The sequence below is a fragment of the Streptomyces sp. NBC_00090 genome (assembly GCF_045160815.1).
Taxonomy (GTDB): domain Bacteria; phylum Actinomycetota; class Actinomycetes; order Streptomycetales; family Streptomycetaceae; genus Streptomyces.
In genome coordinates, this window is sequence record NZ_CP108224.1 from 1,778,163 (window position 1) to 1,888,408 (window position 110,246).

The 110,246-nt window shown below is 72.9% G+C and carries 101 protein-coding genes, 8 tRNA genes and 3 pseudogenes (2 of these 112 cut by a window edge); 39 read left to right on the plus strand and 73 right to left on the minus strand.

What is annotated here, in order from left to right; genetic code table 11:
* Window positions 1-510 carry the 5' portion of an HIT family protein gene (locus OG361_RS07710; RefSeq protein WP_384566383.1) on the minus strand. The gene continues 54 nt to the left of window position 1, outside the view, so only the first 510 of its 564 coding nucleotides appear in the window; it begins with the start codon at window positions 508-510; its stop codon lies off the left edge, out of view.
* A 65-nt stretch (window positions 511-575) separates the two neighbouring features.
* On the opposite strand from OG361_RS07710, the gene OG361_RS07715 reads away from it, so the two are divergent.
* Entirely contained in the window at window positions 576-1,235 is a 660-nt protein-coding gene (locus tag OG361_RS07715; RefSeq protein WP_405852596.1) for a potassium channel family protein, read from the plus strand.
* A 102-nt stretch (window positions 1,236-1,337) separates the two neighbouring features.
* Here the strand turns inward: OG361_RS07715 and thrS are convergent, their stop codons facing one another.
* From thrS to OG361_RS07730, 3 genes are all read right to left on the minus strand, one after another.
* Window positions 1,338-3,314: a threonine--tRNA ligase gene (gene thrS / locus OG361_RS07720; protein WP_405852598.1), complete on the minus strand. Its 1,977-nt coding sequence runs from the start codon at window positions 3,312-3,314 to the stop codon at window positions 1,338-1,340.
* Between the two features lie 156 nt (window positions 3,315-3,470).
* Window positions 3,471-4,865 carry a hypothetical protein gene (locus OG361_RS07725; RefSeq protein WP_405852600.1) on the minus strand — a complete coding sequence of 465 codons (1,395 nt, stop codon included), beginning with the start codon at window positions 4,863-4,865 and terminating at the stop codon, window positions 3,471-3,473.
* Window positions 4,865-5,440 (minus strand): DUF4365 domain-containing protein, encoded by a 576-nt coding sequence (locus OG361_RS07730; protein ID WP_384566394.1) that lies wholly within the window; start codon window positions 5,438-5,440, stop codon window positions 4,865-4,867. The genes OG361_RS07725 and OG361_RS07730 overlap by 1 nt, the downstream gene beginning before the upstream one ends.
* Before the next feature lie 120 nt (window positions 5,441-5,560).
* On the opposite strand from OG361_RS07730, the gene OG361_RS07735 reads away from it, so the two are divergent.
* Window positions 5,561-6,289: a 3'-5' exonuclease gene (locus OG361_RS07735; protein WP_405852601.1), complete on the plus strand. Its 729-nt coding sequence runs from the start codon at window positions 5,561-5,563 to the stop codon at window positions 6,287-6,289.
* Window positions 6,290-6,362: 73 nt separating this feature from the next.
* Here OG361_RS07735 and OG361_RS07740 read toward each other — a convergent pair.
* A tRNA-Val gene (locus OG361_RS07740) sits at window positions 6,363-6,434 on the minus strand.
* Between the two features lie 216 nt (window positions 6,435-6,650).
* Between OG361_RS07740 and OG361_RS07745 the strand changes: the two genes are divergently transcribed.
* The gene (locus OG361_RS07745) at window positions 6,651-9,194 is read left to right on the plus strand and encodes an SCO7613 C-terminal domain-containing membrane protein (RefSeq protein WP_405852602.1); all 2,544 of its coding nucleotides are present in this window, start codon (window positions 6,651-6,653) and stop codon (window positions 9,192-9,194) included.
* Window positions 9,195-9,243: 49 nt separating this feature from the next.
* On the opposite strand, the gene OG361_RS07750 is transcribed toward OG361_RS07745, so the two are convergent.
* Window positions 9,244-9,318: transfer RNA gene (locus OG361_RS07750), tRNA-Val, on the minus strand.
* Between the two features lie 54 nt (window positions 9,319-9,372).
* Window positions 9,373-9,795: a TIGR02611 family protein gene (locus OG361_RS07755; RefSeq protein WP_384566399.1), complete on the minus strand. Its 423-nt coding sequence runs from the start codon at window positions 9,793-9,795 to the stop codon at window positions 9,373-9,375.
* A 190-nt stretch (window positions 9,796-9,985) separates the two neighbouring features.
* On the opposite strand from OG361_RS07755, the gene OG361_RS07760 reads away from it, so the two are divergent.
* Both OG361_RS07760 and OG361_RS07765 read left to right on the plus strand, forming a co-directional pair.
* Window positions 9,986-10,399 (plus strand): SsgA family sporulation/cell division regulator, encoded by a 414-nt coding sequence (locus tag OG361_RS07760; RefSeq protein WP_015032345.1) that lies wholly within the window; start codon window positions 9,986-9,988, stop codon window positions 10,397-10,399.
* Between the two features lie 189 nt (window positions 10,400-10,588).
* The gene (locus tag OG361_RS07765) at window positions 10,589-11,146 is read left to right on the plus strand and encodes a CGNR zinc finger domain-containing protein (protein WP_405852603.1); all 558 of its coding nucleotides are present in this window, start codon (window positions 10,589-10,591) and stop codon (window positions 11,144-11,146) included.
* Between the two features lie 22 nt (window positions 11,147-11,168).
* Here OG361_RS07765 and OG361_RS07770 read toward each other — a convergent pair whose 3' ends face one another.
* Entirely contained in the window at window positions 11,169-11,345 is a 177-nt protein-coding gene (locus OG361_RS07770; protein ID WP_384566405.1) for a hypothetical protein, read from the minus strand.
* 111 nt (window positions 11,346-11,456) lie between these two features.
* Window positions 11,457-11,882: a hypothetical protein gene (locus OG361_RS07775; protein WP_405852604.1), complete on the minus strand. Its 426-nt coding sequence runs from the start codon at window positions 11,880-11,882 to the stop codon at window positions 11,457-11,459.
* A gap of 148 nt (window positions 11,883-12,030) precedes the next feature.
* Between OG361_RS07775 and OG361_RS07780 the strand changes: the two genes are divergently transcribed.
* Entirely contained in the window at window positions 12,031-12,546 is a 516-nt protein-coding gene (locus OG361_RS07780; protein WP_405852606.1) for a DsbA family protein, read from the plus strand.
* A gap of 19 nt (window positions 12,547-12,565) precedes the next feature.
* Here the strand turns inward: OG361_RS07780 and OG361_RS07785 are convergent, their stop codons facing one another.
* The 3 genes from OG361_RS07785 to OG361_RS07795 all read right to left on the minus strand — a co-directional run bounded on the left by OG361_RS07785 (window position 12,566) and on the right by OG361_RS07795 (window position 15,399).
* Window positions 12,566-13,405 carry a GNAT family N-acetyltransferase gene (locus OG361_RS07785; protein ID WP_405852607.1) on the minus strand — a complete coding sequence of 280 codons (840 nt, stop codon included), beginning with the start codon at window positions 13,403-13,405 and terminating at the stop codon, window positions 12,566-12,568.
* A 99-nt stretch (window positions 13,406-13,504) separates the two neighbouring features.
* On the minus strand, window positions 13,505-14,335 hold the full coding sequence (locus OG361_RS07790; RefSeq protein WP_405852609.1) for an aminotransferase class IV: 831 nt from the start codon (window positions 14,333-14,335) through the stop codon (window positions 13,505-13,507).
* Window positions 14,332-15,399 (minus strand): chorismate-binding protein, encoded by a 1,068-nt coding sequence (locus OG361_RS07795; RefSeq protein ID WP_405852611.1) that lies wholly within the window; start codon window positions 15,397-15,399, stop codon window positions 14,332-14,334. The genes OG361_RS07790 and OG361_RS07795 overlap by 4 nt, the downstream gene beginning before the upstream one ends.
* Window positions 15,400-15,642: 243 nt before the next feature.
* Between OG361_RS07795 and OG361_RS07800 the strand changes: the two genes are divergently transcribed.
* The 6 genes from OG361_RS07800 (at window position 15,643) to OG361_RS07825 (ending at window position 16,237) form a co-directional block, all read left to right on the plus strand.
* Window positions 15,643-15,715 (plus strand) — tRNA-Gly (locus OG361_RS07800).
* A gap of 39 nt (window positions 15,716-15,754) precedes the next feature.
* Window positions 15,755-15,828 (plus strand) — tRNA-Cys (locus OG361_RS07805).
* 1 nt (window position 15,829) lies between these two features.
* Window positions 15,830-15,901: transfer RNA gene (locus OG361_RS07810), tRNA-Val, on the plus strand.
* Window positions 15,902-15,934: 33 nt separating this feature from the next.
* Window positions 15,935-16,006, plus strand: a tRNA-Val gene (locus tag OG361_RS07815).
* 42 nt (window positions 16,007-16,048) lie between these two features.
* Window positions 16,049-16,120 (plus strand) — tRNA-Val (locus OG361_RS07820).
* A gap of 42 nt (window positions 16,121-16,162) precedes the next feature.
* Window positions 16,163-16,237: transfer RNA gene (locus tag OG361_RS07825), tRNA-Val, on the plus strand.
* A 48-nt stretch (window positions 16,238-16,285) separates the two neighbouring features.
* Here the strand turns inward: OG361_RS07825 and OG361_RS07830 are convergent.
* The 3 genes from OG361_RS07830 to OG361_RS07840 all read right to left on the minus strand — a co-directional run bounded on the left by OG361_RS07830 (window position 16,286) and on the right by OG361_RS07840 (window position 18,064).
* Window positions 16,286-16,567: a zf-TFIIB domain-containing protein gene (locus tag OG361_RS07830; protein WP_267042602.1), complete on the minus strand. Its 282-nt coding sequence runs from the start codon at window positions 16,565-16,567 to the stop codon at window positions 16,286-16,288.
* Between the two features lie 46 nt (window positions 16,568-16,613).
* Window positions 16,614-17,588 carry a phosphotransferase gene (locus OG361_RS07835; protein WP_405862138.1) on the minus strand — a complete coding sequence of 325 codons (975 nt, stop codon included), beginning with the start codon at window positions 17,586-17,588 and terminating at the stop codon, window positions 16,614-16,616.
* Window positions 17,589-17,896: 308 nt separating this feature from the next.
* Window positions 17,897-18,064 (minus strand): hypothetical protein, encoded by a 168-nt coding sequence (locus OG361_RS07840; protein WP_384566420.1) that lies wholly within the window; start codon window positions 18,062-18,064, stop codon window positions 17,897-17,899.
* 551 nt (window positions 18,065-18,615) lie between these two features.
* On the opposite strand from OG361_RS07840, the gene OG361_RS07845 reads away from it, so the two are divergent.
* Window positions 18,616-19,800 carry a protein kinase domain-containing protein gene (locus tag OG361_RS07845; protein WP_384566423.1) on the plus strand — a complete coding sequence of 395 codons (1,185 nt, stop codon included), beginning with the start codon at window positions 18,616-18,618 and terminating at the stop codon, window positions 19,798-19,800.
* Between the two features lie 98 nt (window positions 19,801-19,898).
* Here the strand turns inward: OG361_RS07845 and OG361_RS07850 are convergent, their stop codons facing one another.
* From OG361_RS07850 to OG361_RS07885, 8 genes are all read right to left on the minus strand, one after another.
* Window positions 19,899-20,717: a TrmH family RNA methyltransferase gene (locus OG361_RS07850; RefSeq protein WP_405852612.1), complete on the minus strand. Its 819-nt coding sequence runs from the start codon at window positions 20,715-20,717 to the stop codon at window positions 19,899-19,901.
* A gap of 74 nt (window positions 20,718-20,791) precedes the next feature.
* Window positions 20,792-22,033 (minus strand): uroporphyrinogen-III C-methyltransferase, encoded by a 1,242-nt coding sequence (gene cobA / locus OG361_RS07855; RefSeq protein ID WP_384566429.1) that lies wholly within the window; start codon window positions 22,031-22,033, stop codon window positions 20,792-20,794.
* 316 nt (window positions 22,034-22,349) lie between these two features.
* Complete coding sequence (gene cobT, locus OG361_RS07860; RefSeq protein ID WP_405852613.1) at window positions 22,350-26,183, minus strand: nicotinate-nucleotide--dimethylbenzimidazole phosphoribosyltransferase; 3,834 nt, start codon at window positions 26,181-26,183, stop codon at window positions 22,350-22,352.
* A gap of 307 nt (window positions 26,184-26,490) precedes the next feature.
* Window positions 26,491-27,807: a precorrin-6y C5,15-methyltransferase (decarboxylating) subunit CbiE gene (gene cbiE, locus OG361_RS07865; protein ID WP_405852614.1), complete on the minus strand. Its 1,317-nt coding sequence runs from the start codon at window positions 27,805-27,807 to the stop codon at window positions 26,491-26,493.
* 110 nt (window positions 27,808-27,917) lie between these two features.
* Window positions 27,918-28,553 (minus strand): GNAT family N-acetyltransferase, encoded by a 636-nt coding sequence (locus tag OG361_RS07870; protein ID WP_405852615.1) that lies wholly within the window; start codon window positions 28,551-28,553, stop codon window positions 27,918-27,920.
* Window positions 28,554-28,760: 207 nt separating this feature from the next.
* Window positions 28,761-29,624: a MetQ/NlpA family ABC transporter substrate-binding protein gene (locus tag OG361_RS07875; RefSeq protein WP_405852617.1), complete on the minus strand. Its 864-nt coding sequence runs from the start codon at window positions 29,622-29,624 to the stop codon at window positions 28,761-28,763.
* Between the two features lie 119 nt (window positions 29,625-29,743).
* Window positions 29,744-30,412 (minus strand): methionine ABC transporter permease, encoded by a 669-nt coding sequence (locus OG361_RS07880; protein ID WP_405852618.1) that lies wholly within the window; start codon window positions 30,410-30,412, stop codon window positions 29,744-29,746.
* Complete coding sequence (locus OG361_RS07885; protein ID WP_405852619.1) at window positions 30,409-31,467, minus strand: methionine ABC transporter ATP-binding protein; 1,059 nt, start codon at window positions 31,465-31,467, stop codon at window positions 30,409-30,411. The genes OG361_RS07880 and OG361_RS07885 overlap by 4 nt, the downstream gene beginning before the upstream one ends.
* Before the next feature lie 679 nt (window positions 31,468-32,146).
* Here OG361_RS07885 and OG361_RS07890 point away from each other — a divergent pair.
* Both OG361_RS07890 and OG361_RS07895 read left to right on the plus strand, forming a co-directional pair.
* Window positions 32,147-32,509 (plus strand): hypothetical protein, encoded by a 363-nt coding sequence (locus OG361_RS07890; RefSeq protein ID WP_405852620.1) that lies wholly within the window; start codon window positions 32,147-32,149, stop codon window positions 32,507-32,509.
* A 2-nt stretch (window positions 32,510-32,511) separates the two neighbouring features.
* Entirely contained in the window at window positions 32,512-32,946 is a 435-nt protein-coding gene (locus tag OG361_RS07895) for a hypothetical protein (RefSeq protein WP_405852622.1), read from the plus strand.
* Between the two features lies 1 nt (window position 32,947).
* On the opposite strand, the gene OG361_RS07900 is transcribed toward OG361_RS07895, so the two are convergent.
* The 3 genes from OG361_RS07900 to OG361_RS07910 form a co-directional block, all read right to left on the minus strand.
* Window positions 32,948-33,439 carry a GNAT family N-acetyltransferase gene (locus tag OG361_RS07900; RefSeq protein ID WP_405852624.1) on the minus strand — a complete coding sequence of 164 codons (492 nt, stop codon included), beginning with the start codon at window positions 33,437-33,439 and terminating at the stop codon, window positions 32,948-32,950.
* Between the two features lie 37 nt (window positions 33,440-33,476).
* Complete coding sequence (locus OG361_RS07905) at window positions 33,477-33,974, minus strand: sigma-70 family RNA polymerase sigma factor (protein WP_405862140.1); 498 nt, start codon at window positions 33,972-33,974, stop codon at window positions 33,477-33,479.
* Between the two features lie 333 nt (window positions 33,975-34,307).
* Window positions 34,308-35,477: a glycerophosphodiester phosphodiesterase gene (locus OG361_RS07910; RefSeq protein WP_405852626.1), complete on the minus strand. Its 1,170-nt coding sequence runs from the start codon at window positions 35,475-35,477 to the stop codon at window positions 34,308-34,310.
* A gap of 221 nt (window positions 35,478-35,698) precedes the next feature.
* On the opposite strand from OG361_RS07910, the gene OG361_RS07915 reads away from it, so the two are divergent.
* The gene (locus OG361_RS07915) at window positions 35,699-36,370 is read left to right on the plus strand and encodes a lysophospholipid acyltransferase family protein (RefSeq protein ID WP_329624462.1); all 672 of its coding nucleotides are present in this window, start codon (window positions 35,699-35,701) and stop codon (window positions 36,368-36,370) included.
* Window positions 36,371-36,447: 77 nt separating this feature from the next.
* Here OG361_RS07915 and OG361_RS07920 read toward each other — a convergent pair whose 3' ends face one another.
* On the minus strand, window positions 36,448-37,992 hold the full coding sequence (locus OG361_RS07920) for an MFS transporter (RefSeq protein WP_405852628.1): 1,545 nt from the start codon (window positions 37,990-37,992) through the stop codon (window positions 36,448-36,450).
* On the minus strand, window positions 37,989-38,540 hold the full coding sequence (locus tag OG361_RS07925; RefSeq protein WP_405852630.1) for a TetR/AcrR family transcriptional regulator: 552 nt from the start codon (window positions 38,538-38,540) through the stop codon (window positions 37,989-37,991). Before OG361_RS07925 ends, OG361_RS07920 begins: the two co-directional genes overlap by 4 nt.
* A gap of 85 nt (window positions 38,541-38,625) precedes the next feature.
* Between OG361_RS07925 and OG361_RS07930 the strand changes: the two genes are divergently transcribed.
* Window positions 38,626-39,135: an HAD domain-containing protein gene (locus OG361_RS07930; protein WP_405852632.1), complete on the plus strand. Its 510-nt coding sequence runs from the start codon at window positions 38,626-38,628 to the stop codon at window positions 39,133-39,135.
* 11 nt (window positions 39,136-39,146) lie between these two features.
* Here the strand turns inward: OG361_RS07930 and argH are convergent, their stop codons facing one another.
* Window positions 39,147-40,574: an argininosuccinate lyase gene (gene argH / locus OG361_RS07935; RefSeq protein ID WP_384566470.1), complete on the minus strand. Its 1,428-nt coding sequence runs from the start codon at window positions 40,572-40,574 to the stop codon at window positions 39,147-39,149.
* 144 nt (window positions 40,575-40,718) lie between these two features.
* Between argH and OG361_RS07940 the strand changes: the two genes are divergently transcribed.
* Window positions 40,719-42,725: a HEAT repeat domain-containing protein gene (locus tag OG361_RS07940; protein ID WP_405852634.1), complete on the plus strand. Its 2,007-nt coding sequence runs from the start codon at window positions 40,719-40,721 to the stop codon at window positions 42,723-42,725.
* Window positions 42,709-43,308 carry a pyridoxamine 5'-phosphate oxidase family protein gene (locus OG361_RS07945; RefSeq protein ID WP_405852636.1) on the plus strand — a complete coding sequence of 200 codons (600 nt, stop codon included), beginning with the start codon at window positions 42,709-42,711 and terminating at the stop codon, window positions 43,306-43,308. The genes OG361_RS07940 and OG361_RS07945 overlap by 17 nt, the downstream gene beginning before the upstream one ends.
* Before the next feature lie 150 nt (window positions 43,309-43,458).
* On the opposite strand, the gene OG361_RS07950 is transcribed toward OG361_RS07945, so the two are convergent.
* From OG361_RS07950 to OG361_RS07975, 6 genes and pseudogenes are all read right to left on the minus strand, one after another.
* Window positions 43,459-43,989 (minus strand): arginine repressor, encoded by a 531-nt coding sequence (locus OG361_RS07950; protein WP_266889818.1) that lies wholly within the window; start codon window positions 43,987-43,989, stop codon window positions 43,459-43,461.
* 7 nt (window positions 43,990-43,996) lie between these two features.
* Window positions 43,997-45,202 (minus strand): acetylornithine transaminase, encoded by a 1,206-nt coding sequence (locus OG361_RS07955; RefSeq protein ID WP_405852638.1) that lies wholly within the window; start codon window positions 45,200-45,202, stop codon window positions 43,997-43,999.
* Window positions 45,202-46,119, minus strand: a complete 918-nt coding sequence (gene argB, locus OG361_RS07960) for an acetylglutamate kinase (RefSeq protein WP_405852639.1) — start codon at window positions 46,117-46,119, stop codon at window positions 45,202-45,204. Before argB ends, OG361_RS07955 begins: the two co-directional genes overlap by 1 nt.
* Window positions 46,116-47,282, minus strand: a complete 1,167-nt coding sequence (argJ, locus tag OG361_RS07965; protein ID WP_405852640.1) for a bifunctional glutamate N-acetyltransferase/amino-acid acetyltransferase ArgJ — start codon at window positions 47,280-47,282, stop codon at window positions 46,116-46,118. Before argJ ends, argB begins: the two co-directional genes overlap by 4 nt.
* Window positions 47,279-48,307: an N-acetyl-gamma-glutamyl-phosphate reductase gene (gene argC / locus OG361_RS07970; RefSeq protein ID WP_405852641.1), complete on the minus strand. Its 1,029-nt coding sequence runs from the start codon at window positions 48,305-48,307 to the stop codon at window positions 47,279-47,281. Before argC ends, argJ begins: the two co-directional genes overlap by 4 nt.
* A 380-nt stretch (window positions 48,308-48,687) precedes the next feature.
* A pseudogene (locus OG361_RS07975) lies at window positions 48,688-49,682 on the minus strand (hypothetical protein).
* On the opposite strand from OG361_RS07975, the pseudogene OG361_RS07980 reads away from it, so the two are divergent.
* From OG361_RS07980 to OG361_RS07995, 4 genes and pseudogenes are all read left to right on the plus strand, one after another.
* A pseudogene (locus OG361_RS07980) lies at window positions 49,623-49,856 on the plus strand (MarR family transcriptional regulator); the annotation flags it as partial. The pseudogenes OG361_RS07975 and OG361_RS07980 sit on opposite strands and share 60 nt — an antisense overlap.
* Window positions 49,857-50,083: 227 nt before the next feature.
* Window positions 50,084-51,004 (plus strand): DUF4440 domain-containing protein, encoded by a 921-nt coding sequence (locus OG361_RS07985; protein ID WP_405852643.1) that lies wholly within the window; start codon window positions 50,084-50,086, stop codon window positions 51,002-51,004.
* Between the two features lie 164 nt (window positions 51,005-51,168).
* A complete protein-coding gene (locus tag OG361_RS07990; protein WP_405852644.1) occupies window positions 51,169-52,767 on the plus strand; it encodes an ABC-F family ATP-binding cassette domain-containing protein in 1,599 nt (532 codons plus the stop codon).
* A gap of 118 nt (window positions 52,768-52,885) precedes the next feature.
* A complete protein-coding gene (locus OG361_RS07995; RefSeq protein ID WP_405852645.1) occupies window positions 52,886-53,290 on the plus strand; it encodes a VOC family protein in 405 nt (134 codons plus the stop codon).
* Between the two features lies 1 nt (window position 53,291).
* On the opposite strand, the gene OG361_RS08000 is transcribed toward OG361_RS07995, so the two are convergent.
* From OG361_RS08000 to OG361_RS08020, 5 genes are all read right to left on the minus strand, one after another.
* Window positions 53,292-54,461, minus strand: a complete 1,170-nt coding sequence (locus OG361_RS08000) for a methyltransferase (RefSeq protein WP_405852646.1) — start codon at window positions 54,459-54,461, stop codon at window positions 53,292-53,294.
* A 12-nt stretch (window positions 54,462-54,473) separates the two neighbouring features.
* Entirely contained in the window at window positions 54,474-54,626 is a 153-nt protein-coding gene (locus tag OG361_RS08005; RefSeq protein WP_405852647.1) for a hypothetical protein, read from the minus strand.
* 93 nt (window positions 54,627-54,719) lie between these two features.
* Window positions 54,720-55,295, minus strand: coding sequence for a histidine phosphatase family protein (locus OG361_RS08010; protein ID WP_405852649.1), 576 nt, complete (start codon window positions 55,293-55,295; stop codon window positions 54,720-54,722).
* A 69-nt stretch (window positions 55,296-55,364) separates the two neighbouring features.
* Complete coding sequence (locus OG361_RS08015) at window positions 55,365-55,826, minus strand: GNAT family N-acetyltransferase (RefSeq protein WP_405852650.1); 462 nt, start codon at window positions 55,824-55,826, stop codon at window positions 55,365-55,367.
* A 115-nt stretch (window positions 55,827-55,941) separates the two neighbouring features.
* Window positions 55,942-57,378: a PLP-dependent aminotransferase family protein gene (locus OG361_RS08020; protein ID WP_405852652.1), complete on the minus strand. Its 1,437-nt coding sequence runs from the start codon at window positions 57,376-57,378 to the stop codon at window positions 55,942-55,944.
* On the opposite strand from OG361_RS08020, the gene OG361_RS08025 reads away from it, so the two are divergent.
* Together OG361_RS08025 and OG361_RS08030 are read left to right on the plus strand one after the other, a co-directional pair.
* Window positions 57,377-58,414 carry a DMT family transporter gene (locus OG361_RS08025; RefSeq protein WP_405852653.1) on the plus strand — a complete coding sequence of 346 codons (1,038 nt, stop codon included), beginning with the start codon at window positions 57,377-57,379 and terminating at the stop codon, window positions 58,412-58,414. The two genes, OG361_RS08020 and OG361_RS08025, sit on opposite strands and share 2 nt — an antisense overlap.
* Before the next feature lie 107 nt (window positions 58,415-58,521).
* Window positions 58,522-58,725 carry a DUF1918 domain-containing protein gene (locus OG361_RS08030; RefSeq protein ID WP_384566572.1) on the plus strand — a complete coding sequence of 68 codons (204 nt, stop codon included), beginning with the start codon at window positions 58,522-58,524 and terminating at the stop codon, window positions 58,723-58,725.
* Here OG361_RS08030 and OG361_RS08035 read toward each other — a convergent pair.
* Window positions 58,701-59,951, minus strand: a complete 1,251-nt coding sequence (locus tag OG361_RS08035; protein ID WP_405852654.1) for a glycoside hydrolase family 10 protein — start codon at window positions 59,949-59,951, stop codon at window positions 58,701-58,703. The two genes, OG361_RS08030 and OG361_RS08035, sit on opposite strands and share 25 nt — an antisense overlap.
* Before the next feature lie 196 nt (window positions 59,952-60,147).
* On the opposite strand from OG361_RS08035, the gene OG361_RS08040 reads away from it, so the two are divergent.
* Complete coding sequence (locus tag OG361_RS08040) at window positions 60,148-61,008, plus strand: 3-hydroxybutyryl-CoA dehydrogenase (RefSeq protein ID WP_384566513.1); 861 nt, start codon at window positions 60,148-60,150, stop codon at window positions 61,006-61,008.
* 75 nt (window positions 61,009-61,083) lie between these two features.
* Here the strand turns inward: OG361_RS08040 and OG361_RS08045 are convergent, their stop codons facing one another.
* The 10 genes from OG361_RS08045 to infC form a co-directional block, all read right to left on the minus strand.
* A complete protein-coding gene (locus OG361_RS08045; protein WP_405852656.1) occupies window positions 61,084-61,614 on the minus strand; it encodes an NUDIX hydrolase in 531 nt (176 codons plus the stop codon).
* Between the two features lie 62 nt (window positions 61,615-61,676).
* Window positions 61,677-63,017: a transcriptional regulator gene (locus tag OG361_RS08050; RefSeq protein ID WP_405852657.1), complete on the minus strand. Its 1,341-nt coding sequence runs from the start codon at window positions 63,015-63,017 to the stop codon at window positions 61,677-61,679.
* 291 nt (window positions 63,018-63,308) lie between these two features.
* On the minus strand, window positions 63,309-64,376 hold the full coding sequence (locus OG361_RS08055; protein ID WP_405852659.1) for a PP2C family protein-serine/threonine phosphatase: 1,068 nt from the start codon (window positions 64,374-64,376) through the stop codon (window positions 63,309-63,311).
* A gap of 285 nt (window positions 64,377-64,661) precedes the next feature.
* Window positions 64,662-67,190: a phenylalanine--tRNA ligase subunit beta gene (pheT, locus tag OG361_RS08060; RefSeq protein ID WP_405852660.1), complete on the minus strand. Its 2,529-nt coding sequence runs from the start codon at window positions 67,188-67,190 to the stop codon at window positions 64,662-64,664.
* Window positions 67,190-68,317, minus strand: a complete 1,128-nt coding sequence (pheS, locus tag OG361_RS08065; RefSeq protein WP_405852662.1) for a phenylalanine--tRNA ligase subunit alpha — start codon at window positions 68,315-68,317, stop codon at window positions 67,190-67,192. The genes pheT and pheS overlap by 1 nt, the downstream gene beginning before the upstream one ends.
* A 147-nt stretch (window positions 68,318-68,464) precedes the next feature.
* Window positions 68,465-69,601 carry an ATP-binding protein gene (locus tag OG361_RS08070; RefSeq protein ID WP_405852664.1) on the minus strand — a complete coding sequence of 379 codons (1,137 nt, stop codon included), beginning with the start codon at window positions 69,599-69,601 and terminating at the stop codon, window positions 68,465-68,467.
* Window positions 69,602-69,682: 81 nt separating this feature from the next.
* Complete coding sequence (locus OG361_RS08075; RefSeq protein WP_405852665.1) at window positions 69,683-70,522, minus strand: TrmH family RNA methyltransferase; 840 nt, start codon at window positions 70,520-70,522, stop codon at window positions 69,683-69,685.
* Window positions 70,523-70,634: 112 nt separating this feature from the next.
* Window positions 70,635-71,021 (minus strand): 50S ribosomal protein L20, encoded by a 387-nt coding sequence (gene rplT / locus OG361_RS08080; RefSeq protein WP_017241732.1) that lies wholly within the window; start codon window positions 71,019-71,021, stop codon window positions 70,635-70,637.
* 107 nt (window positions 71,022-71,128) lie between these two features.
* The gene (rpmI, locus tag OG361_RS08085; RefSeq protein WP_015032399.1) at window positions 71,129-71,323 is read right to left on the minus strand and encodes a 50S ribosomal protein L35; all 195 of its coding nucleotides are present in this window, start codon (window positions 71,321-71,323) and stop codon (window positions 71,129-71,131) included.
* Window positions 71,324-71,446: 123 nt separating this feature from the next.
* Window positions 71,447-72,145, minus strand: a complete 699-nt coding sequence (gene infC / locus OG361_RS08090; RefSeq protein WP_405862143.1) for a translation initiation factor IF-3 — start codon at window positions 72,143-72,145, stop codon at window positions 71,447-71,449.
* A gap of 380 nt (window positions 72,146-72,525) precedes the next feature.
* On the opposite strand from infC, the gene OG361_RS08095 reads away from it, so the two are divergent.
* On the plus strand, window positions 72,526-72,903 hold the full coding sequence (locus OG361_RS08095) for a DUF1844 domain-containing protein (protein WP_024760687.1): 378 nt from the start codon (window positions 72,526-72,528) through the stop codon (window positions 72,901-72,903).
* Between the two features lie 158 nt (window positions 72,904-73,061).
* Here OG361_RS08095 and OG361_RS08100 read toward each other — a convergent pair whose 3' ends face one another.
* The 3 genes from OG361_RS08100 to OG361_RS08110 all read right to left on the minus strand — a co-directional run bounded on the left by OG361_RS08100 (window position 73,062) and on the right by OG361_RS08110 (window position 76,035).
* Window positions 73,062-73,793: an SseB family protein gene (locus OG361_RS08100; RefSeq protein WP_405852666.1), complete on the minus strand. Its 732-nt coding sequence runs from the start codon at window positions 73,791-73,793 to the stop codon at window positions 73,062-73,064.
* Window positions 73,794-73,855: 62 nt separating this feature from the next.
* Complete coding sequence (mycP, locus tag OG361_RS08105) at window positions 73,856-75,040, minus strand: type VII secretion-associated serine protease mycosin (protein WP_405852668.1); 1,185 nt, start codon at window positions 75,038-75,040, stop codon at window positions 73,856-73,858.
* A complete protein-coding gene (locus OG361_RS08110) occupies window positions 75,037-76,035 on the minus strand; it encodes a hypothetical protein (protein WP_405852670.1) in 999 nt (332 codons plus the stop codon). Before OG361_RS08110 ends, mycP begins: the two co-directional genes overlap by 4 nt.
* Between OG361_RS08110 and OG361_RS08115 the strand changes: the two genes are divergently transcribed.
* Both OG361_RS08115 and OG361_RS08120 read left to right on the plus strand, forming a co-directional pair.
* On the plus strand, window positions 76,034-76,177 hold the full coding sequence (locus tag OG361_RS08115; RefSeq protein WP_405852671.1) for a hypothetical protein: 144 nt from the start codon (window positions 76,034-76,036) through the stop codon (window positions 76,175-76,177). The genes OG361_RS08110 and OG361_RS08115 overlap by 2 nt on opposite strands.
* Window positions 76,178-76,897: 720 nt before the next feature.
* Entirely contained in the window at window positions 76,898-78,100 is a 1,203-nt protein-coding gene (locus OG361_RS08120) for an amino acid deaminase/aldolase (protein ID WP_405852673.1), read from the plus strand.
* 22 nt (window positions 78,101-78,122) lie between these two features.
* Here OG361_RS08120 and OG361_RS08125 read toward each other — a convergent pair whose 3' ends face one another.
* The 4 genes from OG361_RS08125 to OG361_RS08140 all read right to left on the minus strand — a co-directional run bounded on the left by OG361_RS08125 (window position 78,123) and on the right by OG361_RS08140 (window position 83,091).
* Window positions 78,123-79,439 carry an HAD family hydrolase gene (locus OG361_RS08125; RefSeq protein WP_405852674.1) on the minus strand — a complete coding sequence of 439 codons (1,317 nt, stop codon included), beginning with the start codon at window positions 79,437-79,439 and terminating at the stop codon, window positions 78,123-78,125.
* A gap of 87 nt (window positions 79,440-79,526) precedes the next feature.
* Window positions 79,527-80,348, minus strand: a complete 822-nt coding sequence (locus OG361_RS08130) for a 3-oxoacyl-ACP reductase (RefSeq protein ID WP_405852675.1) — start codon at window positions 80,346-80,348, stop codon at window positions 79,527-79,529.
* Between the two features lie 5 nt (window positions 80,349-80,353).
* Window positions 80,354-81,709: an aldehyde dehydrogenase family protein gene (locus tag OG361_RS08135; protein WP_405852676.1), complete on the minus strand. Its 1,356-nt coding sequence runs from the start codon at window positions 81,707-81,709 to the stop codon at window positions 80,354-80,356.
* 17 nt (window positions 81,710-81,726) lie between these two features.
* On the minus strand, window positions 81,727-83,091 hold the full coding sequence (locus tag OG361_RS08140; protein WP_405852677.1) for a glutamine synthetase family protein: 1,365 nt from the start codon (window positions 83,089-83,091) through the stop codon (window positions 81,727-81,729).
* A gap of 90 nt (window positions 83,092-83,181) precedes the next feature.
* Here OG361_RS08140 and OG361_RS08145 point away from each other — a divergent pair, with 90 nt between their 5' ends.
* The 3 genes from OG361_RS08145 to OG361_RS08155 all read left to right on the plus strand — a co-directional run bounded on the left by OG361_RS08145 (window position 83,182) and on the right by OG361_RS08155 (window position 86,264).
* Window positions 83,182-83,910, plus strand: a complete 729-nt coding sequence (locus OG361_RS08145) for a FadR/GntR family transcriptional regulator (protein WP_405852678.1) — start codon at window positions 83,182-83,184, stop codon at window positions 83,908-83,910.
* Between the two features lie 119 nt (window positions 83,911-84,029).
* Entirely contained in the window at window positions 84,030-85,463 is a 1,434-nt protein-coding gene (gene eat, locus OG361_RS08150) for an ethanolamine permease (RefSeq protein WP_405852679.1), read from the plus strand.
* An 81-nt stretch (window positions 85,464-85,544) separates the two neighbouring features.
* Window positions 85,545-86,264: a gamma-glutamyl-gamma-aminobutyrate hydrolase family protein gene (locus OG361_RS08155; protein WP_405852680.1), complete on the plus strand. Its 720-nt coding sequence runs from the start codon at window positions 85,545-85,547 to the stop codon at window positions 86,262-86,264.
* A gap of 115 nt (window positions 86,265-86,379) precedes the next feature.
* On the opposite strand, the gene OG361_RS08160 is transcribed toward OG361_RS08155, so the two are convergent.
* The 3 genes and pseudogenes from OG361_RS08160 to OG361_RS08170 form a co-directional block, all read right to left on the minus strand.
* Window positions 86,380-87,474, minus strand: a complete 1,095-nt coding sequence (locus tag OG361_RS08160; RefSeq protein ID WP_405852681.1) for a C45 family autoproteolytic acyltransferase/hydolase — start codon at window positions 87,472-87,474, stop codon at window positions 86,380-86,382.
* Window positions 87,471-87,965: pseudogene (locus OG361_RS08165) on the minus strand (cytosine permease); the annotation flags it as partial. The pseudogene OG361_RS08165 and the gene OG361_RS08160, both read right to left, overlap by 4 nt.
* 37 nt (window positions 87,966-88,002) lie before the next feature.
* The gene (locus OG361_RS08170; RefSeq protein ID WP_405862145.1) at window positions 88,003-89,217 is read right to left on the minus strand and encodes an RNA-guided endonuclease InsQ/TnpB family protein; all 1,215 of its coding nucleotides are present in this window, start codon (window positions 89,215-89,217) and stop codon (window positions 88,003-88,005) included.
* 76 nt (window positions 89,218-89,293) lie between these two features.
* Here OG361_RS08170 and OG361_RS08175 point away from each other — a divergent pair, with 76 nt between their 5' ends.
* Window positions 89,294-89,686 carry a TetR family transcriptional regulator C-terminal domain-containing protein gene (locus tag OG361_RS08175; RefSeq protein ID WP_405852682.1) on the plus strand — a complete coding sequence of 131 codons (393 nt, stop codon included), beginning with the start codon at window positions 89,294-89,296 and terminating at the stop codon, window positions 89,684-89,686.
* Window positions 89,687-89,898: 212 nt separating this feature from the next.
* Window positions 89,899-91,530 (plus strand): amidohydrolase, encoded by a 1,632-nt coding sequence (locus OG361_RS08180; RefSeq protein ID WP_405852683.1) that lies wholly within the window; start codon window positions 89,899-89,901, stop codon window positions 91,528-91,530.
* A gap of 91 nt (window positions 91,531-91,621) precedes the next feature.
* On the opposite strand, the gene OG361_RS08185 is transcribed toward OG361_RS08180, so the two are convergent.
* The gene (locus OG361_RS08185; RefSeq protein ID WP_405852684.1) at window positions 91,622-92,728 is read right to left on the minus strand and encodes a LysR family transcriptional regulator; all 1,107 of its coding nucleotides are present in this window, start codon (window positions 92,726-92,728) and stop codon (window positions 91,622-91,624) included.
* 70 nt (window positions 92,729-92,798) lie between these two features.
* On the opposite strand from OG361_RS08185, the gene OG361_RS08190 reads away from it, so the two are divergent.
* Window positions 92,799-93,980 carry a TDT family transporter gene (locus OG361_RS08190; protein ID WP_405852685.1) on the plus strand — a complete coding sequence of 394 codons (1,182 nt, stop codon included), beginning with the start codon at window positions 92,799-92,801 and terminating at the stop codon, window positions 93,978-93,980.
* Here the strand turns inward: OG361_RS08190 and OG361_RS08195 are convergent.
* The 4 genes from OG361_RS08195 to OG361_RS08210 all read right to left on the minus strand — a co-directional run bounded on the left by OG361_RS08195 (window position 93,907) and on the right by OG361_RS08210 (window position 98,253).
* The gene (locus OG361_RS08195; RefSeq protein WP_405852686.1) at window positions 93,907-94,641 is read right to left on the minus strand and encodes a helical backbone metal receptor; all 735 of its coding nucleotides are present in this window, start codon (window positions 94,639-94,641) and stop codon (window positions 93,907-93,909) included. The two genes, OG361_RS08190 and OG361_RS08195, sit on opposite strands and share 74 nt — an antisense overlap.
* Window positions 94,642-94,658: 17 nt before the next feature.
* Window positions 94,659-95,210, minus strand: coding sequence for a helix-turn-helix domain-containing protein (locus OG361_RS08200; protein WP_405852687.1), 552 nt, complete (start codon window positions 95,208-95,210; stop codon window positions 94,659-94,661).
* 171 nt (window positions 95,211-95,381) lie between these two features.
* Entirely contained in the window at window positions 95,382-97,193 is a 1,812-nt protein-coding gene (locus tag OG361_RS08205) for an ABC transporter permease/substrate binding protein (protein ID WP_405852688.1), read from the minus strand.
* Entirely contained in the window at window positions 97,186-98,253 is a 1,068-nt protein-coding gene (locus tag OG361_RS08210) for a glycine betaine/L-proline ABC transporter ATP-binding protein (RefSeq protein WP_405852689.1), read from the minus strand. The genes OG361_RS08205 and OG361_RS08210 overlap by 8 nt, the downstream gene beginning before the upstream one ends.
* 390 nt (window positions 98,254-98,643) lie before the next feature.
* Between OG361_RS08210 and OG361_RS08215 the strand changes: the two genes are divergently transcribed.
* Together OG361_RS08215 and OG361_RS08220 are read left to right on the plus strand one after the other, a co-directional pair.
* The gene (locus OG361_RS08215) at window positions 98,644-99,549 is read left to right on the plus strand and encodes a 5'-3' exonuclease H3TH domain-containing protein (RefSeq protein ID WP_405862147.1); all 906 of its coding nucleotides are present in this window, start codon (window positions 98,644-98,646) and stop codon (window positions 99,547-99,549) included.
* Between the two features lie 144 nt (window positions 99,550-99,693).
* On the plus strand, window positions 99,694-100,530 hold the full coding sequence (locus OG361_RS08220) for a siderophore-interacting protein (protein ID WP_405852690.1): 837 nt from the start codon (window positions 99,694-99,696) through the stop codon (window positions 100,528-100,530).
* Window positions 100,531-100,680: 150 nt separating this feature from the next.
* Here the strand turns inward: OG361_RS08220 and OG361_RS08225 are convergent, their stop codons facing one another.
* Window positions 100,681-101,316, minus strand: a complete 636-nt coding sequence (locus OG361_RS08225) for a MerR family transcriptional regulator (RefSeq protein ID WP_405852691.1) — start codon at window positions 101,314-101,316, stop codon at window positions 100,681-100,683.
* 119 nt (window positions 101,317-101,435) lie between these two features.
* Here OG361_RS08225 and OG361_RS08230 point away from each other — a divergent pair, with 119 nt between their 5' ends.
* Together OG361_RS08230 and OG361_RS08235 are read left to right on the plus strand one after the other, a co-directional pair.
* On the plus strand, window positions 101,436-102,416 hold the full coding sequence (locus OG361_RS08230; protein ID WP_405852692.1) for a hypothetical protein: 981 nt from the start codon (window positions 101,436-101,438) through the stop codon (window positions 102,414-102,416).
* Window positions 102,413-102,844, plus strand: coding sequence for an ABA4-like family protein (locus tag OG361_RS08235; RefSeq protein ID WP_405852693.1), 432 nt, complete (start codon window positions 102,413-102,415; stop codon window positions 102,842-102,844). The genes OG361_RS08230 and OG361_RS08235 overlap by 4 nt, the downstream gene beginning before the upstream one ends.
* 201 nt (window positions 102,845-103,045) lie before the next feature.
* Here the strand turns inward: OG361_RS08235 and OG361_RS08240 are convergent, their stop codons facing one another.
* The 6 genes from OG361_RS08240 to tatA form a co-directional block, all read right to left on the minus strand.
* Complete coding sequence (locus tag OG361_RS08240) at window positions 103,046-103,504, minus strand: hypothetical protein (RefSeq protein ID WP_405852694.1); 459 nt, start codon at window positions 103,502-103,504, stop codon at window positions 103,046-103,048.
* Window positions 103,505-103,547: 43 nt separating this feature from the next.
* Complete coding sequence (locus OG361_RS08245) at window positions 103,548-104,972, minus strand: cytochrome P450 (protein WP_405852695.1); 1,425 nt, start codon at window positions 104,970-104,972, stop codon at window positions 103,548-103,550.
* Window positions 104,973-105,148: 176 nt separating this feature from the next.
* Entirely contained in the window at window positions 105,149-107,974 is a 2,826-nt protein-coding gene (locus OG361_RS08250) for a DEAD/DEAH box helicase (RefSeq protein ID WP_405852696.1), read from the minus strand.
* A 44-nt stretch (window positions 107,975-108,018) separates the two neighbouring features.
* Window positions 108,019-109,023 (minus strand): diacylglycerol kinase, encoded by a 1,005-nt coding sequence (locus tag OG361_RS08255; RefSeq protein ID WP_405852697.1) that lies wholly within the window; start codon window positions 109,021-109,023, stop codon window positions 108,019-108,021.
* Window positions 109,024-109,065: 42 nt separating this feature from the next.
* Entirely contained in the window at window positions 109,066-109,974 is a 909-nt protein-coding gene (gene tatC / locus OG361_RS08260) for a twin-arginine translocase subunit TatC (RefSeq protein WP_384574477.1), read from the minus strand.
* A gap of 104 nt (window positions 109,975-110,078) precedes the next feature.
* Window positions 110,079-110,246, minus strand: the 3' portion of a protein-coding gene (tatA, locus tag OG361_RS08265; protein WP_384574475.1) for a Sec-independent protein translocase subunit TatA. Its footprint extends 126 nt past the window's final position; 168 of the gene's 294 nt are visible here — the last part of the coding sequence; the start codon falls outside the window, past its right edge — the gene reads right to left on this strand; its stop codon occupies window positions 110,079-110,081.

Below are 110,246 nucleotides of genomic sequence, written 5' to 3' on the forward strand. Positions count from 1 at the left end.
CTGCGGCAGCACCTTGGTGTGCCCGACGACCGGCATGAAGTTGGTGTCGCCGCCCCAGCGCGGCACCACGTGCTGGTGCAGGTGGGCGGCGATCCCGGCGCCCGCGACGGCGCCCTGGTTCATGCCGATGTTGAAGCCGTGCGCGCCGGAGGCCGTCCGCAGCGCAACCATCGCGCGCTTGGTGAAGTCGGCGAGCTCCGCCGTCTCCGCCGCGTCCAGATCCGTGTAGTCGGCGACGTGGCGGTAGGGCACGACCATCAGGTGTCCGCCGTTGTACGGGTACAGGTTGAGGACCGTGTACACGCTCTCACCGCGGGCGATCACCAGACCGTCCTCGTCCGACTTCGACGGAATCGAGCAGAACGGACAGCCGTCCTCGGCCCCCGGCCCGGTCGGCTTGTTCTCGCCCTGGATGTACGCCATCCGATGAGGCGTCCACAGGCGCTGGAACGCGTCCCGCGTCCCGACTCCGATCTGCTGCTCCGGCTCAGTCGTCATGCTGTGCAGCATATTGCTTCGCCCGTTCGGAACGTGTCGCCGGGGCGGAAGATCCGTGCAGCGGCCATGCTGATCCGATGAGCGACAGGCCGCCGCCGAAACCGCCCCGGCAGGAACGCTGGGACCGCCGTATGGAGATCCCGCTCGCCGTGGCCTCCCTCGCCTTTCTGACGGGCTACGCGGTCGGGATCCTCGGGCACGACCGTCTCCCCCAGGCCTGGCTCGACCTCTGCCTCGCCGTCACCTTCGCCGCCTGGGCCGTCTTCATCGCGGACTACGCGGTACGGCTCCGCCTCAGCGGCCTCGGCCCGCTCCGCTTCGTCCGCACGCATCTCCTCGACACGGTGGTCCTGGTGCTGCCGCTGCTGCGGCCGGTGCGGATGGTGAACATCTACGACCGCGTACAGCGCCGCCATGACAAACCCCGGCTCAGCCTCTACGCGCGCGTGATGGTCTACGCCGGCCTCACCGCGAGCCTGCTGGGCTTCGCGGGAGCGCTCACCGTCTACCAGTTCGAGGCGGACGCCCCGGGTGCCACGATCGTCACCTTCGGCGACGCGGTGTGGTGGGCCTGCGCCACGCTCGCGACGGTGGGGTACGGGGATGTCACCCCGGTGACCCCGATGGGCCGGGTGACGGCGGTGGGTGTGATGGCCTGCGGGCTCGCCCTGCTGGGCGCGGTGACGGGTTCGTTCTCGTCCTGGCTGATCCAGTCGTTCACGCGGGAGGACGAGTAGAGGCCCCCGGGGGATTCCCCGGGGGCCTCTACCTGAACACGCTCCGCGGTCGTCGGACCTCCGGCGCCGTCGGACCTCCGGCGCCGTCAGCCTTCGGCATCGTCAGACCTGGACGCGGTCCTCGACGATCTTGGCGATCTTGGCGATGGCCTCGTCGACGGGGATGCCGTTCTCCTGCGAACCGTCGCGGTAGCGGAAGGAGACGGCCCCGGCGGCCATGTCCTCGTCACCCGCGATGATCATGAACGGAACCTTCTGCTTCTGCGCGTTCCGGATCTTCTTCTGCATCCGGTCCGAAGAGGAGTCGACCTCGACCCGCAGACCCTGCTTCTTCGCCTTGACGGCGAACTCCTGGAGGTAGTCGATGTGGGCGTCACCGATCGGGATACCGGTCGCCTGCACCGGCGCCAGCCACGGCGGCATCGCACCCGCGTAGTGCTCAAGGAGCACCGCGAAGAAGCGCTCGATCGAGCCGAAGAGCGCGCGGTGGATCATGACCGGGCGCTGCTTGGTGCCGTCCGGGGAGGTGTACTCCAGGTCGAAGCGCTCCGGCAGGTTGAAGTCGAGCTGCACGGTCGACATCTGCCAGGTACGGCCGATGGCGTCCCGCGCCTGCACCGAGATCTTCGGGCCGTAGAACGCGGCGCCGCCCGGGTCGGGGGTCAGCGGGAGGCCCTGCTTCTCGGCGACCTGCTGGAGGACCGCGGTGGCCTCCTCCCACACCTCGTCGGAGCCGACGAACTTCTCCGGGTCCTTGGTCGACAGCTCCAGGTAGAAGTCGTTCAGACCGTAGTCGCGGAGCAGGTTGAGGACGAAGGTGAGGGTCTTGTCCAGCTCCTCCGCCATCTGCTCGCGGGTGCAGTAGATGTGCGCGTCGTCCTGGGTGAAGCCGCGCGCCCGGGTCAGGCCGTGGACGACGCCGGACTTCTCGTACCGGTACACGGTGCCGAACTCGAACAGGCGCAGCGGCAGCTCACGGTAGGAGCGCCCGCGCGCGTCGAAGATCAGGTTGTGCATCGGGCAGTTCATGGGCTTGAGGTAGTAGTCCACGCCCTCGTCGAGCTGCATGGGGGGGTACATGCCCTCGGCGTACCAGTCCAGGTGGCCCGACTTCTCGAAGAGCTTGCCCTTGGTGGCGTGCGGCGAGTAGACGAACTCGTAGCCCTCCTCCTCGTGGCGCTTGCGCGAGTAGTCCTCCATGACCCGGCGGATGATGCCGCCCTTGGGGTGGAAGACCGCGAGGCCGGAGCCGATCTCGTCCGGGACGGAGAAGAGGTCGAGCTCGTTGCCGAGCTTGCGGTGGTCGCGCTTCTCGGCCTCGGCCAGGAAGTCGAGGTGCGCCTTCAGCTCGTCCTTCGACGGCCAGGCGGTGCCGTAGATGCGCTGGAGCATCGGGTTCTTCTCGCTGCCGCGCCAGTAGGCGGCCGCGTTGCGCATCAGCTTGAACGCCGGGATGTTCCGGGTGGTGGGCAGGTGCGGACCGCGACAGAGGTCCTTCCAGCACAGCTCGCCGGTCTTGGCGTCGAGGTTGTCGTAGATGCTCAGCTCGCCGCCGCCCACCTCGACGTTGGCCCCGTCGTCGGTGGAGGCGGAGCCCTTGATGCCGATGAGCTCGAGCTTGTACGGCTCGTCCGCGAGCTCCTCGCGGGCGGCCTCGTCGGTCACCACGCGGCGGGAGAAGCGCTGGCCGCGCTTCTGGATCTCCTGCATCTTCTTCTCGATGACCTTGAGGTCCTCGGGAGTGAAGGGCTTCTCGACGTCGAAGTCGTAGTAGAAGCCGTCCCGGACCGGCGGGCCGATGCCCAGCTTGGCCTCGGGGAAGAGCTCCTGCACGGCCTGGGCCATGACGTGGGCGGTGGAGTGGCGCAGGATGTCGAGACCGTCCGGGGAGGAGATCTCGACGCCCTCGACGACATCGCCCTCGGCGAGCTCGTACGAGAGGTCCTTCAGCTCGCCGCCGACGCGGGCGGCGATGACGGTGCGGTCGTCGGCGAAGAGGGCACCGGCGGTGGTGCCCGCGCTCACCGCCCTCTCCTCTGCTTCCGAGGCGGACTGGACGGTCACACGGACTTCAGACACTGGTGTTCTTCTTCCATTGGGGCGCTGGCAGGCACGAGGTGCCGGCGCCGACGGTGCGCGGCAGAGACGAGGTGCCGCGTCACGCCGATCTTAACGGGCCCGGTTCGTCTCCGGCTCGCGCATTCCGTGCTCACGGCCCCGGCCGACGGGAGGCCGTCAGTCGTCCGGGCCGCACGCCTCCTCGAAGAAGTCGAGGTTCTCGTGGAGCGACTTCATCAGCCGGTCCCGTTCCGCCTCGTCCACCTGGACGGGGACGACCCCGGAGGCGTCGGTGAGGCGCCGGAAGCCGCCGCGGCTCTCCAGCCGGCCGACGACCCGGATCGGGAGCCCGACCAGATGGGCGTGGACGGCGGTGCGGTACGCCTCCTCGTCGAGGACGGCGCGGACGTGCGGGACCTCCGCCCCGCCGAGCACCCGCAGCCGGACGGTGCCCTCGCCGCGCGGCCCCGAGCGGCGCATGCGGACGACGGCCCCGGTGATCCGTACCGGGACGGAGGGCTCGTCCGTCAGGTAGCGGGCGCTCGCCTCGCGCAGGGCGGGCAGGTCGCCGGGCGAGAACTCGACGGGTTCGGGGCGGGCCGCGCACCCCTCGGGCGCTCCGGCGGCCGGGGCCCATTCGAGGGCGATCCTGGCTCCCTCGGTCCCCCGGACGAGGGCGACGAGCGCCTCGATGAGCTCACGGCTGACGCCCGCCTCGACGGCGGCGTCGAAGGCCTCCATGCCACCGGTGGCCCGCTGGTAGTCCGTGGCCTCCCGCGCCGCGTAGAGCGCGTGGTAGAGCCGGACGGCGACGGGGCGGCCCGGTTCGACCGGCAGGAAGGCGGTCAGGCCGCGCCCGCCGGGGGCGGCGCCGACGACGACGGACTCCAGGGAGGCCTGGGCGGGCCGGCGGTGGCGGGCGCCGTGGTAGCCGGCCCGGCCGCGCACGGCCAGGGCGCCCGCGAGGAGGAGCTGGCGGGCCGCCGACCTGAGCTGCTCCTGCACGGTCCAGGGGACGGTGCCGGCCGGGCCCGGCGGCACGTCGCGCCACCAGCGGATCTCGTCGCTGGGGACGGTGAGGCCGGTGAGGACCTCGCGCGCGGAGGGCGTGCCGCTGTGGGCGAGGGCGGCGAGCGCCTCGCCGAGCAGGTCCTCGCAGTCCGGGAAGGCACGGCTCTCCGGGACGAGCAGGCTCGTGCCGCCGTGGCCGGTGCCGCCCGGGCCGCCGGGCGGGGTCCAGCGGCTGTAGCGGCCGGCCGCCCCGCCGCGCCGCCGCCAGCCGTGACGGGCGAGGAGGGCGCCGAGGACCCTCGGGTCGACCCGCCCGGGGTCGGGCGGGCCCTGGGTGTCGGCCCAGGGCCCGGTGGGCGGCGCGGGGATCCCGGTCCAGGGCCCGGGGGTGTCGCCGGGCGCCGGGTGGGGCCGGTAGGGCGGCGGTACGGCTCCGGAACCGGGCCCGGCTCCGTACCTGCCGTCCGCTCCGAAGCTGCCGTCCGCTCCGTACGTGCCGTCGGCTCCGTGTCCCCGGTCGGCGCCGTACTCGCCCTCGGGGTCGTCGATCGGTCGGTGCATCAAGGTGTCCCTCCCACGCCGACCCGGGTCATGATCTCGCAGAGCGCCCGGTCGTCGAAGATCCGCGCCGTCGGGACGCGCACGGTGGTCCGGCGCCGTCCCGTGACCGGGTGTCCGGCCAGGTTGATCCAGTAGCAGCAGTGCCTCAGGTCGAGCCGGTCGTGGCTCGCCCTCAGCCAGTCCTCCTGCGCCCTCGGGACGAGCATCACGACCAGGATCTTGTGCACGGACACGGGGGTCCGGGCGAGCTTCACGAGGTGGTCGTTGTCGAGAGTGAACGAGAACGCGGCGGAGGCGTTCCCCGGCAGTCGCGGCGGTATCTGGTAGGTGCACTTCAACTGCACCTTGATGGTGACCTCGTCGTCGACGGTGTGTCCGGGAGAGCCGTGGCTGACGTGCCAGTCGATGCCGTTGTCCGGAAAGGGCTGGGACAGTGAGCAGCCGGCCGCCGCGGCGACCGCGTGGAGGTAACCCACCTGGAGGGTCTCCATGCAGGCGGTGGTGGCGAGTGAGCCGCGCGTCGATGCTGCCCGCTGGGGCGGCAGCCCTCCCGACTCGGGCTGGGCGAGCGCCATGTCGATTTCCTTCCCCGTCCCTGATGTTGTGACCGGTCCGCGTACGGCGCAAACAGTCCGGGTATCACCGTTTCGGGCAGGGGGTTGGCCATCTGCCTCTGGGGTGCGAGGAGTTCGGGGATGACGACGCACTGGTACGAAGGGCCCCTGGCCGCTTTCGACACGGAGACCACGGGAGTTGACGTCGAGGAGGACCGGATCGTCTCGGCCGCCCTCGTCGTGCAGGACACGGCCGGGGCGCGTCCGCGGGTGACGCGCTGGCTGGTCAATCCGGGCATATCCGTGCCCAAGGAGGCCACCGCCGTACACGGCCTGACGGACGATCACCTCCAGCGGAACGGCCGCTGGCCGGCTCCGGTGATGGAGGAACTGGCACGGGCGCTCGCCGACGAGACGGCGGCGGGGCGGCCGCTCGTGGTGATGAACGCACCGTTCGACCTGACGATCCTGGACCGGGAGCTGCGCCGGCACCGGGCCTCGTCGCTGGGCACCTATCTCGCGAGCTCGCCGCTGTGCGTGCTCGACCCGCGGGTCCTGGACAAGCATCTGGACCGGTACCGCAAGGGCCGTCGGACGCTGACGGACCTGTGCGCGCACTACGAGGTGGAGTTGGCCGGGGCGCACGACGCGGCGGCGGACGCGACGGCGGCGATGGACGTCGTACGGGCGGTCGCGCGGCGCTTCTCGTCCCGGCTGGAGCGGCTGACCCCGGCGGAGCTGCACACGCTCCAGGCGGTGTGGCACGCGGCGCAGGCGCGTGGGCTCCAGGCGTGGTTCACGCGGCAGGGGACGCCGGAGACGGTGGACCCCGCGTGGCCGCTGCGTCCGGAACTGCGCACGGCGGCCTGACAGATGGATCCGTCGCATCGCTCCGCGACATGACAGAGGCCGGTCCGTCTTTCGACGGACCGGCCTCTCCCGGTGGGCGATACTGGGATCGAACCAGTGACCCCTTCGGTGTGAACGAAGTGCTCTCCCGCTGAGCTAATCGCCCGGGAACGGGTTGAACCATACAGGCCCGTGCGGGTTTCCTTCAAACCGGCCCGTCGGCGCGGGGCGCGGGCGGTGACGACCAGGTCGTACGGGAGCAGGGAGCGGAAGCGGTACCGGCACCGGCACCGGTCCATCCGCCCGGTGTGGGGGTACTCAGGCCCGGATCTGAGTACGGTGACGCATTCCCGTCGCGTGTGGCCGGGGCCACACTCCGGTTATGGACACTTCCCTGCCGCCCGCGGACGAGCTGGTGCTCGTCGACCGCGAGCTGGCGCAACTCGACGCGCGGCGGACCCAGTTGCTGGCCCGCCGGGCCTGGCTGATCCGCGCGCTGTACGCGCCGGTCCCGACCGCGGCGGCGCCGCGGCCCCGTCCGGGGTTCACGGACTCGACACCGCGGAGCGCGCAGAACGTCCTGCTGACGCTCGGCGGGACGCTGCTGACGATCGCGGCGGTCGCCTTCACCCTGGTGAGCTGGGGCTCGATGGGGATCGGCGGCCGCGCCGCGGTGCTGCTCGTGGTGACCTCGGCGGCCCTGGCCGCGCCGGTGGCGCTGCTGCGCAGGGGGCTGGTCTCGACGGGCGAGTCGGTGGCGGCGCTGGGCCTCGTCCTGATGGTGCTGGACGCGTACGCGCTGCACCGGGTGGCGCTGGCGGAGACCGACGGCCTCGCGTACGCGGCGGTGGCGTCGGCGGTCCTCGCGGGGGCGTGGACGGCGTACGGGTCGGTACTGCCCCGGCTGCGGATCCCGCTTCCGGCGGCCGTGGTCGCCGCCCAGCTCCCGCTGCCGCTGGGCGTGCTCTCGGCCGGGGGCGGGCCGACGGCCTTCGCCTGGGCGGCGCTGGTCACGGCCGCGGCGGACGCGGCGGCGGTGCTGTGGGCCCGGCCGGCGGCGGTCCGGATCACGGCGGCCACCGGGGCGTCGGCGCTGGGCGGCTGGTCGCTCCTGACGGGCTTCTGGCTCTCCCTGACCTCGCCGTGGAGCGGCGCGCCGCTCCTCCTGACGGGTGCGGCGCTGACGCTGTACGTGGCCCGGCGCAGGCCTCCGCTCGCGGCGGCGGCCTCGGCGCTGGCGGGCCTCGCGACGGTGGCCGCGCTCGGCGGCCTCCTCCGCGCGGCCCTGCCGACGGAGTGGGAGGTCCCGGGGTACGTGCTGTGCGGACTGGCCCTGGCGTCGGTGTGGCGCCCTGACACCTCGGGCCCGAGCGCTGCCGGCGCGAGCACGGCCGGCGCGAGCACTGCCGGCGCGGGCACTGTGGTCGGGGCCGCGTGGCTGCCGCGTGGCATGCGGCTCGGGCTGGCCGCCGCCGGGGCCGGTGTCGCGGCGCTCGGCGCCCTGTGGGCGCTGCCGCCCGCGGGCGCGGGCCTGCTCGGGCCGGTGGCCCGGACGACGGCTGTCTGGTCCGGCGAGCACGCCGAGCGCGCCCTCACCTCGTACCCGGCGACCGCCGCCCTGGTCCTCCTGGTGGTCGCCGCCGCGCTCGCGGCCGTCCCCCGGCTCTGGGCCCGCTGCGGCGCGCTCGCACTGGTCTGGGCCCTGCTCACCGCCCTGCCGGTCTCCCTGGACCTGCCGTACGCGGCGACGCTCGCCCTCCAGCTCCTCACCGCGGCGGCGGCCCTCTGGCTCGCCGTCCACCCCGGCCCGGCGGCGCGCGGTCTGCGCCTGGCCGAGGCGCCCGGCGCACCGGCCACGAGCCCCACCGACCGACCCGTACCGCCCGCCTCCGCGCCCGGGACCCCCTGGGGCACCTGGGCGCCCCGGCGACCCCAGGCGCAGGCGACCGTCGTGGAGCCCCGTACGGCGCTCGGCTGGAGCGCCTACGTCGGCGGGCTCGCGTCCGCCGTGAGCGCGCTCGCGCTCGCCCTGGACGTGCGCGGGGCCACCTTCGCCTCGCTGGGGCTGCTGCTCGGACTCCTCACGGCTGTCGCGGTCCTCGGCGAGGGCGGCCGCCGGACGGTCTCCGCCTGCGGCGCGGTACTCGCGGCCACGGGGCTGGTCCTCGCGGCGGCCGCGGCCATCGGGTTCGAGGACCACTGGACGGCGCTGGCCCTGCTCTTGGTCCCGGCGGCCACCGCCGCGGTGGGCGCGCGGACCCGTCCGGGCGCGGTCGCCCTGACGGTCGAGATCACCGGCGCCTCCGTGGGGCTGCTCGCCCTGGGGATCGCCGCTTCCCGTCCGGCGTTCCTCGCGCTCGCCCTGGCCCTCGGCGGGGTGATCGCGGCGGCGACGGCGGTCCGGCCGGAGCGGCGGCGGTTCGCCTCGTGGACGGCGGCGGCGCTGTTCCTGCTGGCCACCTGGGTGCGGCTGGCGGTCTCGGAGGTGACGACCCCGGAGGCCTACACGCTCCCGGTGACGCTGCCCGCGCTGGCGGTCGGGTTCCTGCGGCGGCGCCGGGACCCGGAGACCTCGTCCTGGGCGGCGTACGGCCCCGGCCTCGCGGCGACGCTGCTGCCGAGCCTCGTCGCGGCCTGGACGGACCCGGACTGGGTGCGCCCGCTGCTCCTGGGGGTCGCGGCACTCGTCGTGACGCTGCTGGGGGCGCGGTTCCGGCTCCAGGCCCTGCTCGTGCTGGGCGGCGCGACGCTGGCCCTGGACGGGCTGCACGAGCTGGCCCCGTACGTCGTGCAGGTCGTGGGCGCGCTGCCCCGCTGGCTGCCGCCGGCCCTCGCGGGGCTCCTGCTGCTCGCGGTGGGTGCCACGTACGAGCAGCGACTGCGGGATGCCCGGCGGATGCGGGAGCGGCTGTCGCGGATGCGGTGAACGCCGAAGGCCCGGAGACGGTGTTCCGTCTCCGGGCCTTCGATCCGGGTGGTGGGCGATACTGGGTTCGAACCAGTGACCCCTTCGGTGTGAACGAAGTGCTCTCCCACTGAGCTAATCGCCCGGGCGCATCGCAAACATTACCCCATGTCAGCGGGGCTCCCGAACCATCGGAAGGTCACTCGGTGATCTTCCACGGCATGACGATGCCGAACTTCCAGAGGTAGATGCCGAGCAGGGCGCCGATGATCACCAGGCCGACGGTGGTGAGGATGATGTTCCTGCGGCGGACCTTGGGATCGAGGGCACGCTGGGCGGCCTCGGTGACCTTCCGCTTGGTCCAGCGGAGCACGAGCTGTGCCCAGACGAACTCGGTCGCCCAGATCGCCATGCCGCCGAAGATGACGAGCCAGCCGGGCCCGGGCAGCGGCAGCATCACGACGCCCGCGCCGACCACGGCGAGACCCACGATGAAGACGCCCACCTGCCAGCTCAGATGCAGGCCTCGCCGGGACTTGATGAACTCCGGTGCGCGGGATCCCAGTTCGGCTTCCTGGCCGGCTGCGGAATCCCCTGTGCGCTCGTCACTCTCCGCATTCATACCCTCCAACTTACCGGACGCGGAGGTCTCACCGGTATGGCGGTATTACCCAAAGTTACACGCGGCCATCCGAGCTACCTGAACGATCACAAAACCGACAGAGGGGTTTACAACGGCACTGGAGGTGGCATGTCGATTTCGCCGACGTGCGAATCCCCGAGCGCACACTGAGCGAAAGGCCCTGGCGCTTATGAACACCACGGTCAGCTGCGAGCTGCACCTGCGCCTCGTTGTGTCGAGCGAGTCCTCACTGCCTGTACCCGCGGGCCTGCGGTATGACACGGCCGATCCGTATGCCGTGCACGCCACCTTCCACACCGGAGCCGAAGAGACGGTCGAGTGGGTCTTCGCCCGCGACCTTCTCGCCGAGGGGCTGCACCGGCCCACCGGCACGGGCGACGTCCGCGTCTGGCCATCCCGTAGTCACGGCCAGGGAGTCGTCTGCATCGCGTTGAGCTCACCCGAGGGAGAAGCCCTGCTCGAGGCCCCGGCGAGGGCCCTGGAGTCGTTCCTGAAGCGGACCGACGCCGCCGTGCCACCGGGCACCGAGCACCGGCACTTCGATCTCGACACGGAGCTCTCCCACATCCTGGCGGACAGCTGAGCCAGGCCGAGAGCCGCACGGCGCCGTCCGACTCGGGGCGACGGCGCCGCGTGTGCAGTCACATAGGCATGACAACGGCGCTCCCCACCGCGCAGCCGGCGCGGTGGAGGGCGCCGCTGGCCTTTCCGGGGCGCGCTAAAGTCAGCGCAATTCCGCGGGCGCCGTCCGCGGCCGGCCAGGGAGCGAATCGTGCTGATCCCCCACGACACCCGGATCGCCCTCGACACCGTCGTCGGTCTGATGAACACCGCCCCCCAGGGCGACCGTCCCGACGAGCTCGCGGACCTCGAAGGGCTGCGGACCTTCGTGCACGGGCACAAGATCAGTGACGTGGGCGAGCTCGACCTGGACGACCTGAAGGCCGTGCGCGATGTGCGCGAGAAGTTCGCCGCGGTCTTCTCGGCGCCGGAGCCCCGGATCGCGGCCCCCCTGATCAACCAGCTGGTGGCCGCCGCGGGAACGACTCCGCGGCTCACCGACCACGACGGCTACGACCTGCACGTGCACTACTTCGCGCCGGGCGCCTCGGTGGCGGACCACCTCGGCGCCGACTGCGGCATGGCCCTCGCCTTCATCGTCGTGGCGGGCGAGCAGGAGCGGCTGCGGCGGTGCGAGGCACCGGACTGCGGCCGGGCCTTCGTCGACCTCTCCCGCAACCGCTCGCGCCGCTACTGCGACAGCCGCACCTGCGGCAACCGGCTGCACGTGGCCGCGTACCGGGCGCGCCGCAAGGAAGCGGCGGGCTGACGGCGGGACCCGCCGCGCGAGCTCACAGGACGAAGAGATCGTGCACGGCGGCCATCAGCAGCAGACAGCCGATCACCGCGAGAAAGATCATCAGCGGCGGCTGGGAGAGCGCGAACAGACAGCCGCGCGGCTCTTCGGCCGGGACGTCGGTGGGGGCATCGGGGGCGGCGGGGACGGGTTCCCGCGAGGTATCCAGCATCTCGGGGGGATGATGACGCACGCCACGCCCGGAGAATCCCGCAACACGCCCCAGCGCAAAGGCTGTTCACCCCTTCCCGTGGATCACGGGAACGGGAAGCGCCAGAAGTGATCAGATTCCGTGCTTCTTCAGAATCGCCTCGATGTCGCTGAAGTCCTCCGCGCCGGCCTGGCCGCCCGCCTGGCCGGCCTGCGGCTTGCGCCCCGCGGTGCGCGACGGCGTCGAAGCGGCCGGGGCCACGGCCCTCGGCTCCGCTCCCCCGGTGGTCTCCTTGCGGCCGCTCCGGCGCCGCTCGACGGCCCGCGTGGACGACAGGAGCAGCCAGGCGGCTCCGAGCACGCCGAACCCGGCCCAGGCCACGGGGCTGAAGGCCGTGTCGGCGATCCAGTCCACGGCGCCGGTCATCACGAGACCCAGCGGTACCAGCGAGTAGGCGGCGATCCGGGCGGCGGACAGGAAACGCTTCCGGTACGCCGTGATCGCGGCGATGCCCAGGCCCGCGACGGCCGCCGCGGAGCAAATGGTCTCGGCGAGCATGCGATCCTCCAGGTCCCGGGTGATACGTCCCTTCCATCCTGCACCGCCGAGGGCGCCCGGGGCCATGTCCCGGGGCGGTTCTCAGGGAGATCTCCGGGTCGCCCCGGCCGGATCTCCTCCCCAGGTCCCGGTGAGGGAGACTGCTGGCATGAGTGACTCCACCACCGCACCCGCCTCCCCCGTCGTCCTGGAGGCCTGGTTCGACCTCCAGTGCCCCGACTGTTTCGCGGCCCTCGACGACGTCCGCGCCCTCCGTGAGACGTACGGCGACCGGCTCGACGTACAGCTGCGCCACTTCCCGCTGGCGAAGCACAAGCACGCGTACGCCGCCGCCCAGGCCGCCGAGGAGGCCGTGGAGCAGGGGAAGGGCTGGCCGTACGTGGAGGCGCTGCTCGCCCGCACGGACGAGCTCGGCGAGCGGGGCGAGGCGGTCCTCCTGGAGGTGGCGACCGAGCTTGGGCTGGACGCCGAGGAGTTCGACACCGCGCTGATCGACGGCCGGCACCTGCTGACCGTCGACGCGGACGAGGCCGAGGGCAAGGCGATCAAGGTCACCGGCACCCCGACCTATGTGATCGGCGGCGAGCGTCTGGACGGCGGCCAGAGCCAGGAGGGCCTGCGCGGGCGGATCTCGGAGATCGCCGACGGCCTCCTGAAGGGCTGACCGCCCCTCCCGGCCGTCGCTACAGGAGCGCCTTGGCGCTGTTGACGTAGGTCGTGCGGTAGCCGAGCGATTCGTAGAGCCGGATCGCCGGGGTGTTGCCCGCGAAGACGTGCAGGCCGAGCCGGGTCTCACCGGACGCCAGGGCGACGCGCTCGGCGAGCAGCATCAGCGCCCGGCCGTAGCCCCGGCCCCGCTGGCCCTCGGCGACCTCCACCTCGTACACGAACGCCGTCCACTCCCCCGGCTCCAGTTCTATCCGGCCGGTCCACAGGACGCCGACGGACCGGCCGTCGCGGACGGCGACGTGGATGGCGACGCCGGGGGTGTCGAGGCCCTGCGGGAGATGCCTGCGGTGGCTGTCCTCGGCCTTCGCCCGGGCCTGCTCCTCGGGGACGCCCCGCTCGATCCAGCTCTGTGCGAAGCCCTCCTTGGCCTGCTCGGACCACGCGTCGAACTCCGCACCGGTCATCGGCCGGACCTCGACGCCCTCCGGCAGCGCCGGCGGCCCGTCGGGCAGCTCCCTGACCATGTTCCGGCTGCGCTCGGTGTAGCCGAGCGCCCGGGCCATCCGCAGCGCCGCCGCGGCGTCGGCGGGCACCGAGATCTGCACCTCGGCGCAGCCCCAGCCGCGCAGCACCTCCTCGGAGGCGAGCGCCGCGACCGTGCCCCGGCCGCGCCGCCGGTCCGGCTCGTCGACCCGGAGCTCCTGGATCACGCCCGAGGCGGTGCCGAAGGCGGGATCGGTCGAGAGGCGTACGGAGCCGACGCGGCGGCTGTTCACGCACACGTCGTAGGTACGGGAACGGCCGCCGTCGGGCGTCTGCTGAAGCGGCTCGGCCGGCCGCAGGGTGGTGGTCATCACCGGTGTTCTACCCACCCCCGGGCCGTCCGTCATCCGGATTAACGCGCGGTGATTCCCGCACGGTGGTTCACGCGCCCCCGGCTCACGCCCGGTGGTTCACGCGAGGCGCGGGTCCCGGTCCCGGGCCGCGCGCTCGTCGAAGATCCGCATGGCCTTGGCGGCGACCGGTCCCGGGGCGCCGGTGAGCAGGCGCCCGTCGACCCGGTGGACGGCCTGCACGTCGCGGAGGGTCGAGGTCAGGAAGATCTCCTCGGCGCTCTCCAGGACGTCCAGCGGCAGCACGGTCTCCTCGGCGCCGGTCCATTCGACGGTGAGGGCCCGGGTGATGCCGGCGAGGCAGCCGGAGGAGACGGGCGGGGTGTGGATCCCGCCGTCGAGCACGACGAAGACGTTGGAGCCGGTGCCCTCGCAGAGCTGTCCCACGGTGTTGCCGAAGAGCGCCTCGGAGGCCCCCTGCTCGCGCGCCCTGGCGAGGGCGACGACGTTCTCCGCGTACGAGGTGGTCTTCAGGCCGGTGAGGGCGGAGCGCTCGTTGCGGGTCCAGGGCACGGTGATCACGGCGGTGGAGTCGGCGCGACGGCCGGTCTCGCCCAGGCCGACCACGAGGCTGGTGCCGGCGTCGCCGCGCTCGGAGCCGAGCGGCGAGAGACCCCCGGTGTACGTGATCCGCAGCCGGCCGAGCTCCATCGGGTTGGCGGCGAGGACGGCGGCGCAGGCGCGGCGGACCTCGTCGAGGTCCGGGTCGGGCAGGCCGAGGCCGCGGGCGGAGCGGGTGAGGCGCTCCAGGTGGAGAGTGAGAGCAAACGTTTCTCCGCGCTCGGCCTTGACCGTCTCGAAGACGCCGTCGCCGACGGTCAGCCCGTGGTCCAGTACCGAGACCAGGGCGGTCTCCGCGTCGTGCAGCCCGCCGTTGACCCAGAGTTTCATCGAGAAGTGGCCTTTCCGCTCGCCTCGTAGGCGCCTGACTCGTAGGCACCCGACGCTATCGCGACCAGCCGGGACGCCTTCAGCTCGGTCTCCTCCCACTCGCGCTCCGGGTCCGAGCCCCAGGTGATCCCGGCGCCGGTGCCGAAGCGGAGGACGCCCTCGGGCCGGTCGATCCAGAAGGTCCGTATGCCGACGGCCAGCTCGGCGGTGTCCGCGTCGGCGTCGACCCAGCCGATGCCTCCGCAGTAGGGGCCGCGGGGGGCGGTCTCCAGGGCCTCGATGATCCGCAGGGCGCTGGACTTGGGCGCTCCGGTGACGGAGCCGGGCGGGAAGGTGGCGTCGAGGAGCTCGGGCCAGCCGGCGTCCTCGCGCAGGAGGCCGGTGACGGTGGAGACGAGGTGGACGAGGCCGGGGTGCTCCTCGATCGCGCAGAGGGCGGGGACGGCGACGGTGCCGGTCTCGCTGACGCGCCCCAGGTCGTTGCGGACCAGGTCGACGATCATCACGTTCTCCGCGTGGTCCTTGGGAAGGAGGTCGGCGGCGGTGCGGCCGGTGCCCTTGATGGGGCCCGAGGAGATCAGGGCCCCCTCGCGGCGCAGGTAGAGCTCGGGGGAGGCGGTGGCGACCTCCACGCCGTGGGCGGGCAGGCGGATCGTTCCGGCGTAGGGAGCGGGGTTGCCCCGGGCGAGCAGCGCGGTGAGGGCGTCGACGTCGGCGGCTGCCGGGTCCGGCAGCGGCGCGGTCAGCACCCGGCAGAGGTTCGCCTGGTAGACCTCGCCGCGCGCGATGTGTTCGCGCACGCGCCGGACGCCCGCGATGTACGCGGCGCGGTCGAGCGAGGACGTCCAGTCACCGGCTCCGGGTCCGTGCCAGGCGCCCGGGACGGGCGTGGGCACCGGGTCGGGCCGCACGTCGCCGAAGCGGGCGCAGGTGAGGCGGCCCTCGAAGTCCGCGCAGACGGCCCAGAAGCCGGCGGAGTCCAGGGCCTCGGGGTCATGGGTGACGTCCCGGAGATCGGTCGCGACGAGGCCGCCGAAGCGGGCCAGAGGAGCAAGGTCGTGCACGCATCGAGTCTAGGACGGGTCGCGCCGAAGCACGGGGGCCGCGTACGGGGGGCGTACGCGGGGGCTCCCCGCCACCCGGGGAACACGGCGAGTGAACGCCGCACGAACCCTCCGGGGTGCCCGGCCGGGCACCCCGGTCCGCGCGCAGGTCAGCACGCTGCGGAAACGCGTTTTTGTACTGGCCCAGGAATCCGCTAGAGTTCAACACGTCGCCGGGACGCGCAAGCGGAACGGAAACGACAAGCGGACGTGGCTCAGTTGGTAGAGCATCACCTTGCCAAGGTGAGGGTCGCGAGTTCGAATCTCGTCGTCCGCTCGATGTGGGGGATCTTCCCGAACCCCTGTTATCACTCCTGGTGGAGTGGCCGAGAGGCGAGGCAACGGCCTGCAAAGCCGTCTACACGGGTTCAAATCCCGTCTCCACCTCCAAGGACGATTAGCTCAGCGGGAGAGCGCTTCCCTGACACGGAAGAGGTCACTGGTTCAATCCCAGTATCGTCCACTGGACCTTCGGGTCCTGGATCCTCGGATCCCCGCGCGATTAGCTCAGCGGGAGAGCGCTTCCCTGACACGGAAGAGGTCACTGGTTCAATCCCAGTATCGCGCACACAGCACCCGGCACCGTCGAGTTCGACGCGTGCACCATCCCGCGCGATTAGCTCAGCGGGAGAGCGCTTCCCTGACACGGAAGAGGTCACTGGTTCAATCCCAGTATCGCGCACGCAGTACGCGGTACCTTCGGGTGCGACGTGTGCATCAACCCGCGCGATTAGCTCAGCGGGAGAGCGCTTCCCTGACACGGAAGAGGTCACTGGTTCAATCCCAGTATCGCGCACCATCGAAAGAAGCCCCCGGCCGTATTCCACGGCCGGGGGCTTCTTCGTGCTCAGGAGGAGAACAGCATCCGCCCGAAGCCGCGCTGACGGTAGTGGCCGCCGTGGTGGCCGCCCTGGTGCGGGGCACCCCAGGCGGGGGCGGCGGGGGCGGGCTGCGCCGGGTAGGCCGGCGGGGCGGGCGGGGCCTGCTGGGACCACTGGGACTCCAGGCGGGTCAGGGCCTCCAGCTCGCCGAAGTCCAGGAATATCCCTCGGCAGCCGCTGCACTGCTCGATCTGGACGCCGTTGCGGTTGTACGTGTGCATGGCCGCATGGCACTTGGGACACTGCATGCTCGGCTCAACTCCCTGACATTGCCGTTCGAATGGTGGCTTCACCTTACGTGGACGCCGAAGGGGCCGAATCGGTTCGGTACCCGGCGATACGGGCACAGGTGTCGATCATCACGTCCTCGACCTCGTCGAGCGGCCGACCCTCCGCCGTCGACTTGGCGAGGGCCAGGGCGGCCGTCTGGACCGTCAGGGCCCGGGCCGGAACGTCGAGTTGGACCCACGGATCGGCACCCACGGCGGGGCCGCCCGCCCGCTGGTACGCGCCGAGGAAGCGGGACCACACCTCGGGAGGCAGGATGCCCGCCGCGAACCAGGCGGCGGGGCGGGCCAGATCCCAGGCGGGGTCGCCGATGCCGAGGTCGTCGATGTCGATGAGCCGCCAGGGGCGGTCGCCGATCACCCGGGGGTCGCGGACCAGTTGGCCGAGGTGGAAGTCGCCGTGACAGAGGAGCCCTGGGCCGGAGCCGGAGCCGTCGGGGATCGTGCTCCAGGCGCGCAGCACGGTGGCCGTGGCCGGGTGGTGCGGAGCCGTCCGGCGCATCCGGTCCACGGCGAGCGAGACCTTGAGCGGGGCCCGCATGGCCGGGAGGCGCGGGGCGGGCGCCGGCGGGGGCGCGGTGCGGTGGAGCAGGGCGAGGAGTCGCGCCGCGTCCTCCCAGGGAGCGGCGTCCGGGTCCTCCGGGTCGACGGGCGGGCCGTAGGGCCACACCGTGACGGGCCGACCGGCGAACCCGTCGGGGCCGGGCTGCGGGAGCGGCACCTGTAGCGGCGGCAGGAGCACGCCGTCGACGTCCGGGTGGGCGGCGAGCGCCAGCCGGGCGCGGTGCGCCTCCGGGTCGGTATCGGGGGCGTGCGCCTTGGCGACGAGCGCCCCGTGGCGTACGACGGTCCCGTCGTCCCGGTCGGCGAGTACGCCGACGAGGCCGCTCGCGCAGTGGCAGGGCGTGCCGGGGCGGTGAGCGGCGGCCCGCGCGACGGCGGCGAGCCGGTCGAGCCGGGCGGGCGGGGTCGGGGCGGGCAGGCCCGGAGCCGGTGAGGTCGGGGCAGGCGGGGTCGACGCGGCGGAGTCCACGCGGGGAGCGTACGCGGCGAGCGAGCGGGCCGGACCGGGAGGACGGGGTTCGGGGCGGGGCGGGGGGCGGGTGCCGGATGTGGCCGGGGCCCGCTCACGGACGAGCGCACGGATACGGGGACGGGGTCGGGAAGCGCGAAGGCCGGTCAGCTCCCCAGCTGACCGGCCTCACGCTGCCGTCCGCCACACCCCCGTCCCCACGGGGTTGATGGCCGGATGTCCCCGACCCGGGCCGCTCTCCCGGGTCCGGGGCGCTGTCAGCGCCCCAACATCACGCCCACGGACGACGCCTGTGTGACCACCGCGTCCCAGCCGCCGAAGACGACTACGAGCAGGGCCGCGAGAGGGAGGACCATGGCCGTGGCCACCAAGGGGTGACGTCGGCCCGAGGGGCTGGTGGTCGACCGCGGTGCCGTGTACGCCATGGTTCCTCTCCTGTCGTGTCTGACGCGGCGGGTGCGTGACCTCGGGGGACGAGTGCTGCACCCGCCGCTTGACATCAACATTAGGGAGCCGGAGGGCCCGGGACGTCATGCCCGCGTATCGACTTGCGGGCCTCCGGGAGGATGACGACCGGCCGCACGGCGTACTCCCCTGGGTGGAGACGGGGGCCCCGAAGTGAGGGTCTTCCCGGAGGGGTCGGGGCCCTCCGGGGCCGGGGCGGAGGGCCCGTCGGGCGCGCTCCGGTGGGTGCGGGGCAGGTCACCGGGCGTGACATCGCTCACGTCGCGGGGCCCTGCCCGTATCCGCCGGCCCCGGAGCCCCTGGAGGCGTCGCCCGGGGCGCGGCGGGCGTCTCGCGACCCTCCGTCAAGTGAGGGACCGCAAAAGGATGTTGAGCCGCGCCCCGGCTCCGTACGACTGTTCAGCGTCCCCCTCAGCACTGACAATCGATCCCGGTGCGAGGGCGCGGCCTATGAGCGCGTCCGGGCGCCACTACGTAAGCTGTGCCACGTCGAACGGACGAGGGGACGGACATGGCGATGATGCGGCTCCGGCGCGAGGATCCGCGGATCGTCGGGTCGTTCCGGCTCCACCGCAGGCTGGGGGCCGGCGGGATGGGGGTCGTGTACCTCGGGTCCGACCGGCGCGGTCAGCGCGTGGCGCTCAAGGTGATCCGGCCCGATCTGGCCGAGGACCAGGAGTTCCGGTCGCGCTTCGCCCGTGAGGTGTCGGCGGCCCGGCGGATCCGCGGCGGCTGTACGGCCCGGCTCGTCGCCGCCGACCTGGAGGCCGACCGCCCCTGGTTCGCCACTCAGTACGTGCCCGGCCCCTCGCTGCACGACCGGGTCGCCGAGGAGGGCGGACTGCGCGCCACCGACGTGGCCACGATCGGGGCCGCGCTCTCCGAAGGCCTGGTCGCCGTCCACGAGGCCGGGGTGGTGCACCGCGACCTCAAGCCCTCGAACATCCTGCTCTCCCCCAAGGGCCCCCGCATCATCGACTTCGGGATCGCCTGGGCCACCGGGGCCAGCACGCTCACCCACGTGGGTACGGCCGTGGGCTCGCCCGGCTTCCTCGCGCCGGAGCAGGTGCGAGGGGCGGCGGTCACCCCGGCCACCGACGTGTTCTCGCTCGGTGCCACCCTCGCGTACGCGGCGATGGCCGACTCCCCCTTCGGGCACGGCAGTTCGGAGGTCATGCTCTACCGGGTGGTGCACGAGGAGCCTCAGCTGCACGGGGTCCCCGACGCGCTGGCCCCGCTGATCCGGGCCTGTCTGGCGAAGGATCCGGAGGAACGGCCCAGCACGCTCCAGCTGTCGATGCGGCTGAAGGAGATCGCCGCGCGCGAGGCCCAGGGGCTGCCGGTCTCACGTCCGCCCGTGCAGCGGGAGCGGTCCGAGGAGCGGAACACCGTCCGCCCGACCGAGCGGTACACGGAGCGCGACACCCGCGGTCACGGCACCGAGCGGGAGGCGGAGCGCGAGCAGCGGGGTCAGGGGCGCGGCCAGGGGCCGTCCTCGCGGCCCTCGCCGGGCCCGCGGACCGGCGGCTCGCGTGGCCCGCACTCCCGCCCGGGCACCCGGCCCGGCGCCCGGTCGACGTCGACGGGCCGCCGCCCCGCCAACCCCCGTCTGCTGCGGCAGCGGCTCTTCGTCTTCGTGGTCGTGACGCTGGTCGTGGCCCTGGGCATCGCCGCCGCGCAGGCCCTGCAGGGCTAGAGGCAGGACAACCCCTAGGGCGCGACACCCCTAGGGGTGTCGCTCAGGGCCTCGCTCCGCGGCCGTGCGGGCCTCGCTCCGGCGTGTGACGGCCCGGGTCAGGACTCCGGTCGGCCCGTCGCCACCGCGTAGAAGGCGACCGCCGCCGCCGCGCCCACATTGAGCGAGTCGACGCCGTGGGCCATCGGGATCCGGACCCATTCGTCCGCCGCCCGCAGCGCCTGGGTGGAGAGGCCGTCGCCCTCCGCGCCGAGCATCAGCGCGACCCGCTCCAGCCGGTGCGGGGCGGCATCGTCGATCGAGGTCGCCTTCTCCGCGGGAGTGAGCGCGAGGATCTTGAAGCCCGCTTCCCGTACGGTCTCCAGACCGCGGGGCCAGCTGTCCAGGCGGGCGTACGGGACGGAGAAGACCGCGCCCATCGAGACCTTCACGGAGCGGCGGTAGAGCGGGTCCGCGCAGTCCGGCGAGAGCAGGACGGCGTCCATGCCCAGGGCCGCGGCGCTGCGGAAGATGGCGCCGATGTTGGTGTGGTCGTTGACCGACTCCATGATCACCACCCGGCGGGCGCCGGCGAGGAGCTCGACGGCGTCCGGGAGCGGCTTGCGCTGCATGGAGGCGAGGGCGCCGCGGTGCACGTGGTAGCCGGTGACGCGTTCGGCGAGGTCCGGCTGGACCGCGTACACCGGCGCCGGGACCTCGTCGATGACGTCGCGCATCACGTCGACCCACTTGGCGGAGAGCAGCATCGACCGCATCTCGTACCCGGCCTGCCTGGCCCGGCGGATGACCTTCTCGCCCTCCGCGATGAACAGGCCCTCGGCGGGCTCGCGTCTGCGCCGGAGCTCGACGTCGGTCAGGCCGGTGTAGTCGCGCAGGCGCGGGTCGTCGGGGTCGTCGATCGTGATGAGTTCGGCCACGGGGTGATACTGCCTTGTCCGGGGTGTGGTGCCAATGTGTGCGACGGTGTGCGACAGGGTTCAGTTACCCCTGGTTACTTCACCAGCTTGCCGGGACCCTCGGTCACGACCTCACCGATGACGATGACGGCCGGCGGACGGACCTCCTCGGCCTTGACCGTCTCGGCGACCGTCGCGAGCGTGGCGTCCACCCGGCGCTGCGTCGCCGTGGTGCCCTCCTGGACGAGCGCCAGCGGCGTCGCGGGGTCCTTGCCGTGGGCGATGAGCGCCTCGGCGATCTTCCCGATCTTGTCGACGCCCATGAGGATGACCAGGGTGCCCGTCAGCTTGGCGAGCGAGGCCCAGTCGACGAGGGAGCGCGGGTCGTCGGGGGCGACGTGACCGCTGACCACGGTGAACTCGTGGGCCACGCCCCGGTGGGTGACCGGGATGCCGGCCGCGCCCGGGACCGAGATCGAGCTGGAGATGCCGGGGACGACCGTGCAGGCTATGCCCTCCACGGCGAGCGCCTGGGCCTCCTCCATGCCGCGGCCGAAGACGAAGGGGTCGCCGCCCTTGAGCCGGACGACGGACTTCCCCGCCTTCGCGTGCTCGATCAGCGCGTTGTTGATGGCCTCCTGGGCCATGAAGCGGCCGTACGGGATCTTGGCCGCGTCGATCACCTCGACGTGCGGGGGCAGCTCGTCGAGGAGGTCGCGGGGACCGAGCCGGTCGGCGATGACCACGTCGGCCTCGGCGAGCAGCCGCCGGCCGCGCACGGTGATCAGGTCCGGGTCGCCGGGTCCGCCGCCGACCAGGGCCACGAAGGGGGTACGGGAGCGATGCTGCGGGGCCGCGATCGAACCGTCCCGCAGACCCTCCAGGATCGCGTCCCGCACGGCGGCCGAGCGCCGCGGGTCGTGGCCGGTGAGCACCGCCACGGTCACGCCCTCGCCGCGGCCGGTGGCCGGGGTCCAGGCGGTGGCCGCCTCGGCGTCGTCGGAGCGCACGCACCAGGTGCGGGTCCGCTCGGCCTCGGCGGAGGCGGCGGCGTTGGCGGTCGCGTCGGTGGTGGCCACCAGCGCGTACCAGACGTCGGCGAGGTCACCGTCCTCGTACCGTCGCTTGACCCAGGTGATCTCGCCGGCCTCGGCCATCGCCTCCACGGAGGGGGTCGCGGACGGGGAGATCAGCGTGATGTCGGCGCCGGCGGCGATCAGCGCGGGAAGCCGGCGCTGGGCGACCTGGCCGCCGCCAAGGACGACGACGCGGCGGCCGGCGAGACGCAGGCCTACGGGGTAGGCGGGGTGCGCCGCGTTCTCGGTGTGCTCGGCCATGGGTGGGCGGCTCCTCGGAGAGGCTGTGCGTGTGCGGGCCGCTGCTGCGGTGAAGCGGCTGGTGGGGTGGGCGGAAGGGCCCTGTGCCCACGATATCGGTGACCGAGGTCCGTCACGCTGTGACAGATCTCCCGGTAGCGGTCCGTGACGTGGGTGCCGCGCAGGGGCCGTGTTCGGGACTGCATGTTTTACGGCGCCTGCGGGGCCCTCTGAAGGTGGGCCTCCCGTACGCGCCACAAAACACGCTCTACGTCCCGAACACGGCCCCTGCGCGTCCCCCACTCCCCTGCGTGGGTGGGAGGACGCGCCGGCGGTACTACTTCTCGGTGACGCCCGCCGAGTCGAACGTGGCGACCTCGTGCATCGCCCGGGCCGCGCTCTGGACGAGCGGGAGCGCGAGGAGCGCGCCCGTGCCCTCGCCGAGGCGGAGGTCCAGGTCGACCAGGGGGCGCAGCCCCAGCTTGTTCAGGGCGGCCACGTGGCCCGGCTCGGCGCTGCGGTGGCCCGCGATGCAGGCCGCGAGCGACTCGGGCGCGACGGCCCGGGCCACCAGCGCCGCGGCACCGGTGGAGACGCCGTCCAGGATCACCGGGGTGCGGAGCGAGGCCGCGCCCAGGATCAGGCCGACGAGGGCCGCGTGCTCCAGGCCGCCGATCGCCGAGAGGACGCCGATCGGGTCCGCCGGGTCCGGCTTGTGCAGGTCGAGCGCGCGCCGGACCACGTCCACCTTGCGGGCGTGCGTCTCGTCGTTGATGCCGGTGCCGCGGCCGGTGACCTCGGCGGCGTCGACCCCGGTGTAGACCGAGATGAGCGCGGCGGACGCGGTGGTGTTCGCGATGCCCATCTCGCCGGTGAGGATCGTCTTGTTGCCCGCGGCCACGAGGTCGCGGGCCGTCTCGATGCCCACCTCGATCGCGGCCAGGACTTCCTCGCGGGTCATCGCGAGACCGGTGGTGAAGTCTCCGGTGCCCGGGCGGACCTTGCGGGGCAGCAGGCCCGGCGTGGCCGGGAGCTCGGAGGCGACGCCCACGTCGATGACGCAGACCTCGGCGCCGACCTGGTTGGCGAAGGCGTTGCAGACCGCTCCCCCGCCGAGGAAGTTGGCCACCATCTGGCCGGTGACCTCCTGCGGCCAGGGCGTGACGCCCTGGGCGTGGACCCCGTGGTCGCCGGCGAAGATCGCGACGGCGGCGGGCTCCGGGATCGGCGGCGGGCACATCCGGGAGAGGCCGGAGAGCTGCGCGGAGATGATCTCCAGCATGCCCAGGGCCCCTGCGGGCTTGGTCATGCGCTTCTGGCGCTCCCAGGCCTCGCCGAGCGCCTTGGCGTCCAGCGGGCGGATGTTGGCGACGGTCTCCTGGAGCAGGTCGTGCGGCTCCTCGCCCGGAAGGGCGCGACGGCCGTACGTCTCCTCGTGGACGACCCAGGCCAGCGGGCGGCGCTTGGACCAGCCCGCCTGCATCAGCTCGGGCTCCTCGGGGAACTCGTCGACGTATCCCACGCAGAGGTACGCGACGACTTCGAGGTGCTCGGGAAGGCCGAGGGTACGGACCATCTCGCGCTCGTCGAAGAAGCTGACCCAGCCGACGCCGAGACCCTCGGCGCGGGCGGCGAGCCAGAGGTTCTCGACGGCGAGCGCGGAGGAGTACGGGGCCATCTGCGGCTGCGTGTAGCGGCCCAGGGTGTGCCGGCCGCCCCGGGTGGGGTCGGCGGTCACGACGATGTTGACCGGGGTGTCGAGGATGGCCTCGATCTTCAGTTCCTTGAACTGCTTGGCCCGGGCCTTCGGCAGCGACTTGGCGTAGGCCTCGCGCTGACGCTGGGCCAGCTCGTGCATCGTCTGCCGGGTCTCGGCGGAGCGGATGACGACGAAGTCCCAGGGCTGCGAGTGGCCGACGCTGGGGGCCGTGTGGGCGGCCTCCAGGACGCGGAGCAGCACCTCGTGCGGGATCGGGTCGGAGCGGAAGCCGTTGCGGATGTCGCGGCGCTCGCGCATCACGCGCAGGACGGCCTCGCGCTCGGCGTCGGCGTAGCCGGGGGCGGGGGCGGGGGCGGGGGCGCCGGGGGCGGGCTCCTCCTCGGCGTCGCCGAGCTGGTCGGTCCCGTCGAGCTGGTCGGCGTCGGGTTCCTCGGATCCGCCGAGCTGGTCGGTCGCGTCGAGTTCCTCGGGTCCGCCGAGCTGTTCGGTCGCGTCGAGTTCCTCGGGTCCGCCGGGCTGTTCGGTTTCGCCGAGCTCTGCCGCCTCCACGAGCTCCGTGGCGTCGACGAAGCCCTCGGGGGCGGTCTCGGCCTCGGGCGTCACGGCTTCCGGCGTCACGGCTTCCGGCGCCGCTGCCTCGGAGTCCGCCACGAGGGCGGTCTCCGGGGCGGGCTCGGCCTCGACGACCTCGGTGGCGACGGCCTCGGCCACGGCCTCGGTCGGCTCCTCGGCCTCCACGGGCTCGGGGAGGGCCTCGGGCTGCTCGTCGAGTGCCGCCACCGTGTCCGTCGGTGCGGCGGGGGTGGGGGTGGGCTGCTGCTCGGAGGCCTGGGCGTCGGCCGCGATCTCGGCCTGGGGCTCGGCCTCGGGGGCCTGCGTGGGGAGGGCCTCGGGGGCTGCCTCCGCCTCTACGGGGATCTCCGCGGGCCCCGCCTCGGCGGGGGTCTCCTCCGGAGCCTGCTCCACCGGGGCCTCGGGCGCGGCGGCGGCCTCGACGGCCGGCTCGACCGGTGCCTGCGCGACGGGCTCAGCCACCTGCGCCGGCTCGTCCACGGGCTCGGGCCGCATCTCGGGCTCCGCGACCTGCTCGGCCGCGGGAGCCGGGATCGGGTCCACGGCGGCCTCGGCCGGCGCGGGCACGGGGACCTCGGCGGCGGGCTCGCCGTCGCGCGGCGCGGGCACCGTGGCCTGGGCGCCGGCGAGCTCCGTGACGGGAAGCTCGGCGGCCGGCTCCGGGACCTCGGGGGCGACGGGCGCCTCGACGAGGACCTCGCCCGCCTGGGCCTCGGGGGCCTCCGCCGGCTCCTCCGCCTCGGCGACGGGAGTCGGCGCCAGGTGCGGGGCCGTCGGGACGGAACCCTCGACCTGCACGAACTGTCCGTTCGGCGGGACGACCGTTTCTGCGGGGAGGACCGGCTGGGGGGCCGCGGCCTCCTGCGGCTGCGCGGCCCACGGCTCGGCGCCCTGCGGCGCGAGCTGCTGGTCCTGCGGGATGTCGAAGTACTCGGGGCCGGTCGTCGGCGGTCCCGGGTTCCGCACGGGCGTCGGCGCGGGGCCGGTGGCCACGACGGGTGCCGGGGCGGGCGCGGGCTGCGGGGCCGGGGCGGGCACGGCGGCCGGACCGCGGTCGGCCAGCGAGAGCACGACGCCACCGGAGACCTCGGGCACGGGCGGGCCCATGTGCAGCGGGCGCCGGGCGGGCGGCGGGGTCGGGGAGCCGACGGGCGGCGGGACGCGGACGCCGCCGAGGTCGACGGAGCCGGAGTCGCGGCCGGCGGCCTCGTGGGCACCGGTGTCGAGGATGCCGGGCTCGTAGCCGTGGTCGGCCAGGACGGGCTCCTGCGCGGCGACGGGGACACCGTGCGCCGGGGTGCCGTGGGCGGGAATGCCGTGCGCCGGAGTGCCGTGCGCGGGGACACCGTGCGCCGGAGTGCCGTGCACGGGAATGCCGTGCACGGGAATGCCGTGCGCCGGAGTGGCGACCGTCTGGGCGATCTGCACGCCCTGCGGCGGCGTCTGGCCCTGAGGGGCGGTCAGCACGTCGGCGAGGACGAAGGAGTCCGGGAGCGGGCCCGTGAGCGGGTCCGGCAACGGGTCCGTGAGCGGGTCCGGCAGCGGGTCGGTGAGCGGGTCGCCCATCGGAGCCGCCGTCTCCGGGGCCGCCGGATGCGGTACGGCCGCCTGCGGCACGCCCTGGTGCGGCACCTGGTTCGGGACCACGGGCGCCACCTGCGGGGCGGCTACGGCGACCGGCGGCGCGGGCGCGACGCCCGGCGGGTGCTCGCTCCAGGCGCCCTGGGCGCCCGGCATCAGAAGAAGGTCGTCGTCCTCGGCTGCGTGCTCGGAGGGGTCCAGGAAGGTGTACGCGTCCGGTGCGGGGATGCCCGGCTGCTCGACCATGCCTGCGTTCTCCGGCAGTCCCTCGCCCGAGACCTGGCCGGTGTCCGTCATGCGTACCCCTCGCCCATCGCTTGTGCTCCTTCAGACCTGCGCCCGTCGAGAACAACGAGCAATTGCGCCGCGCGGCACGAAGGACACGCGGACACCCACTCATTGTCGCGGCCCTCGGCCATCGTGGCAGGCAGATCCACCACGGTGCGCTGTGGACTGCGCCACGTCGCGCGGTCCCCCCTTTTGCGCCGTATCACACCGGTGAGCCGAATGGGCAACCAATTCCGGACATTGCTTAACGACATGCGGAACGTCCCGGTGCGGTACAACAATCGGCCAGCCTACCGCCCCCCGCGGGGCGGGGCGGTCACTGGGCGCGGTCGATCCTGCGTCCGGACAGCAGGAAGACGACCGAACGTTCGCGCTCCGACCAGTCGTCCGGGTCGAGTCCCACGGTCTGGAGGAGGAGGCTCTCGACGGCGTAGCCGCCGTCGGCGAGGGCGGTGCCGATGGCCTCGGCCTCGTCGCGCGTGGAGGCGTGGGCGACGATGCGCTCCGGTCGCCGGTCGGTGCAGGCGGTGACGACGGGGACGCCGCCGGCCGCGATCCGTACGACGTCGGGTTCGGGCAGGCTCTCCAGCACGTGCGGGGCGCGGCCGGGGACCGTCTGGAGGGGTACGCCGTAACGACGGGCGGTCGCCTCGGTGCGGGCGCAGGCGGCCGGGTCGGTGTCCACGGCGAGGACGGCGGCGCCGAAGCGGGCGGCCTCCACGGCGAAGGCACCACCGCCGCAGCCGATGTCCCAGACGAGGTCGCCGACGCGGGGGCCGAGGCGGGCCAGCTGGGCGGCGCGCAGGGCCGGGTCCGCACCGGCGCCGGACCGGACCGCCGGGGCGGCTCCGGTGGTTCCGGTGGTTCCGGTGGTTCCGGTGGCCCCGGTAACCCCACGACCGTACCCCCGCGTGTCGTACTCCTCGGGGGCGTACTCCTCGGTGGGAAGGCCCCAGCCCCGTACGGATCGCACGGCCGGGTCCTGGCCCATCAGCCAGGGTGCGGCCGGGGTGCCGGCGCCACCGCCGCCCACGCCTCCGATGACGAGGACGACGTTGGGGTCGCGCCAGGAGTGGTCGGCGGCCCTGTCGGAGGTGAGGACGGAGACCTGTTCGCGGTCGGTGCCGAGCTCCTCGCAGACGACGAAGGTGCGGTGAACCCCGTCGAGGAGGAGGGCGAGTTCGGCCGGTCCCGCGCCCGGCGAGGTGAGGACGGCGACCTTGGGGTGGGCGCGGCAGACGTTGACGGCGCGGCGCAGGGTGCGCTGGTGGGCGACGACGATCCGGGCGTCCTCCCAGGGCATACCGGCCCGGGCGAAGGCCGCGGCGACGGCGGAGACGGCGGGGACGACCTCGACCTCCAGGCCGTGCTCGGGGGCGCGCAGGGTGCGGACGACGCCGAAGAAGCCGGGGTCGCCGTCGGCGAGGACGACGGCGGTGCCCCGGTGGCCCGCGATGCGGCGGGCGGCGAGGTCGACGCTGCCGAGGCGGATGCGTTCGGCGGCGGGGGGCACCTCGGGCAGCGCCAGGTGGTGGGCGGCGCCGGCCACGAGCGTGGCGGCGGAGAGCGCGGACCGGGCCGCCGAGGTGAGGGGCGAGCCGTCCCAGCCGATCACCGTGACCCGGTCGGCCATCGTCGTCTGTCTCCTGTGGTGTTGTCGCAGGTCGGGGGCGTGCCGAGCGTACCCCGCCGTCGCCTCCCGGGCCCGGCTCCCGGGCCGGGCGTCCGGCTGGGCGTCCGGGCTCAGCTCCAGTCGGTGTAGGAGGAGTAGCCGGCCTCGGCCATCTGGTCGGCGACGCCGTCGAGGTCCTCGGGGAGCAGGCCCCAGACGATGAAGTCGGTGCGCAGGTCGGTCCAGCCGCCGTCCTCGGTGCGGGTGCGGGCTATGCAGGCGTTGCGCAGGACGCCCTCGCTGATGCAGCCGATCTTCTGGGCGACCTGCTGGGAGGCGGTGTTGTCCGCCGCGGTGCGCAGTTCGAGGCGCTCGAACTTCTGGTCGCCGAAGAGCCACTGGGCGGTGGCGAGCGCGGCTTCGGAGGCGTAGCCCTCGCCGCGGGCCCAGGGGGCGATGATGTAGGAGATCTCGGTGGATCTGACCCGCCAGTTGGTGTTGCCCAGCTGGATCACGCCGACCAGACGCTGCGTCAGGAACTCGGTGACGGCGAGGTCGATGCCCCGGCCCGCGGCGCGTTCGGCGGGCGCGTACTCGGTGATCCAGGTACGGGCGGCCGCCTCGGTGTAGGGCTGGGGCACCGCGGTCCAGGCGCCGATGAGGTCGTCGTTCATCATCTCGGCGAGGGCGGGGGCGTCCGCCTCTTCGAGCGCGCGCAGCACCAGCCGGTCCGTGTTGATGGAGATGTCCGGAAAGGTGGTAGTCATGCTCAGCTCCATGCCGTGGACCGTCCGAATCGACCGTGAACGCACAGCATGCAGCATGCGGCCGTCGGTGCGCATGGCCGGGTCGGGTGTGCGGGCGGACATGACGAAGGCCCCGCGCACCGGACGGGATGCGGGGGCCTTCGTCACAAGGACTGTACGGGGAAACCGGTCTGACGGTCCCTCGGGCGGTGCCTCGGGTGCCGGGCCTTACTTGGCGACGGCGCCGAAGGCCGGGATGACCGAGCCCTTGTAGGTGTCCTCGATGTACTTCTTCACCTCGGGCGAGTTGAGGAGCTTGGCGAGCTTCTGCACGCGGGCGTCCTTCTCGTTGCCCTCCTTGACGGCGAGGAAGTTGGCGTACGGGTTGTCGTCCGCCTTCTCCAGGACAAGGGCGTCCTTCGCCGGCTGGAGCTTGGCCTCGATGGCGTAGTTGCCGTTGATGACGGCGGCGTCCACGTCGTTCAGGGCGCGGGGCACGGTGGCGGCCTCCAGCTCCTTGAACTCCAGGCCCTTCTTGTCGGTGATGTCGGAGAGCTTGGCGTTGGTGCCGACGCCCGGCTTGATGGCGATCAGGCCGTTCTCGGCGAGCAGCTGGAGCGCGCGGCCGCCGTTGGTGGTGTCGTTGGGGACCGCGATGGTCTGGCCGGGCTTGATGTCCTTCACCGACTTGAGGCTCTTGGAGTAGAGGCCCAGCGGCTCCAGGTGAACGTTGACCACGGGGACGATGGTGGTCTTGTTCTTCTGGTTGAAGTCGTCGAGGTACGGCTTGTGCTGGAAGAAGTTGGCGTCGACCTGGCCGGACTGGGTGGCGGTGTTCGGGAGGACGTAGTCCGTGAACTCCTTCACCTCCAGCTTCAGGCCCTCCTTCTCGGCGAGGTTGTCCTTGACGTAGTTGAGGATGTCGGCGTGCGGCGTCGGGGACGCGGCGACGACGAGCGGCTTGGAGGTGTCGCCGGAGCCGGCCGCGTCCTTGGAGGAGGACGGGTCCGAGGAGGTGCCGCAGGCGGAGAGGCCCAGGGCGAGGGCGGCGGTGGCGGCGATACCGGCGGTGAGCTTGATGTTCTTGCGCACGAAGAGTGCCTCTTTCCGGTGGTGCGGTGGACGCCTGGACAACAAGTCCGGGCTGTTCTTCGAGAAACGAAGCCTGTGGGGTGGGCTCGTGGCCCGCGGTACGACGCGGGCCGTACGGCTCAGGCCGTGCGGCCCCGGCGGGCGAGGAGCCGGACGACTCCGTCGCCGATGAGCTGGACGACGGTCACGATCAGGACCAGGACGACGACGGTGACGAGCATGAACGTGGTGTCGAAGCGCTGGTATCCGTAGGTGACGGCCTTGGAGCCGAGGCCTTCGCCGCCGACCGCGCCGGCCATCGCCGAGTAGCCGATGAGCACGATCACCGTGGTGGTGACGCCGGAGACGAGCGAGGGCAGGGACTGCGGGAGCAGCACCTTGCGGACGATGGTGGGAATGCCGCCGCCCATGGCCTGGACGGCCTCGACGAGCCCGTGGTCGACCTCGCGGATCGCCGTCTCGACGAGTCGCGCGAAGAAGGGGATCGCGCCGATGGCGAGCGGCACGATCATCGCGGTGGGACCGATGAAGGTGCCGACGACGAAGGTGGTGAAGGGGATCAGCGCGATCAGCAGGATGATGAAGGGCAGCGAGCGCCCGATGTTCACGATCGCACCGACGATCTTGTTCACCGGCCGGTTCTGCAGCAGTCCGCCCTTGTCCGTGAGGACGAGGAGGATGCCGAGCGGCAGGCCGCCGAGCACGGTGACGACGGTGGCCCAGAGGACCATGTAGAGCGTGTCGACGGTGCCCTGCTCCAGCAGGGGCTGCATCTCGGACCAGGTCACTTGGCACCTTCCTTGACCAGTACGGGCGCGGTGTCGGCCGGCGCCGCGGCGTCCTCTTCCACGAGCTCGACCTGGAGGCCCTGCTCGCGCAGGAAGCCGACCGGGACGACGTTGTCCTCGTACCGTCCGGGGAGCTCGATCCGCATCCGGCCGATCTGCTTCCCGCCCACGGTGTCCATCGCCGCCCCGAGGATCGAGATGTCGATGTTGTACGTGCGGGAGAGCTGGGAGATGACCGGCTGGGTCGCGGACTCGCCGTGGAAGGTGACGTCGACGACCGTGTGGTCGGGGCCCGTGGGGGCGCCGCTGACCGGGAAGAGCTCGGCGGCCAGCTGGGAGCCGGGGGTGGCGAGCAGTTCGCCGACGGTGCCGGACTCGACGACGCGGCCGTGCTGCATCAGCGCCGCGGAGTCGCAGATCGTCTTGACGACGTCCATCTCGTGCGTGATGAGGAGGACGGTGAGGCCGAGCTGCTGGTTGAGGTCGCGCAGCAGCTGGAGGATGGAGCGGGTGGTCTCCGGGTCGAGGGCGCTGGTGGCCTCGTCGGAGAGGAGGACCTTGGGCTCGCCGGCGAGGGCGCGGGCTATGCCCACGCGCTGCTTCTGGCCGCCGGAGAGCTGGCCCGGGTAGGACTTGGCCTTGTCGGCGAGGCCGACGAGGTCGAGGAGTTCGAGGGCACGGCGGGAGCGCTCGGCGCCGGAGACGCCGAGGATCTCCAGGGGGAGCTCGATGTTGTCCTTGACCGTGCGGGAGGACAGCAGGTTGAAGTGCTGGAAGACCATGCCGATGCTGCTGCGCGCCCGACGCAGGTCCTTGCCGGCGCGGCGGCCCTTTCCGGCGAGGGCGGTGAGGTCGACTCCGTCGACGGTCACGGTCCCGGAGGTGGGGCGCTCCAGGAGGTTGACGCAGCGGATGAGCGAGGATTTGCCGGCGCCGCTCTGGCCGATCACGCCGAAGACCTCGCCCTCACGGACGTGCAGGTCGACGCCGTCCAGAGCGGTGACCTGGCGGCCGCGCGACTCGTAGACCTTGGTCAGGCCCGAAGTGGTGATCACAGGGTTTCCGTCACTGTCGAGTGCGCGGCGCGGGGTCCGCCGGGCACGGGGCATTCGTCATTCGGACAGTCAGGCGCACGGAGGCCGTCCGGCGGGTGACCGGGGGGCAGCGAGTGCGCTGGGGCAGGCACGGTCCGCCGCCGGACGGCGGGAGGAACGGCTCGGCCGTCGGGTCTCGCTTCGGGGCGCGAAACTCAGGCGGGGGCCCTCAGAAGGCGCACATTCGACACATACAACGAGCACCGGGCGTCGTGATCGCCTCGGTCGCAAGGGTGCGGCTGCTCGTCGTGGTCATGTCTGCAAGTAAAGCATGCGCACTCGCGAACGAAAGGGCGGTGTCCGAATAGCGGACGTCGTTGAGACGCCATGCGGACACTTCTCGGGGCGCGTGTCCGCCGCTCCCCCGCGTGTGGCCTGCGGGGACGGCCCTCGGGCGCCGGTACCGGCGCCCGCGTTCGGGAGCCGGGCCGGGGCCGGGTGTGGCCAAGGCCACGTGGTCCGTGCGCCCACCACCGACCGGCCTCACGACGACCCTCTACAGGCCCACCGCCCGGCCCACGACCAGTGCTGGACCGGCCCACCGACCGGCACCGGACCGGCGCCCGACCGGCACCGCGCCGGGCGGCAGGGGGAGGGGGCGAGCGCATCGGGCCCTTCGCACCGTAATACCCTCGGGCGCATGCTCGACGCCCTCACGGTCACGGTCTCCGTGGCCGCGCTCACCCTCGCCGCCTGGTGCGGCTTCGCCGCCTTCCGGGACCAGCCGACCAAGGACTGGCACTTCATCGGCATGGCCGTGGTGACCTTCCTGGTCCTGGTCCAGCTGATCGTCGGGATCGTGCAGCTGGTGCGCGGCGAGAAGGCCGAGGAGGGCACGACGATCTTCGTCGCCTATCTGCTGGGCGCGCTGTGCGCGGTGCCCATCGCCGGCTTCATGTCGCTCGCGGAGCGCAGCCGGTGGGGCTCGGCGACGGTGGCCGCGGGCGCGGTCGTCCTCGCCGTACTCGAAGTGCGTCTCTACGACATCTGGACGGTGGGCTGACCATGACCGCGACGCAGGAGAAGGCGGCACAGGGCGCGAGGACCCGTCTCGTCACGGGCCCGGGCATCCTGCTCGTCTGGCTGTACGGCGTGATGTCGGTCGGCGCGGTCTCCCGATCGATCTACCAGATCGCGACCGAGTTCGACCGGGCACCGCTCGCGTACGCCCTCTCGGCGGTGGCGGCCGCGGTCTACGCCTTCATCACCTACACCCTGGTACGGGGCGGGGAAACGGCCCGCAGGGCGGCGCTGGTCTGCTGCGCCGCCGAGCTCGCGGGCGTACTGATCGTGGGCACCTGGACGCTGGTCGAGCCGTCCGCCTTCCCGGACGCGACGGTCTGGTCGGACTACGGCTACGGCTACCTCTTCATTCCCGTGCTGCTGCCTCTGACCGGCATCTGGTGGCTGCGGAGGTCCCGCGCGGTGACGGCGGCCTGAGTCAGGCGGCCTTCTCCAGGGTCACCAGGGTGAGCCTGGGGCCCAGTTCCCGGGTGCCCACCTGGGCGTACCCCTTGCTGCGGTAGAGCCGCAGATTGCCCTCGCTGCGGTGGCCGGTGAAGAGCTGGAAGCGCTTGGCGGAGGGCGTCGTCGGCGCGGTGGCGGCGGCGAAGTGGCGCTCGATGCCGTCGAGGAGCCGCCCGCCGAGGCCGTGCCGCCGCATGCGCGGGTGGACGATCAGCTTGGCGATCCGCACCGTGCCGTCCTCGTCGAGGCGGGCCCGTACGGAGGCGACGACCTCGTCGCCGAGCCGGGCCACGAGCCCGTACCCCTCGTCCAGTTCGGTGCGCAGGGCGTCGAGCGACTGGGTGAGCGGTTCGATGGACCAGTCTCCGTACAGCTCCGCCTCGCTCTGGTAGCAGAGGTACTGCAGCTTCAGGATGTGCTCCGCGTCCTGCGCGTCCGCTGCTGAGATGGTCACACTCAGGCCCATGTGTGCACGCCTCCCGCTCATGTGATTCGCCGTCGGTTTATCGCACCCTTCCCCGTCGGCCGGGGGCGGGAACCTCTGCAGCCAGCATTCTGCGCAGGCATCCCAGGCAACGGGAACGCATCGGCCCCAGACTGCCCTGTGAGATACCCAACTCTCCTGCGATTTCTCGGTAGGTGGGGTCTTCCGGATCGAGCATCGCGGTGAGCAGCCGGGGGCACCGGCCGGGCGTTCGAGTGACGGCGGCGCGCAGGGTGCGGTGCCGCTCGGCGACGAGGAGGGAGCTCTCCGGGGAGCCGTGCGGCCCGTCGGTGCCCGCCCGCGGGGCCGGCTCGCCCTGATAGGGGCGCTCCCTGTCGGTGGTCCGGCGGGCGCGGCGGGCCTCGGCGCGGACGGCGCGGCGCAGCCAGTCGGCGGGGCGCTCGGGGGCGCCCGTCTCCTGCAGGCGCTCCAGGAGACGGAGCCAGACGGCCTGTTCGAGGTCGCCGGGGTCGACGCCGGCGGCCGGGGCCTCCGCGTCCGACTCGGCGGCGAGCAGCGGGGCGAGGGCGGCGAGGAGCCCGCGGGCCGAGAGGGAGTCGGAAGCGGGGGCGGGGACGGGAGCTGCGGAAGGGGCGGGAGCGGCGGCAGGGGCGGCAGGGGCGGGTACGAGAGCAGGAGCGGGGTCCGCGTGCGCCTCGGGGGTCTGCGCGACGGCGGTCGGCGCGATGGCGGTCTGCGCGGTCGGGGCCGGCGCCGTGGGGGTCTCGGGGGTGGTCATGACCGGCACGATGCCCGGGTGCGCGGACTCGGTTGCGGTGCGGGGCGTAAACCACCCGGGAGGAGGTCGTTCGGCCCGGCGGCCGGGCCGAACGGCCTCCTCCGGAAGCCGTCAGTCGCGGGCGGCGGAGAAGTCCGCGGCGGCGAGCAGCGCGGTGTCGGGGTTGTCGGAGAAGATGCCGTCGATCCCCGTCTCCAGGTACCGCTTCAGCGCGCCGAAGGAGTCGCCGTAGGCCGTCGGGTCCGTGCCCCGGCGGAAGTCGGCGGGCAGGAAGGTGTTCTCGTTGCGGTGCGTGTACGGGTGGAGGATCAGCCCCTCGGCGTGCGCGTCGCGGACGAGGGTGGTCGGGGTGCCGAGGCGGCCGCTCGTGTCCTTCGGGATGACCAGGTCGAGCGTGGGGCCGATGCCCTGTGCGTACGAGGCGATCCAGCGCAGGCCCTCGGGCTTGACCAGGTCGGCGACGGTCCGCGGGTCGCCGGCCTGGACGAAGTCCCAGGGGCGGCTGCTCGCGCCGGAGAGCAGGACCACTCCCGGGGAGTCGACCAGCTTCGCCAGGCGCTGGATGCTGCTGGGCTCGAAGGACTGGAGGAAGACCGGGGAGTTCGCGCGGTGGCGTCCGTACCGGCGCAGGAGCCTGGCGAGCCGCTCCTCCAGGCCGAGGCCGAGGGAGCGGAAGTAGGTGGGGTGCTTGGTCTCGACGTGGAGCCAGACCTCGCGGCCCCGGCGGCGGCCCTCCTCCTCGGCCCAGCGGAGGACCTCCTCGAAGGTGGGGATCGTCCAGCGGCCGTCGTAGAGGGTGTTCTCCTGGCGGGTGCCGGGGATGCGCTCCTTCGCCCGCAGCGTCTTGAGCTCGGCGAGCGTGAAGTCCTCGGTGAACCAGCCGGTGAGCGAGGTGCCGTCGATGCTCTTGGTGGTCTTCCGGGAGGCGAACTCGGGGTGGTCGGCGACGTCGGTGGTGCCGGTGATGTCGTTCTCGTGACGGCATACGAGGTGCCCGTCCCGGGTGGGGACGAGGTCCTGCTCGATGACGTGGGCGCCGAGGTCCAGGGCGTGTCGGTAGGAGCCGAGGGTGTGCTCGGGTCGGTAGCCGCTGGCGCCGCGGTGGGCGATGACGGTGGGGACGGGGAGGGAGCGGTGGCCGTGGCCCCGGCCGTCGGCCCGGGCCTCGTCGGCATGGGCGGTGCCCGCGGGGAGGGCGGTCGAGGCCCCCAGTACCGCCGCCGCTCCGGCCGCTCCGAGAACGGTCCGCCGTGCCGGGGTTCGGCGCGCACCCTGTGTCATGAAGGCTCCCTCTGTGTGATGTCCCGCACCTGTCAACGGGGAGCTCCGACGCTAGGCAAGGAGGCCCTACGGACGGCAGATCTCCGCGGAACATGGCGGAAACACACGTCAACACTGCGTATCCACTCGGTGAACCCGATGTGCGTACGACGGTGACCCGCGAGTATCGTCGCCAGCTGCACAGTCAGCTGGCCGACCCCCGCGTCATCCCGGAGGAACCGTTGTCCCGTCTCGCGATCATCAAGGCAGTGCTCGGGCCGGTCATGCGCCTGATGTTCCGCCCCCGCGTGGAGGGCGCCGAGAACATCCCGGGGACCGGTCCCGTCATCCTCGCGGGCAACCACCTGACCTTCATCGACTCGATGATCATGCCGATCTGCCTGGACCGCCAGGTCTTCTTCATCGGCAAGGACGAGTACGTGACGGGCAAGGGCGTCAAGGGCCGGGCGATGGCCTGGTTCTTCACCAGCGTCGGCATGATCCCGGTGGACCGGGACGGCGGCCGCGGTGGTGTGGCGGCGCTGATGACCGGGCGCCGGGTCCTGGAGGAGGGCAAGATCTTCTCGATCTACCCGGAGGGCACCCGCTCCCCCGACGGCCGGCTGTACCGGGGCCGGACGGGCATCGCGCGGCTCACCCTGATGACCGGTGCGCCGGTGGTGCCGTTCGCGATGATCGGCACCGACAAGATCCAGCCGGGCGGGGCGGGTGTGCCGCGGCCGGGCAAGGTCACGGTCCGCTTCGGCGAGCCGATGGAGTTCTCCCGGTACGACGGGATGGACCGCGACCGCTACGTCCTGCGGGCGGTGACGGACTCGGTGATGGCCGAGGTGATGCGGCTCTCCGGGCAGGAGTACGTGGACATGTACGCCACCAAGGCGAAGGCCGCGTGACTCCCTGACGAACGTGCCGGTGCCCCCGTACAGTCCTGCTGTACGGGGGCACCGTCGTATGCACGCCGTGCGGCGCGTCAGTGCTCGACGCCGTCCTCCAACTTCTGGCCCCTGAGCAGGAACCAGGCCGCGACCGAGGCCGCGAGGAGGACCGCCGCGCCGACGCCCGCCGCGATCCGCAGACCGTCGACGAAGGCGAGCTGGGCGGCCGACACCAGGGCCGTCGCCGTGTCCGGGGCGAGGGCGCCGGACGCCTCCACCGCGCCGCCGAGCGACTCGTGGGCGGCCGAGGCGATGTCGGAGGGGACCCCGGCCGGGGTGGCGAAGTCCCGGTAGACGCCGGTCACGATCGAGCCGAGTACGGCGATGCCGAGCGCGGCGCCGAGTTCGTACGCGGTCTCGGAGACGGCGGAGGCGGAACCGGCCTGCTCCTTGGGGACGCTGGAGAGGATCACGTCGGCGGTGACGGTGAAGGCGAAGCCGGCGCCCACACCGACGACGAGCAGGCTCGCGCCGAGCAGCGGGTAGCCGGTGGTCCCGTCGATCGTCGTCAGGACGGCGAGGGAGAGACCGACGGCCGCGAGACCGCCCGCCACCACGGACCGGACGGAGAACCGCCGGGCCACGAGACCCGCGACGAGACCGGCCGTGACCGCGCCGATCGCGGCGGGCAGCTCCGCGAGACCGGCCTCCAGGGGCTGGCGGCCCTGGACCAGCTGGAAGAACTGGGACAGGAAGAACACCAGGCCGGAGAGGCCCAGGATGGTCAGCAGGTCCGCGAGGACGGCGCCGGAGAACCCGCGGTTGCGGAAGAGGCGCATGTCCAGGAGCGGGGCGGGCAGGGTGAGCTGCCTGCGGACGAACCAGGTGAGGGCCGCGGCACCGGCGAGGGCGGCGAGCCCCGCGTCGAAGGTGAGGCCGTGGGAGGCCAGCTCCTTGATCGCGTAGACGACGGCGATCACGCCGACGAGGGAGAGGCCGACGCTGGGGAGGTCCCAGGGGCCCGGGTTCGGGTTCTTCGACTCGGGGATCAGCTTGACGCCGACGAGGACGAGGACGGCCATGACGGGCAGGTTGATGAGGAAGACCGAGCCCCACCAGAAGTGCTCCAGGAGGAATCCGCCGACGACCGGTCCGACGGCGGCGCCGGCCGAGGCCATGGCACCCCAGATGCCGATGGCGAGACTGCGCTCGCGCGGGTCGTGGAACAGGTTCCGGATGAGCGCCAGGGTGGACGGCATCAGGGTGGCGCCGGCGACGCCGAGCAGCGCGCGGGCCACGATCATCATCTCGGGGCTGGTCGCGTAGGCGTTCAGCACGGAGACGGCACCGAAGGCCGTGGCGCCGATCAGCAGCAGCTTCTTGCGGCCGATGCGGTCACCGAGGCTGCCCATGGAGACCAGGAGTCCGGCGATGACGAACGAGTAGACGTCGCCGATCCAGAGCAGCTGGGTGCCGGAGGGCTTGAGGTCCTCGGAGAGGAAGGGGGTGGCGAGGCCGAGCACCGTGGCGTCCACCGCCACGAGGAGGACGGCCAGGACGAGAACGGAAAGGGCGAGCCACCGGCCGGGGCGGTGCACGCCCTCGGTATGGCCCGTGTGCTTGAGGGTGCTGGTGCTCACTTCTCCACGCTCCTGCGCGCTCCGCCGAGCAACAGCTCGACGATCATGTACTGGAAGTCATTGGCCGCGACCCGGCCGTCCTGCACGGCCCAGGCGCCGGAACCGATGAGCCCGTAGAGGGCCTCGGTGAGCCAGGCGGGGGTCAGGTCGATCCGGAAGGTGCCCTGCTCCTGGCCGCGCCGGAAGAGGGCGGAGACGCGGGCGTCGAGGCGGGCCCAGCCTTCGTTCTGCTGGTCGCCCTCGAAGAGCTGGTTCTCGGTCACGAGGAACGACAGCAGCGGCGCCATCGGCTCCATCCCGGCGACGAGCCGGCGTACGGCCTCGTCGGCGGGCCCCTCGTCGAGCCGGGCCTGGTCGAGGGCCGCCTCCAGCTCCTGGATCCCGAGCTCCTCGAGCGCCCTGACCAGGGCGTCGCGCCCGGCGAAGTGCCGGTGCAGCGTGGCCCGGCCGATCCCGGCGGCCCGCGCGACCTCGTCCATGGTGGCGGTCGCCTTGCGGGAGAGCAGGGCGGCGGCGCTGTGGAGCACCTGGGTGCGGTCGACTGACATGAGACGACCATACACCGAATGAGACATCAATGTCTCATTCGATAAATCAACGCCTCACCGGGGGCGGGAACGGAATGCTGTGATCATGACGAAGCCACTGCTGCTGATCGATGTGGACGGGCCGCTGAATCCGTACGCGGCACAGCGCGAGCGGCGCCCGGAGGGGTACGCGACGCACCGGATGCGGCCCGGCGGCTGGTTCGAGACGAAGCCGCTGCGGGTGTGGCTCAACCCGGCGCACGGGGGCGAGCTGCTCGCGCTCGCCGAGGCGTACGAGCTGGTGTGGGCGACGACCTGGAAGGGCGAGGCCAACGACTGGATCGGGCCCCACCTCGGGCTGCCGGAGCTGCCGTTCATCGACTGGCCCCAGATGCACGGAAAGGCCCCTCGCGGGACCTTCTGGAAGACGCAGTACATCCTGGAGTACGCGGAGGGGCGGCCGTTCGCCTGGGTCGACGACGACATCACCTCGTACGACCACGAGTACGTGGAGCAGAACCACCTCGCCGCCGCCCTGTTGCTGCACGTCGATCCCCGGATCGGACTGATCCGGCCGGACTTCGACGCGCTCGCGGAGTGGGCGGCGGCGCTGTGACGTGCTGAGCTCTACTGCTTGGCGGTGGCCCAGGCGTGCTGGATCACCAGGTCCGCCTTGACCTCGACGAGCTGGACGGCGACCGCCGAGGGGGCCGTGCCGCCGCGACCGTCGCGGGAGGCGAGGGCGCCGGGGACGTTGAGGACCGTACGGACCTCGGGGGTGAGGTGCTCGGAGATCTTGGCGAACTGCTCGTCCGTGAGGCCGTCCAGCTCGACGCCGTCCGCCTCGGCGACCTTCACGCACTCGCCGGCCACCTCGTGCGCCACCCGGAACGGCACGCCCTGCTTGACCAGCCACTCCGCGATGTCCGTCGCGAGCGAGAAGCCCGCCGGGGCCAGCTCCTCCATGCGCTCGCGGTTGACCGTGAGCGTGGCCATCATGCCGGTGAAGGCGGGCAGCAGGATCTCCAGCTGGTCGCAGGAGTCGAAGACCGGCTCCTTGTCCTCCTGGAGGTCCCGGTTGTAGGCGAGCGGGAGGGCCTTGAGCGTGGCGAGGAGACCGCTGAGGTTGCCGATGAGGCGGCCGGACTTGCCACGGGCCAGCTCGGCGATGTCCGGGTTCTTCTTCTGCGGCATGATCGACGAGCCGGTGGAGAAGGCGTCGTGCAGGGTCACGAAGGAGAACTCCTTCGTGTTCCAGATGATGATCTCCTCCGCGATCCGCGAGAGGTTGATGCCGATCATCGCGGTGATGAAGGCGAACTCGGCGACGAAGTCACGGGAGGCCGTGCCGTCGATCGAGTTGCCGACCGAGCCGCGCTCGAAGCCCAGGTCCTTGGCGACCGCCTCCGGGTCGAGCCCGAGCGAGGAGCCCGCCAGGGCGCCGGAGCCGTACGGGGAGACCGCCGTCCGGGTGTCCCACTGCCGCAGCCGCTCGGCGTCCCGGGAGAGGGACTGGGCGTGGGCCAGGACGTGGTGGGCGAAGAGCACCGGCTGGGCGTGCTGGAGGTGCGTACGGCCGGGCATGGCGACGTCCGCGTGCGCCTCGGCGAGGCCGACGAGGGCGTCCTGGAGGTCGGCGACGAGGCCGCCGATGATCCGGGCGTGGTCCCGCAGGTACATGCGGAAGAGGGTGGCGACCTGGTCGTTCCGGGACCGGCCGGCGCGCAGCTTGCCGCCGAGGTCCGGGCCGAGGCGCTCCAGGAGGCCCCGCTCCAGGGCGGTGTGGACGTCCTCGTCGGCGATGGTGCCGACGAAGGAGCCGTCGGCGACGTCGGCCTCCAGCAGGTCGAGGCCGGCGAGCATCCGGGTCAGCTCGTCCTCGGTGAGCAGCCCGGCCTTGTGCAGCACGCGGGCGTGGGCACGGGAGCCGGCGATGTCGTACGGCGCGAGACGCCAGTCGAAGTGGACCGACGCGGACAGCTTCGCGAGGGCCTCGGCGGGACCGTCGGCGAACCGCCCGCCCCAGAGCCGGACATCTCCGTTGTTGCTGCTCACTGCTGCTCCTCAGTCTTCGCGACCATCGTTATGCATGAGTATGCAGAACTCTGCATGGTTCGTCAATCCGCTGCGGTGCCCGCTCCGGCGAGAAGCGGAATATTCGCAGGTGAAAGGCGTGGGACACCGCTACTGTCCGGGCGCATGACACCGCCCGAACTCCTGCCGCCCCTGCTGCCCACCAAGCGCCGCTCCCCCGGAGAACGACTGCTGCACGGGAAGGGCATCGCCCCGGCCGCGGGAACGGGCCGCGCCGAGGACTGGGTGAGGCTCGACCGGAGCGTCTCGGTCTCCACCTGGCGGCCGGGCCCTCGCCGGTCGAGCGGCCGTGTCCGGGTCGGTTTCCACTGGTTCGACGACCGCGAACTGGACGACTGGACCACGGCCCCGCACTGGCACGAGGCGGGACCCGGCGGACCGGGCGGGGTCGCCTGCTGGTCCCGGCCGCCCACCGAGTCCGAGATCGCGCTGGCCCTCTGCCACGACGACCCCCGGCTCCGCGCGGCCGCGCTCCGGCTCGCCGGGGACGGGGCACTGCCCGCCGCCGCCCTGCCACTCGTCCTCATCCGGTGCGCCGACACGGACGGGACGGTCCGCGAGCTCGCCCGCGCGGTCCTCGGCGGGGCGCTCGCCGGGGCCGAGGACGAAGCCGTACGGGCGCTGGCGCCGCTCGCCCTGCTCCTGGACCTGCGCCGGTACGGGGGCTGGGCGCGGGAGGCTGTCCTCTCCCTGATCGACGGGCCGCCGGCGGAGGCGGTGGCCGAGCTGCTGGCGAGCCGCCGGTGGGAGTGCCGTGTCGCCGGGGTACGGGCCGGGGCCTCGACGGGACTGCTGGACGCGGCCGAGGCGTACGCGATCGCCGAGCGGGACGCCGACGTGAGCGTCGCCGGGCACGCGGTGCGCGCGGCGGTACGGATCACCCGGCTGGCCCTGGAAACGGGGGACGGCACGACGCGCGAGGACGGCCTCGCCCGGTTCCATGCCTTCATGGGCGTCCGCCGGGACCCCACGCTCGGGCGCACGGCCCTGGCCACCGCCCATGAGGCGGGCCTCCTCCGGCCCGAGGACCTGGCGCGGCTGGCCGTCTCCCACCCCGAGCGGGTGGCCCGCCGGCGCGCCCTCGCCGCGCTGCTGACCGAGCACGACCCGAGCCCCTACCTCGACGCACTGTCGACCGCACGCGACGCCGTCGTGCGGGCGGCGGCCGTCGAACGTCTGCGGTCCACCGGGCGGGGCGACGACCTCGCACGGCATCTGACGGACTCGCACGCCCGGGTGCGCGCCGTGGCGTGCCGGGAGCTGCGGGCGGTGGGAGGCGATCCGTACACGGCGTACCGCGCCCGGTGCGCCGACCCTGCCGCCGTCACCCCGGCGGCGGTCACGGGGCTCGCCGGGCGGCGGGACCCCGAGGACGTCCCCCTCTTCCGCCGGCTGACCCGGCACGCCCGGGGTCCGGTACGTGCCCGGGCGCTCGCCGCGCTGCGGATGCTGGGCGCCCTGCCCGGCGACGGGCCGGTCGCCTTCGCCGACGACCCGGCCCCCGCCGTGCGGAACACCGTCCTCAGGGCCGTACGCCACCGCCCCGAGGCCTTGCGCGTGCTCCTGACGGCGTCGCACGAGGACGTACGGGCGGCGGCGCTGGACCTGCTGTCGTCCCGGCACGGACTCGACTGGCAGGAGGCCGTGCCCTTCCTCGAGGACCCCGCGCCGAGGGTGACGCGCGTGGCGAGGGGCGTGGTGGGGTGGAACGCGCGCCACCTGCCGCTCCCCCTCCTGCTCGATCTGGCGGCACCCGGCCGTCCACACGCCCAGCGCGCCGCCGGTCTCGCCCTGATCGGCCATCACGACGAGACCGGGGCACTCCTCGCCGGCCTGCGGCTGGCCGACGACCCCGACTTCGCCCTGCGGTGGAAGGCGCGCGGCGAGGCCCTCCGGGGGCTGCGCCGGCTGGGGGATGAGGCCGGCGGCCCGTACGCGGACGAGATCCGGCGGCTCGTCGAGCGCCACGCCGCCGAACTTCCCCGCTGGTACGAGGAGATACGGCGGCGGAACCGGTCGCGAGGGGGCGCTGACGCCCGAACCGCCGGGCGAGACATTTTTCCACCGGGGCCACCGGTTCGAGAGAATCCGGGACATGGGAAAAACGTATGACCACATCGACGGACGGCTCCGTGCCTTCATAGAGGCCCAGCCGGTGTACTTCACCGCGACCGCTCCCCTCTCCGGGGACGGTCACGTCAACCTCTCCCCCAAGGGCCGCAGGGGCACCCTCGTGGTGCTCGACGAACTGACGCTCGCCTACGTCGACTTCGGCGGCAGCAGCGCCGAGACGATCGCGCACCTGCGGGAGCCCGGCAACGGGCGGATCACCCTCATGTGGACGGCGTTCTCCGGGCCGCCGACCGTCGTGCGGGTGCACGGGACCGGGGAGGCCGTGTTCCGGGACGACCCGCGCTGGGCGGAGCTGTTCTCCCGGTTCCCCGCCGAGGCCGTCGAGGGGCAGGGCAGCGCGCGGGCGATCGTCGTCGTGCACGCGCGACGGGTCAGCGACGCGTGCGGGTTCGCCGTACCGCTGATGGAGTACCAGGAGGACCGGACGCTGCACGCCGAGTACTTCAACCGGAAGACGGACGACGAGTTCAACGCGTACTGCGAGCGCAAGGACCACATCGCCACCAGCCTCGACGGGCTGCCCGCGCTGCCGCTTCCCCTGCCGCCGCTGCACGCCGACTAGCCCCGTACCGCGCGGGGCGCTGAGCGGCGGCCTGGCGTCGCGCCCATCCGCACGCGGTACTCGCCCGGGCGGATCCCGCGCGCCGGCCGCACATCGCCGTCGGAACGCGGGGCGGCCCGACGGCGATCACGCGCTACTGAACTCCGGCGCTCACTTCTGCGCCAGCTTCAACAGGTGGTCGGCGAGTGCCTGGCCGCCCGCCGGGTCCCGGCTGATCAGCAGGAGCGTGTCGTCGCCCGCGATCGTGCCGAGGATCGCGCGGAGTTCGGCCTGGTCGATGGCCGACGCGAGGAACTGCGCCGCGCCCGGCGGGGTCCGCAGCACCACGAGGTTGGCGGAGGCCTCGGCGGAGATCAGCAGTTCGCCGGAGAGGCGCCGCATCCGCTCCTCCTTGGCGGACTCGCCGAGCGGGGCCTGCGGGGTGCGGAAGCCGCCCTCGCTGGGCACCGCGTAGATCAGCTCTCCACCGGTGTTGCGGATCTTCACCGCGCCGAGCTCGTCGAGGTCGCGGCTGAGCGTCGCCTGGGTGACGCTCAGCCCGTCGTCCGCGAGGAGCTTGGCGAGCTGGCTCTGCGAGCGCACCGGCTGGCGGTTGAGGATGTCGACGATCCTGCGGTGGCGTGCGGTGCGGGTCTGCGGAACGGACGGCCCGCCGTGCTCGTTCTCCTGCGCGTCGGTCATCGTCGTCTCATTCTCCGGTTCGTCCTTGCCCGTTCGCCACGTCGAGAACTCCGGGGAGGGCCCGGAGGAAGGCGTCCGCCTCGGCGTCGGTGAGGACCAGCGGAGGCATGATCCGTACGACATCGGGGGCGGGCGCGTTCACCAGGAGGCCGGCGTCCTGAGCCGCCTGCTGCACCTGGGGGGCGAGGGGCTCGGTGAGCACGATACCCAGCAGGAGGCCCGCACCACGGACGTGGGAGACCAACGGGTGACCGAGACCCTCGATTCCCTGGCGCAGCCGCTCCCCTACCGACTTGACGTGATCGAGGGCCGCGTCGGCCCCGAGGGTGTCCAGGACGGCGAGTCCGGCGGCGCAGGCGATCGGGTTGCCGCCGAAGGTGGTGCCGTGGTGGCCGGGCGCGAAGAGCTCCGCGGCCGGGCCGAAGGCGACGGTCGCGCCGAGCGGCAGGCCGCCGCCGAGGCCCTTGGCGAGGGTCACGACATCCGGCTCGACGCCCTCGTGGGCCTGGTGCTCGAACCAGTGTCCGCAGCGGCCGACGCCGGTCTGGACCTCGTCGAGGACGAGGAGGGTGCCGGTGGCGCGGGTGATCTCCCGGGCGGCCTTGAGGTAGCCGGGGGGCGGGACGACGACGCCGTTCTCGCCCTGGATCGGCTCGATGATGACGAAGGCCGTCTCCTCGGTGACCGCGGCGCGCAGCGCCTCGACGTCTCCGTACGGGACGTGGGTGACGTCACCGGGCAGCGGCAGGAAGGGGGTCTGCTTGCCGGGCTGGCCGGTCAGCGCGAGGGAGCCCATGGTCCGGCCGTGGAAACCGCCGTCGGTGGCGACCATGTGGGACCGGCCGGTGAGCCGGCCGATCTTGAACGCGGCCTCGTTGGCCTCCGCGCCCGAGTTGCAGAAGAAGACCTTGCCGGGCCGGCCGAAGAGGCCGAGCAGCCGCTCGGCGAGGGCGACGGGCGGCTCGGCGACGAAGAGGTTGGACACGTGGCCGAGGCTCTGTGCCTGCCGGGTCACGGCCTCGACGATCGCCGGGTGTCCGTGGCCGAGGGCGTTGACCGCGATGCCGCCGACGAAGTCCAGGTACTCCTGGCCGTCGGCGTCCCACACCTTGGCGCCCTTGCCGCGGACGAGGGGCAGCCGGGGGGTGCCGTAGTTGTTCATGAGCGAGCCCTCCCACCGCTGGGTCAGCTGCTCGTTGCCGGTGCCGCTCATCAGGTCAGTCCCCCCTGTCCGTCGGGCACGACCATCGTGCCGATTCCCTCGTCGGTGAAGATCTCCAGCAGGATCGAGTGCTGGACCCGGCCGTCGATCACGCGGGCCGTGGTGACCCCGTTCCGTACGGCGTGCAGGCAGCCCTCCATCTTGGGGACCATGCCGCTGGAGAGCTCGGGCAGCAGCTTCTCCAGCTGGCTCGCGGTGAGCCTGCTGATGACCTCGTCGCTGTTCGGCCAGTCCTCGTAGAGGCCTTCGACGTCGGTCAGGACCATCAGCGTCTCGGCACCCAGCGCCGCAGCGAGTGCCGCAGCCGCCGTATCAGCATTGACGTTGTAGACATGTCCGTCGTCCTGGGAGCGGGCGATGGAGGAGATGACCGGGATCCGGCCGTCCTCCAGGAGCGCCTCGATGGCGCCGGTGTCGATGGCGGTGATCTCGCCGACCCGGCCGATGTCGACCGTCTCGCCGTCGATGACCGGCTGGTGCTTGGTGGCGGTGATGGTGTGGGCGTCCTCGCCGGTCATACCGATGGCGAACGGGCCGTGCTGGTTGAGCAGACCGACGAGCTCGCGCTGGACCTGGCCGGCGAGGACCATCCGCACGACGTCCATGGCGTCCTCGGTGGTGACGCGCAGGCCGGCCTTGAACTCGCTGACGATGCCGTGCCGGTCGAGGGCGGCGCTGATCTGGGGGCCGCCGCCGTGCACCACGACCGGCTTGAGGCCGGCGTGGCGCAGGAAGACGACGTCCTGGGCGAAGGCGGCCTTGAGGTCCTCGTCGATCATGGCGTTGCCGCCGAACTTGATGACGACGGTCTTGCCGTGGTGGCGGGTGAGCCAGGGCAGGGCCTCGATGAGAATCTGGGCCTTCGGAAGGGCGGTGTGCTTCCGCGCGGGGGTGTTGGGGTTGTTCATGACGAGTACGCGCTGTTCTCGTGGACGTAGTCGGCGGTGAGGTCGTTCGCCCAGATGACGGCGGACTCGGAGCCGGCGGCGAGGTCGGCGGTGATGGTGACCTCCCGGTAGCGCATGTCGACGAGCTCGCGGTCCTCACCGACGGAGCCGTTCCTGCAGACCCACACGCCGTTGATGGCGACGTTGAGCCGGTCCGGGTCGAAGGCGGCCCGCGTGGTGCCGATGGCGGAGAGCACCCGGCCCCAGTTGGGGTCCTCGCCGTGGATGGCGCACTTGAGGAGGTTGTTCCGGGCGATCGACCGGCCCACCTCGACGGCGTCGTCCTCGGTCGCCGCGTTGATCACCTCGATGCGGATGTCCTTGCTGGCGCCCTCGGCGTCGCCGATGAGCTGGCGGGCGAGGTCGTCGCAGACGGCCCGTACGGCCTCGGTGAACTCGTCCTGCGCGGGGGTGACGCCGGAGGCGCCGGAGGCGAGGAGGAGCACGGTGTCGTTGGTGGACATGCAGCCGTCGGAGTCGACCCGGTCGAAGGTGACGCGGGTGGCACCCCGGAGGGCGTTGTCCAGGGCCTTGGCCTCGACGTCGGCGTCGGTGGTGAGGACGACGAGCATGGTGGCGAGGCCGGGGGCGAGCATGCCGGCGCCCTTGGCCATGCCGCCGACCGTCCAGCCCTCCCCGGTGACCACGGAGGTCTTGTGGACGGTGTCGGTGGTCTTGATGGCGATGGCGGCCTTCTCGCCGCCGTGCTCGGAGAGTTCGCCCGCGGCCTTCTCGACGCCGGGGAGGAGCTTGTCCATGGGGAGCAGGATGCCGATGAGGCCGGTGGAGGCGACGGCGACGTCACCGGCGCCGACCTCCGCGCCCTTGGCGCTCAGGACCTCGGCGACCTTCTCGGCCGTGGCATGGGTGTCCTGGAAGCCCTGGGGGCCGGTGCAGGCGTTGGCACCGCCGGAGTTGAGGACGACGGCGGTCAGCTCGCCGTCGGCGAGGACCTGCTGGGACCAGAGGACGGGCGCGGCCTTGACGCGGTTGGAGGTGAAGACTCCCGCGGCGGCGCGGCGGGGCCCGGTGTTGACCACGAGGGCCAGGTCCGGGTTGCCGTTCTGCTTGATCCCGGCGGCGATGCCCGCCGCCGTGAATCCCTTCGCTGCGGTCACGCTCACGGCGCAACTCCAATCGTGGAAAGACCCGTGTCCTCGGGGAGGCCGAGGGCGATGTTCATGCTCTGCACCGCACCGCCTGCGGTGCCCTTGGTGAGATTGTCGATGGCGCTGATGGCGATGATCCGTCGCGCGGCCGCGTCGTACGCGACCTGCACCTGAACGGCGTTGGAACCGTAGACGGACGCCGTGGCCGGCCACTGCCCCTCGGGGAGCAGGTGGACGAAGGGCTCGTCCGCGAAGGCCTTCTCGTACGCGGCCCGTACGGACTCGGCGGTGACGCCCGGCTTCGCGGCGGCCGTGCAGGTCGCGAGGATGCCGCGGGGCATCGGGGCCAGCGTGGGCGTGAAGGAGACGGTGACCCGCTCCCCCGCCGGACCGCTGAGGTTCTGGATCATCTCGGGGGTGTGGCGGTGACCGCCGCCCACGCCGTACGGGGACATGCTGCCCATGACCTCGCTGCCGAGGAGGTGCGGCTTGGCGGCCTTGCCCGCGCCGGAGGTGCCGGAGGCGGCGACGATCACGGCCTCGGGCTCGGCGAGGCCGCCTTCGTACGCCGGGAAGAGCGCGAGCGAGACGGCGGTGGGGTAGCAGCCGGGCACCGCGATGCGCTTGGACCCCTCCAGCGCGGCGCGGGCACCCGGCAGCTCGGGGAGCCCGTAGGGCCAGGTCCCGGCGTGCGGGGAGCCGTAGTACGTCTCCCAGTCGGCGGCGTTCCGGAGCCGGAAGTCGGCGCCCATGTCGACGACGAGGACGTCAGGCCCGAGCTGCTCGGCGACGGCGGCCGACTGTCCGTGCGGCAGGGCGAGGAAGACCACCTCGTGCCCGGCGAGCTCCTCGGCGACGGTCGGCGCGAGGACGCGGTCGGCGAGCGGGAGGAGGTGGGGCTGGAGGGAGCCGAGCTTCTGGCCCGCGTTGGAGTGGCCCGTCAGGGTGCCGATCTCCACGTGGGGGTGGGCGAGGAGGAGACGCAGGAGTTCCCCGCCCGCGTATCCGCTCGCGCCCGCGACTGCTGCTCGTACCTTCATCGAAAACCCTCCTCATGGATGGCATGACTATACGTGCGTCCGCAGTTTTATACAACGACCATCGTCGGCCACCCCCGTGGCCGACGACTCGGGCCGGCGGGCGAGACAGCTGGTCGGCCCTTGCCGAGTACGCGATCCAACCGGCCCGGAGCATCGACAACGGGACACCAACAGCTTGACGCACTTCGCGGGGTCGATGGGAGCTCCCCCGCTCGAGCGACGCCGAGCGCTTGGGGGAGACCGTCGAGCGCTTGGGGGAGACCGAGGACAACGCCGCAGATGGGCGTGCCGGACCCCGCGAGCCATGCATGATCCGCCGGACAACGCGGCGAGCGTGCGTGCCGGGCGCCACCGGGCAGGCGGGACTTTCGACACACGCCCTAGCGGCGCAGCGCTTCCGCGCCCGCGTACTGGGCACTGTCGCCCAGCCGCTCCTCGATGCGGATGAGCTGGTTGCACTTGGCGGTGCGGTCGGAGCGGGACAGAGATCCGGTCTTGATCCGGCCGCAGCCCGTGCCACCGCCAGGTCCATGATCGTCGTGCCCTCCGTCTCCCCCGAGCGGTGCGACATGACGACGGTGCAGCCCGCCCGGTGGGCGGCGTTGACGGTGGCCAGGGACTCCGTCAGGGTGCCGATCTGGTTGACCTTCACCAGGACCGAGTTGGCGACGCCGGAACCGATGCCCTCGCACAGGAGGGTCTCGTTCGTGCAGAACACGTCGTCACCGGTGAGCCGGCAGCGCGCACCGACCCGTGCGGTCAGGTCCCGCCATCCCGCCATCCCGCCATCCCGCCATCCCGCCAGGTCGTCCTCGGCCATCGGGTCCTCGATCGACACGATGGGGTAGGCGTCGATCAGCTTGACCAGGTAGTCGGCGTGCTCGGCGGGTGTGCGCCGCACTCCTTCCCCGGTGTAGTCGTGGACGCCTTCGCGGAAGAACTCGGACGACGCCGGGTCCATGACCAGGCCGATGTCCGTGCCCGGCCGGTATCCCGTGCGCTCGACGGCGGTCACCACGAAGTCGAGGATCACGTTGGCACCGAGCCTGGACTTGGCGGGGGTGCCGTCCGTGGCGACGAGGGCGGCGTCGAGGCCGGCCTGGTCCTCGGCCTCGCGACCGGTGACGGCGGCCGCGAGCTCCGTGTTGACGTGGCGTACCGCGCGGTCGACGCCCTTGCCGTGCCAGCGGGCCGGGTCGCCGTCGCGGAGTTAGACGGCCTCGCGGGCGCCGGTCGAAGCGCCGGAGGGGACTGCGGCCCGGCCGATGGATCCGTCCGCCAGTTCCACGTCCACTTCGACGGTGGGGTTGCCCCTGCCGTCCTCGGTGCGCTGGACCGCAGCGGTGCGATGACGACCAGCGAACTGGCGGCCGATCAGCGGGTACGCCCCCAGTCCATGGCCCGAGCCGTTGGACTGCTCATGGAGCAGGGGCTGATCACGCGCCGGGCGCATCCGACCGACGGCCGCAAGAGCCTGGTCGAGCTCTCCTCTGCGGGGCAGGCTCTGCTGGAGGAGCGGGGGCGCAGGGTGGATTGGCTTGCGCGGGCCTCGGTGCGTTGATCCGTTCTCGCGGCTTCGTTCCCGCTCTCGTAGATCGTCTTGCCGAAGCCGGCGGGCCGGCTGCCCGGGAACGTCCAAGTCCCTCATCGGGGCGGTGCTGCCGGGGCGCGCAACCGAAAGCCTCGGTCACAGCCGATTCACCTCCTCACGGGCCGTGTCACATCGGGGGACGCCCTCGCGTCAACGCGGTGACGGAACCGACGAGGAGTGAGCCCATGCACGACGACACGTTTCTGACCGCCCTGACCAGGCGATTCGACGCCGACCAGGAGCTGCTGCGGGACGTGGCCCTGCGGATGATGGGGTCGCGCGCCGAGGCCGACGAGGTGCTCGCGGCGGCACGGGCGGAGCTCGGGCGGGACGGCGGGACCGCCGTACGGGCCTGGCTGGCGGCCCATGTGGGGCAGGCGTGCGTCCGTGGACTCCAGGAGCGGGCGGCCGGCGGGCGGCGCGGGGGCGGGACCGGCAGCGGCGGGAGCGGCGGGCGCGGGGGCGGGACCGGCAGCGGCGGGAGTGCGACCGGCGGGAGCAGGACCGGCGACGGCGGGAGCGGGTCCGGCGACGGCGGGAGCGGGTCCGGCGGCGTGGACTCCGTGTGGCTGGCGTTTCTGGTGGTGCTGGAATCCCTCGGGAGCGAGGAGCGGTTCGCGTACGTCCTGCACGACCTCTTCGGGCTGCCGCCGCACGAGACCGCGCGGATCACCGGCGGCTCCCCGGCGGACGCGGCGCGGCGCGCCCGGCGGGTCCGCGAGCGGATGCGGGGCGGCGGGGCGGGGCGCACCGGAGGCGATCCGGGACGGCAGCGGGCGGTGGTGGACCGTTTCCTCGCGGCCGCACGCGCGCGTGACGCCCGCGCGCTGGCGGCCGTCCTCGACCCGGATGTCGTGGCGTACGCCGAGGGTGGGCCGGTGCACGGCGCCCCGGCCGTCGCGGAGGCGGCCGCCGCCTTCGCGCACCTCGCCGGCGTGGCGAGGCCCGCGCTGGTCGACGGGGCCGTCGGGCTGGTCGCCCTCGTGGCCGGCAGGCCGGTCTCGGCGGTGGCGTTCGCGCTTCGGCACGACCGGATCGTCGCCCTCGACATCACCACCGGGGAGCACCGGGTACGCGAGCTCGACCTGGCCTTTCCCGACTGGTGAGAAGGGGCGGGGGGCGGGACACCTCCCGGGGCGGGACGAAAGTCCGGTGCGGCGGAAGGACCGCTCGGTTAGCCTCGACGGTATGTCTACGCCCCGAATCTCCTAGCTGCGGACCCACTCCCACGCCACCCGTGTGTCCCCCAGCCGTTTCGGAGCGTTACCCCATGATCACCGTTCGTGGTGCCGACGTGCGCGTCGGCGCCCGGCTCCTGCTGTCCGGCGTCTCCTTCCACATCGCCCCCGGCGACCGGATCGGCCTCGTCGGCCGCAACGGGGCCGGCAAGACCACCCTTCTCGACACCCTGGCCGGGCTGCGCGCCCCGGCCGCCGGCACCGTCGCCCGTACCGGCTCCGTCGGCCATCTCCCGCAGGATTCGCGGGCCGCCGACCCGACCGTGTCCGTCACCGACCGGATCCTCTCCGCGCGCGGCCTCGACCTGGCGGTCCGGCGGCTCGCGGAGGCGGCCCGACGGCTGGGCGAGGCGCCCGACGCGCGGGCGCTCGCCGCGTACGACCGGGCGGAGGCCGCGTTCGAGGCGGGCGGCGGGTACGCCGCCGAGGCGGAGGCCGCCCGGGTCGCCGCCGGCCTCGGCCTGCCCGCCGAGGTGATGGACCGGCCCGTGGGCCGGCTGTCCGGCGGGCAGAAGCGCCGGGTCGAGCTGGCCAGGATCCTCTTCGCCGGTCACGGCCCGGAGGACACCCTGCTCCTCGACGAGCCGACCAACCACCTGGACGCCGATTCGATCGGCTGGCTGCGCGGCTTCCTGACCGCCCACCGGGGCGGCCTGGTGTTGATCAGCCACGACGTGCACCTCCTCGCCGCCACCGTCAACCGGGTCTTCCACCTCGATCCGCAGCGCGCCGCGCTCGACGTCCACAACACCGGTTGGGACGCCCATCTCGCGCAGCGGGAGGCCGACGAGCGGCGGCGGGTGCGCGAGCGCGCCAACGCCGAGCGGAAGGCGGCCGCCCTGCACGCGCAGGCGGACCGCATGAAGTCGCGGGTGGCGACGGCGACGACGGCCCGCAGCATGGCGCGCCGGGCCGACCGGATGCTCGCCGGGCTCGACCCCGCGCGGCAGGCCGAGCGGGTCGCCCGCATCCGGCTGCCCGAGCCCGCGCCCTGCGGGCGCACGCCGCTGGGGGCGGTCTCGCTCACCAAGGCGTACGGGGAGCGCCCCGTCCTCGACGGGGTGGACCTGGCGGTGGACCGGGGCTCCCGGCTGGTCGTGCTCGGGCTCAACGGGGCCGGGAAGACGACGCTGCTCCGGCTCCTGGCCGGAGAGGAGACGGCCGACGCGGGGCGCGTGGTGCGCGGGCACGGGCTGCGCCTCGGGTACTTCGCCCAGGAGCACGAGACGCTGGACCCGGGCCGCACGGTCCGGGAGAACCTCGCCGGGGCCGCGCCGCACCTGACCGAAGGTGAGGTACGGGCGGTGCTGGGTGCCTTCCTGTTCCGGGGCGACGACGCCGACAAGCCGGCCTCCGTGCTGTCGGGCGGCGAGAAGACCCGGCTGGCGCTGGCCGCCCTCGTCCACTCCGGCGCGAACGTGCTGCTCCTGGACGAGCCCACGAACAACCTGGATCCCGCCTCCCGCGACGAGGTCCTCGCGGCCGTGGGCACCTACCCGGGCGCGATCGTGATGGTCACGCACGACGAGGGCGCCATCGACGCGCTGCGCCCCGAGCGGGTCCTGCTGCTTCCGGACGCGGACGAGGACCTGTGGAGCGAGGAGTACAGGGAGCTGGTCACCCTGGCGTGACGGGGCCGACGGACGGCTCGCCAGGACTCGACCCTGACCCGTGGGTCGGGGTCGAGTCCGTGGGAGGAGAGGGTGATCCCCGAGGTCCCGGCGCCTCGGGCGCACCTAATCTGAAGCCATGATGATCAACGCACAGACCCGGGTACGGGTCGCACGCCCCTCGCGGGACCTCGCCGCCGCCGAGCGGTTCTACGTCGACGGGCTCGGCCTCGACGTGGTGTGGCGGAGCACCGAGCGGGTGTCCGGCAAGCACGACCTGCTCATGGTCGGCCCACCGGACGGTGCCTGGCACTTCGAGCTGACCCGCGATCCCGAGCACCCGGTGGAGCCCGCGCCGACCGTCGAGGACCTGTTCGTCGTCTACCTCGGCGCGCCCGTCGAGGACGAGCAGGTGGAGCGGCTGCTCGCGGCGGGTGGGACGCGGGTGACCGCGCACAACGCGTACTGGGAGGAGTACGGCGTCACCGTTGCCGATCCCGACGGCTACCAGCTCGTCCTGTGCTCGCGCGACTGGGGCAGATGACCTACGGCGTGTCCTGTCGCACCGCGCGCAGGACCACGAACTTCGGGCCGCTCGCGACGAGTTCGCTGTTCCCGAAGATCCGGCGCAGGGTGATGTGGTAGCCGAGGTGCCGGTTGCCGACGACCCACAGCTCGCCGCCCGGTCGCAGTGCGCGCCGCGCGTCGGTGAACATCCGGCGTGCCGTGCGGTCGGTGGTGGCCTGGTGGCTGTGGAACGGCGGGTTGTTGAGGACCAGGTCCACCGAGCCGGGGTCCAGTTCGGTGAGCCCGTCGCCGACGAGGAACTCGGCCGCGCGGCCGTCGTCCATGTGGGCGCGGAAGTTCTCCTCGGCGGAGGCCACCGCCTGGTAGGACTCGTCGGCGAAGACGAGCTCAGCTTCGGGTTCGGCGAGGGCGACGGCGAGGCCGACCACTCCGTTGCCGCAGCCGAGGTCGGCGACCTTGACCCGGCCGATGTCCTGCGGCAGGTGCGCCAGGAGGAAACGGGTGCCGACGTCGAGGCGGTCGGCGCAGAAGACCCCGGCGTGGTTGGTGACGGTCCGCCCGGGAAGACCGGGGGCGGGGGTGTCCTCGGGGAGGTCGTACCGGTGCGGCCAGGGGTTCGGACCGGGGGTGAGTGCCGGGTCGGGGGTGGTGTGGATCAGCCGCGCCTTCTTCACCGCGAGGGAGGTGCGGGTCGGGCCGAGGATGCGCTCGAAGAGCCGGAGGGTGGAGGTGTGGATCTCCTTGACCATGCCGGTGCCGACGATCACCGTGCCTTCGTGCACGGCGGGTGCGAGTCGGTGCAGCTGGTCCTCCAGGAGCGCGAGGCTCTTGGGGACGCGGACGAGGAGTACGTCGATCCGCTCGGGCGGCGGGTCTTGTGTGGTCAGCAGCCGGACGGCGTCCGGGGCGGCGCCGGCGCGCGCGAGGTTGGCCCGCGTGGCCTGCCCGCCGAGGTAGGAGTCGGAGATCTGGACGAGTGCGCCGGGACCGGCGGCGTGTACGGCGGTGGCGAGGGCTCCCCAGCGGTCGCCGAGGACGGCGACGGTGCCGGAGAGGTCGGTACCGGTCTCGGCCAGGTGGCCCAGGAGGTATTCGTCGGCCGCGTCCCAGGCGCGCAGCTGGTCGCGCGGGTCCTCGGGAAAGCGGGTCAGCGTGAAGGCGCCCCATGACGTGGTCAAACGGTTCATCGTGCTCTCAGGCTAACCGGTCGTGGCCGCCTCCCCCGCCGTGTGCTCGCGGGCAGCGGCGTGGAGCCGGTCCCGGAGCGCGGCGAAGAGGCCGAGGGCGGACCAGGCCTCGGCGAAGCTGTCGGGAGGGGAGGCGGGGTGCGCTTTGGAGGAGGTGTGGGGCATACGCGCGAGCCTGGGGAGCGGGGGTTCCGGCCCCTTCGTGTGCGGACGTACGGAGTCGGCGTGCCCCGGCTGCAGGGGTGCACGAGCGGCGGTTCAGCGCAGGGCCGCGTCGAGCTGGAGGTGCCAGAGGCCGGGGCGGCCGCTGAGGGTGACGGTGGAGAGGGGGCGGACGTCCACGTTCCAGTAGGTGGCGGGGGGTGCCTTCAGGGCGTAGACGAGGGCCGCCCGGACGACGGAGGGTTCGGCGACGGCGACGATGGAGCAGTCCTCGGCGGGGCGGGTGTCGAGCCAGTTCCCTATCCGGGTGATGAAGGCGAGGAGGGGTTCCCCGCCGTGCGGGGCGGTGCGGGCGTCGGTGAGCCAGGCGTCGACGGCGGCCGGTTCGAGGGCGGCGACCTCGGCCAGGGTGAGGCCACGCCAGCGGCCCATGTCGCACTCGCGCAGTGCGGGCTGGGCGAGGGGCGCGTAGCCGAGGGCGGTGCCGGTGGCGCGGCTGCGCGGGGTCGGGGAGCAGTAGCGGAGTTCGGCCGCGCCGAGCGGGATGAGGGCGGGCGCGGCGACCTGTACCTCGTACCAGCCGGCCTCGTCGAGCGGCCGGTCGTCGTCGAAGCGTTCGGCGAGCAGGGAGGAGCTGCGTGCCGCCGCGACGAGCGTCACCCGAAGACTCATGGGCGCGATCGTGAGGCCGGTGGCCCCCCAGGTCAAGGGGTCATTCCCCGGGACCGGAGGGGCGGCGGGTCAGTGCTGCCCGAGAGCCATCCACTTGTCCGGATTCCGTAGTGGCGTGAAACCTACCTTCTCGTACACACCGTGCGCGTCGGCGGTGGCGAGCAGGACGCGGCGCAGTCCGTGCGGTTCGAGGTGGTCGCGGACCGCGGCGACGAGCGCGGTGCCGAGGCCGGTGCCGCGGGCCGGCCGGTCGACGTAGACGTCGCAGAGCCAGGCGAAGGTGGCGTAGTCGGTGACGACGCGCCCGTAGGCGGCCATCTCGCCGGTCTCGCTGTCGTAGGCGCCGAAGTTGAGCGATCCGGCGATGGCCGCGTCCTGCTTCTCCCGAGGTCGGCCGAGGGCCCAGTAGGCGTCCGTGGAGAGCCAGTGGTGGACGCGGGCCCCGTCGATCCGTGCGGTATCGGCTGAGATCTCGTACGCCCCGTGCATGACGGTGGTGCCGGAGGGGGCGGGGACGGTGCTGTCGTTCATGGCCGCAGGCTTCCAGGGGTCAGGGACGTTGTCAGGTGAATTTGCCACGGTCGGACACCGGTCCTGAGTCCCTCCGGAACCGGACCGGGCCCCTCGCCCCGGACCGGGTCGCGGCTCAGGTGGTGAGTTCGTCGACCGCCGTCCGCAGCCGGCGCACCCCCTCCGCGATCTCGATGGGGCCCGCCACACCCGCGAAACTCAGCCGGATGTGCCCGGCGGGGGGCTCGGCGCAGAAATAGGGGCGGCCGGGGGCCGCGGCGACGCCGGTGCGCAGGGCCGTGGCGAGGAGGGAGGCCTCGGGCAGGGTGTCGGGGAGCCGGAGCCAGAGGTGGTAGCCGCCGGAGGGGACGCGGGGCAGGGCGAGCTCGGGGAGGTGGAGGGCGACGGCCGCGGTCATGACCTCCCGGCGGCTCCTGAGCTCCTGGGAGACGGCCCGGAGGTGGCGCTGCCAGGCCGGGGAGCCGACGAGTTCGAGGGCGGCCTCCTGGAGGGGCCGGGGGACGAAGAAGCTGTCGACCACCTGGATGGCGCGCAGGCGTTCCAGGACGGGGCCGCGAGCGGCGAGCGCGCCGACGCGCAGGCTGGGCGAGGTGGGCTTGGTGAGCGAGCAGACGTGGACGACGACCCCGTCGGGGTCCTCGGCCGCGAGCGTCGCGGGGAGCGGCCCGGCGTCCTCGTGGACGAGGCGGCGGGCGAAGTCGTCCTCGATGACGAAGGCTCCGGCGGCCCGGGCGATGCGGACGACCTCCCGGCGCCGCTCCGGCGGGAGCGCGGTGCCGGTCGGGTTCTGGAAGAGCGGCTGGCAGACGAAGACCCGGGCCCCGGTGGCGCGGAAGGCGGCTTCGAGGAGGTCGGGGCGGACCCCGTCGGCGTCGGCCGGTACGGGCACGGGCCGGAGTCCGGCGGCGCGGGCGACGGCGAGCATGCCCGGATAGGTGGGCGACTCGACGAGGACGGGGGTGCCGGGCGGGGCGAGCGCGCGCAGGGCGGTGGTGATCGCGGACTGTCCGCCCGCGGTGATCAGCACCTCGGCCGCAGTGATGCTGCCGCCGATCTCACGGGCGAACCACTCGCGCAGTTCGGGCAGGCCGTCGGTGGGCGGTCGCCCCCAGGCGCCGGGGCGGCGTCCGGCGCGGGCGAGAGCGGCGGCGAGGGCCCGTTCGGGCTGGAGCGAGTGGTGGAGGTAGCCGCCGTTGAACTCGATCACGCCGGGCGGCGGCGCCGAGAGGGTGACGAGGACGCCGGAGGCGTCGACGGCGCGGGGGACGAGTTCGGTGGCGGTGTCGGCGCTCAGCGCGAGCTCCTGCCAGGAGGTGTCCCCGGCGACGGGGGTGCGGGTGCGCGGTTCGGCGCGGTAGGCGCCGGCGCCGGGGCGGGTGACGACGAGCCCTTCGGCGGCGAGCTGGGCGAGGGCTCTGGTGACGGTCACCGGGGAGACGCGGTAGCGCTCGACGAGCGCGCGACTCGACGGCAGCTTTCCACCAGGTGAGTAGCGGTTGAGCTCCACCCTCAGGGATTCCGCCAGTTCCGCGACACTGCTACGCTCGTGCATGAGAGCAAAGGATAGCGCTACTGCCGCCTACACGATAGCGGTCACCGCTCCGGAGGAAAGCACCTCCGATCGGACCGCCGCCGATCGGACCATCGGCGACCGGACCGCCGCCGCCGACCGGAGCACCTCCGAGCAGAAGGCCTCGCCGCAGAAGGCCTCCGGCCGGAAGGCGTCCGACCCCGGGATCCGCGGCACCCTGCTCGCGCTCCTCGGCGTCGTCTCCTTCTCGCTGACCTTCCCGTCGACCGTCTGGGGCCTGGAGAGCTTCGGCCCCTGGTCCCTGGTGGCCGTGCGCTCCACGCTCGCCGCGCTCATCGCGGGCGCCTTCCTCCTCGCCGGCCGCGTGCCGCTGCCTAAGCGGCGCCACTGGGCGGGCCTCGCGGTGGTCGCCGGCGGTGTCGTCATCGGCTTCCCCCTGCTGACGACGCTCGCCCTGCAGACCTCCACCACCTCGCACGCCGCCGTCGTCGTGGGCCTGCTGCCGCTCACCACGGCGACGCTCGCCGCGATCCGGACCGGGCGCCACCCGTCCCGTACCTTCTGGTTCCCGGCCGTCGCCGGGGCCCTGGTGGTCATCGCCTTCACCGTCCAGCAGAGCGGCGGGGCGGTGTCCACGGGCGACCTGTACCTCTTCGGGGCGCTGCTCGTGTGCGCCGCCGGCTACACCGAGGGCGGACGGCTCGCCTCGCTCATGCCGGGCTGGCAGGTCATCGGCTGGGCCCTGGTCCTCTGCCTGCCGCTGATGGCGGTCGCCTCGGTCGTCACGCTGTCGATCGAGCCGGTCGACCTCAACGCCCACGGCGTCATCGGCCTGGCGTGGGTGGCCGCCGGCTCCACCTTCTTCGGCCTGTACGTCTGGTACCGGGGCATGGCGGAGATCGGCATCCCCAAGGCGAGCCAGCTCCAGCTCGCGCAGCCGCTCCTCACGCTGTTCTGGTCGGTCTTCCTGCTCGGCGAGACGCTGCCGCCGGCCGCCCCGCTCGCGGCCGTGGGGGTCCTGGTCTGCATCGCGGTCACCCAGCGGGCGAAGAGCTGACGCGGAGGCGGAGGCGGACACCGACGCGACGGATCGGGGTGGCGGGGGTCACAATGGCAGAGGTAGGCCCCGAGTACGACAGGCGCGTTCGCGAGGAGGTCACCCCGATGCAGGCGAGCGTGGGAGACAAGCTGCTGATGCACGGCCGGACCGTCGGTCACCACGACCGTACGGCCGAGGTCCTTCAGGTACTGGGGGAGAACGGCACTCCCCCGTACCGCGTGAAGTTCGACGACGACGGTCACGAGGCCCTGATGTCGCCGGGCCCCGACACCGTCGTACGCCATCAACCGGGGGCGGAGGCCCGCTGAGCCCTCTCCTTCGGCGGACGGACCCTGGTCGGGTAGTGATCGGCCACCACGGTGGCCATCGCCCCGATCCGGTCCGTGACGACCTCTTTCGCCGCGAAGAAGCAGTGCCCGCCGACCGAGGGGTACGTGGCGGCGAGCTCCAGGTGGCGTGAGAGCTCCTTCGGGTCCTGCCACGCCGCCGGCTGGGCGGGGTCGCCCGCCTTGTAGAGCGCCTCGCCGATGTAGAGGCCGACGCCGGTACCGCGGACGACCGCGTCCCACCAGGGCAGCAGCTTGGCGTAGTCGGCGGCGGGCAGGCCGATGTTCCAGTACAGCTGCGGGACGACGTGATCGAGCCAGCCCTCCCGGATCCACTTGCGGGTGTCGGCGTAGAGGTCGTCGTACGTCTGGACTCCGGCGCAGGTGTCCGAGCCCTCCGGGTCGGTGGCGATGTTCCGCCACACTCCGAAGGGGCTTGTCCCGAAGGCCACGTGCTTCTTGGTGTCCTTGATCCGGGCGGCCATCTCCGAGACCAGCAGATCGGTGTTGTTGCGGCGCCAGGACGCCTTGTCGGGGAAGTCCCCGCCGTACCGCGCGTACGCCTCGTCGTCGGCGAAGACCTGCCCTGCCACGGGGTACGGGTAGAAGTAGTCGTCCCAGTGCACGGCGTCGATGTCGTAGCGGCGCAGCGCGTCCAGCATGGCGTCCTGGACGAAGCGGCGGACCTCGGGCAGGCCCGGGTTGTAGTACAGCTTCCCGCCGTAGGGCAGCACCCACTCCGGGTGGAGCCGGGCCGGGTGGTCGGCGACGAGCCGGGTCGGGTCCGTGTGGTTCGCCACCCGGTACGGGTTGAACCAGGCGTGCAGTTCCAGGTCTCGCGCATGGGCCTCCTCGACGGCCGTGCCCAGCGGGTCCCAGCCCGGGTCGCGGCCCTGTGTGCCGGTCAGGCACTGCGCCCACGGCTCGTACGGCGAGGGCCACAGGGCGTCGGCGGTCGGCCGGACCTGGAGGACCACCGCGTTGAGCCGGCGTTCGACGGCCGTGTCGAGGTGGGCGAGGAGCTCGGCGCGCTGTTCCTCGGCGGTCAGGCCGGAGCGGGAGGGCCAGTCGCGGTTGGCGACGGTGGCCACCCACACGCCGCGGAACGCGCGCCTTCGGTGCGGTCTGCTCCGTACCTCGGGTGCGGCGGCCTCCGTCGTCCCTGTCGCGCCCGTCACGGCCAGCGCCGCCCCGCCGGCGCCGGCCACGAACCCTCTTCTGCCGATAGGCCGCACTTGTACCCCATCTCTGTCGGATACGTCACACGCACCTGGACAGCATGCCCGGCCCGGACGATCGATCATCGGTTAATGAGCGGTAACGTCGTGGGGTCGAGGCGTGCGCACCGGAATCACACGGGGCCCGCCGCCAGAGAAGAGCGAAAGGCACGAGGTGACGGACTCCATGGCCGACATTGAGCGCGTCGGAGTGGTGGGTTGCGGCCAGATGGGCGCGGGCATCGCAGAGGTGTGTGCCCGGAGCGGCCTTGAGGTGAAGGTCGCCGAGACCACCGGCGAGGCGCTGGAGCTCGGCCGCACGCGGCTCTACAACTCGCTGGCGAAGGCCGCCGAACGCGGCAAGATCAGCGAGGAGGAGCGGGACGCGACGCTCGCCCGCCTCAGCTTCACCACCGACCTGGGCGAGTTCGCCGACCGCGACCTCGTGATCGAGGCGGTCGTGGAGAACGAGCAGGTCAAGACCGAGATCTTCCAGGTTCTCGACCAGGTGATGACCCGGCCGGACGCCATCCTGGCCTCGAACACCTCGTCCATCCCGCTCGTGAAGCTGGCCGTGGCGACCTCCCGCCCCGACCAGGTCATCGGCATCCACTTCTTCAACCCGGCCCCGGTGCAGAAGCTCGTCGAGCTGATCCCGGCCCTCACCACCTCCGAGGGCACGATCAGCCGTGCGCAGGCCTTCGCCGAGAAGGCGCTCGGCAAGCACGCGATCCGCGCGCAGGACCGCTCCGGCTTCGTCGTCAACGCCCTGCTCGTGCCGTACCTGCTCTCCGCGATCCGGATGTTCGAGTCGGGCATCGCGAGCCGCGAGGACATCGACAACGGCATGGAGTACGGCTGCGCCCACCCGATGGGTCCGCTGAAGCTCTCCGACCTCATCGGTCTGGACACGATCGCCTCGATCGCCGACTCGATGTACGCCGAGTTCAAGGAGCCGCTGTACGCCGCTCCCCCGCTGCTCCAGCGCATGGTGGACGCGGGCCGGCTCGGCCGGAAGACGGGCTCGGGCTTCTACCCGTACCCCTGATCCCCGGCTTTCCCCCATCCACCGGACGGCCCGTACACACGCACAGGTACGGGCCGTCCGGCTTGTCCCGGGGCCTCAGCCGAGGCGCAGATGGTGGAGCATCAGGAGTCCGGCGGCCATGTTGGCGGCCGGGATCTCACCCCGGGTGATCATGTCGGGGATCTGTTTCAGCGGGATCCACGCCCGCCGTGAGGACTCGAACGCGTCCTCGGGCGGACCGGTGTACGTGGCCCGCTCCGCCCAGTAGAGGTGGTGGCGGGCGTCGGTGAGGCCGTTGGAGGGCTCGACGGTGAGGAGATGGCGCAGCGGCCCCGGCCGCCAGCCGGTCTCCTCCTCCATCTCGCGCGCGGCGGCGGTCTCGATGTCCTCCCCGTCCTCGACGACACCGGCGGCCAGCTCCCAGCCCCAGCTGTCGGTGATGAAGCGATGGCGCCAGAGCATCAGGACTTCGTCGTCCTCGTTGACGACGGTCGCGACGGCGACCGGGCGGAGCCGGATCAGATAGTGGTCGAGGTGGCGGCCGTCCGGAAGTTCGACGTCCGCGAGGTTCACTCGGAACCAGCGGTTCTCATAGACAGAGCGTTCGCTGAGTTTCGTCCACTGCACGTTCTTGCCACCTTCCGACTGGTCGGTGCTTGTTTGGTGGCAATATCGCAGCAGTTGACGGCTCACAGGGGAACGCGCAGTGCTCCGTCGATGAGAGCCGCCGCCTCCCGGGCGTCGCCTCCGCCGCTCGCGAGGAGATGCTCCCGCACCTGGCGCAGCCGGTCCCGCAGCCGCCGCGACTCCATCCCCCGCGCCCGCTCGGTCATCTCCACCGCCGTGCGCGCCGCCCCGTCCGCCTCGCCCTGGCGCAGCTCGATCTGGCACAGTATCGCGAGCCGGTGCACCCGGCCCCGGTCGTGCGAGGGCGTCCTCACCGCCGCCGAGGCGTGCTCGTGGGCCGCCGCGAGGTCACCCAGACTGAGCAGGGCCTCGGCGACCTGTACGTTGACGAACCCCGGCTGGACGTAGCCCGTCTCCGCCGGTTCCGCGCCGGGGCGGATCCGCTCCGCCTCCCCCTCCGCCCGCCTGATGCAGGCCAGCGCCGCCGCCCCGTCGCCGAGGTGCGCGTACGCCTTCGCCTGCATCGCGGTCAGATCCGCGGCGAGCGCGGGGGTGATCTGCCGCCCGGCCGCCCGCAGCGCCGCCTCCGCGAACGCGACCGCCTGCCGGTACTCCCCCATGAACAGCGACTGGTTGACCAGGAGCGCGATCACATAGGCGCCGAGCCCCCGGTCGCCGCTGGCCTTCGCGAGCCGCAGCGCCTGATGGAAGTAGCGCTGGGCGAGCCCGTGCGCGTCCGCGTCGTACGCACAGATTCCGGCCACCGCCACCAGACCGCCCGTGGCCCGGTGCAACCGCCGGCCGACGGCGTCGCTGTACGCGCCACGGAGCAGCGGCGCGGTCTCCGTGGTGAGGAAGCCGACGATCCGGGCGCGGGTCGCGATGCCCCCCGCCTTGCGGTACATCTGCTCGTAGTGGGACCGGGCGGCGCTCAGCACGGCGATGTCGGCCGCGGAGACCGTGGTCCGGCCGTCGCGGGAGACGTCCACGTCCTCCGGAGGGTTCTCCCACTCCCACACCGGCATCACCGCCGGTGTACCCGTCACGGCCTGCGCACCGACTATGTGCGGGCGCTGCTGCTCGTCGGAGCGCCACAGGGCGGCGGCCCGCTCGACGAACCCGGAGAGCGGCGAACCGAAGGCCGGCGGCGGCCCGCCCGGCACCCCGAGGCCGATGTCGTCCAGGGTCACCTGCCGGCGCAGCCGGCCGGCGAGCACCTCGCAGATCAGGTCGGGCACCTGGCCGCGCGGCCGCTGCCCCTTCAACCAGCGGGCGACGGCGGTGTGTTCGTAGCGCAGGGCGAGCCCCCTGGCCCGGCCGGCCCGGTTCACCCGGGCGGCGAGCCCGGCGTTGGAGACGCCCGCTTCGTCGAGCAGGGCGTCGAGCAGGGTGTTGGGCTGCATGCCCCCTCCGGTCGCTCGGGGAACTCAGCCTAGGGTGTGCCGGACCCCGCCCGTGGCCGAATTCCTATGGGCGATTTCGCACGGGGTGTGAACGAAGTACCCGTTCTTCCGGTCCGCGTACTCTGCCGGGCCCGGCCCCGCCCCGATTGACTGTGCTTCTCGCCGCAAGGCGACGACCGGGCCGCCGGCTCCCCCCTCTAACAGTGCGGCCGCCCGGTCCGCGTCGCCCGCCCCGTTGATCTGCCCGACACTCCGTGGCGGGGCGGGCGACGCCGGCACCGGCCCCTCCGCTCAACAGTGGGAGGAGGGGGCGGGCCGGGGGCGGCGCAGCCCGGGTTCGGCGGGCTGCGCCGGCACCCGGACACGGTCGTTGCGGACGACGAGCAGCGCGATGTCGTCCGCGAGCCGGCCGCCCGTGTGGTCGAGGAGCGCCGCGTGGACCCGGCGGACCAGCACCGCGGGCGCATCGCCGGCCATCCCGGCCAGGGCGTCGTCGAGGGCGAAGAACCGGCCGCGGTGGTCGCGGGCCTCCTCCGCCCCGTCGGTGTACAGGACCATCGTCTCGCCGGGGAACAGCCGCGAACCGGCGTACGGCACCAGCGCGGCGGGCAGCGGAAGGACCCCGAGCGGCGGGAGCGGGTCGCCGAGCGGCAGCCGCTCCACCCGCCGTCCGATGCGGTACGGGCCGGGGTGACCGCAGTTGAGCACGGACAGCCGCCCGTCGGCCGCGACCTCCAGGAGCAGCAGCGTCACGAACTCCTCCGCCACCGGATGCTCCGGCTCCGCCCCACCCCTCGCCGGATGCTCGTCCCGCGCCCGCTCCCGCAGGTGCCGTTCGAGCGCCCGCTCCAACCGTCGCAGGACGCCGCCGAGTTCGGGTTCGTCGTGGGCGGCCTCGCGGAAGCTGCCGAGCACGGCCACCACGGCGCCGAGCGCGGCGAGCCCGTGGCCCCGGACGTCCCCGATCACGATCCGCACCCCGAAGGGGGTGGCCACCGCCTCGTACAGGTCCCCGCCGACGGACGCGCCCCTGGAGGCCGACAACTGCCCGGCCGCCAGCGCCAGTCCGTCGAGGCGGGCCGGCGGCGGGCGGAGCAGTACCTGCTGGGCGGCGTCCGCGACGGCCCGCACCCGGGCCAGCTCGCGGGCGAGCCCCCGCCGGATACCGAGGACGAGTCCGATGCCGACGGTGAGGAAGACGACGCTGGTGGCGATCCGCATGGGCAGCCCCGGCTGCCGGGCCAGCGGGCAGCCGAACTTCCACGCCACGGCCACCGCGCCCCACGCGGTGGGAAGGGCGAGCGGGGCCAGCCGGCGGAGCCGGGAGCCAGCGGAGACCAACGACCTGGTACGGATCATGCACGGCCCTTCCCGAGCCCCGACAGCGCCCGAAGGCCCTGCGGCCCACAGGTCCGCCCCTGCGGCCGCGTCGATTCTGCCGACCGTACGGTCCATGGGGGAACACCCCCCGGCGATCTCACCCGAAGGAGTGAGCGCCCCCGGCGCGCCGTCCTTCGCCAGGGCTCCGCCACGCGCACGGGAGGTCGGCTCCCGCTCGCCCGTACGCCTCCGCCTGGCCCGGTAACGGTGGAGGGCCGCCCCGGGGAATCCCCGGGGCGGCCCTCCGTGGTGTGCTCGTGCGCGTCAGACTCCGCGCAGGACAGCGCCCGTGCGCTCGGTCGCCAGGGCGACCGCCGCGTCGCGGGCCGCGCTGGCCTCGTCGACCGTGAGGGTGCGGTCCGTGGCGCGGAACTTCAGCGCGTACGCCAGGGACTTGGCGCCCTCGCCCAGCTGGTCGCCGGTGTAGACGTCGAACAGCCGGATGGACTCCAGGAGTTCACCCGCGCCCTCGCGCAGCGCGGCCTCGACCTCGGCGGCCGGGACCTCGGTGGCGACGACCAGGGCGACGTCCTGGGTGGCGACCGGGAAGGAGGAGATCCGGGGGGCCTTCACGGGGCCCTCGTTCGCCTTCTCCAGCAGGTCCAGGTCGATCTCCATCGCGCAGCTGCGGGCCGGGAGACCGAACGCCTTCACGACGCGCGGGTGGAGCTCGCCGGCGTGGCCGACGAGGACCTTCTCGCCGTCCACCTCGACGTGGAACGCGGCGCAGCGGCCCGGGTGCCAGGGGGCGTGCTGGTCGGCGCTGATGATCAGCTCGACCCCGGCCTCGGCGGCCACGGTCCGGCCGGCCTCGACCGCGTCCGCCCAGTCGGACGGACGGCCCTTGCCCCACCAGCCGGCCTGCTCGCGCGCACCGGCGAGGACGACGGCGGCGCGGCGCGGCTGCGCGGGCAGCACGGCGTTGACCCCGGCGATCTCCTCGTCGGTGGGACGGCGGTCGACGGGCAGCCGGACGGCGACGCCCGGCTGGCCCTCCGGCCGGAAGACCAGACCGGTCTCGAAGAGCGCCAGGTCGTGGCTGCCCCGGCTGTCGTTCCGGCGGAGCGCACCGAGCAGGCCCGGGAGCAGCGTCGTACGGAGCGCGGGCTCCTCGTCCGAGAGCGGGTTGACCAGCGTCACGAGCCGACGACGGGCGTCGTCGGCGTCGAGACCGAGGTTGTCGAGGGCCTGCTCGCCGATGAACGGGTAGTTCAGCGCCTCGACGTACCCGGCGCCGGCCAGGGCGCGGCCCACGCGGCGGTGGGTGCGCTGGCGCTCGGTGAGCCCGCGGCCGGCCGGGGGCTTCGGCAGCGTGGAGGGCAGGTTCTCGTAGCCCTCCAGGCGGATGACCTCTTCGGCGAGGTCGTTCGGCTCGTTGAGGTCGGGGCGCCACGAGGGCACGGTGACGACGAGCTCGTCCTGACCGTAGACGTCGCAGCCGACCTCCTGGAGGCGGCGGACGACGGTCTCACGGCCGTAGTCGACGCCCGCGACCCGGTCCGGGTGGTTCGCCGGCATGCCGACCGTACGCGGCGCGGACGGGGCGCTGATCTCGGTGACACCGGCCTCGGCCGTGCCGCCCGCGAGCAGCACGAGGAGGTCGACGGTGCGCTGCGCGGCAGCGGCGGCGGCCTGCGGGTCGACGCCACGCTCGAAGCGCTTGGACGCCTCGGAGGACAGCTTGTGGCGGCGGGCCGTGCGCGCGATCGAGATCGCGTCGAAGTGCGCGGCCTCGATGACGACCTCGGAGGTGCCGGTGACGAAGCCGGTCTCCGGGTCGGTCACCGGGTCGGCGATCTCCGTGTTGGCGCCGCCCATGACGCCGGCGATGCCGATCGGACCGCGGTTGTCGGTGATGACCAGGTCCGCCGCGTCGAGGACGCGGACGGTGCCGTCGAGCGTGGTGATCTTCTCGCCGGCCTCGGCGCGGCGCACCCCGATGGGGCCGTCGAGACGGCTCCGGTCGTAGGCGTGCAGCGGCTGGCCGAGCTCCAGCATGACGTAGTTGGTGACGTCCACGGCCAGCGAGATCGGACGCATGCCGGCCTTCTGGAGGCGGCGGCGCAGCCAGATCGGGGAGCGGGCCTCGGGCGCGAGCCCGACGACGGTGCGCGCCGTGAAGCGGTCGCAGCCGATCGGGTCGGAGACCTGGACCGGGTAGCCGTACGAGTTCGGCGCGGGCACGTCGAGGAGCGCCGGGTCGCGCAGCGGCAGGCCGTACGCGGTGGCGGTCTCGCGGGCGACACCGCGCATCGAGAGGCAGTAGCCGCGGTCCGGGGTGACGGCGATGTCGAGGACCTCGTCGTACAGCTCCAGGAGGACCGTGGCGTCGATGCCGATCTCGTGCTCCGGCGGGAGCACGATGATGCCGTGCGTGCCGTCGTCGCCCATGCCGAGCTCGTCGCCCGAGCAGATCATGCCGCGGGAGACCCGGCCGTACGTCTTGCGCTCGGCGATCCGGAAGTCACCGGGGAGGACGGCGCCGGGCAGGGCCACGACGACCTTGTCGCCCACGGCGAAGTTCCGGGCGCCGCAGATGATCTCCTGGGGCTCACCGGTGCCGTTGGCCTGGCCGACGTCGACGGTACAGAAGCGGATGGGCTTCTTGAACTCCGTCAGCTCCTCGATGGTGAGGACCTTGCCGACCACCAGCGGGCCGGTCAGACCGGCGCCGAGGCGCTCGACGGACTCGACCTCGAGGCCTGCCGAAATGAGCTTGGCCTGGACGTCTCGTCCGGACTCCGTCGCCGGCAGGTCGACGTACTCCCGCAGCCAAGAAAGCGGGACCCGCATCAGATCTCCATCCCGAACGGCCGGGTGAACCGGATGTCACCCTCGACCATGTCTCGCATGTCGTCGACGTTGTGGCGGAACATCAGCATCCGCTCGATACCGAACCCGAAGGCGAATCCGCTGTACTTCTCCGGGTCCACACCGCAGGCGACGAGCACCTTCGGGTTGACCATGCCGCAGCCGCCGAGCTCGATCCAGCCCTCGCTGCCGCAGGTGCGGCAGGGGCGGTCCGGGTTGCCGACGGACTCGCCGCGGCAGACGTAGCAGAGCATGTCCATCTCGGCGGACGGCTCGGTGAAGGGGAAGAAGTTCGGGCGGAGCCGGGTCTTCATGTCCGGGCCGAAGAGCGCCTGGACCATGTGGTCCAGGGTGCCCTTGAGGTCGGCCATGGTCAGGCCCTCGTCGATGGCGAGCAGCTCGATCTGGTGGAAGACCGGGGTGTGCGTGGCGTCGAGCTCGTCGGTGCGGTAGACGCGGCCGGGGCACACCACGTAGACCGGGGGCTCCCGGTCGATGAGGGTGCGGGCCTGGACCGGCGAGGTGTGGGTGCGCAGCACGACACCGGACTCGTCGCCCGTGGTGCCTTCCGGCCCCTGGACGAAGAAGGTGTCCTGCATCTGGCGCGCCGGGTGGTCCGGGACGAAGTTGAGGGCGTCGAAGTTGAACCACTCCGCCTCGACCTCGGGGCCCTCGGCGACCTCGTACCCCATGGAGACGAAGACGTCGGCGACGCGCTCCATGAGCGTGGTCAGCGGGTGCCGTGCGCCGGCCGGGACGCGGTCGTACGGCAGGGTGACGTCGACGGCCTCCTCGACGAGGACCCGGGCGTCCCGATCGGCCTCCAGCTCGGTCTGGCGGGCGGCGAGCGCCTTGGAGACGGCGCCGCGGGCCTGGCCCACGAGCTTTCCGGCGGCGGCCTTGGCCTGCGGGGGCAGGGCGCCGATCTCCCGGTTGGCGAGCGCCAGCGGCGAGGTGCCACCGGTGTGCGCGGTCTTCGCGTGCGCGAGCGCGTCGAGGTCGCCCGCGGCCGCGAAGGCGGCGAGCGCCTCGTCCCGCATGCGCTCGATCTCTTCCGGTTTCAAGGCCTCGACCTCGACCGGGTCGTACGACTTATTCGGTGCCGACATCTCTTCCCGTGCTTCCGTTTGGCTGGCTGGGCGCGGCCCCGCTCGACGACAAGGGCGCAAACGTGCCAAAGGTCGAGTCTAACGGGGCGCTCGGACGGTGATGAGCCCGTGGGCGGACCGGGCGGCCTCCGATCTCGTCTGATCTCGTCAGATGAGATGGGCCGGGGTGCCGACGGGCAGGGTAAATCGGAACTCGGCCCCGCCGCGGGGGCCCCGTCCGACGGTGATGGTGCCGCCGTGGGCCTCGACGATGCCCTTGACGATGTAGAGGCCGAGGCCGGTGCCGCCGCGTTTGCTGCCCCGCCAGAAGCGGGTGAAGACCCGGCTCATCGACTCCTCGGGGATGCCGGGGCCCTCGTCGCTCACGGTGACCTCCGTCCCCTCTTCTCCGTCGTCGCCCGCCGCGCTGGGCGCCACCTCGATGGTGACGGTTCCTTCGCCGTGGCGCACCGCGTTTTCCAGGAGGTTGCCGAGGATCTGGTCGATCTTGTCGGGATCGGCCCACAGCGCGGGCAGCTGGGGCCTGATCCGGACGAAGAAACGGTCCGGGGACTGGCCGCCGGTGGTGTGGACCTGGATGTGGCGGCCGACGGCGGCGGCGAGGTCGACGGGCTGGCGGCGTACTTCGAGACGGCCGGAGTCGATCCGGGAGATGTCGAGGAGCTCGGCGATGAGGCGTTTGATGCGGCCCGCGTCGGCGTCGACGGTCTCCAGCATCAGCCGCTTCTGCTCGTCGGTGAACCGCTCCCACTTGTCGAGGAGGGTGGCGGTGAAGCCCTTGACGGAGGTGAGCGGGGAGCGGAGCTCGTGGGCGACGGTGGCGATGAGCTCGGCGTGGCTGCGCTCGGTGCGGCGGCGGGCGTCCGTGCCGCGCAGGGAGACCACGACGCGGCGGACCGGGCCCGTGGGGTGCTCGCGGACGTACCGGGCCGAGACGAGGACCTCGCGGCCGCCGGGGAGCAGCAGGTTGCGCTCGGGCTGGCCGCGGCGGGTGGCGAGTCCGCCGTACGGGTCGGTCAGGGTCCACCAGCGGCGCCCCGCGAGGTCCTCCAGGGGCAGGGCCCGGTCGAGCGGGAGGCCGAGGGCCCGGTCGGCGGGTACGGCGGTGATGCGGCTGGCGGCGGCGTTGAAGCAGACGATCCGGCCGGTCTCGTCGGCGACGACGAGACCGTCGGGCAGGTCGTCGGGGTGGAGCCCGGCGAACGCGGTGTCGGAGGCGTACTGCTCCGGGGCGTGCGGCGCGGCGCTCCGTGCCTGTGCGGGACTGTCCGTGCCGACCGTCATCCCCGTTCCCCACCCCTCCGTGTAGCGCAGTGGGCCCCCAAGTGCGTCACTCTACTGGGCGGGGAGGCCGGAATGGACCCTTCAGGCGGAGGTTCGGGGGCGCTGTGCGCGGGCGGAGGCGTACAGGCAGACGGCGGCGGCGGTGGCGAGGTTGAGGCTCTCCGCCTTGCCGTGGATGGGGACGCGGACGACGGCGTCGGCGAGGGCCCTGGTCTCCTCGGGCAGTCCCCAGGCCTCGTTGCCGAAGATCCAGGCGGTGGGTCCGCCCATGGTGCCGGCGTCCAGTTCGTCGTCGAGGTCGTCCTGGCCCGCTCCGTCGGCGGCGAGGATGCGTACGCCGGCGCTCTTGAGCCCGGCGACGGCCTGTTCCACGGGGACGCCGACGGCGACCGGCAGGTGGAAGAGGGAGCCGACGGAGGCGCGGACGGACTTGGGGTTGTACAGGTCGACGGAGGCGTCGGTGAGGACGACGGCGTCGGCGCCCGCCGCGTCGGCGCAGCGCAGCACGGTGCCGGCGTTCCCGGGGTCGCGGACGTGGGCGAGGACGGCGACCAGCTTGGGCCGGGCCGCGACGATCTCCTCGAAGGGCGAGTCCAGGAACCGGCAGACACCGACGATCCCCTGCGGGGTGACGGTCTGGGAGACCTCCGCGAGGACGGCGTCGGAGGCGTGGTGGACGCGGGCTCCGGAGGCCAGGGCCGCCTCGATGATCGGGGCGTAGCGCTCGGCGGCCTCGACGGTGGTGAAGAGCTCCACGAGCGTGGGTTCCCCGGCGGCCCCGCGGTGCTCGACGGCCTCGCGCACGGCCTGCGGGCCCTCGGCGATGAAGAGGCGGTCCTTGCCCCGGAAGTTGCGCTTGGCGAGCCGTCGGGCGGCGACGACGCGCGGGGAACGCGGGGAGATCAGCTCGGGGGTGACCATGAGGTGCGGCGGTTCTCTCTTCGAGGGGGACGGCGACTTCGGGGGCCGACGCACCCGGACCCGCAGGCGCACGCGCCTGCGGGTCCGGGCAGAGGTACTGCGGCCTGGAAGATCAGGCGGCGGCCTTCGGGGCGTTGACGTCGGCCGGCAGAGCCTTCTGCGCGACCTCGACCAGCGCGGCGAACGCGTTGATGTCGTTGACGGCCAGCTCGGCGAGGATCTTGCGGTCCACCTCGATGTTGGCGGCCTTCAGACCCTGGATGAGGCGGTTGTACGTCATGCCGTTCTGGCGGGCAGCGGCGTTGATGCGCTGGATCCACAGCTGACGGAAGTCGCCCTTGCGCTTCTTGCGGTCGTTGTAGTTGTAGACCAGAGAGTGGGTGACCTGCTCCTTGGCCTTGCGGTACAGGCGCGAACGCTGACCGCGGTAGCCGGAGGCCGCCTCGAGGATCGCCCGGCGCTTCTTGTGGGCGTTGACTGCCCGCTTGACGCGTGCCACTTGTTAACTCCTTGTAGCGGGGTCGTGGTGGTCCTCACACGACCCGAAAAACGAATGGATCCCGGTCTGGGCCGGATGCCCCCGTCGCCGAGGGCGGGAGATCAAGATCAGATGCCCAGCATCTTCTTGATCTTGGCGGCGTCACCCGGGGCCATCTCGGCGTTGCCGGTGAGGCGACGCGTCAGCTTGGACGACTTGTGCTCGAGCAGGTGGCGCTTGCCGGCGCGCTCGCGCAGGATCTTGCCGGAGCCGGTCACCTTGAAGCGCTTCTTGGCACCGGAGTGCGTCTTGTTCTTCGGCATCGCGCCGTATCTCCTCGTCAGTGGCGCTCCCCCCGGTGCGGGCACCGGACATCCGGGAGCGTCAGTTCTTCGTTTGGTGGTTCGGGGCGGGGCCCGGGGCTGCCTGGATGGCAGCCCCTCAGGTCACGCCTCGGGGGTCTCGGCCGGAGCGTCGGCCGAAGCCTCGGCGACCGGGGCCTCGGCGGCCGGAGTCTCCTCGACCGCCGGAGCCTCCTCGGCCGGAGCCTCGGACGCCTCGTCGGAAGTGACGCCCTGACGCTCGGCCTTGCGTGCGGCCTGAGCCTCACGCGCCTCGGCCATGGCCTCGGTCTTCTTCTTGTGCGGGCCGAGAACCATGATCATGTTCCGGCCGTCCTGCTTCGGGTTGGACTCGATGAAGCCAAGCTCCTCGACGTCCGACGCCAGCCGCTGCAGCAGCCGGAAACCAAGCTCGGGGCGGGACTGCTCACGACCACGGAACATGATCGTGATCTTGACCTTGTCGCCCTGCTTGAGGAACCGGACGACGTGACCCTTCTTGGTGTCGTAGTCGTGCGGGTCGATCTTCGGCCGGAGCTTCATCTCCTTGATGACCGTGTGCGCCTGGTTCTTGCGCGCCTCACGGGCCTTCATGGCCGACTCGTACTTGAACTTCCCGTAGTCCATGAGCTTGCACACGGGCGGACGGGCGTTCGCCGCGACCTCGACCAGATCGAGGTCGTACTCCTGTGCGAGCTCCAGGGCCTTGGCAAGCGGAACAATCCCGACCTGCTCGCCGCTGGGTCCGACAAGTCGCACCTCGGGAACGCGAATCCTGTCGTTGATGCGGGGCTCGGCGCTGATGGATCCTCCTAGGTAGCACCACGCGACCGCCTGGCGGACGGACGCGCAACGTCTGTTTCACTGGGACCACCCGAGCCGGTGCATGAAAAACGCCCCGGACGGGACACAGGCGGGGCTCCACGGAAATACCGGAGCACCGCCGCGGTCAACCGCGGGGCGCGCATCGGGCGGCTCCATCGTCCGTACGGAACGATGGGCGCCACCTGACCGGTGACCCGCCACCCGCGAGGGTGGTCAGGTGGGAGTACGGAGCCTCCACTTGTGGGCCGGGCACACAGGTGTCCGGCCGGTCGTTACACAAGGTTAGCAGGACCCGCGCCCTTACGCGAACGGGGACGGCGGCGACGGGAAGACGTGCCGATCGGCTTATCGTGTGACGCATGAGCGAGACGCCCCAGAACGAGTCCGCGGACTCTCCCGATTCCCCCGACTTCGACGCCATGACCCGCGACATCGCGGAGGTCCCCGCGGTCGAGGTGATCGTGACCGTCGCCGTCAACCTGATGAGCGCCGCCGCGGTGAAGCTCGGTCTCACCGAGGAGGGCGACAAGTACAAGGACCTCGACGAGGCCCGCAAGCTGGTGCACGCGCTCGCGGGCCTGCTGGACGCCGGCGCGACGGAGGTCTCCTCCTTCCACGCCGCTCCCCTGCGGGACGGCCTGAAGTCCCTCCAGCTCGCCTTCCGCGAGGCCTCCCTGATCCCGGACGAGCCGGGCCAGGGTCCGGGCGAGAAGTACACCGGACCGGTGTACGGCTAGGAGCCGGCGGGGGTACGGGGGTCGCCCCCCGGGAGGCAACAGCCACCGGACCGGTGTACGGCTAGGAGCCGGCGGGGGTACGGGGGTCGCCCCCCGGGAGGCAACAGCCACCGGACCGGTGTACGGCTAGGGCTTCCCCTTAACGGTTCACCGAGAAGTCAACGCTTCACGTAGAAGGGCTCGCCGGGAGGCGTGGCCGAGGCCGGCAGCAGTGCCAGGTCGAGGCCCCGCACCAGGCGGGCCCTCAGTGTTTCGTCGGCGGCCAGGGCGCGGGCCACGCGCTGGGCCGCCTCCGCCGGGGCGGCGTCCCCGGCGAGGACCAGGGCGAGGGTGCCGTCGGCGGCACCGGGGCCCAGGTGGGCGCGGAGCACCGCGGGCTCGGCGGCGACGGCGGCCCGTACGGCCTCCCGCACGGCCGGGTCGTCGAGCGGATCGGTGCTGGAGCGGCCCTCGGCGACGGCGAGCAGGGCGGGGCCGGTCAGCTGGTACGGCACGGGTCCCGCGAGGTCGAGGACGACCGTGTCGGCCTTCTCGTGCGCGGCGGCCTGGAGCGCCTGGTGGAGCGGGACGGCCACGGGCCGGGCCTCCGGGTCCCACAGGGCGAGCGAGGCGATCGAGGTGAAGGCGGGCAGCGCCCGGCGGTCGCCCGCCGTGAGCGTCGGGACCGCCATGTCGCTGGTCTTCTCGCGGCGCAGGCCGTTCTCGTCGGTCTCGACCTCGCCGAGGACGGCGACCACGGGGACGAGCAGCCGGGCGTCCTTGAGTGCTTCGAGGACCGGGCCGTGGGCGGTTCTGTCCTCCGCCCAGGCCGCGAGGGCCGCGGCGAGCCGCGGGTCGGCGGTGCCGTCGTCGTCGGAGAAACCGGGGTCCGGGATGTTCTTGAGCGCCACGCACCGAGCCTAACCGCCGGTGGGTGCCGCGCTGCCCGCCGGGTCGGCGGCGGCGTCGGCCCTCAGCGGGTGCGGCGGGTGCGCCGGAGGGCGACGGCGGTCAGGAGCAGCAGGGCGCCGAGTCCGCCGGCGGCCGGGGCGAGCAGGCCGAGGGGACGGCTCTCCTCGACGGCGGGGGTCGGGCCGGGGCCGAAGTACTGGCCCCGGTAGCCGGTGGTGGTGTTCTTGGGGTCGCCGCCCTTGCGCGCCGCCCCGACCCTGATCGCCGCGGCCGGGTCGACCGTCCCGTATCCCTTGGCGTCGCTGCGGCCGCCCTTGGGGCGGTTGCGGGCGGTGTCGATGAGCAGCTGCTTGATCTGTGCCGGGGTCAGGTCGGGGTGGGCGGACCGGACGAGGGCGACGGCGCCGGAGACGAACGCGGCGGCGGCGCTGGTGCCCCAGCCCTCGTAGTAGCGGCGGTCGGGGTCGGCTATGACGATGTCGTCGCCGGGGGCGCTGACGGTGGCGTACCAGCGGCGGGTGGAGAACGAGGCGTGGGTGCCGTAGCGGTCGACGGCGGTGACGGCGATGACACCGGGGTAGGCGGCCGGGTACGAGATGTGGTCGCCCTTCTCGCCGCCGTTGCCGGCGGAGGCGACGACGGAGACGCCCTTGCCGAGGGCGTACTGGACGGCGGCGTCCTCGCCCGCGTCGGGGTGGGCGGACTTGGAGTCGTCGCCGAGGGAGAGGTTGATGACGTCGGCGCCGTGGTCGGCGGCCCAGCGGATGCCTTCCGCGAGGGCGGTGCCGCGGGTCTTGCGGGCCTTGTCGCGGGCCTTGTCGGTGCCTTCGAGAATGACCCGGACGGGGAGGATCTCGACGTCGGGGGCGATGCCGAGGACGCCGTCCCCGGCGCCCGGGCCGTGGCCGTGCCCGGCGATGATGCCCGCCATGGCGGTGCCGTGGCGGGCCCAGGCCTCGTCGCCCTCGGAGGCGCCGAAGCCGATGAGGTCGCGGCCGGGGAGGACGGAACCCTCCAGGTCGGGATGGTCGGCGTCGACGCCGGTGTCGAGGACGGCGACGGTGATGCCCTCGCCCTTGGTGGTGCGCCAGGCCTCCGTGGTGTGCAGGGCCTCCAGGCCCCACTGGCGGGCCCGGATGGTGTCTGCGTGGGCGGGGGCGGTGGTCGCGGGCAGCACGGAGAAGGCGGCGGCGAGGAGGACGACCGCGGTGGCGCGGGCCGACCGGGGAGGAGTGGGCCGGGTCACCGGGTGGTCTCCTTCTCCTTGGCCGGCGGGGCGACGGCCTTGCGCAGCAGCGCCACGAAGCGGTCGGTGATGCCCTTGGCCTCGTGGCCGAGGCCGGACTGCGCGGTGGCGTCGGTACGGCCCTTGGCCATGGCCAGGTCGGCGAGCTGCGGGCGGTCCACGGCCCGGCCGTCGGCGAAGCCGGAGACGGCGGTGACGACGACGGGCAGGTCGGCGGGGGCGCTCAGCCACCAGCCGGCGCGCTGGCGGGCGCCGAAGCGGGCCGCGACGGTGGAGGGGCCGGAGAGGGCCGGGGGCACGTCCTCGCCGAGGCGCGCGGTGAGGCCCTTGCCGAGGTCGCGCTGCGTGGTGAACTCGGCGCGGGTGAAGACGAGCCCGACGGTGATCACGCTGCTGGCGGTGGCGTCGGTGTACGTGGCGCGCAGGACGCGCTCGCAGCCGAGCGGCGTGAGCGTGGCGAGGAGGCCCTTGGCCAGGACGGCCGGTGAGCAGGGTGCGTCCGGGGCCACGACGATCCGGGTCCAGGTGCGGGCGGCGGCACCGGGGCCGGCACCGGGGCCCGCGAGGGTGCGGGGGAAGAGGGTGTCGACGGGGGCGTTGTGCCAGAGGTCCTTCGCCTCGGTGTACCCGGCGGGTTCGGCGGGCCGCGCGGGGTCGGCGGAGGCCAGCCACATACCGGCGAGTGCCCCGCCGATGAGTCCGACCCCGAGCACGACGCAGGCCGCGGCCGCGAGCACCCGCCCGGTGCGGCGCTCCCGTACGGGGCGCAGCCGGGTGGTGGTCTCGACGGGCGCCTCGGGCGGCAGGGCGCCCGCGAGCCCGTATCCGTAGGCGGGCCCGGGGCGCGGGGGCCCGGTGGGCGCGTGCCCGGTGGGCGCGGGGGCGGTGGGCGCGGGGGCGGTGGGCGCGGGGGCGTTCGGCGTGCGCGGCGCACTCGAAGGGCGCGGAGCGCTCGACGTGCTCGACGTGCCGGACGGCCTGGAGCTGCCCACCATGCTGGACGTGCTGGACGGGCTGGACGTCCTGGACATGCTCGATGTGTCGCGGATCGGCCGGAGCCGGGTGGTGGTCTCCACCTCGGGCAGGTCGGCCGCCACGTGCGGCGATGCCCAGGCACGGGCGGGCACGGGCGCCTGACGGGTCGACGGCCCCTCGGCGGACCCGCCGGCCCGGAGCGGCCGGTGGCCGGACGGGGCCGGCGGCGTCGTGGACACGGGGCGCGCGGCGGGCGTGGTCGCCGGACGCGCGGCGGGCGGGGACGCCGGACGCGGAGGCGCGGAGGCGGCGGGGGCCGGCGGAGCCGCGGGGTGGGGACGCTGCGCGGTGACCGGGGCAGCGGCCGCCTCGGGTGCCTTCGGGGTTCCCGGGGCAGTGAGCGGCGGCGGGGGCGCCGGGGTGCCCACGACGACGGGCGGCTTCGGGGCCGACGGTGTCGTCGGAGTCGGTGTCGAAGCCGAAGTCGTCGGAGTCGGCGTCGTCGGAGTCGGCATCGGGTGGGGCGCGGGCGCGGAGTGCGGGGGTGCCGGAGTCGCCAGGGCCGTGGGCGGGCTCGTGGGCGTCGCCGGGGTCGGGCGGGGCGCGGAGTGCGCGGGCGCCGTCACCAGGGCCGTGGGCAGGGGCGTCGCTTGGGTCGGGCGGGGCGCCGGGGGGCCCATGGGCGGGTCCGGGGTGGGTGCCGCGGGGAGGAGGGCGTCCGTGATGCGGGAGGTGGGACGTGGGTGTTCGGCGGTCATCCCCGTCCCCCCGCTCGTGTCGACAATGCCCGTCACTCTACGGGCTGTTCCCCGCGGTGCGGGAACCCGGGCGGACCCGGGCCGGGGGCTACCCACCCGTATACCCGTCTGGCAAGCTCGGGCCATGACTCCCCGCGCCGCCGACCGGGCCCGTTACGACCGTGCCACCGCCCATCTCGACGCGCCCGTGGCGATCGTCGACCTCGAGGCCTTCGACGACAACGCCGCGGATCTCGTCCGCCGGGCCGCCGGCAAGCCGATCCGGGTCGCGAGCAAGTCCGTGCGCTGCCGCGCGCTCCTGGAGCGGGTGCTCGCACGGGAGGGCTTCGCCGGGATCATGTCGTTCACGCTCGACGAGTCGCTGTGGCTGGCGCGCGCCGGGTTCGAGGACGTCCTGCTGGCGTATCCGTCGGCGGACCGTTCCGGGTTCGGGGAGCTCACGCGGGATCCGAAGCTCGCCGCCGCCGTGACCGTGACGGTCGACGACGTGGCGCAGCTCGATCTGATCGACGCCTCCCGCGCGGGCGGCACGGAGGAGGTCCGGGTCTGCCTGGAGCTGGACACGGCGCTCAGTCTGCTCGGCGGCCGGATCCGGATCGGCGCCCGCCGCTCCCCTCTGCGGGAGCCCGCGCAGCTGGCCGAGCTGGCGCGCTCCGTGGTGCGGCGCCCCGGCTTCCGGCTGGTCGGGATCATGGCGTACGAGGGGCACGTCGCCGGGGTGGGCGACTCGGTCGCGGGCCGGCCGCTGCGCTCGCGGGCGATCCGCCTGATGCAGTCGGCCGCCCGCCGGGAGCTGGCCGAGCGCAGGGCGGCCGTCGTCCGTGCCGTACGGGCGGTGGCGCCGGACCTGGAGTTCGTGAACGGCGGCGGCACCGGCAGCGTGCAGCACACGGCCGCCGAGGACGCGGTGACGGAGATCGCCGCCGGTTCGGGGCTCTTCGTGCCGCGCCTCTTCGACAACTACACGTCCTTCAGCGGGCGTCCGGCCGCGCTCTTCGCGCAGCCCGTCGTCCGCCGGCCCGGCGTGGGCGTGGTGACCGTGCTCGGGGGTGGCTATCCCGCGTCCGGGGCGGCGGGCCCGGACCGGCTGCCCGTGCCGTATCTGCCGGAGGGGCTGCGCTACGACCCGCAGGAGGGTCCCGGCGAGGTCCAGACCCCGCTGCTCGGCTCGCCGGCCGACGATCTGCGGATCGGCGACAAGGTGTGGTTCCGGCACGCGAAGGCCGGCGAGCTGTGCGAGCGTTTCGACCGGCTCCGGCTGGTCGAGGGCGACCGGGTCACCGCCACCGTGCCGACGTACCGGGGGGAAGGCCAGACCTTCCTCTAGAGGTCGGGCGGCCGGGTGGGGATTAGAAGACCGTGTCCGTCTGGTCGGGGATCACGGTGCCGTCGGGGCGGCGGACCGGCTCCGGCGTGCCGTCGCCCGCCGTGTAGCCCGTCGTGGCGCAGGGGTACGGGGTGGCCTTCCGCTGCTTCGGCTCGATGAACATGGGGTTGACGATCCAGCGGCCGTCGCCGTTCTCGTACGCCCGGCACATGAGTTCGTTCTTGTTGCGGTTGAGGACCAGGCGCAGGCCGGTCGCGTCCCGCAGGAAGGAGATGTCGGTGTCGGAGTCCCCGGCGGCGAACACCTGGCGGCGGGACGCGGGCTGCACGCGCTCGGCGGCGGGGCCCCGGACCCCGAAGATCTCCTGGTTGATCCAGCAGCGCTTGCCGTCGATGTAGGTGATCATCTCGTCCTCGCCGTCCCGTACCGTGCCACAGCCCTCGAAGTGGGCGGTGAGCCGGCCGCGCTCGGTGGTGTTGCGGATGCCGAGGCTGTGGGAGGGGTCGATCCCGACGCCCTTCGCCCAGACGTCGACGACGGGTTCGGGCGAGGCGGAGACGATCCAGACGTCGAAGCCGGCGGCCCGGAGCGTACGGATGAGGTCGCGCTGCTCCTCGTAGTAGCGGACCCAGCCGGTGACCGTGGAGGTGCCGACCCGCTGTGTGGCGCCCTGCGGAGCCGCGAGGTTCTCGGCTCGGGCGGCGGCCGCGAAGGACTCGACCTGGCGGGTGGTCCAGCCGCGCAGGAGCTGCGCCAGCCAGGCGTACTGGGGCTCCGTGCGGCGGTGGTCGAAGCCCGCGAACGCCGTCTCGCCTCCGGTGGTGGCGCCCGCGCCGTACACCGAGAGGATCTCGTCGGCGCAGCGGGTGTCGGTGGCGGTGGGGAGGGTGCGTACGCCGGTGGGGCAGGCCTCGCCCAGGGCGGCGGCGGCCCGCGGGGTGAGGTGACGGCTGGTGGTGGACCAGTCGCCGTCGCGGGGCGGGCGTATGCGGTCGTTGCGGAGGAGCCAGTACAGGGTGGCGTCGCCGACGTCGTTCTTGATGACGGTGTTGTCCCAGTCGAAGACCGCGACCGGTTCGCTTCCCTTCCCGGGTCCCTTTCCGGGTCCCTTCCCGGGTCCGTTTATGTCTCCCTTGCCGGCGCAGTGGTCGGCGAGGAAGGCGTCGAGGCGCGCCCTGTTGTCGCCGTACCAGCCGCCGGAGACCTTCAGCGTCGGGCACTCCCGGGGCTTCGCCCCTGCCGGGGCCGCGGCGGCGAGTCCCGTCGTGGCGAGGGCCAGGGCGGCAAGGGCGGCGGTCGTCGCTCTCGTACGGAGTCCGGGTCGGGGGCGGTTGTTCACGGTCACTCTCCTGTTTCTGGACGCGGAACAGCCGGGCGCCTGCGACGCCCGGCTGCCGGGTGGGGGGGGAGGTGGGGCGAGTGGGGTCTAGAGCGGGGTCACGTACGCGCCGGAGATGCCGCCGTCGACGAGGAAGTCGCTGGCGTTGACGAAGGAGGAGTCGTCGCTCGCGAGGAAGGCGACGGCGGCGGCGATCTCCTCGGCCTCGGCGAAGCGGCCGACGGGGATGTGCACGAGGCGGCGCGCGGCCCGCTCCGGGTCCTTGGCGAACAGCTCCCGGAGGAGCGGGGTGTTGACCGGCCCGGGGCAGAGGGCGTTGACCCGGATGCCCTCGCGGGCGAACTGGACGCCGAGCTCGCGGGACATGGCGAGGACGCCGCCCTTGGACGCCGTGTACGAGATCTGGCTGGTGGCCGCGCCCATGATCGCGACGAAGGAGGCGGTGTTGATGATGGAGCCCTTGCCCTGGCGGCGCATGTACGGGAGGGCCGCCTTGCAGCACAGGTAGACGGAGGTGAGGTTGACGTCCTGGACGCGCTTCCAGGCCTCCAGGCCGGTCTCCAGGATGGAGTCGTCGTCGGGGGGCGAGATGCCGGCGTTGTTGAAGGCGATGTCGACGGAGCCGTAGGTGTCGAAGGCGGTCCTGAACAGCGCCTCGACCTGCTCGGGGTCGGTGACGTCGACCTTGACGAAGGTGCCGCCGACCTCCTCCGCCGCGGCCTTGCCGGCGGTCTCGTCGATGTCGCCGCAGACGACGTTCGCGCCCTCGGAGGCGAGGCGGCGGGCGGTGGCGAGTCCGATGCCGCTGCCGGCTCCGGTGATGACGGCGGTACGGCCGACCAGACGGCGGCAGATGGCGGGGGTCTGGGGGGAACCCCCAGGGGATGTCGCAGTTTCGGTGCTGGTCATGGCAGTCAGGCCTCCGTGCTGAGGAAGACGTTCTTGGTTTCGGTGAAGGCGGTCAGGGCGTCGGGGCCCAGTTCGCGGCCGAGGCCGGACTGCCGGTAGCCGCCGAACGGGGTCCAGTAGCGGACGCTGGAGTGGGAGTTGACGGAGAGGTTGCCGGCCCGGACTGCGCGGGAGGCGCGCAGGGCGCGGCCGACGTCCCGGGTCCAGATCGAGCCGGAGAGGCCGTACTCGGTGGCGTTGGCGAGCCGGATCGCGTCGGCCTCGTCGTCGAAGGGGAGGACGACGGCGACGGGTCCGAAGATCTCCTCGACGGCGCAGGGGGCGTCCTCGGGTACGCCGGTGAGGACGGTCGGCGGGAACCAGAAGCCGGGGCCTTCGGGGGCCTTGCCCCGGATGCCCTGGAGGTCGTCGGTGACGTAGGAGCGGACGCGGTCGAGCTGGGCGCGGGAGATGAGCGGGCCCATCTGGGTGCGCTCGTCGAGCGGATCACCGACGACGATCTCCTCGATCGCCGGGGTGAGGAGCTCCATGAAGCGGTCGTACGCGCTCCGCTCGACGAGGATGCGGGTGCGGGCGCAGCAGTCCTGGCCGCTGTTGTCGAGGAAGGCCATCGGCGCCGCGGCGGCGGCCGCCTCGACGTCCGCGTCGGCGAAGACGATGTTGGGGCTCTTGCCGCCGAGTTCGAGGGTGAGCCGCTTCACCTGGTCGGCGCACTTGGCCATGATCGACTTTCCGACCCGGGTGGAGCCGGTGAAGACGATCTTCGCGATGCCGGGGTGCTCGACGAGTGCGTTGCCCGCGACCGGTCCCGTGCCGGGGAGGACCTGGAAGAGGCCTTCGGGCAGCCCTGCCTCCAGTGCCAGTTCGGCGAGGCGGAGCGCGGTGAGCGGGGTGGTCTCGGCGGGCTTGAGGAGGACGGCGTTGCCGGCGGCGAGGGCGGGTGCGGTGGCCCAGGCGGCGATCGGCATGGGGAAGTTCCAGGGCGCGATGACGCCGACGACACCGAGGGGTTCGAGGATGGTGACGTCGAGGCCGCCGGCCACCGGGATCTGGCGCCCGTTGAGGCGCTCCACTCCCCCGGCGGCGAAGTCGAGGAGGTCGCGGACGTTGCCGGCCTCCCAGCGGGCGTTGCCGATGGTGTGTCCGGCCTCGGTCACCTCCAGCCGGGCGAGCTCCTCGACGTGCTCGTCGACGACGGCGGCGAAGCGGCGGAGCAGCCGGGCGCGGTCGGCGGGGGCGGCCGCGGCCCAGCCGCGCTGGGCGGCGGTGGCACGTACGACGGCGGCGTCGACCTCGGCCGGGGTGGCGGCGGGGACGGTGGCGACCAGCTCCTCCGTCGCCGGGTTCAGTACCTGGAGCAACTCTTTCCTCTCTCTTGTCACAGGCGTTCGAAGGAGCGGCGCAGTTCCCAGTCGGTCACCGCGGCGTCGAAGGCGTCGAGCTCGACGCGGGCCATGTTGCGGTAGTGGGCGACGACCTCGGCGCCGAAGGCGGCCTTGGCGATCTCGCTCGTCTCCCAGAGCTCGGCGGCCTCGCGCAGGGTGGTGGGGACGTGCGCGTACTCGGCCGTGTAGGCGTTCCCGGTGCAGGGCGGCGGCAGTTCGAGGCGCTGCTCGATCCCGTACAGGCCGGCGGCGACGAGGCCGGCGACGGCGAGGTAGGGGTTGACGTCGCCGCCGGGCAGGCGGTTCTCGAAGCGGGTGGAGCGGCCGTGGCCGACGACCCGGAGCGAGCAGGTGCGGTTGTCGTGGCCCCAGGCGACCGCGGTGGGGGCGAAGGAGCCGGGCTGGAACCGCTTGTAGGAGTTGATGTTGGGGGCGTAGAGGAGGGAGAAGTCGCGGAGGGCGGCGAGCTGTCCGGCGAGGAAGTGGCGCATCGTCCCGGACATGTGGTCGGGGTCGTCGCCCGCCATGACGTTCTGCCCGTCGGCGTCCTGGAGCGAGAGGTGGATGTGGCAGGAGTTGCCCTCGCGCTCGTTGTACTTCGCCATGAAGGTGAGCGAGTAGCCCTCCTGGGCGGCGATCTCCTTGGCGCCCGTCTTGTAGACGGCGTGCTGGTCGCAGGTGACGAGGGCCTCGTCGTACTTGAAGGCGATCTCGTGCTGGCCGGGGTTGCATTCGCCCTTGGCGGACTCGACGGTGAGTCCCGCGGCGGTCATCTCGTTGCGGATGCGGCGCAGGAGGGGTTCGATGCGACCGGTACCGAGGACGGAGTAGTCGATGTTGTACTGATTGGCGGGGGTGAGGCCGCGGTAGTTCGCGTCCCAGGCCTGCTCGTAGGTGTCCTTGAAGACGATGAACTCGAGCTCGGTGCCGACGTGGGCGGTGAGGCCTTGTTCCGCGAGGCGCTCCAGCTGGCGGCGGAGGATCTGGCGGGGTGCGGCGACGACCGGGGTGCCGTCGCCCCAGGCGAGGTCGGCCGTCACCATGGCGGTGGCCTCGTTCCAGGGGAGGCGGCGGAGGGTGGTGAGGTCGGGGTGCATCGCGAAGTCGCCGTAGCCGCGGTCCCAGGAGGACATCTCGTAGCCGTCGACGGTGTTCATCTCGGTGTCGACGGCCAGAAGATAGTTGCAGCCCTCGGTGCCGTGGCCGAGGACGTCGTCCAGGAAGAACGGTGCGGCGAACCGCTTGCCCTGGAGCCGCCCCTGCATGTCGGGGAAGGCCAGGACGACGGTGTCGATCTCGCCGCTCGTGACGAGGGCGCGCAGCTCCTCGACGGAGAGCGGGGGTGTGCGGTCTGCCACGGGATTGCTCCTCCTTCGGCCTGCCGGGAGCCATAAGGTATTGCGGAAGACCATTGCTTGGGAAGTGCTGGAGAAGGGGAAACGAGGAACGTGGCCAGTACGAGTGAATCGGCGGACCGGCTGACGCCCGTGCTGCGGCCGGTGCGGGCGGGCAACGGGTTCGAGGAGGCTCTGCAGCAGATCCTCCAGGTGGTACGGCTCGGCCTCGTGCCGGACGGGGAACGGCTGCCCGCCGAGCGGGAGCTGGCCGACCGGATGGGGATCAGCCGGGTGACCCTGCGCGAGGTCCTCAAGGTCCTCCAGGAGCAGGGGCTCGTGGAGAGCCGGCGCGGGCGGTACGGCGGGACGTTCGTGCTGCCCCGGGTCCAGACGGCCGACGAGGACGAGCTGCGGCGCCGGATCGCCTCGGTCGACATGGAGGACATCCTGCGCTTCCGGGAGGTGCTGGAGGTGGGTGCCGCCGGGCTCTGCGCGGCGCACGGGCTCGACGCGGCGGGCGCCGAGCGGCTGCGGGCCGCCGTGGCGGCGACCCATGACGCCCCGCTGGCCGAATACCGCCGCCAGGACACCCTGCTCCACCTCACGCTCGCCGAGCTCTCCGGCTCGCCGACGCTGACCGCCCAGTACGCCGCCGTACGGGCGACGGTGAACGACCTCCTGGACTGCATCCCCCTGCTCGTACGCAATCTGGAGCACTCCCAGCACCAGCACACCGCGCTGGTGGAGGCGGTCCTCGACGGGGACGCGGACGCGGCGCGCGAGGTGATGCGGGAGCACTGCGCGGGCACGGCGGCGCTGCTGCGGGGGTTCCTGACCTGAGCGCGCCCGGGCGTCCCCCCGTAACCCGAAAGTAACGCACGGGGGTTGCGCTCCCCCGTCGGCCACCGCAAAGGTATGGCTCCAATCCATTGGGCCCGTTGCGGGGAGCTGACGCTGCCATGACGCTCGAAGACACCACACCGGCGAAAGACGACTACCTGGAGCGGCGCGCGCTGCGCCGCGGCAGCGCCGGCTGGCTGCTGCTCACCGGCCTCGGCGTCGCCTACGTCGTCTCCGGGGACTTCTCCGGCTGGAACATCGGCCTGTCGAAGGGCGGCTTCGGCGGACTCGCCATCGCCACCGTCCTGATGGGCGCGATGTACGCCTGTCTGGTCTTCGCGCTCGCCGAACTCTCCGCCATCCTGCCCACGGCGGGCGGCGGCTACGGCTTCGCCCGCCGGGCGCTCGGCACCTGGGGCGGGTTCCTCACCGGAACCGCGATCCTCATCGAGTACATCCTCGCCCCCGCCGCGATCTCGATCTTCATCGGCGACTACGTCGAGTCCCTCGGCCTCTTCGGCCTGGAGTCCGGCTGGCCGGTCTACCTCGTCTGCTTCGCGCTCTTCATCGGGATCCATCTGTGGGGCGTGGGCGAGGCGCTGCGCTTCAGCCTGATCGTGACGGCGATCGCGGTCGCGGCGCTCGTCGTCTTCGCGCTCGGCGCGCTCACCGACTTCCACGTCGACGGCCTGAACGACATCCCCGTCGACGGCGAGGCCCTCGGGTCGAACTCCTGGCTGCCCTTCGGACTGCTCGGGATCTGGGCCGCGTTCCCCTTCGGCATGTGGTTCTTCCTCGGGGTCGAGGGCGTGCCGCTCGCCGCCGAGGAGGCGAAGGACCCGGTGCGGTCCATGCCGAAGGCGCTCGCCATCTCCATGGGGATCCTGGTGCTGCTCGCCGTCATGACCTTCCTCGCCGCCACCGGCGCGCGCGGCTCGGCCGCCGTCCAGGAGGCGGGCAACCCGCTCGTGGTGGCACTCCAGGGCGACGGGGACCCGACGGCGCTCAGCCGCTTCGTGAACTACGCGGGCCTCGCCGGTCTGGTCGCCTCCTTCTTCTCCCTCATCTACGCCGGATCGCGCCAGCTGTTCGCCCTCTCCCGGGCCGGCTACCTTCCCCACTTCCTCTCCCTCACCAGCCGCCGCAAGTCGCCGTACCTGGGGCTGCTCATCCCGGGCGCGATCGGCTTCGCGCTCGCCGCGGGGACCGGGAACGGGGCGCGGATGCTGAACATCGCGGTCTTCGGCGCCACCATCTCGTACGCCCTCATGGCGCTCTCCCACATCGTGCTGCGGCGCCGCGAGCCCGGGCTGCACCGGCCGTACCGGACGCCCGGCGGTGTCGTGACCTCGTCCGTGGCCTTCGTCCTGGCCCTCTCGGCGCTCGTGGCGACCTTCCTGGTGGACCGGACGGCGGCGTTCATGGCGCTCGGGGTGTACGTGATCGCTCTCGCCTACTTCGCGTTCTACAGTCGGCACCATCTGGTGGCCAGTGCGCCGGAGGAGGAGTTCGCGGCGCTGGCCGCGGCCGAGGCCGAGCTCGCGCGCGACTGACCCACCGACGCCCGTACCTCTGCCCGTACCTCTGCCCGTCCTTCTGCCCGTCCTTCTTGTGCGTACTTCTGGAGGAAGCACGTGTCCAAGCCGCTCATCGGCGTGACCACCTATCTGGACCAGGCCCGTTGGGGGGTGTGGGACATGCAGGCCGCGCTGCTCCCCGCGCCGTACCCGCGGCTGGTCCGGGAGAGCGGGGGGCTCGCCGTGATGCTGCCGCCGGACGAGCCGGCCGCCGCGGCGGAGGTCGTGGCCCGGCTCGACGGTCTCGTCGTCGCGGGCGGGGCGGACGTCGAGCCCGTACGGTACGGGGCCGAGCCCGACCCCCGTACCGGCCCGCCGGCCCGCGCCCGGGACTCCTGGGAACTCGCCCTGATCGACGCGGCGCTGGCCTCCGGCACCCCGCTGCTCGGCATCTGCCGCGGCATGCAGCTGCTGAACGTGGCCCTGGGCGGGACGCTGATCCAGCACCTGGACGGGCACGTGGAGGCGGTCGGGGTGATCGGCCGGCACGCGGTCAAGCCGGTGCCGGGCACCCGGTACGCCTCCCTGGTGCCCGAACTGACCGAGGTCCCGACCTACCACCACCAGGCCGTGGACCGGCTGGGCGCGGGGCTCACGGCCTCGGCCCACGCGGAGGACGGCACGGTGGAGGCGGTGGAACTGGCCGCCCCCATCTGGGCCCTCGGCGTGCAGTGGCATCCGGAGATGGGTGAGGACCGGCGCGTGATGCGGGGACTCGTCGAGGAAGCGGCGGCGGCAGGGGCAGCGGGGGCGCGGGCTGGGGCGCCCGGGGGCTGAGGGGGGGCCGGGGCCTGAGGGGCCCGACCTGCCATGGGGCCCGACCTGAACTCGCCCGGCCCGCGCGGGGCCCCGACCCCCATGGGCCCCGGCCCGCACGGGCCCCGGTCGGTCGTCAGTGCGTGGGCGCCCTGAGCGGGGTCCAGGTCGACGGGGTCGCCGAGCATGGGCCCCCGTCGTGCACCAGGAGACGCCGCTCGGCCGGGTCGACCGCGACCGTGGCCAGCGTCGCCCACCTGCTGCCCAGGGTCCCCTCGGCCGGTGCGTGACAGCACACCTCGGCCCCGTCCTCCCGGTGGGCGGCGAGCAGCTCCACGAGCTCGTCGGGGCCGAGCGGCCCGGTGTGCCCGAGGACCCGGTCCGTGAGCAGCCGGTGGCGGTCGTACGTCTCCGGCTCCCGGCGTCCGCGCAGCTCGCCGGCGGCGAGGACCGGGTCGAGGAAGTGGTTCGTGCGCACCAGCAGGCCCCGGTCGTCCGGGGTGACGACCGCCGAGCCGCCCGGGGAGAGTTCGACGGAGGCGGCGCGGTCCGCCGTCACCACGGTGATGACCGTGGAGGCCGAGACCGGGGCGCCCGTGAGCATGCCGACCGCCTCCGCGAACGAACCGGCCGCGCCGAGCACCTGACGGGCCACGAGGTGGACGGGGACGCCGGTCGCGGCGTCCCCCGCGTGGCCGAGGATGTTGAAGAGCACGCCCACGCCGGCGTCGTTGACGCCGATCTTCGCGAGGATGCCGTGTTCGGTGATCCCGGCGAAGCCCCGGGTGTCGCCGGTCACGGTCTGGAGGTGCCAGGCGTCGGCCAGTTCCTCGTGCCAGTCCCAGCACTGACCGCCGGTGGTCACGGGTCCCGTCCGGACGAGGGTGGAACACTCACCCGCCCTCGACGCACCGGCCTCGGCGAGGATCTCGGTACGGGCGTTGAGCGCGGCGATCGTCCAGAACGGCATCCTCGCGCCCTCGGCGACCCCCTCCATCTCCTCCACGAGCCCGGGCGCCCAGGCCCGGGTCGCGGCGACGGTACGGAGGGCGAGCGCGGGGACGTCGAACGTTCCGGCGCGGCGCGCGGAGTTCCCCGCGGCGACGGTCGCGAAGAGCTCCTCGTAGACCTTCCACGCGCGCGTGACGCCCTCGCTGGCCTGCCGGCCCCGGTCCTCGCCGCGGCGCCTCGGCGTGTCCCCGCCGATCCGGAGGAGCGTACGGCCGCTCACGCCTCCGCCCGGGCGGCGCGCACGGCGGAGTCGTTCCGCATCAGGAGGGCGTAGAGCGTCGCGGAGACGGTCATGCCGACGGGGAGGGAGAGGTCCACGCCGCCGACGGCGGTGGCGATCGGGCCCGTGTAGAGGGTGTTGACGCAGAGGGCGGCCGAGGTCACGCCCGCCACGAGGGCGAGGGCGCCCGCCGGGTTGACGCCGCCGGTGTACCAGAAGGGGCTGCCGGGGGTTTCGTCGGAGAGCGCGAGGCCGTCGTAGCGGACGCGGCGCAGCACGATGTCGGTGGCGTACACGGCCATCAGGGGGCCGATCAGGACCACGATCACCTGCAGGGCGCTGCTGACCGTGTCGAGGAAGTTGGAGACGAGCAGCCCGTAGAGGGTCAGGGCCACGGCGACGACGCCGTCGAAGAGGACGCTGACGGTTCGGCGGATGCGCAGGCCGACGGCCTGGAGGGCGAGTCCGGCGCTGTAGGCGGTCAGGGCGTTGGTGACTCCTCCCCCTCGAAAACGAGGGGGCTTCTCGCTATGCCGGTTGAGCTTCGCGACGGACCAGCCCGGCCCGTAGGACGTTCAGGGCGCCCACCGTGTCCGCGTGCGCCTGGTGGCCGCACGAGGCGCAGTGGAACTTCTCCTGTGTGGGCCGGTTCTCCCTGTCGACGTGCCCGCATTCGGGGCAGGTCCGGGAAGTGTTGCGGGGGTCCACGGCGACCACTTCTCGTCCGGCGCTTGCAGCCTTGGCGTTAAGGATCGTCAGGAACACCCCCCATCCGGCATCCGAGATCGAGTGGTTGAGCCCGGCCTTCGCGGCGACCCTGTTAGACAGGAAGCTGCCCGGCTTCTCGGGATCCGGCTTCGGGGCCGGGGCCTTGACCATGTTGCGGATCTTGAGGTCTTCGTGCGCGATGAAGTCGTGTTCGCGGACCAGATCCAAGGCCGTCTTGTGTGCGTGGTCGAGTCGCTGGCGGCGGACCTTGCGGTGCAGGTCGGCAACCTTCTGGACGGCCCGCTGGTGATTCATCGTTCGCTTGTCCCGACGAACGCGGGGGAAGCGGGACAGTGCTCGCTGTGCGGCTTCGAGCTTGGCGGCGGCCTTCCGCCCGTGGCGCGGGTTCTCGACAAAGCCGCCGCCCGAGTCTGCGAGGAAGTTAGCTATGCCCAAGTCGATGCCCACCACATTGCCGGTCGCGGGCAGCGCCTCCGGTGCGGTCTGCTCGGCCGTGAGGATCACGTACCAGTGCTTGCCCTCGCGCTTGACGGACACGGTCTTGACCTTGCCGACCACGGGCCGATGCTGGTTGACCTTGACGTGTCCCACGCCTTGGAAGCGGACGCGGGTGGCCGGGTCGTGCGGGGTGGCATCCCAGCGGCAGCCGTCGCCGTCCCTGGGGAAATCCACGGTGTCGAACCAGTTCGTCCCGCGAAAGCGCGGGTAGCCCGGAGTATCGCCGGACTTGACGCGGCGGAAAAACGCGGCGAACGCCTTGTCGAGACGGCGCAAGGTGGCCTGCTGGCTGGAGAACGACCAGCGGCCCTGACGCTCTGGGTCGAACGACCGGATCTCCTTGAGCTGCGCGGACTGCTGCCCGTACTTGACGCTCGTCTTCGACACGTGCCGGTAAGCGTCACGGCGCTCCTGGAGCGCCCCGCTGTAGAGGGAGCAGTGATCGCGCAGCATCTCACTCAGCGCGATCGTCTGACCCACGGTGGGCCGCATGCGGAACTTGTACGCACGAATCATCCGGCCCACCCCCCTCACGCCACCATAGTGAAGCAGCCGACAACAGCCGTCCTTCTGGCGATAAGTCGCCAAGTCGATGATTGTCCTGTCCGAACTGGCAACAGCCCTGTCGGCCGGAGACGCGTACGACGACATCAGCCGCCTCTGGATCAACGCCCGGCACCTCAGCCGCTACCGGCCCGTCCTGCGCGACCGGGTCGCCGAGCAGGAGCTCGCCTCCGACGACCGTCTCGAAGGGCTCATCCGCGAGGGCGTCGAGCGGGGGGAGTTCCGTACGGACGACCCCCGGACGACGGCCATCCAGATCCTGGTGGTGCTCGACGGCCTGGGCGCCCACGCCAACACCGACCGGAGCAACCGGCCGGAGGCCGTGACCCGGATGGCGGTCACCACGGCGGAGCGCGAACTCGGCCTGGCCCACGGGACGCTCACCGACGCCCCACCGCTCGCCGAGCCCGGCCTGTCCTGAGTCGCTGCCGTGTCCTGAGTCCTTGCCGTGTCCTGAGTCGCTGCCGTGTCCTGAGTCCTTGCCGTGTCCTGAGTCGCCGCCGTGTCCTGATCCCGGCCGTGTCCTGATCCCGGCCGTGCTGCGAAGCCGGCCGTGCTGTGAACCTGGCCTGCTTTCCATCCGGCCGTGCTGTGAATCCGGCCGTCCCCTCCCCCGTACCTCCTGGAGCCACCGTGCGCACCACCCGACTCGTCCTCCACTCCGCCCGACTGCTCGACCCCGGCACGGGGGCGTTCCTGCCGCAGACCGCGCTCGCCGTCGCCGCCGACGGCCGGATCTCCGCCCTGGGCGACGACCGCGAGATCCGCGCCCTCGCCGGTCCCGACACCACCGTCGTCGACCTCAAGGGCGCCGTCGTCACCCCCGGCCTCGTCGACGGCCACGTCCACCCCGTCACCGGCGCCGAACTGACCGGCGGCCTCGACCTGTCGGGCTGCGCCGACCTCGACGACGTACGCGAGGCGCTCGCCCGCGAGGCGCGCCTCCTCGGCCGCGGAGCGTGGCTGTTCGGCTGGGGCCTCGACCCGAACGTCTTCGGCGACCGGCCCGTCGGGATCGCCCCCTTCGACTCCGTACTCGACGGGGTGCCGGCCTTCTTGCTGCTCTTCGACGCCCACTCGGCGCTGGCCAGCCGCCGGGCGCTCGAACTCGCCGGGGTCGACGGGCCGCGCACCTTCGACCAGGCCTCCGCCGAGGTCGTCTGCGACGCGGAGGGCCGCCCGACCGGACTGCTCCAGGAGGACGCGGCCTGCGAGCTGGTCGAGCGGGTCGCCCCGCGGCCGACGCACGAGGAGCGCCGGTCACGGCTCGCGGCCGCCCTGTGGTCGATGGCCGCGGCCGGCCTGACCGGCGGCCACGTCATGGACGCCAACGGCGAGAGCCTCGCCCTGTACGAGGAGCTCGACGCCGCCGGGGAGCTGCCGCTGCGACTGCGGGTCGCGCCCTGGTGCCAGCCCGGCACCGACGCGGACGGGGTGCGCGCCCTGATCGAGCAGCAGGGCACGGGCGGGGCGCTGTGGCGGGTCGCGGGGGTGAAGCTCTTCATGGACGGGACCGTCGACAACGGCACCGCGTGGCTGGAGCGCCCCGACCGCCAGGGCGAGTCCACGCACGCCTTCTGGCCGGATCCCGCCGCGTACACCGACATCGTCGGGGAGCTGCACCGGGCGGGTGTGGCCACCGCGACGCACGCCATCGGCGACGCGGCCGTACGGCATGTCCTCGACTCCGTCGAGAAGGCCCGGGCAGGCGCCGCGAGCGGGGTACGGCACCGGGTGGAGCACATCGAGACGGTGCCGGACGACACGCTGCGCCGCTTCGCGGAGCTCGGCGTCGTCGCGTCCATGCAGCCCACCCACTGCTGCGACTTCACCCGCGCCGACCACACCGACAACTGGTCGCGCCGGCTCGGCGAGGTGCGCGCCTCGCGAGCGTGGCGCTGCCGCGACCTGTGGGACTCCGGGGCGACCGTCGTCCTCGGCTCCGACTGGCCCATCGCGCCGTTCCCGCCGCTCGGCGTGATGGCCGGGGCCCGGCACCGCCGCCCGAGCCGCGACCTCGACCAGGCGCCGCACGGGCCCGAGCAGGCGCTGACGGCCCTGGAGGCACTGCGGGGCATGACGACGGGGCCGGCCTTCGCCGCGGGCGAGGAGCACGAGGCGGGCCGGCTCGCGCTCGGTCACCGCGCCGACCTCGTGGTCTTCGCGGACAGCCCGCTCACCACGGCGGCGACCGAGCTCCCGGACCTTCCGGTCCTGCTGACGGTCCTCGACGGCCGGATCACCCACCGCGCGGCGGGCCTCTGACGCTCCTCCCCCGGAGCCCCTCGGCCCGTCGGGAGGGGTGCCCCCGGCCCGTCGGAGAGGGGTGCCCCCCGGCCCGTCGAGAGGAGTCGCGTCAGCCCGCCGGGAGGGCGCGCGTCAGGGAGAGGAGGTCGCGGGCCGGGCCCGTCGGGCGGTGCCCCGCGGGCCAGACCGCACGCAGGTCACGGCGGAGCAGGACGCCCTGGACGGGGATGGCGACCAGGCGCCGGGAGGCCAGCTCCTCGGTGATGGCGAGTTCGCTGAGGACGGCCGGCCCCGCCCCGCTGACGGCCGCGGCCTTCACGGCCGTCGTGGAGGCGAGTTCGAGGAGCGGTTCGGCGAGACCGCCGTGGGTGGCGAGCGCCGCGTCCAGGACCTGCCGGGTGCCCGAGCCGCGCTCGCGCAGCACCAGCGGGGTCGCCGCCAGCTCGGCCGGGTCCAGGGCGCCGCGGCGGCGGGCCCAGGGGTGCGAGGGCGCGGCGACGAGCGCGAGCCGGTCGTGCGCGACGACGACCCCGTCGAGGCCGTCCGGTACGGCGAGCCCCTCCACGAAGCCGACGTCGGCCTCGCCCGCGAAGAGGCGCTGGGCGACCGCCGCGGAGTTCCCGGCCTGGAGCGACACGGCCGTGTCCGGGCGCTGGGCGCGCAGCGCGATCAGCCAGCCGGGCAGCAGGTACTCGGCGATGGTCATGGACGCGGCCACGCGCAGCCGCGAGTCCCGGCGCCCGCGCAGGGCCTGCGCGCCCGCGTCGAAGGCCTCCGCCGCCTCGACGATCCGCCGCGCCCAGTCCGTCACGAGCGCCCCCGCGTCGGTGAGTCGCGAGCCGCGCGGCGAACGGTCGACGAGGGCCACCCCGAGCTGCCGCTCCATCGAGCGGATCCGGCTGCTCGCGGCGGGCTGGGTGATGCCGACCTCACGGGCGGCGGCGCCGAGGCTGCCGTGCCGGGCGACGGCGATGAGCAGTTCGAGCGCGCCGAGATCCGGGACCCGGTGGGAGAGGTGCGGTCTCGCCCCACCGCCCTGCGACCCCTGTGGTCCCTGTGGTCCCTGCGGCCCCTGCTGCGTCTGTGGTCCCTGTGGTCCCTGCTGCGTCTGTGGTCCCTGTGGTCCCTGCTGCGTCTGTGGTCCCTGTGGTCCCTGCGAACCCCACGAGCCCTGTGCCCCTTGCGGCCCCCGCGGCTCCTGCGTCCCACTGCTCATAAAGCCAGCTTATGACGTCATAGCCGCATGATCCCTGGTGGGGGCCGAGAAAGGGCGGGACGGTGGGGTCATGGCAAGCCTCGCAACACCCCGCTCGGCCCCCCGCCCGGTCCTCCGCGCCACCACCCCCGGCGCGCGGCCGGCCACCCCGGCCCGTCACGTCCGTCACCTCGGGCCCAACTGGTACGCCTCCGTCATGGGGACGGCCATCGTCGCCAACGCGGGCGCCGCCCTCCCGGTCGACGCCCCCGGCCTCCGTACGGTCTGCGCGGCGGTCTGGGCGCTGTCGCTCGCCATGCTGCTCGCCCTCGTCGCCGCCCGCGCGATGCACTGGATCCACCACCGCGACCAGGCCCGCGCCCATCTCCTGGACCCGGCGATGGCGCCGTTCTACGGCTGCCTCTCGATGGCGCTGCTCGCGGTGGGCGGCGGCGCGATGATCGTGGGGCGGGACTGGATCGGGCTCCCGGCGGCCGTGGCGCTCGACACCGTCCTGTTCACCGCCGGCACGGTGATCGGCCTGGCCGCCGCCGTCGCCGTCCCGTACCTCATGGTGGTGCACCACCGGATCGAGAGCGCGTCGCCGGTGTGGCTGCTCCCGGTCGTCGCCCCCATGGTCTCCGCCGCCCTCGGCCCGCTTCTGGTGCCCCATCTGCCCGCCGGGCAGGCCCAGCAGACGCTGCTGATCGCCTGCTACGCGATGTTCGGACTCAGCCTGCTCGCCACCCTGGTCATGCTGCCCCTGGTCTTCGGCCGGCTCGTCACCGGCGGCCCGCTGCCGCTCGCGCTCACCCCCACGCTCTTCCTGGTCCTCGGCCCCCTGGGCCAGTCGACGACCGCCGCGAACAAGTTCGCCGACGTGGCCCCGGGCGTGCTGCCCGCCCCGTACGCGCACGGTTTCGCCGCCTTCGCCGTCCTCTACGGGGTGCCCGTGATGGGCTTCGCGCTGCTGTGGCTGGCTCTCGCCGGGGCGATGGTGCTGCGGGCCCGGCGGCAGGGCATGGGCTTCGCGATGACCTTCTGGGCGTTCACCTTCCCGGTGGGCACCTGTGTGACCGGCGCCGAGGGGCTCGCCCAGCACACCGGTCTGGACGCCTTCCGGTGGCTCGCCGTCGCGCTGTACGTGTTCCTCGTGGCGGCCTGGCTGGTGGCCGGCTTCCACACCGTGCGCGGACTGTTCAGCGGCGCGCTGCTCGCAGGGCCCGGGACAGTGCCCGCGGGGCCTCGGCCAGTGACGGCCCGTACCAGGTGAGCATGCGCCCGTCGACGAGGGCGGCGGCGGTCCCGGGGAAGGCCTCGGGACCGTCGTCCCACGTGAAGCGGTAGGGCTCGTCGGGCAGGACGACGAGGTCGGGGGCGGCGGCGCGGAGTTCGTCGAGCGGGAGCCGCGGATAGCGCTCGGGATGACCGGCGTACAGCTGGCGGACACCGAGGCGGGCGAGCAGGTCGCCGGCGAAGGTGTCACGGCCGAGGACCATCCAGGGGCGGCGCCAGATCGGTACGACGGCGGTGAGCGGGCTGCCGTCCGGCGCCGGCTCCAGCGGTGTCACGGTCTCCCAGGCGGCCTCGGCCTCGTCCAGCCAGCGCGGCCGCCGGGGCGCGCCGCAGGCGGCGAGGACCCGCTCCAGCTCGCGCAGCCCCTGGTCGAGCGTGCGGATCTCCGTGACGAGGACGTCGAGCCCGGCGGCCCGCAGGGCGGCGAGGTCGGGAGCGCGGTTCTCCTCCTCGTTGGCGAGGACGAGATCGGGCCGGAGCGCGGTGATCGCCGCGACGTCCGGGTTCTTGGTGCCCCCGATCCGTACGACGTCGAGGTCGGCGGGGTGGCTGCACCACTCCGTCGCGCCGACGAGGACACCGGGCGCCGAGACGGCGACCGCCTCCGTCAGGGAGGGGACGAGGGACACGACCCTCATGCGGGAGGGGACGCCCCTCACGCCTCCTCGACCTCGACGTGCTCGGCGACGGCGACGACGAGCAGGCGGGTGCCGGGTTCGGTGGCGCGCCAGCGGTGCCGTACGCCTCCGGAGAGGTAGAGCGTGTCGCCGCGGCCGAGCCGGTGGGCGCGGCCCTCGGCCTCGACCTCGGCGGCCCCGTCGGCGACGTACAGCAACTCGTCGTTCCGGTGCTGGAATTCGCGGCCCGCGTCCTGCTCGCCGATGAACTCCAGGGCGTGCAGCTGGTGGCGGGCCCGGACGAGCCGCCGGACGCCGGGAGGCAGCTCCGGGGAGCGCTCCTCGGCCCGTACGACATCGACGGTCCTGGCCGCCTCGGCCGCGGCGAGGAGCTCGCCCGCGGAGGTCTCCAGGGCTCCGGCGACGAGTTCGAGGGAGCGGCGGCTGGGCCGGGCGCGCTCGTTCTCGACCTGGCTGAGGAAGGGCACGGAGAGGCCGCTGCGGGAGGCGACGACGGCCAGGGTGAGCTGGAGCGCTCTGCGGCGCCTCTTGACGGCCGCGCCCACGCGGGGTGATTCCTTCTCGTCCATGTCGGCTCCCTCCCTCGTGCCTCGTGCGTCCCACGGCCTCGTACCGGTCGGTTACCTGAACCTTACGCAGCTTTGGCTCCGGGTTTCGCGTCGTGACGAAAAGGGGTGGTCGCCGAACACGTTCGGCGACCACCCCTTTTCGGACAGGAATCGTTCCCCGCCGCTCGGGCGCTACTGCGGGGCGAGCTTCTCAGCGAGGCCGGGATTGCCGTCCAGCCAGGTGCGGACGGCCTCCTGCTCCTTGCTCTTGCCGGTCTTCTGGATGACGGCTTCGAGGTCCGTGAGCTGCTTCTCGGTCAGCTCGAAGTTCTTCAGCCAGGCGCCGACCTCGGGGTTCTCGGCGGCGAACCCCTTGCGGGCGAGGGTGTGGACGCCGTCGCCCTTGCCCCAGGAGCCCTTGGGGTCGGCGAGCTTCCTCAGGTCGTGGGCGGAGTAGGCCCAGTGCGGGGACCAGAGGGTGACGACGACGGGTTCCTTGCGGTCGTAGGCACGCTTCAGCTCGGCGAGCATGCCGGGCGTGGAGCCGTCGACGACCTTGTACTCGCCCTCCAGGCCGTACTCCTTGAGCACCTTGTCCTTGAGGATGCCCATCATTCCGGCGCTGGGTTCGATGCCGACGATGCGGCCCTTGAACTGTCCGGACTTCCCCTTGAGGTCGGCGAGGGAGTCGACGCCCTTCACGTACGAGGGGACGGCCAGCTCCAGGGAGGTGGGGCCGTACCAGGAGCCGAGGTCCTCCAGCTTGTTCCGGTACTTCTCCCAGTACTGGGCGTGGGTGACGGGGAGCCAGGCGTCGGTCTGGAAGTCGATCTGGCCGCCGGCCAGGCCGGTGTAGAGCGCGCCGGCCTCCAGCTGCTTGGTGTCGACCTCGTAGCCGCGCCGTTCCAGCAGCTCCTTCCACAGGTACGTGGAGGCGATGCCCTCGTCCCAGGGGATGTAGCCGATGCTGATCTTCTTGCCGTGGCCGCTGTTCGGGCCGGAGGCGGTGGTGGAGGTCGCCCCGCCGGAACCGCCGAGGAAGCCCGTACCGCCGGCGACAAGGGCGAGGACGACGACACCGACGAGGGCCGTGACGGGCTGCGGGCGGTGGCCCCAGAGCTGTGCCCCGGGTCGTTTGGCGGTCGCGGCGCGCGCCTTGGCGGCGGCGCGGCGGCCCAGCGGGGAGACCTGGCGGCCGAGTGCGCCGGTCATCCGGTCCAGGTACATGGCGAGGACGACGATGGAGACGCCGGCCTCGAAGCCGAGGCCGATGTCGACGTTGCCGATGGCGCGGTAGACCGCGCCGCCGAGGCCTCCGCCGCCGACCATGCCCGCGATGACGACCATGGACAGACCGAGCATGATGACCTGGTTGACGCCCGCCATGATCGTCGGCAGGGCGAGGGGGAGCTGCACGCGCATCAGGGTGTCGCGCGGAGCGGTGCCGAAGGCCTCGGCGGCCTCGACGAGTTCGCCGTCGACCTGGCGGATGCCGAGCTCGGTCATCCGGACGCCCGGGGGCAGCGCGAAGACGATGGTGGCGATGATGCCGGGCACGACTCCGACGCCGAAGAAGATGATGCCGGGGATGAGGTAGACCATCGCCGGCATGGTCTGCATGAAGTCGAGGACGGGGCGCAGCACGGCGCTGACCGTCTTGGAGCGGGCCGCCCAGATGCCGAGCGGCACGGCGATCACCAGGGTGACGAGGGTGGCGACGAGGACGAGGGAGAGCGTCGCCATGGCCTCGTCCCACAGCTGGACCGCGTCGACGAGGGCGAATCCGGCGAAGGCGAGGACACCGGCGGCGAGGCCGCGCAGCCACCAGGCGACGACGGCGAGGATGCCGGCGAAGAGCATGGGCTGGGGTGCGGACAGGACGGCGTCGATGCCGTCGTAGAGGCCGGTGACACCGGTGCTGACGGCGTCGAAGAGCCAGGAGAACTGGGACTGGAGCCAGTCGACGGAGCTGTCGACCCAGTCGCCGAGGGGGAGCCTAGGCACGGGCGGTCACCTCCTTCTCCTGTATGTCCTTCGCGGAGAGTCCGCCCATGACGCCGAGGAGGCGTTCGGTCGGTACGACGCCGAGGACGGTGCCGTCGGAGTCCTCGACGGTCACGGGGTGCGGGGCCAGGGCGGCCACGGCGCACAGGTCGGCGACGAGGGTGTCGGGTCCGACCGCCCGGCAGGCGCAGTCGGCGGGGCAGTCGGCCGGGACCGCGCCGCCGGTCATGACGGCGGCGGCGGTGAGCACGCGGGAGCGGTCGACGTCCTGGATGAAGGAGGCGACGTAGTCGTCGGCGGGGCGGACGAGGATGTCCTCGGCGGTGCCGAGCTGGACGATCCGGCCGTCGCGCATGACGGCGATCCGGTCGCCGAGGCGCATGGCCTCGTTGAGGTCGTGGGTGATGAAGACGATGGTCTTCTTCAGCCGCTGCTGGAGGACGAGGAGCTGGTCCTGCATGTCGCGGCGGATGAGCGGGTCGAGCGCGCTGAAGGACTCGTCCATGAGGAGCAGGTCGGCGTCGGTGGCGAGCGCGCGGGCCAGGCCGACGCGCTGCTGCATGCCGCCGGAGAGCTCGTCGGGCCAGGACTTCTCCCAGCCGGCGAGCCCGCACAGTTCGAGCGCCTCGGTGGCGCGGGTCTCGCGCTCGGCGCGCGGGACGCCCTGGACCTCCAGGCCGTAGCCGGCGTTCTCCAGGACGTTGCGGTGCGGGAAGAGCGCGAAGTGCTGGAAGACCATGCTGATCTTGGTGGACCGGACGGTGCGCAGCTCGCGGGGGGAGAGCGCGGTGAGGTCGCGGCCGTCGAAGAGGACCCGCCCGGCGGTCGGTTCGAGCAGACCGTTGAGCATACGGAGGAGGGTCGACTTGCCGGAGCCGGACAGGCCCATCACGACGAAGATCTGACCGGGTTCGACGACGAAGCCGGCGTCGACGACGGCGGCCGTCGTCCCTTCGGCCCGCAGTTCCTCGCGGTCGGCGCCGTCGGCGAGACGCCGGACGGCTTCGTCGGTTCGTCTGCCGAACACCTTGTACAAGTGGTCGGCCTGGAGCCTGGACACATACACCTCACGGGTAGCAATGAGAACGGCCCCACCACCCCCGCGCGGCTGGGCCGTGGAGCGGGCGGGATCGGCCCGCGGGCCCGTCGCGTACGGGGATCCTGTTGTTGAATCCCGTACCGGGTTCCGCTCCGGGCTCGCGCCTGCCCGGCTTCACAGGGTGCAAACGCAAAGGTGACGGGGGTCACGTGTAGGGCCTCGCGCGGGCCTCGAGGACGTCCGCCACCGGCACCGGCGAGTGAGCCGAAGGGGCGCGGCCGGGGGAACAGCCCCGAGCGCGCGGAGCCTCCTGAGGAACGAAGGAGGCGAGCACGGTCGGGGCTGTGAGTCCGGCTGGAGCGCCCCGGAGGCGAACCGAGCCCTAAAATCGAGCGCGTGACGCGACGCCTGATGCTCCTCGACACCGCCAGCCTCTATTTCCGCGCGTACTTCGGCGTGCCGGACTCGGTCCGGGCCCCCGACGGCACCCCCGTCAACGCCGTGCGCGGACTCCTCGACTTCATCACCCGGCTCGTCCAGGACCACCACCCCGACGATCTGGTGGCCTGCTGGGACGAGGACTGGCGGCCGCAGTGGCGGGTGGACCTGATCCCCTCGTACAAGGCGCACCGGGTCGCGGTCGAGACGGAGACCGGCCCGGACGAGGAGGAGATCCCGGACACGCTCTCCCCGCAGGTACCGGTGATCGAGGAGGTCCTCGCGGCGCTCGGCATCGCCCGGGTCGGGGCCGCGGGGTACGAGGCGGACGACGTGATCGGGACGCTGGCGGGGCGCGCCGAGGGGCCCGTGGACATCGTCACGGGCGACCGGGACCTGTTCCAGCTGGTGGACGACGCGCGCGGGGTGCGCGTGCTGTACCCGCGCAAGGGCGTGGGCGACTGCGATCTGGTGGACGCGGAGCTGATCCGTACGAAGTACGGGGTGAGCCCGGACCAGTACGCGGACTTCGCGGCGCTGCGCGGGGACGCGAGCGACGGGCTCCCCGGGGTGAAGGGCATCGGGGAGAAGACGGCGGCGCAGCTGATCACGGAGTACGGGGATCTGGCGGGGGTACGGGCGGCGGCCGAGGACCGGATGTCGAAGCTGACGCCGGCGAAGCGGCGCGGCATCGTGGAGGCGGCCGCGTACCTGGACGTGGCACCGACCGTGGTGCGGGTCGCCGGGGACGTACCGCTGCCGGAGTTCGACCCGGCCCTGCCGTCGGCTCCCCGCGACCCGGCTGCGCTGGACGCGCTGGTGAAGCGCTGGGGTCTGGGCGGGGCGGTGGGGCGGCTGCTTCCGGTACTCCACCGCTGAGGCGCCTGGTGCTCCCCCGCCGAGACGCCCTGGCACTCCACCGCTGAGGCGCCCCGGTACTCCACCGCTGAGGCGCCCTGGGCCGTCCCGCACCGGAGTGCTAGCTTAGGCATACCTAAGTTCGTACAGTCAGGAGAGCCCGTCGTGGCAGAGCAGCCGGCCCGCAAGGCACCGAAGGCCACCGAAGCGCGCGTGGTGCGCACCGAGCGGATCACCCCGCACATGGTGCGGGTCGTCCTGGGAGGCCCCGGACTCGACGCCTTCGAGGTCGGCGAGTACACCGACCACTACGTGAAGCTGCTCTTCGCCCCCGAGGGCGTCGCGTACCCCGAGCCGTTCGACATGGAGCGGATCCGGGAGGAGTTCCCCCGGGACCAGTGGCCGACGACACGGACGTACACGGTGCGGGCCTGGGACCCGGTCCACCGGGAGCTGACCATCGACTTCGTGGTCCACGGCGACGAGGGCCTCGCCGGCCCGTGGGCGGCGCGCGCCCGGGCGGGCGAGACGGTGCGCTTCCTCGGCCCCGGCGGCGGCTACACGCCGGACCCGGCGGCGGACTGGCACCTGCTCGCGGGCGACGAGAGCGCGCTGCCGGCGATCGCGGTGGCGCTGGAGCGGCTGCCCGCGGGGGCGCGGGTGCACGCGTTCGTGGAGGTCGCGGACGCCACCGAGGAGCAGAAGTTCGCGACGGCGGCGGGGGTGGACGTCACCTGGCTGCACCGCGGTGACCGCCCGGCGGGCGAGGCCGTCGTCGAGGCCGTCCGCGCGCTGGACTTCCCGGCGGGCGACGCCCACGCCTTCGTCCACGGCGAGGCGGGCTTCGTGAAGGAGCTCCGCCGGCACCTGCGGATGGAGCGCGGAGTGTCCCGCGAGCGGCTGTCGATCTCGGGCTACTGGCGGCTGGGGAAGACGGACGAGGCGTGGCGCGCGATCAAGCGCGAGTGGAACGACCAGGTGGAGCGCGAGCAGGAGAACTGAGGCTCGGACCACGGAGGGGGCGGGGGCGCCGGAGCGGCCCCCGCCCCCTCGCCGTTCCCCACCGCCCTCCGCCGCCCCCTCCCCCACGCCATTCCCGCCACACTCCCGTGCGACGTCCGCCGCACCTCCACCGCTCAGCCCCTCCCGGGCTTACGTCGTACGGCCGCCGAACACGCGGTCCGAGGCGTCCACGTGGGCCAGCCTGCGCATCGCCGAGAAGATCGCGTCGCCCAGAACCGTCCCGACGACGGCGCTCTCCACGACCTCTTCGCGCGCCACATGGTGCGCCACGTAGTCCAGGTCCGCCCGCGCCACCCGCTCCGCCGCGTCCGCGTACACGTCCAGGACCTCGAAGAAGTCGCCGTGGCCGACCTCCTCGACGGTCGCGAGGGCCATCGCCAGCGCCTCCGCGGCCGGGTTGTCCGCATGGGTGCGCCAGCCGCGCGCGGCGATGAGCTCCGCGACCCTCTTCCGCGCCTCCCTCACCCCGTCGTCCGGTTCACGCTCGTAGCGCGGCACCATCCTGACCGTCGCGGCGCCCAGCACCCTGTGCACCGGCCGCTCGGAGTCGTCGACCGCGACGATCACCTCTCGGACGCCGGCGACCGACAGCCCGCCCACATCGAGGAGCGCCCGGATCAGGCGGAGCCGCTGGACGTGCGCCTCCCCGTACGAGGCCTGGTTCGGGCTCGTCAGCTCTCCGGCCGGCAGCAGCCCCTCCCGTACGTAGAACTTGATCGTCGGTACGGACACCCCGGTCCTGCGACTCAACTCTCCGATGCGCACCGCGCGTTCACCCTTCCGGTCTTTCAACGGCCTTGCCGACCGACGCCCTCATCATAGATAGTGGCGCTATCAGATAGCGGCAAGTGCCACTATCCATACTTTCCCACGGGGGGATCCGTATGTCCTTGCTGAACCCACTCGCCCGGCTCCATCGCCCGCTGGTCTGGTTCACCGGCTCGATGGTCGTCCTCGCGCTCGTCTCCGCGGTCGGCATCGTCGTCGACGACCGGATCCTGGTGGGCGTGCCGATCTGGACCAAGCCCTTCAAGTTCTCGGTCTCGTTCATCGCCTACTCGCTCTCGCTCGCCTGGATGCTCTCGCTCCTCGCCCCACTCCCCCGCGCACACCGGATCGGCTGGTGGGCCGGGACCGTGGTCGCCGCCACCAGTGCGGGCGAGATGGTGCTCATCACCCTCCAGGTGATCCGCGGCACCCAGAGCCACTTCAACCAGGCGACCCCCTTCGACACGGCCGTCTTCCAGATCATGGGAGCCACCATCGTCGTCCTCTGGCTCGGCGCCCTGGTCATCGCGGCACTCCTGCTGCGCGCCCGGATCCTCGACCGCGCCACCGCCTGGGCCGTCCGGCTCTCCTCGCTGATCGCCCTCGCGGGCACCGCCGTGGGCTTCCTGATGGTGCCTCCGACGCCGGAGCAGCTGGCGGTCGAGGATTCCCCGATCAGCGGCGCCCACAGCGTCGGGGTTCCGGACGGCGGTGCCTCGATGCCGCTGACCGGCTGGGCGACGACCGGCGGCGACCTGCGCGTGCCCCACTTCTTCGGCATGCACGCGCTCCAGCTGCTCCCGCTGCTGCTGCTCGTCCTGGCCGCCCTCGCACCGCGCTTCGCCCGGCTCGCCGACGAACGCATCCGCCTCCGGCTCACGCTCACGGCCTCGGGGGTCTACGCGGCGACCTTCGCCCTGCTGACCTGGCAGGCGCTGCGCGGCCAGGCCCTGTTCTCGCCGGACGGCGTGACGCTCGCCGCCGCGGGAGCGATCGCGCTGCTGGGCGGGGCGTCCACGGTGGTGTCCCTCCGGACCTCCCCCACCCCCACCCCCTCCGCCCCCTCCCCCTCCGCCTCCGAGGAGGTCTCGGCATGACCGGCTTCCTCTTCGAGTTGACGTTCTTCCTGGCGGCGCCCGTCTGGTTCCTGATGATCCTCGCACCGGGATGGCGGGTCACCGAGCGCGTCGCCGCCTCGCCCCTGACCGTCCTTCCGCTCCTGGCCCTCTGGGCCGTCCTGGCCGCCCCCGTCCTGCCGGAGCTGTGGACGGCGGTCAGCAGCCCCGACATCGACACCTTCCGCGAACTGGCGGCGCTCGCGAACGGGGCCGGCGCGATCTGGGCACAGATCATCGCCTGGGACCTGCTCCTCGGCCAGTGGATGTACCGCGAGGGCCGCCGCCTCGACATCTCGCCCTTCCTGATGGCCCCCCTGCTCCTCCTGACGATCCTCCTCTCCCCCATCGCCCTGCCGCTCTTCCTGGCGGTCCGGGCCTGGAGGATGCGGGCCGCGGACACCCTCTAGGGCGTGTGTCGAAAGTAGCGCCGTCTGCCCGAAGGGCAGGCCCGGCGGTGTCCGGTGCGTGCGATCGCAAGGCGGAGGGTCGCACCGATACTGGAGGTATCGGGGCGATCCCGACAACGCGGCGAGCGTGCGTGCCGGGCGCCGCCGGGCAGGCGGGACTTTCGACACACGCCCTAGTCCCGGTGGCCGGACGACGGCGGGTCAGGCGGTCCGCTTTCGGGCGGTCAGTTGGAGGAGCCGGGCGCTGTGCGGGTAGGGATGTCTCGCGGTGGCGGCGAGCTCCAGGCGTTCGAGGCTGTCGTAGTACTCCTGGTCGTACTTGCGGGCGTCGTCGGTGATGTAGTCGCAGAAGTTGCGGATGCCGTAGTGCCGCACGTCCCGGCAGCCGAGGTCCCGGAGGACCGGGATGACCTCCTCCGCCGTGGCCGGTGCGTAGTCGACCACCGTGACGTGGTGTCCACGGGCGGCGAGGCGCAGCGCGTCGCCGCCGTCGCCGCCCGCGAGGTCGAGCACCCGCAGCGGCCGTCCGCCCTCGGGGCCGTCAAGGTGCCGCGTCAGGTTCGCCTCGGCGACCGCGTAGCGGAGGCGGCCCCAGGGGGCCTCCTGCCACTCCTGCCAGGTGGCCATCGCGGTGTTGGACTTCTCGGGGTCTTCGGACATCCGGTGACGATAGCGGGCCTGACGCACCGGACCTGCCGGGACGTCAGCTCCGGGCGCGGACCGTGGCGAGGACGTCCCGGTCGGGCTGGAGGGTGAGGCTGGGCACCGGGTGGATCTCGTCGGTGGTGAGGTCCAGGTGGTAGCGCCGGGCGAGGACGGCGAGGACGAGGACGGCTTCGACCAGGGCGAAGCGGGTGCCGAGGCAGACGCGGGGGCCACCGCCGAAGGGGAACCAGGCGTACTCGGGTATCTGCTCTGCGGGCTCGCCGGCCTCGGTGGTGAGCCAGCGCTCGGGACGGAAGGCTTCGGCGTCGCCGTACCAGCGGGGGTCCCGCTGGGTGGCCCACTGGCTCGACCAGACGCGGGTCCCGGCGGGGACGGGGGTGCCGCCGAGGGTGGCGCCTTCCTTGGCGATACCGGTGATGAGCCAGATCGTGGGGTAGAGGCGGAGGGTCTCCTTGACGACGGCCTGGGTGTAGGGAAGGGCGGCGTAGTCGTCGTAGCCCGGTTCGTGGTCGGCGAGGACCCGGTCGAGCTCCTCGGTGAGGGCGTCGCGGACCCGGGGGTTGCGGGAGAGCAGGTACCAGGCCCAGACGAGGGTGGAGCTGGTCGTCTCGTGGCCGCCGATGTACAGGGTGACGGTCTCGTCGCGGATCTCCCGGTCGGAGAGGCTGGCGCCGGTCTCGTCCCGGGCGGCGAGGAGGCGGCTGAGGAGGTCGGGCCGTTCGCCGTCGCCGTCGCGGTGGCGGGAGACGACGCGGGACACCTCCGCGTCGATGACGGCGGTGGCCCGCTTGATGCGGGCGCGTCCCGGAGTGGGCACCCAGTCGGGCAGGACGGCCCCGATGCCGCTGAACTCGGCGCCGATCTCCTGCTGGGCGATGTCCATGGCACGGCCGATGGACTCGGCGTCGGCGGCCGTGTCGACTCCGAAGATGGTGCGGACCGCGACGAGTTGAGTGAGGGCCGCCATCTCCTTCTTGATGTCGACGCGCTGCCCGTCGGCCCATCGGTCGGCGAGGGCGACGGCGCATTCGGTCATGGTCGCCGCGTAGAACCGGACCTGCTTGGGGCGGACGGAGGGCTGGACGAGCGAACGCTTGCGCCGCCAGTCGGCACCCTTGGCGACGACGACCCCGTCGCCAAGGAGGGTGCGGAAGGCGATGCCGAGGTCGGGCTGGTCGAAGGTGCGCTCGACCTCGGTGAGGAGTTCGCCGATGGTGTCGGGGTGCGCGATGAAGAGGGCGGGGCCGCGGCCGAAGCGCCAGCGCACGAAGTCGCCGCGCGCCCGCAACTGTTCGAAGAAGGCGAGGGGGTTCTTGCCGAAAGCGGGCAGGTTCCCGAGGAGGGGTACTCCTCGGGGGCCTTCGACGATCTCCGGCACCGCCCGCGCCGCGTCGCCGCGTGCCCCGTCACCGTGCGCCCCGTCACCGCGTGCCCCGGCGTCCGGACCGGCTTCCGTGGTCATGTGCGTCCCCTCCCCAACTGACCTTCCCTGCGTGCGAGTCCATGCAAGCGGAAGGGTCCGCCCACGCGCCACCCCTGTGGACGACGCCCTGTGGACAACCCTGCGCACAGGGGACGGAACGCCGAGTGCCCGTGGCGTGATCGCCACGGGCACTGGCCTGAACGGAACCGGAGGCGTCAGCCCACCGAGCTGTAGGCGACGACGCCCCGCAGCAGTGAGTCGACGGCCTTGCGGGCGTTCTTGGAGACGGTGCTGTTCTCCTTGGGCGCCGCGGCGGCGATCTGTCCGAGGACGTCGATGACCTGCTTGCACCAGCGGACGAAGTCGCCCGCGGGCATCCCGGCCTCACGGAGGACCTCGTCGAGGCTCTTGTCGGAGGCCCACTGGTAGGCGGCCCAGGCGAAGCCGAGGTCGGGCTCGCGCTGGCCGACGCCCTCCGCCTGGTTGATCTTGAACTCCTCTTCGAGGCCGTCGAGGCGCCCCCAGATCCGGACCATCTCGCCGAGCGCCGCCTTGGCGTTGCCCGTGGGCAGCTTCGGCGCGACGGCGTCGTCCGCCTGGCGCGATTCGAACACCAACGCCGAGACGCAGGCGGCGAGTTCCGGCGGGGTGAGGCCCTCCCAGACGCGGTCGCGCAGGCATTCGCTGGCCAGCAGGTCGAGTTCGCCGTAGAGCCGGGCGAGCCGCTTGCCGTTCTCCGTGACCTCGTCACCGCGCAGGTAGTCGAGCTCCGTGAGGAGTGCGACGATCCGGTCGAAGGTACGGGCGATGGTGTTGGTACGGCCCTCGATGCGCCGCTCCAGCTGGTGCGTGTCGCGCTGGAGGCGGTGGTAGCGCTCGGCCCAGCGGGCGTGGTCCTCGCGCTCGTCGCAGCCGTGGCAGGGATGGGCGCGGATCTCGGTGCGCAGCCGGGCGATCTCGCGGTCGTCGGCGGCGGCGGCGCGCTGCTTGTGGTGGCGCTCGGGATTGATGTGCCCGCCCTTGGTGCGCAGCGCGGAGGCGAGGTCTCTGCGGGACTGCGGGGAGCGGGGGTTGAAGGACTTGGGGACCCTCATGCGGTCGAGCGCTTCGACGGGGACGGGGAAGTCGATGGAGGCGAGCCTCTTGACCTGCCGCTCGGCGGTGAGGACGAGGGGGCGGGGGCCGTCGTGGTGCTCGAATCCACGGTGGCCGTTGGTACGTCCCGCGGGAATGCCGGGGTCGAGGACGAGGGCGAGGCCGGCGAACTTGCCGGTGGGGACGTGGATGATGTCACCCGGCTTGAGCTTCTCCAGCGAGGCGGCGGCCTGGGCGCGCCGCTGGGCGGCACCCTGCCGGGCCAGGTCGGTCTCGCGGTCCTTGAGGTCGCGGCGGAGCCGCGCGTACTCCTCGAAGTCGCCGAGGTGGCAGGTCATGCCCTCGCGGTAGCCCTCCAGCCCTTCCTCGTTCTTCTGCACCTGGCGGGAGATGCCCACGACGGAGCGGTCTGCCTGGAACTGGGCGAAGGAGGTCTCGAGGAGTTCGCGGGAGCGGTGGCGGCCGAACTGGTCGACGAGGTTGACCGCCATGTTGTACGAGGGCCGGAAGCTGGAGCGCAGGGGGTACGTGCGCGTGCCGGCGAGTCCGGCGAGGTGGCCGGGGTCGAGGCCGCGCTGCCAGAGGACGACGGCGTGGCCCTCGACGTCGATGCCGCGGCGGCCGGCGCGGCCGGTGAGCTGGGTGTACTCGCCGGGGGTGATGTCGGCGTGCTGTTCGCCGTTCCACTTGACGAGCTTCTCGAGGACGACGGACCGCGCCGGCATGTTGATGCCGAGGGCGAGGGTCTCGGTGGCGAAGACGGCCTTGACGAGGCCGCGGACGAAGAGCTCCTCGACGACCTCCTTGAAGGTGGGGAGCATGCCGGCGTGGTGGGCGGCGATGCCCCGCTCCAGGGCTTCGAGCCACTCGTAGTAGCCGAGGACGTGGAGGTCTTCGGTGGGGATGGAGGCGGTGCGCTCCTCGACGATCTCGCGGACGCGCAGACGTCCTTCGTCGTTGTTGAGACGGAGTCCGGCGTAGAGGCACTGCTGCACGGCGGCCTCGCAGCCGGCGCGGCTGAAGATGAAGGTGATGGCGGGCAGGAGCCCTTCGGCGTCGAGGCGCTCGATGACCTCGGGGCGGCCGGGGGTCCAGATGCGGGTGCGCTGGCGGCGCTCGCGCTCGCGGTCGGCCTCGCGGACCATCTTGCCGCGGCGCCGGTCGCGCGGGTTGTAGGTCGTGTTCTCGGTGCGGGCGAGGCGGACGAGGTCGGGGTTGACCTCGCGGCGGGAGGAGCCGCGGCCGCCGTGGTCGGTCTCCTCCTCGAAGAGGTCGTACATCCGGCGTCCGGCGAGGACGTGCTGCCAGAGGGGTACGGGGCGGCTCTCGGAGACGATGACCTCGGTGTCGCCGCGGACGGTGTCGAGCCAGTCGCCGAACTCCTCGGCGTTGGAGACGGTCGCGGAGAGCGAGACCAGCGTGACGGACTCGGGGAGGTGGATGATCACTTCCTCCCAGACGGCGCCACGGAAGCGGTCGGAGAGGTAGTGGACCTCGTCCATGACGACGTAGCCGAGGCCGGAGAGGGCCTGGGACCCCGCGTACAGCATGTTGCGGAGGACTTCGGTGGTCATGACGACGATCGGGGCGTCACCGTTGACACTGTTGTCGCCGGTGAGGAGGCCGACCTTGGCGCCTCCGTACCGCTTGACGAGGTCGGCGTACTTCTGGTTCGACAGCGCCTTGATGGGTGTCGTGTAGAAGCACTTGCGGCCCTGGCTGAGGGCGAGGTGCACGGCGAACTCGCCGACGATGGTCTTGCCTGAGCCCGTGGGCGCGGCGACGAGCACGCCCTTGCCCGCTTCGAGGGCCTTGCACGCCTCGATCTGGAAGGGGTCCAGACCGAATTCGTACATCTCGCGGAAGGGGGCCAGCGCGGTGGCCTGCTCGGCGTTTCGGGCGCGGGCAGCTGCGTACGCTTCGGCTGGTGTGAGGTCCTCTGTCATCTTGTCATCGAGCCTACCCGCCACCTGTGACAGTGACGCGATCTTTATCGGGGCAATGGTCCGGGGGGTACGGGGGGCGCCAGGACGTGCAGTGCGCCGGGGACGCACTCCACCGTGAGGGGCAGGGGGCCGAGGGGCTCGCCGTCCGCGTAGCCGGTGGTGTCGGGGGCGTCGAGGGTGAGGGAGCGGACCCGGTACGTGGTCACCGCGGGGTGATCGAGGTGGGTGCCGCGGTAGACGCGCGGGAAGACCTTGATCAGGGTGGCGCGGGAGCAGTCGCCGACGACCGTGACGTCGAGGAGTCCGTCGTCGGTGCGGGCGTCGGCGCAGATGCGCATGCCGCCGCCGTAGGAGGTGCCGTTGCCGACGGCGACGAGGGTCGCGTCGGTCTCGACGACGCGCCCGTCGTCGAGGGTGAGGCGGTAGGGAACGGCCCGGAAGGCCGCGAGCTCGGCCAGGATCGCGAGGTCGTACTTGAAGCGTCCGGCGGGGATGCGCATGCGGTTGCCGCGGTCGTTGACGCGGGAGTCGAAGCCGGAGGCGAGGACGGTGCCGAACCAGCGGGTGGTGGCGCCGCCGGTCGCGGCCTGCCCGAGGCCCCGACCCGCGCTCGACCCGGGGCCCTGACCCGCGCTCGACCCGAGGTCCCGGCCCGTGATCCGCCCGAGGTCCATCGTGTGGCCGCCCGTGTCCTTGAGGAGCTGGGCGGTGACGCGTGCGGCGGCGGCCGGGTCGCGGACCGGCAGGCCGAGGGTGCGGGCGAAGTCGTTGCCGGTGCCGACGGCGATGACACCGAGCGGGGTGCGGGTTCCCGCGACCGCCTGGAGCGCGAGCGAGATCATGCCGTCGCCGCCGACGGCGACGAGGGCGCCGGTCCCCGCGTCGACGGCATCGCGGGCCCGGGAGAGGGCGTCGTCGGCGTCGTGCCCGAGGACGGTCCGGACCGAGAATCCGGCGTCCCTGAGGGCCTGGGCGGCGGGCTGTGCGGCGTGGGCGCCGCGGCCGCGGCCGGTGGTGGGGTTGACGAAGAGGGTGATGTCGCTGGTCATATGGGGGTCCCCCCGGACGGAGTCTGGGGGGACCCTACAAGATCAGGTGATGTCGTCGTAACCGTTGAGCCGGTGGGCGGCGGTTCCGCCGCTCTCCCCGGGCCCGGTGGCCTGCTCGGGCAGGGCGCGGGCGGCGCTGACGGGCTCGATGGCCCCGACGGCCTCGGGGGTGAGGTCGAGCTCGGAGGCCTCGTCGTCGTCGAGTTCGGCGTCGGGGTTGTTGCGCCTGCGTCGCCGGTCGTTGAGGAGCGAGAAGCCGACGGCCCCGAAGTACAGGATCGTGATGGGTCCCGCGAGGGCGATCATGCCGATGGGGTCGGTGGTCGGGGTGATGACGGCGCCGAAGACGAAGACGCCCATGATCACGCCGCGCCACCAGCCGGCCATACGGCGGCCGGTGAGGACGCCGGTGAGGTTGAGCATGACCAGGACCAGCGGGAGCTCGAAGGCGAGACCGAAGACGAGCACCATGCGCAGGGTGAAGTCGAGGACGTCGCCGAGCGAGAGGATGTTCGCGGAGCCGCTGGGCGTGAGGCTGATGAGCACCTTCACGCTGATGGGCAGGATCAGGTACGCGAGGTAGGCGCCGGCGGAGAAGAGCGGCACGGCCGCGCCGACGAACGCGTACGTGTACTTCTTCTCGCTCTTGTGGAGTCCGGGCGCGACGAACGCCCACAGCTGGTACAGCCAGACCGGGCTCGCGACGACGAGGCCCGCCGTCAGGGACAGCTGGATCGTCGTGCTGAAGGGGGCCATCAGCGTGTTGAAGGAGACGATCGCGCAGTTGCCGCCGTCACTGGTGACGCCTGGTGCGCAGGTGGGCACCGAACGCGTCAGGAACTGCATGAGCTCCTCGCTGTACACGAGGGCAACGATCGTCACCGCGCTGACGGCGAGGAGACCTTTCGCCAGTCGGTTGCGGAGTTCACGCAGGTGTTCCACGAGGGGCATACGACCCTCGGGATCCTTCTCCTGCTTGCGGGCAGACTTGGGCAACCCACGTCCTCATCTCGTGCGGCAGCCGCCGCACGGTGCGGCGGCCGCGGCGGACCGGGTCAGCGCTTGGTGGTGTCCGAGGGCTCGGTCACGGGACGCGAGCTGGTCACGTCGCCGGGAGCGGCCTGGATGGTGCGCGGCGCGGGCTGCTGGTCCTGCGTTCCGGTTCCCGCCTGCGGCGGGTCGGCGGGCGCGCTCTGCTGGTCGTCCGACTTCATCGCCTTGGC

What these genes read in the sequence shown, in the direction of transcription:
- OG361_RS07715 (WP_405852596.1), top strand. Translation starts at nt 576, where the DNA reads ATGAGCGACAGGCCGCCGCCGAAACCGCCCCGGCAGGAACGCTGGGAC.
- OG361_RS07725 (WP_405852600.1), bottom strand. Translation starts at nt 4,865, where the DNA reads ATGCACCGACCGATCGACGACCCCGAGGGCGAGTACGGCGCCGACCGG.
- OG361_RS07730 (WP_384566394.1), bottom strand. Translation starts at nt 5,440, where the DNA reads ATGGCGCTCGCCCAGCCCGAGTCGGGAGGGCTGCCGCCCCAGCGGGCA.
- OG361_RS07735 (WP_405852601.1), top strand. Translation starts at nt 5,561, where the DNA reads ATGACGACGCACTGGTACGAAGGGCCCCTGGCCGCTTTCGACACGGAG.
- OG361_RS07745 (WP_405852602.1), top strand. Translation starts at nt 6,651, where the DNA reads ATGGACACTTCCCTGCCGCCCGCGGACGAGCTGGTGCTCGTCGACCGC.
- OG361_RS07755 (WP_384566399.1), bottom strand. Translation starts at nt 9,795, where the DNA reads ATGAATGCGGAGAGTGACGAGCGCACAGGGGATTCCGCAGCCGGCCAG.
- OG361_RS07760 (WP_015032345.1), top strand. Translation starts at nt 9,986, where the DNA reads ATGAACACCACGGTCAGCTGCGAGCTGCACCTGCGCCTCGTTGTGTCG.
- OG361_RS07770 (WP_384566405.1), bottom strand. Translation starts at nt 11,345, where the DNA reads ATGCTGGATACCTCGCGGGAACCCGTCCCCGCCGCCCCCGATGCCCCC.
- OG361_RS07775 (WP_405852604.1), bottom strand. Translation starts at nt 11,882, where the DNA reads ATGCTCGCCGAGACCATTTGCTCCGCGGCGGCCGTCGCGGGCCTGGGC.
- OG361_RS07780 (WP_405852606.1), top strand. Translation starts at nt 12,031, where the DNA reads ATGAGTGACTCCACCACCGCACCCGCCTCCCCCGTCGTCCTGGAGGCC.
- OG361_RS07785 (WP_405852607.1), bottom strand. Translation starts at nt 13,405, where the DNA reads ATGACCACCACCCTGCGGCCGGCCGAGCCGCTTCAGCAGACGCCCGAC.
- OG361_RS07790 (WP_405852609.1), bottom strand. Translation starts at nt 14,335, where the DNA reads ATGAAACTCTGGGTCAACGGCGGGCTGCACGACGCGGAGACCGCCCTG.
- OG361_RS07830 (WP_267042602.1), bottom strand. Translation starts at nt 16,567, where the DNA reads ATGCAGTGTCCCAAGTGCCATGCGGCCATGCACACGTACAACCGCAAC.
- OG361_RS07840 (WP_384566420.1), bottom strand. Translation starts at nt 18,064, where the DNA reads ATGGCGTACACGGCACCGCGGTCGACCACCAGCCCCTCGGGCCGACGT.
- OG361_RS07845 (WP_384566423.1), top strand. Translation starts at nt 18,616, where the DNA reads ATGGCGATGATGCGGCTCCGGCGCGAGGATCCGCGGATCGTCGGGTCG.
- cobA (WP_384566429.1), bottom strand. Translation starts at nt 22,033, where the DNA reads ATGGCCGAGCACACCGAGAACGCGGCGCACCCCGCCTACCCCGTAGGC.
- cobT (WP_405852613.1), bottom strand. Translation starts at nt 26,183, where the DNA reads ATGACGGACACCGGCCAGGTCTCGGGCGAGGGACTGCCGGAGAACGCA.
- cbiE (WP_405852614.1), bottom strand. Translation starts at nt 27,807, where the DNA reads ATGGCCGACCGGGTCACGGTGATCGGCTGGGACGGCTCGCCCCTCACC.
- OG361_RS07870 (WP_405852615.1), bottom strand. Translation starts at nt 28,553, where the DNA reads ATGACTACCACCTTTCCGGACATCTCCATCAACACGGACCGGCTGGTG.
- OG361_RS07890 (WP_405852620.1), top strand. Translation starts at nt 32,147, where the DNA reads ATGCTCGACGCCCTCACGGTCACGGTCTCCGTGGCCGCGCTCACCCTC.
- OG361_RS07895 (WP_405852622.1), top strand. Translation starts at nt 32,512, where the DNA reads ATGACCGCGACGCAGGAGAAGGCGGCACAGGGCGCGAGGACCCGTCTC.
- OG361_RS07900 (WP_405852624.1), bottom strand. Translation starts at nt 33,439, where the DNA reads ATGGGCCTGAGTGTGACCATCTCAGCAGCGGACGCGCAGGACGCGGAG.
- OG361_RS07910 (WP_405852626.1), bottom strand. Translation starts at nt 35,477, where the DNA reads ATGACACAGGGTGCGCGCCGAACCCCGGCACGGCGGACCGTTCTCGGA.
- OG361_RS07925 (WP_405852630.1), bottom strand. Translation starts at nt 38,540, where the DNA reads ATGTCAGTCGACCGCACCCAGGTGCTCCACAGCGCCGCCGCCCTGCTC.
- OG361_RS07930 (WP_405852632.1), top strand. Translation starts at nt 38,626, where the DNA reads ATGACGAAGCCACTGCTGCTGATCGATGTGGACGGGCCGCTGAATCCG.
- OG361_RS07940 (WP_405852634.1), top strand. Translation starts at nt 40,719, where the DNA reads ATGACACCGCCCGAACTCCTGCCGCCCCTGCTGCCCACCAAGCGCCGC.
- OG361_RS07945 (WP_405852636.1), top strand. Translation starts at nt 42,709, where the DNA reads ATGGGAAAAACGTATGACCACATCGACGGACGGCTCCGTGCCTTCATA.
- OG361_RS07950 (WP_266889818.1), bottom strand. Translation starts at nt 43,989, where the DNA reads ATGACCGACGCGCAGGAGAACGAGCACGGCGGGCCGTCCGTTCCGCAG.
- OG361_RS07955 (WP_405852638.1), bottom strand. Translation starts at nt 45,202, where the DNA reads ATGAGCGGCACCGGCAACGAGCAGCTGACCCAGCGGTGGGAGGGCTCG.
- argB (WP_405852639.1), bottom strand. Translation starts at nt 46,119, where the DNA reads ATGAACAACCCCAACACCCCCGCGCGGAAGCACACCGCCCTTCCGAAG.
- argC (WP_405852641.1), bottom strand. Translation starts at nt 48,307, where the DNA reads ATGAAGGTACGAGCAGCAGTCGCGGGCGCGAGCGGATACGCGGGCGGG.
- OG361_RS07985 (WP_405852643.1), top strand. Translation starts at nt 50,084, where the DNA reads ATGCACGACGACACGTTTCTGACCGCCCTGACCAGGCGATTCGACGCC.
- OG361_RS07990 (WP_405852644.1), top strand. Translation starts at nt 51,169, where the DNA reads ATGATCACCGTTCGTGGTGCCGACGTGCGCGTCGGCGCCCGGCTCCTG.
- OG361_RS07995 (WP_405852645.1), top strand. Translation starts at nt 52,886, where the DNA reads ATGATGATCAACGCACAGACCCGGGTACGGGTCGCACGCCCCTCGCGG.
- OG361_RS08000 (WP_405852646.1), bottom strand. Translation starts at nt 54,461, where the DNA reads ATGAACCGTTTGACCACGTCATGGGGCGCCTTCACGCTGACCCGCTTT.
- OG361_RS08005 (WP_405852647.1), bottom strand. Translation starts at nt 54,626, where the DNA reads ATGCCCCACACCTCCTCCAAAGCGCACCCCGCCTCCCCTCCCGACAGC.
- OG361_RS08010 (WP_405852649.1), bottom strand. Translation starts at nt 55,295, where the DNA reads ATGAGTCTTCGGGTGACGCTCGTCGCGGCGGCACGCAGCTCCTCCCTG.
- OG361_RS08015 (WP_405852650.1), bottom strand. Translation starts at nt 55,826, where the DNA reads ATGAACGACAGCACCGTCCCCGCCCCCTCCGGCACCACCGTCATGCAC.
- OG361_RS08025 (WP_405852653.1), top strand. Translation starts at nt 57,377, where the DNA reads ATGAGAGCAAAGGATAGCGCTACTGCCGCCTACACGATAGCGGTCACC.
- OG361_RS08020 (WP_405852652.1), bottom strand. Translation starts at nt 57,378, where the DNA reads ATGCACGAGCGTAGCAGTGTCGCGGAACTGGCGGAATCCCTGAGGGTG.
- OG361_RS08030 (WP_384566572.1), top strand. Translation starts at nt 58,522, where the DNA reads ATGCAGGCGAGCGTGGGAGACAAGCTGCTGATGCACGGCCGGACCGTC.
- OG361_RS08040 (WP_384566513.1), top strand. Translation starts at nt 60,148, where the DNA reads ATGGCCGACATTGAGCGCGTCGGAGTGGTGGGTTGCGGCCAGATGGGC.
- OG361_RS08050 (WP_405852657.1), bottom strand. Translation starts at nt 63,017, where the DNA reads ATGCAGCCCAACACCCTGCTCGACGCCCTGCTCGACGAAGCGGGCGTC.
- OG361_RS08055 (WP_405852659.1), bottom strand. Translation starts at nt 64,376, where the DNA reads ATGATCCGTACCAGGTCGTTGGTCTCCGCTGGCTCCCGGCTCCGCCGG.
- pheT (WP_405852660.1), bottom strand. Translation starts at nt 67,190, where the DNA reads ATGCGGGTCCCGCTTTCTTGGCTGCGGGAGTACGTCGACCTGCCGGCG.
- pheS (WP_405852662.1), bottom strand. Translation starts at nt 68,317, where the DNA reads ATGTCGGCACCGAATAAGTCGTACGACCCGGTCGAGGTCGAGGCCTTG.
- OG361_RS08070 (WP_405852664.1), bottom strand. Translation starts at nt 69,601, where the DNA reads ATGACGGTCGGCACGGACAGTCCCGCACAGGCACGGAGCGCCGCGCCG.
- OG361_RS08075 (WP_405852665.1), bottom strand. Translation starts at nt 70,522, where the DNA reads ATGGTCACCCCCGAGCTGATCTCCCCGCGTTCCCCGCGCGTCGTCGCC.
- rpmI (WP_015032399.1), bottom strand. Translation starts at nt 71,323, where the DNA reads ATGCCGAAGAACAAGACGCACTCCGGTGCCAAGAAGCGCTTCAAGGTG.
- OG361_RS08095 (WP_024760687.1), top strand. Translation starts at nt 72,526, where the DNA reads ATGAGCGAGACGCCCCAGAACGAGTCCGCGGACTCTCCCGATTCCCCC.
- OG361_RS08115 (WP_405852671.1), top strand. Translation starts at nt 76,034, where the DNA reads ATGCTGGACGTGCTGGACGGGCTGGACGTCCTGGACATGCTCGATGTG.
- OG361_RS08110 (WP_405852670.1), bottom strand. Translation starts at nt 76,035, where the DNA reads ATGGTGGGCAGCTCCAGGCCGTCCGGCACGTCGAGCACGTCGAGCGCT.
- OG361_RS08120 (WP_405852673.1), top strand. Translation starts at nt 76,898, where the DNA reads ATGACTCCCCGCGCCGCCGACCGGGCCCGTTACGACCGTGCCACCGCC.
- OG361_RS08130 (WP_405852675.1), bottom strand. Translation starts at nt 80,348, where the DNA reads ATGACCAGCACCGAAACTGCGACATCCCCTGGGGGTTCCCCCCAGACC.
- eat (WP_405852679.1), top strand. Translation starts at nt 84,030, where the DNA reads ATGACGCTCGAAGACACCACACCGGCGAAAGACGACTACCTGGAGCGG.
- OG361_RS08170 (WP_405862145.1), bottom strand. Translation starts at nt 89,217, where the DNA reads ATGATTCGTGCGTACAAGTTCCGCATGCGGCCCACCGTGGGTCAGACG.
- OG361_RS08175 (WP_405852682.1), top strand. Translation starts at nt 89,294, where the DNA reads ATGATTGTCCTGTCCGAACTGGCAACAGCCCTGTCGGCCGGAGACGCG.
- OG361_RS08185 (WP_405852684.1), bottom strand. Translation starts at nt 92,728, where the DNA reads ATGAGCAGTGGGACGCAGGAGCCGCGGGGGCCGCAAGGGGCACAGGGC.
- OG361_RS08190 (WP_405852685.1), top strand. Translation starts at nt 92,799, where the DNA reads ATGGCAAGCCTCGCAACACCCCGCTCGGCCCCCCGCCCGGTCCTCCGC.
- OG361_RS08195 (WP_405852686.1), bottom strand. Translation starts at nt 94,641, where the DNA reads ATGAGGGTCGTGTCCCTCGTCCCCTCCCTGACGGAGGCGGTCGCCGTC.
- OG361_RS08200 (WP_405852687.1), bottom strand. Translation starts at nt 95,210, where the DNA reads ATGGACGAGAAGGAATCACCCCGCGTGGGCGCGGCCGTCAAGAGGCGC.
- OG361_RS08215 (WP_405862147.1), top strand. Translation starts at nt 98,644, where the DNA reads ATGCTCCTCGACACCGCCAGCCTCTATTTCCGCGCGTACTTCGGCGTG.
- OG361_RS08230 (WP_405852692.1), top strand. Translation starts at nt 101,436, where the DNA reads ATGTCCTTGCTGAACCCACTCGCCCGGCTCCATCGCCCGCTGGTCTGG.
- OG361_RS08235 (WP_405852693.1), top strand. Translation starts at nt 102,413, where the DNA reads ATGACCGGCTTCCTCTTCGAGTTGACGTTCTTCCTGGCGGCGCCCGTC.
- OG361_RS08240 (WP_405852694.1), bottom strand. Translation starts at nt 103,504, where the DNA reads ATGTCCGAAGACCCCGAGAAGTCCAACACCGCGATGGCCACCTGGCAG.
- OG361_RS08245 (WP_405852695.1), bottom strand. Translation starts at nt 104,972, where the DNA reads ATGACCACGGAAGCCGGTCCGGACGCCGGGGCACGCGGTGACGGGGCG.
- OG361_RS08250 (WP_405852696.1), bottom strand. Translation starts at nt 107,974, where the DNA reads ATGACAGAGGACCTCACACCAGCCGAAGCGTACGCAGCTGCCCGCGCC.
- OG361_RS08255 (WP_405852697.1), bottom strand. Translation starts at nt 109,023, where the DNA reads ATGACCAGCGACATCACCCTCTTCGTCAACCCCACCACCGGCCGCGGC.
- tatC (WP_384574477.1), bottom strand. Translation starts at nt 109,974, where the DNA reads ATGCCCCTCGTGGAACACCTGCGTGAACTCCGCAACCGACTGGCGAAA.